Genomic DNA, 115,343 nt, shown 5'->3' with positions numbered 1-115,343 from the left:
CAGAGGTTTCTGGTCTTGCAGGGCCAACTGGTGCTGCGTGGCAATCTGCTCCAGCATGGTGCGCAAATCCCACTGCGTGAAGTCTGGGCTGGGCACGGCCAGCTGGCTGCGCTGCCTGAATTGGTACCGGTTTTGTTCATAGTATTTCTGGTACATTTCGGCCAAGACCGACTGCAGCACGGGTTTCACGGGGAAAGAAGCGGCGGCAATATCTTTCTGCATTTGCTGAATAATGGGGACCATGGCTTTCTCCTCCAGAAAAGATAGGAACGTGAGCCGGTAAAATGTAGCTTTCAACTGACCACCGGTGTTTTTGTTCTTGCGGTACAGTTGGTCTAGCTTGTTCACTTCGGGTAAGGCAGATTTGGGCAGGCCTTCGGCGGCCAGGGAGTCAATTTTGTATTCCAGGGCTTTGATGGCGCTGGTCTGCCCCTTTGCGGTCAGGCAACAGAAAGCCAATAGAAATGCCAGCAAAAGGGAACGCATTTTAAGCAGGGGAGACAACGTTAGGGAAAGGCTAGGGGCTTGCATCAACTGGAAGTAAGGGCTCACAAAGACGGTAGAATCTTCTCAAGATAGCAATTCCATTTATTTCGCCCGCATGTGTAGCGTTGAACCGCTATCTGTTTATAAGTTATTGGTTCCGTTTTTGGCTTCGTTTCCAGAAATGAGCCCGGAAACGGGAAATCACTTTTAGGATGGATAAAGTGTGGATTATCCTGACCTTTAGATTCTGCAATCCTGAAAGAAAGTTGATGCTTCAATCACCTTTTTAAAATTATTTATTTACCACAAGGTTTAGCTGGTTATCCTGTGGCAGGGTAGTTATATTTGCTCTGCTTTTAAATAGTGCGTTATGTCTGTAATAGCCCCAAGTGTTTCTGTGTTTTCCCAGTTGCAATCTGCCCTGGCCGGAGAATTGTATTTTGACGATGCCTCTTCGTTGCACCAAGCCCAGAAACTGGTGTATTCCACAGACGCCTCGGTGTACCAGGAAAAACCGGTGGCAGTGGCTATTCCCAGGAACATTGATGACCTCAAGGTGCTGGTGAAATTCGCGAAGGAGCACCAACTCACGCTTATTCCCCGGGCGGCGGGCACGTCGTTGGCGGGGCAGGTGGTGGGTCACGGGCTGGTGGTGGACATCTCTAAGTACTTTACCCAGATTCTGGAAATCAACGAGCAGGAGCGGTGGGTGCGCGTGCAGCCGGGCGTGATCAGAGATGATTTGAACGCCGTCTTGAAACTGAGTGGCCTGATGTTCGGGCCTGAAACGTCTACCGCCAACAGAGCGATGGTAGGCGGCATGATCGGTAACAACTCCAGCGGCCTGCACTCCATCGTCTGGGGAGATACCCGTGACCATTTATTGTCGGCGAAGGTGTTGTTAAGTGATGGTTCTGAGGCTGAATTCAAACCACTTAGCCCACAGGAATTCCAGTACAAAATGGCGCAAGACACAGAAGAAGGCGACATCTACCGCCAAATGCACGAGTTGGTTACGCACCCTGGGCATAGAAAGACCATCAAAACCAATTACCCCAAAGCCAGCCTCACCCGGCGCAACACCGGTTACGCGCTTGATTTTTTGGTAGATGACAAACACCTCGTGAACGGGGAGCAAACCATTAACCTATGCCAACTGTTGGCCGGGTCTGAAGGTACGCTGGCGTTTATCACCGAGGCGAAACTGAATCTCTTGCCCTTGCCGCCCAAAGAAGAAGGCCTGTTGTGCGTGCATTTCAACTCCCTGTTGGAAGCGCTGCATGCCAACGTCATTATTCTCAAGCACAAGCCTTTGGCCTCTGAACTGGTGGATAAATATATCATGGACTTCACCAAAGGCCACCCCACGTACCAGAACAACCGCTTTTTCATTGAAGGCGACCCCGCCGCTCTCTTGATGGTGGAGTTCATGGAAGCCTCACAAGACATTATTTCGGCCAAGGCCGAAGCTTTGGTGGCGGACTTAAAGGCTGCCGGTTTGGGCTACGCCTACCCATTGGTGCGCGGCAAGGAAACCAAGCCGGTCTGGGAAGTGCGCAAAGCGGGCTTGGGCCTGATCAGAAACCTGCCCGGTGACTTGCAACCAGTGAACCTGATTGAAGACTGCGCCGTCTCACCAGAGGATTTACCTTTTTACATTGAAGAATTACAGGGCTTGCTGGCCAAGCACCATCTGCACGCGTCATACTACGCCCACGCCGGGGCCGGTGAGCTGCACGTGGAACCCATGATCAACCTCAAAACCGAGGCGGGCAAACAACTCTTCCGGACGGTTCTGGCTGAGACTACCGAGCTGGTCAAAAAATACAACGGTTCTCTGAGCGGAGAACACGGCGACGGCCGCCTGCGCGGTGAGTTCATTCCGGCGGCCTTGGGTCAGGAAGTCTATGCGCTTTTAAAAGAAGTGAAACGCATCTTTGACCCGCACGGCGTGTTCAATGCGGGTAAGATTGTGGATACGCCGCCCATGAATGAATTTCTGCGGTACGAGGAAAAACAACAGCAACAGATTATTCCGGTAGAAACGCTTTTTGACTTCACCCGTCAGGAAGGAATTCTGCGCCTGGCCGAGAAATGCTCCGGCTCCGGCGACTGCCGCAAGACCCACGTGAGCGGCGGCACCATGTGCCCGAGTTACATGGCCACCCGTCAGGAAAAAGACACCACCCGCGCCCGCGCCAACATCCTTCGGCAGTTCTTGACCAGCTCTGAGAAAGCCAACAAGTTTGACCACAAAGAGATCAAGGAAGTCATGGATTTGTGCCTCAGCTGCAAAGCCTGCAAATCTGAGTGCCCCAGCAGCGTGGACGTGGCCAAGATGAAAGCCGAATTCCTGCAGCATTACTATGACGCCAACGGCGTGCCGCTCAGAGCCCGCATGATTGGGAATTTCACCAAACTGCAGCGTCTGGCGTCCATCGCACCTGGTATTTATAATTTCGTCATCAACAACTCAATTACCAGCAAACTGGTGAAACAAGTGGTAGGCTTCGCGCCGAAGCGGTCTTTGCCTGGGTTAAGCAGTACCACCTTTCGGACTTGGTTCAAGAAATGGAAAAAGCAGCAACCAGCCGCTAAAGCCACAGCCAAAAAAGTCTACCTTTTCTGCGACGAGTTCACCGATTTCAACGATGTGGAGATTGGCCAAACCACCGTTAAATTATTGACGGCCCTGGGCTATGACGTGCACATGCCAAACCACCTGGAAAGCGGCCGCACCTATCTCTCCAAAGGCCTGGTGCGTGACGCCAAAAAAATCGCCATTAAAAACGTTGAGCTGCTGGCAGAAGTCATTCAAGACGGCGTGCCGTTGGTTGGTATTGAACCCTCAGCCTTACTCACGCTCCGTGATGAATATCTGGATTTAGTACCATCTTCCTTAGAGCCGAAGGCCAGACAAGTGGCCCGAAATTCTTATTTGCTGGAGGAATTCTTGTTGAAAGAAGCGGAGGAAGGATCGTTGTCGGTGCAGGCCTTCACTACAGAAAAACGCAGCATTCAACTGCACGGACATTGCTACCAGAAAGCCCTGCACGCGCTCACGCCCACTCAAAAGATTTTGGCGCTGCCCCAGAATTATGAAGTAGAGCTGATTCCCTCGGGCTGTTGCGGCATGGCGGGGTCGTTTGGCTACGAGAAAGAGCACTATGACGTCTCCATGCAGATTGGCGAATTGGTCTTGTTCCCCACGGTTAGAAAGCAACCCGCCGAGGTCATTATTGCCGCTGCAGGTACCAGTTGCCGCCACCAAATCAAAGATGGCACCGCCCGCAAAGCCCTTCACCCTGCTGAGATTCTGTACAACGCCCTGGCGGTGAAGTAGCCGTTTCCGTTTTGGGGCTCATTTCCTAAAATGAGCCCCAAAACGGAAATTGGCAGAGACACTCGTAGGAGCTGCGCACGCTACGAGTGTCTTTTGAGCAGGCGAATGTCGGGTCCTCCACCGAAGAGACAAGGCAGTGCCTGGTCTCTACATTTTCTTCTGCCACAAGTTACGCTGTTGCTAAACTTGCGGCAGGGATGTTTCCTAGGAAAGGTTATTTATCAGTTTCGCCTCCATTTCCATTCCAGAGCCTAGAAACGCAAATGGCGCAGACCTCACAGGTTTCGAAAACCTGTGAGGTCTTTTGAGCAGGCGGAACTGCTGATGCCCAAAACGCAGACTGCCTTTCAACCCGGTCCTTTTCCAGCCTTTCCATCGAGCGCCTAAGCAGGTTCCGTCGCCGCTAGGCGGGTGCCGAAGGCACCCGGAAGCTGGTACAGCGCGAGAGGGGAAGGCGGGGCCTCGCGGCCGTGAGCGCTCGGAGCCATAATAAGGAAAAGGCTGTCTTGTAAAACTCAGGAGTAAGCGGTCATTTGAAAGGAAAGCAAACTGCATGCACAAAAGCTTCTACAAACGCAGTATAGGTTGTTGGTTAGAACACCAACAACGGCGAAGGGAATTGCTTGAACAGTCCAATAAAGAGTATTTGTTAGATCCTTCGGCAGACTCAGGATGACTAGGAAGTAAAACTCCCGTTTTAGAGCTCATTTCTGAAAATGAGCCCCAAAACGGAATTGTAGTCAAAGCAAAAGTAAATTACAGATTTACATTTCCTGCAATTTCTCTTAGTCCAATTTCGCCTAGCTTGGCTTGGTAAAGGGCATTGCTGTACCGCACAGTGGCATTCACGAAGTTGAGTTGGGCATCACGCACTTCCATGGTGGTGATGCTGCCCAGGCGATATTTCTCCATGGTAATATCAAGGTTTTGGCGGGCAATGCGGGTATTGTTTTCCTCCAATCGCACCAAAGACAGGTTGGTCTGGTAGGTTTGAAACGCGGCCGCCAATTGCGCCTGAATGTTTTGGTTCACCTGGGCCAGTTGCAGTTCAGCGCTATTTATGATAATGTTAGCGTTCTGCTCATTTCGACGCTGGTTGAAGCCAGTAAAAATAGGCACAGAAGCCGTGACGCCGTAGGTAAGGCCATTGCCGGTAGACAAAGTGGAGAAACCCAACGCCGATTGATTCCTGGAAAAGGTGTACCCCGTGTTCACGCCAATGGTAGGGTAGCGGCTGGCACGCACCTGGCGAGCTTCCAATTCTGCAATACGCTTGTTTAAGATGGCGGCTTTTAAGGCCGGGTTCTGCTCAGTGGCTTGGGTGGTCAATTGGCTCAAAGTCAGGCGGTCATCAATGGTGATGCCGTTTACTACCTTGAATCTGATATTGACATCGCGGGCCATGATCTCGTTCAGCCTGATTTGGGTATTCCGGTAGAGGTCCTGCTGGCGTAACAGGTTGGTGGTATCTGTGTTGTAGTCCACCTGCGCATTCAACACCTCCAAACGGGCCGATTTCCCAATCTGGAAGCGGTTCTGAGCCGTTTCCACCCTAAACCTAGACAAGGCAATGGCGGTATCATAGGCCTGGATCTGGAGTTGCTGCTGCACCATTTCATAGTACAGAGCTACTACATCGCTCACCCGTGTCACAATGGTTTGCTGCAAGTTGGCTTCGCCGAGTTTCTGTAGTTCCTGCAACTGCTCGTAGCGCGCAAACATCCGGAAGCCGTCAAAAATAGTCCAGTTCAAGCCAACGCCGTAGTTAAGGTTGGAGCCGCGGCCCCAGTTTACCTCGTTCACTTGACCGTCGGCGCGGGTTTGGGAGTTGTTCTGAATAGAATTGCTGTTGGTAAGCGTGGCGTTCACGTTAGGCAACATGCCGGCGTTGCCGCGGCTTACATTGTTCTCGGCAATCTGCCGGTCATTGGTGAACAGTTTGATGTCATAATTACGCTCCAGCGCAATCTTTACGGCGTCTTCTAAGGTTAAAAGCTCCTGCGCCCGGGCTGGGCCTGTGGCCAACACGGCCAACAGGGCAACCAACCAGAGTAAGCTTTTTTTACTTTGTATCATAAGGAAAGGTGAGTCTAATCTTAATGGGAAACCGCTTTTTCGTATTCTTCAATGTGGTCAAATTCTGGATGATGCTTGCGCTCCTTAGACCACATGGCATAGATGGCCGGAATCACGAAGAGCGTCAGAATCAAGGAGAAAATAGTACCGCCTACAATCACTATCCCCATGCCCATGCGGCTTTGCGCCGCCGCACCCAAGGCCAGAGCAATAGGCAAGGCACCCAAGGCAATGGCCAAACTGGTCATCAAGATTGGTCTCAAACGGGCTTCAGAAGCTTCCAGAATGGCTTCTAATTTTGGTTTGCCTTCCTCGCGCAGCTGATTCGCGAATTCCACAATCAGAATCCCGTTCTTAGTTACCAGGCCAATGAGCATAATAGTCCCAATCTGGCTGAAAATGTTCCAGGTTTGCCCGAGCAACCACAAACTAAGCATGGCACCGGCCACGGCCATAGGCACGGTCAAGATAATGATGAACGGGTCCACGAAGCTCTCAAACTGGGCGGCCAGAATCAGGTAAATCAACAGCAAGGCCAGCCCAAAGGCGAACATGGTGTTGGAACCGCTTTCCACAAAGTCACGGGATTCGCCGCCCAAGTCAGTAGAGAAAGACTCGTCCAATACTTTGTCTCTGATAGCGTCCATGGCGTCAATGCCGTCGCCAATGCTTTTGCCCGGGGCCAAACCGGCAGAAACCGTAGCCGACAAATAGCGGTTGTTGTGGTACAATTGCGGCGGACTGCTTTTCTCTTCCATGGTGACCAGGTTGTCAAGCTGTACCAACTGTCCGGTAGAACTGCGCACAAACAGAGAGGTCAGGTCCATGGGGTCATCACGGTCTGGGCGGTCAAACTGGCCCATTACCTGGTACTGCCGGCCGTTCATCAGGAAATACCCAAAGCGTTGCCCGCTTAAAGAGAGCTGCAGCGTTTGGGCCACGTCAATCACAGATATGCCCAGGCTTTGCGCTTTCTCCCGGTCAATGGTGATGTTGATTTCCGGCTTGTTGAATTTCAGGTTTACATCTGGCTGCACAAAAATTGGGTTGGCGGCCACGGCTTCCATAAACTGCGGTATTTTCTCCTGCAGCTTCTCAAAGTTTGGCGCCTGAATAATGTATTGAATGGGCTGCCCGCCTCTTCTGTTCACGGAAATAGTAGGTTGCTGGCTCACGTTGGTGCGTGCCTCCGGAAAACGACGTGTTAGTTTAGAAAGTTGATCGGCTATTTCCTTTTGGGAGCGTTCCCGTTCTTCAGGTTGTTTCAACGCCAAGCGCATCATGCCGCTGTTGACGGAGCTGGACCCGAAGCCGGGCGAGGTGATGACCAGGTTTACATTCTTCTCAGGGACAGAGTCATCTACCAACTTGGTGAGTTCCAGCATGAAGCGGTCCATGTATTCATAAGAGGCACCTTCTGGGGCTGTGGCAGATACCCGCAGCATGCTTCGGTCATCATATGGCGCGGTTTCTTTCTGCAAGGTCATGTAGAAAAGAACCGTTAAGCCTAAACAAGCCAGAATGATAGGGAAACTGAGCCATTTGCGTTTCATGAAACTGGTCAACGCCTCGGCGTAGCCGCTGTTCATGCGTTGGAACATAGGCTCAGTCCAGTTGTAGAACCTAGATTTCTTCTGCTCGCCACCTTTCATCAGGTACGCGTTCAGCATAGGCGTCAAGGTCAAAGAAACAAACGCTGAGATCAACACCGCCGCGCCAATCACCACGCCAAATTCCCGAAAGAGCCTACCCACAAATCCTTCCAGGAAGATTACCGGTAAGAAAACCGCCGCCAGCGTGATGGAGATGGAAATGACCGCCATGAAAATCTCATTGGAGCCTTTGATGGCCGCCTCAATGGGAGACATGCCTTCCTCTACTTTCTTGTAGATGTTCTCTGTTACCACAATACCGTCATCCACCACCAGACCGGTGGCCAACACAATAGCTAGCAACGTCAAGACATTGATGGAGAAACCCGCCAAATACATAATGAAGAACGTGGCGATCAAAGACACCGGAATGTCAATCAAGGGCCGGAACGCAATGCCCCAGTCCCGGAAGAACAGATAGATGATTAGAATCACCAGCACCAAGGCAATCAAGATTGTCTCGGCCACCTCCGTCACTGATTTCTGGATGAACACGGTGTTGTCCATCACAATGTCTAGCTGAATATCAGCGGGCACTTCGGTTTTGAGTTTGTCAAACTGGTCATAGAAGTTACCGGCAATTTCCAGGTAGTTGGTGCCCGGTTGGGGAATAATGGCCATGCCCACCATGGGTGTGCCTGACTCCGTCATCTTGGTTTCCAGGTTCTCAGGCCCCAATTCGGCGCGGCCGATGTCACTGAAGCGGGTGATGGTCTCGCCTTGTGAGGCAATGATAAGGTTGTTGAACTGCTCTGGGTTTGAGAGGTTACCCAGCGTTTTAACCGTTAATTCTGTGTTGCTGCCGCTTACTTTACCAGTGGGTAATTCTACGTTTTGGCGGTTGAGGGCCGTGCGCACATCTGCCACTGTCAAGCCATAAGAAGCCAGTTTCATGGGATCAATCCAGAGGCGCATGGCGTAACGTTTCTGCCCCCAGATCTGAATGCTACTCACCCCAGGAATGGTCTGCAAACGCTGAGAAATCACATTCTCCGCATAATCTGACAACTGTAAGGCGTCACGGGAGGCACTACGCACGGTCATTGTGATGATGGGTTCAGAATCTGCGTCTGCTTTTGAAACCACCGGTGGCGAATCAATGTCCTCAGGCAAGCTTCTTACGGCCTGAGATACTTTGTCACGCACGTCATTGGCGGCTTCCTCCAGGTTTTTCTCCAGATTAAACTCAATGTTGATGTTGCTGGAGCCTTGGTTAGAAGTTGAAGAAATATTTCTAATCCCGTCAATGGAGTTAATGGCCTTTTCCAGCGGCTCTGTAATCTGTGACTCAATAATGTCTGAGTTGGCGCCGGAGTAACTGGTACGCACAGACACAATAGCCGGGTCAATAGAAGGATATTCCCGAACGCCCAGAAATGTGTACCCAATCACCCCAAACAGCATGAGGAGCAAATTGAGCACAATGGTAAAAACCGGGCGTTTTATACTTGTGGTAGATAAACTCATAGGTTTTTAATTTTTTATTGCTGCTTAACAATCGCCACTTTCACGGGGCTGCCAGCTTTCAAGGTCATCACGCCGGTGGTCAACAATGTATCTCCGGCACTCAGGCCAGACGTCACCAACAGGTCTTTCTCTGTGCGGGTGCCGGTTTCAATCATGACTTCCTTGGCTTTCCCGTTCTCCGTGATGAACACTTTTTTTCCGTTTTGCACGGGCACCACCGCTTGGGTAGGGATGAGGAGAGCATCTGGAATAACTGTCAACGGCATTTGAATATTGGCGAAAGAACCGGGCATTAAATCACCGTTGGCATTGTCTGCCCGGGCCCGTAGCTGCAGCGTACGCGTGGCCGCTTGAATGCCAGGCTCAATGGCGTACACTTTGGCTTTGAATTTGTTGGTGGTGCCCGCTACGGTAAAGGTAATTTCTGTGCCTTCTTTTACCTGCGCAGCATATTTCTCTGGTACGGCAAACGTGATTTTAGCGGGGTTGGTGCTCATTAAATTGGTCACCACCGTCTCTGGTGATAAAAAGCTGCCTGTGGAGACCGCCCGTAAACCCACTTTACCAGAAAAAGGTGCTGTGATGGAAGTTTTGGCCAATTGCGCCTGCACTAACTGAATCTGCGCCTGCGCGGTTTTCAGTTCGGCGCGGGCTACGTCATATTCTTCACGGCTGATGGCCTCTTTGGCCAAAAGCAGACCCGCGCGGCGCTCGTTTTCAGAGGCGAGGCTACGGCGGGTTTGGGCCTGGGCCAGTTGGGCTCTCAGTTCAGAATCGTCAATTTTTACCAACACCTGGCCTTTGCGTACGTTGCCGCCTTCCTGAAAGTAAATGCCCCGCACCAAACCAGCCACCTGGCCTCTCACTTCAATCTGTTCGTTGGCTTCAATGGAACCGGTCACAGACAGCGCATTGGCGAATTCCTGGGGTTGCACCACCATGCCGCTCACGCGCATGGGCATGCCGCCTCCGCCACCAGGGCCACCTTTTCCTCCGGCACCCGGACCGCCTTTTCCCCCGCCGGGGCCTCCACCGGCCGCACCGGCTTGTTCCTGGTTGGTGGTGTAGCGGTAATAAACTAAGGCGCCAAAACCTAGGATAAGAAGGGCAATCACAATATGTTTGATTTTCATAGAAACAGAACGCTGTATTAGGTTGAGGAAAAGGTACGGCGCTAAAACCGACGGTTATGAATATATGGGCCAACCCCAAGCTTCTTAAAGGAGCGACAAAGGAAGTAAGTTCCCTGCAGTTACCGGAAAATGAAGAGGTTGGGTCAGTGGTGAAAAAGGTTACTTAGGGGTGAGTGGTTGCCCGGTTACTGGCTGCCAAAAAAATCCGTTTCTGGTTAAATTGGGGGAGAAGCAAGAATAACCAGTTTCTGTAAGCAAGGAAGTTTTTTTGACGAAAGGTGTCAGCTGAGGGGCCAGGGTCACTTTTTTCATTCCTTTGAGGAGGCTTAGGGGGGTTATGAGCAAGCACCATTGAGTACAAGGTACTTCTTCTTGTAACCCCATGGCAGACAAAAATATTGCGTTTTTTCTTACTTTTATAAGTAAGACCTAAAAATGCCGGTAAAGTTTAATCTGGTGTATAAATTAAACGCTTTGGTCTATCCGCTACGTACCATCTCAAAATTGCGCCACCTATGCCAGCCAGCAACGCCTCAGATAAAAAGACCAATTTTTTTAAAGACGTGTATGAAGTAGTGAAGCTGATTCCGCCGGGGCGGGTAACTTCTTACGGCGCCATTGCCGCTTATCTGGGCGCGAAGGGATCGGCCCGCATGGTGGGCTGGGCTTTGATCGCCTCGCACGCGCAACATGGCATACCGGCTTACCGCGTAGTCAACAGAAATGGCCTGCTCACCGGCAAGCAGCATTTTGGATCTTCTGACGCCATGCAGGCACATCTTGAAAGCGAAGGCATAAAGATTGAAAACGACCAGGTACAAGATTTTGAAAAACGTTTCTGGGACCCTGCCAAAGAGCTTTTGTAAACTACTAAGTGCAATTGGGTTTAGAATTTACAACATTCCTTCCTGTTTTTGGCTTCATTTCCAGAAACCAGCCCAAAAACGGCTTTTTACGTATTCGGCCTGATGATTACCATGACTTCACCCAGAATCCTGTCAAGAGTGCAGCCAACGTTCCTTTTGTTTAAAGAGGCGTTTGTGCTTTTTAAGAAGAATGACCCGTTGCGGTTGGCTTCTTCCACGGCGTTTTTCACACTGTTCGCGTTGCCGCCCATACTTATTCTTTTAATTACGGTGTTAGGAAGTTTGTTCAGCAACGCCTTGATCACCGGCGAGTTGTTTGAGAAAATGGCCGCCCTTGTGGGGCAAGACGTGGCCGGGCAAGTAGAATTGATTTTGACGAATTTCCTGGATTTGCAGGGGCAGGGCTGGGCCGCCGTGGTCAGTTTTCTGTTCCTCACGTTTGTGTCCACCACCTTGTTTACGGTCATTCAGAACTCGTTGAACCAGCTTTGGAGCGTGCGCCTGCGCGGTCCGCAGCATTTAAAAGGAGCGTTGCGAAACCGTTTCAGGGCGCTTATGATTATTCTCTCCAGCGGCTTGTTATTTGTGGCGTTTCTGGTCATGGACGCGTCTTTTGCCTTCATCAATGACCATTATACCCTTTGGGACGAGCATTTTCAGCTAAACCTTATAAAGAGCTTGAACAGAATCATTGGGTTTGCCGTGGAGACTACTTGGTTCGCTTTGATTTTCAGGTTCCTGCCGTTTGCGCACATGCCTAAACGGGCGGTGTGGGTAGGGGCGGCGGTGACGGCTTTCCTCTTTCTGCTAGGTAAAGTGGTGCTGGCGCGTTTGCTGGTGAACAGTGATTTGGGGTCTGTGTATGCCGCCTCTGGGTCTGTGGTGGTACTGCTGTTGTTCATCTTCTACTCCGCCATGATCTTTTTCTTTGGCGCCTGCTTCACCAGAATCTATGCCCGATCCATTGAGCAGCCGCTGTTGCCCAAGTCCTTCGCCACGTTTTATGAAGCTAGAGACACCCAGGAAGCGCCGTTTTAGGGCTCATTTCCAGAAATGAGCCCCAAAACGGAAAACCTGGAGAACTCTCCTGCAGTGATTGCGATGCGCATAAACCACAGTGCCGAGGGCAACAATAAACGCTGCAGGCCTTCCGCGTAAAAAAATATTCAAGCACGAATCTTTACCACTTGTGATTAGGCATTCGGGCAGGTAGAATAATAAGCCTGGTGCCAAACAAGCGTTAGGAACAACTTGACCTGGGCCCGGGAGTTTCGTAAATTAGCCCAATGGATTCCCCCGCTTTGGGATGTTTGTTTTACTAAACCAACGTTTTCCTTATGATGATGAAACACAAAAGTATCTGGCTGGCCACCGCCCTCACCGGCACGCTGGCCCTGGGTTGCAGCAAACCTGCCGTTCAACAAACCGCTTCCACGGCTTCGGCAACCGCCGTGGCCAGCACCACAGAGGCCATTGTGCCGGGCATAGGTTTGAACATGGCCAACTTGGACCGTAGCGTGTCGCCGTGCGAGGATTTCAACCAGTTTGCCAACGGCGGCTGGCTCAAAAACAATCCCGTGCCCGCCGCCGAGAGCCGCTGGGGCAGTTTCAATGAACTGAGAGACAATAACAATGCGGCTCTTTTAGCAGTGGTCAATGCCGCCGTGGCCCAGCGCAACGCCGCCAAAGGCTCCAGCACCCAATTGGTAGGGGACTTCTACGCCGCCGGCATGGACTCCATGGCCATTGAGCGCGCCGGCATTGCGCCCTTGAAACCAGAACTGGACCGCATCAACGCCATCAAAGACAGAAACACCTTGTTGCAGACCATCGCGCAGCAGAAAATGCTGGGCAGCGGCGCCCTGTTCGGCTTTGGTGTGGGGCAGGACCGAAAAAACAGCACGCAACACATCGCTAGTATTCGGCAGGGCGGTTTGGGCTTGCCTGACCGTGATTATTACCTGAATTCTGATGCCAGGTCACAAGCCGTGAAAGAGGAATACCAGCGCCACGTGGGCCGCATGTTCATGCTTTTGGGCGACAACCAACTCGCCGCGCAGCGCAACGCCGCCAAAGTGGTGGAGATGGAAACGCGCCTGGCCAAAGCCTCTATGACCCGCGTGCAGCAACGCGACCCATATGCCACCTACAATAAAATGACCCTGGCCGAGGTGCAGAAACTGGCGCCCAACTTCAACTGGAACACACTTTTAGGCCAACTGAACGCCAAGGCTGCCACTGAGATTATTGTGGCGCAGCCCGAGTTCTTGAAGGAAGCCAACACAATGCTGGCCAGCATTCCCGTATCTGACTGGAAAACCTACCTGCGCTGGCACCTAGTGCGGGGCACGGCCAACTACCTGCCCATGGCTTTTGTGCAGGAAAGCTTCAACTTCAACAGCAAGTTCCTGAATGGCACCCGCCAGATGCAACCGCGTTGGAAACGCATTTTGGGTTCTACAGATGCCACCATCGGCGAAGCCTTAGGACAAGCGTATGTAGAGAAAACCTTTTCGCCGGCCGCCAAGGCCAAAGCCCTGGAGATGGTGAACAACCTGCGTGCCGCGTTTCAGGAACATGTGAAAAACCTGGACTGGATGAGCGAGGCCACCAAGCAGCAGGCCATGACCAAACTGAACGCCTTCGCGGTGAAGATTGGCTACCCAGACAAATGGCGCGATTATTCTGGCTTGACCATCAGCCGTGATTCCTATGTGCAGAACATGCTCAGCGCCGCCCGCTGGAACTACAACCGCAACGTGGCCAAACTGGGCCAACCCGTAGACCGCACCGAGTGGGGCATGACGCCGCCCACCGTGAACGCCTACTATAGTCCCAGCATGAACGAGATTGTATTCCCGGCCGGAATTCTGCAGCCGCCCTTCTTTGACCCCAACGCCGATGATGCCGTGAACTACGGTGGCATGGGTGCCGTGATTGGACATGAACTCACCCACGGCTTTGACGACCAGGGCAGCCAGTTTGACCACCAAGGCAACCTCCGCGATTGGTGGACCGCCGAAGACAAGGCCAAATTCAAGCAGCGCACTGATTTGGTGGACCGCCAATACAGCGCCTACCAGCCGCTTGACAGCGTGTTTGTGAACGGAAAACTGACCATGGGCGAAAACATTGCCGATATTGGCGGTCTGAACATTGCCTTCAGTGCGCTGCAGAAAGCCATTGCAAACAAAAACGTGGGCAAGATTGACGGTTTCACGCCGGAGCAGCGCTTCTTTCTGGCTTGGGCCCAAATCTGGCGGAACAATTCCACCCCAGCCGCTTTGCGCCAGCAAGTGTTAACAGATTCACACTCCCCAGCCCAGTTCCGGATTAATGGGCCGTTGTCTAATTTGCCGCAGTTCTACAAAGCCTTCGGGTGCGGACCGGACAACAAGATGTACCGCCCAGACGCGGAGCGCGTGCATATCTGGTAATTCCTGTTTTCGGGCCCGTTTCCGGAAATGGAGCCAAAAACGCACCTCAGACATGGGGTGCGTTTTTTTGGGTATGTCAGAAGGGTTTTTTAGCGGAGACACTCGTAGGAGCTGCGCGCGCTACGAGGTCTTTTGAGTAACAGCAGGAACCTCAAGCGTAGAGATAAGGCAGTGCCTTGTCTCTACCACCTGCAACCGAATCCCAGTTTCGGCTCCATTTCCAATTTAGAGCCCGAAACGCAATTAATTCGGTTCCAAAAGCGCAGACGGCCTATCGAATCGCACCGTTTCCAGCCTTTCCATCGAGCGCCTCGCGGGTTGGCCTTGTATGGCTGATGCGATGAAACAAATATCAGAAATGGCCAAGACGGGCAGTGCGAGAGGGGAAGGCGGGGCCTCGCGGCCGTGAGCGCTCGGAGCCGGGCTATGGAAAAGGCTGTCTTGTAAAACTCAGGAGTAAGCGGTCATTTGAAAGGAAAGCAAACTGCGTGCACAAAAGCAGCTAGAAACGCAGTTCAGGTTGTTGGTGATAACACCAACAACGGCGAAAAAGGAGAAAAAAGGCAATCCACTAAAAGTAACTACTACCTCAGCACCTTCACCTTCATAGTAACCTCCTTCACCGGCCATTTCTGCTGATCCACGGGCGTGGCGGCAATGCTGTCCACCACAGCCATGCCTTCCACCACTTCCCCGAAGATGGTGTACTGCTGGTCCAGGTTGGGTGCGCCGCCCTGGGTGCGGTACACGCGCTTTTGGGCAGGGGTGAGTTTTAAATTGAATTCCCTGATGCTGGCCTGCAACTCCAACTCACTCATGGGGTGGCCCTGCACAATGTAGAAATCACGGTTAGACGATTTGCGCTCGGGGTTTTCCTTGTCGCCGTAGCGGGCCATGCCCACCATGCCGCGTTTATGGTAATAATGGGGCCGTATTTCCGGCGGAATTTTATAAACGCCAATCTTCATGGTCTGGAAATCTGACCGGCCACCCTGAATCATGAAATCTTTCTCTACCCTGAAAAAAACAGTGTTGTCAAAGAACCCATAGTTGGCCAGCCGCACAAAATTGGCGCGGTGCAGCGGCGTGTCCTGGAACAACCGTATTTTAATATCGCCTTTGGGTGTGGAAAGGAGCACCAGCGTGTCATGCGGGTGGGCCAGGGCGTAAGCGGCCAGAGAATCTTGCGCGGTGGTGTCTGTGAGCAGGGTAGGGACTGGCGGAGCAGGTGGTGCAGGGGCGGCCGGTGCCTCGGCGGGCTTCTGCTGGCAGCTGGTGAGTATTAAAAAAGCCAGGGCCAGGCATTTGCCGAAACCGAAAACTACAGGTAGAAAACGCATAGATTCAAAGAGATTTGCTTCAGGTAAAACTAGCAGTTGCGGCGGCATAAAACCAAACCGGGAACAACCGAATTTTGAGCGCGCACAAAAACGCGGGCAAACAACTTAACAAATTAGATGGTACATGAACACCACAAAAAACGGGCAAGGCCGCCCAGAAGCCGCCTTGCCCGTTTTTGGCTTCGTTTCCAGAAATGAGCCCGAAAACGCAAGTTTCAGGATTTATTCCGCCTTGGGGTCTTCGCAGTTAATGTCGTTGAAGACCTGGTTGATGGCATCTTCGGCGTTCCTGAGTTTCTGCTTGCAGAGTTTAATGAGCTCTGAGGACCGCTGCACTTTTTGGGTAAGTTCGTCCACGTCCACGTCATCGTTTTCAATGGCTTTGAGAATGGTCTCTAGTTCCTGGGTGGCTTGTTTATAGGTTATGTTACTCACGGCGTTTCATTTAAAATTAGGAATTGGGAATTAAGAATTGAAGTGGGAATTTTGAATTGGAAGGAGCGTATTGCACAAAAAGGATGGACACATTCCTGATTCGTACTTCCCAATTCTCAAGTAAAAAGGTCTGGTGGTTTTACCTGGGTGACGGTGCTGTCCACGGAGCCGGCCAACAGTTTGGTTTGCAGTTTATCGCCTTTCTTGAGCTGGTCAATGGATTTGAGGAGCTTGCCGTTCACGTAAGTGAGGGTGTAGCCGCGCATGAGCATGATTTCGGGGTCATGGCTGCGCATGTCCATCTCCAGCAGTTGCAGTTGGTGGCCTTTGATCTGCAGGTGGTCTTTGGCGCCATACAATAACCGCTGCTGGTTTTTCTGGAACGTGAGCGTGGCTTTCTGCAGCTGGTTTTTGGCATACAACTCCAGGCAATGCTCCACGTGCGCCAGGCTGCGCTTGCCGGCATCTACTTTTTTCTGGCTGTTGCTTTCCAGCTGTTGGTGGTACTGCAATTGTTTGGCTTCCTTGGCTCTGAGTACTTGCTGCACACTGTGCGTGAGCCTGAGTTCCTCACACATGACATGGCGCTGTTCTTCGGTGAGGAATTTCTGTGGTTTGTCTGACAAAGTGCGGGTCTGGCACTCCAGATGGTGCTGGCGCTGGTGCAGAAACGTGTTGGTGCGCTGCTGTAACTGGGTGGCAATCTGCGTGATGCGCCTTTCTTGCTGCACAGCCAAAGCCGCGGCCGTGTCGCGTACCTGCAAAAATAACTGTTCTACATTGGCTTCAAACTCGTTCAGCCTGTCTACCAGAAAAGCCGCGACGGCGGTTGGGGTTTTCAACGGCGTGTGCGCCACCAAGTCCGTCACAGATTCATCGCGCTCGTGGCCAATGCCGGTGAGAACAGGCAAGGGCATCTGGGCCACGGTGGCCGCCAGATCATAATGGTCAAAGCACAGCAAATCTGTCTGCGAACCCCCACCTCTAATGATGATGACCGCGTCAAAAGCCTGCTGCTGCAAGGTCACGCGGTGTAAGGCAGCCTTGATGGAAGAAACCGCCTCGGTGCCCTGCACGCTGGCCTCAAACAAGGTCAGCCTGAAATCATAGCCAAACGGGTTATTCGCCAATTGTGCCACAAAATCTTGATAACCAGCGGCGGTAGGCGAGGAGATAACGGCCAGGCGTTGCGGCACCAAAGCCAAGTTAATTTTCTGGTTTAGGTCCAGCAGGCCTTCGGTTTGCAGACGCGTGATAGTTTCCTGGCGCTGGCGGGCCAAATCACCTAGCGTATAGGTGGGGTCAATATCATGAATGTCCAGGCTGAAGCCGTAGAGCTCATGAAACCGGGGGCTGGCCTGGAACAGGATTTTCAGTCCGGCCCGAAGGCTGTGGCCCGTCTGGGCTTCAAAATAAGAAGCAATTTCCTGGTGCTGGCGTTTCCAGATGGTGCCGCGGGCCTGGGCGGTGAGGGTGCTTTTGGCACCGGGGTCTTTGTCGGTGAGGGTGAGGTAGCAGTGGCCGGAGCCGTGGTGCACGCGCGCCTCAGAAATCTCGGCAATGATCCAGTAGCGGTGGGGCAGGGCGTTCTCAATCTCCTCGCGCAGGCGGCGGTTGAACTCAAATAGCGTGAGTGGCCGGTGGGTGCTCACCGTGAGCGAAATCTCTTCGCGGTAACTCTGAAAATGTATCCCCATGCCTAGCGCTCCTCTTTATTTTCAATCTCCTAAAATTACGGTTTTTACCAAACACACCAACCATTTAGCTATTATTTTTAGCCAAGCCGATTTTTGTCCTTAATTCGCTAGTAATTGTGTTAAAAGTGCAAATCCTTCTGGGGCAGCTTCGCGTTTTAAGAACAAGTTTACATTTTTGATTCCGAAGGCTAAGAATGATAGGGTAAGGTGCTGCCAATCTGTTTTTCCGCTTACAAGCGGTGCTGAAAAGGCAGGAAAAGCACGAAGGCAGTTTGCTGAGATGGCTTTTTGCCACCGGAACCACAAATTTTAAACTTGATCACAGAATCATTATTACATTTGGCTGCCCAAGCGGGCCAGAACACGCGCACAGTTCCACGTTATATGTCAACATTAGTCCTTAGCCAGCTATTTATTTACCCCATCAAGAGTTTGGGCGGCATTTCCCTGACCACCAGCCAGGTAGATGAACGCGGGCTGCAGTATGACCGGCGCTGGATGCTCATTGACGAAAGTGGCGTGTTCCTGACCCAGCGCAAATTGGCCGAAATGGCCTTGCTCCAAGTAAATTTGGCCGAAAACGGTTTGGTGGTCACGCATAAAACCAAAGACCTGCCGCCGCTGCACGTACCGTTTGAGACCACCAGCACGCGCTCTCTTTTGGTGACCGTCTGGGACGATATCTGCTTCGCCTACATTGTGAGCGCCGAGGCCAACGCCTGGTTTACCCAAGCCCTGGGCGTGGACTGCCGCCTGGTCTACATGCCCGACAATTCCATCCGGCTCATTGACCCCAACTACGCCAAGCACAATGAGAAAGTGAGTTTTTCTGATGGCTATCCGTTTTTGATCATCGGCCAGGAGTCTCTGAATGATTTGAACAGCCGCCTGGAAGAGCCTTTGCCCATGAACCGGTTCAGGCCCAACTTTGTGTTCACCGGCGGCGCGCCTTATGACGAGGAGCATTGGAAGACCTTCAAGATTGGCAACGTGCTCTTTTACGGCACCAAGCCCTGCGGCCGCTGCAACGTGACCACCATTGACCAAGACACCGCCCAGGCCAGCCAGGAACCGCTCACCACGCTCAGCACCTACCGCAAGCAAGAAGGCAAAGTCATGTTCGGGATGAATCTGATTGGCCTCTCTACCGGCGAAATCTCCCTAGGCGACAAAATTGTGGTCATGGAAGCCGCCACCGGATCAGAGGATTAGCATTCCGTTTTCAGCCTCATTTCTGGAAACGGAGCCAAAAACGGAAATTTCCAGCGAAGGCAAATGGCAAGTATTTCGTCGTCCTTTGAAGGGGGTTGGGGGATGATTTCATTTCATGATGAATTCTCGTTTTCTTCTATGGCATGGAAGTAACTTCCGCGCCATAAAGTCGCCGTCCCTAAACATGGTAATGTAGGCACAGGGCTTGACCTGTCCTGAACGGTGGCTGAAGTAAAATTCTTTTCTACAAAGCAAAAATGGAGGAATTTCACTGGAAATGTGTGGCTCAGAAATGCGTTGGAGAAGTCAAGCTGTGCGAAATCATCTAGAATACAGCTTCGCACAGTCCGTTTTCGGGCTCATTTCTGAAAACGAAGCCAAAAACGGAAATGCCAATTTAAAGGGAAGATGATTTCAAGGGTAACTTTCGCTGATTTCTAGGCTTCGTTTTCTACTTTTACTTTCTCACTTTCCTCCTGAAGACCTTACTTTATGACATCTCATAGCCTCTACTTAGTAACTGCCACCGGCGGCGAAGAACTGGACCTGACCTACGCCAAAGAACTCCGGAGCAACAACCTTTTCCCGTTTGGGCAGCACAACTACGCCATTTACCGTACCCCAGAGGGCGTGTACGTGAAAGGCACCAACTCCGGTAACCTCAACCTCATGCTGGACCAATATGAGGTAATGCAGGAGGAAGAAGCCAAAACGTACAAACACCCTTTCCAGCGGCTAGAAGAAGAATAGTTTAACCCAGGTTTTGTTGTGAATCCCGTTTTCGGGCTCATTTCCAGAAATGAGCCCGAAAACGGGATTTTTGCTTTGGTGGAATTCAAGTTGGTAACAGAAATAAATTAAAAGTCGCGGCACAGAACTTCAAACCAGCCTTGCTGCGTACGTATAACCTGTTGTTTTATACCCGTAACACATGATGTTCAAGAAAAGTACAAGCCAGGCCTTTCCGGTTTATATAGTAGTGAGTATGTTGCTCATGTTGGGCAGTTGCAGTCCGCAGAACACGTTGCGGGGCGTTTTCAAAAGCCAGTCGGGGCATGAGAAGTACGCCGCCGCGCTCAAAGACGCCAAGTTGGACCAGACCGGCCTGGGCCAGCAATGGGTGGCCGCCAGCGCCAAGGCCCTGCAGGCCCCGGTGCCCGTGACCTTGCCTTTTAAGGAAACCGGCTATTTCCCCGCAGACAAACCCAGCGCCGCCGGCTACCGGTTCACCGTGAAACGCGGGCAGAAAGTGGCGGTGCGCGTAGAGACCAAAGGCCAGAACGTGCCCCAGGTGTTTCTGGATTTGTTTGAGACAGATGCCGCCAACCCCGGAAACCCCAAACGCGTGGCGTCGGCAGACACCACCAGCCTGCAACTGGAATATGAAATAGACGAGGAACTGCCCCACATTCTTCGGCTGCAGCCCGAGTTGCTGCGCAGCGGCCAGTACACCGTCACCATAGAAACCGGCCCGGTGCTGGCGTTCCCGGTGCAGGGCAAAGACAGCCGCGCGGTGCAGAGCTTCTGGGGCCAAGACCGTGACGCCGGCGCCCGACGACATGAAGGCATTGACATTTTCGCGCCGCGGCGCACGCCCGTGGTTGCGTCTGTGGAAGGCGTGGTGAGCCGGGTGAACACCACGCCCATTGGCGGAAAAGTGGTCTGGCTCACCGATGTGAAACGACAGCAAAGCCTGTATTATGCGCACCTGGACAGCCAAACCGTGGAACCGGGCCAGCGTGTAGCAGTGGGCGATACGCTGGGGCTCATGGGCAACACCGGCAACGCCATCACCACCGCACCGCACCTGCACTTCGGGATTTACCAGTTTGGGCAAGGCGCCGTGGACCCGTTCCCGTACGTGCACCAAGACAGAACCCCACCCGCAGCCTTGCAAATTGACACCAAAAACCTGAATGCCTGGACCCGCGTGACAAAAGAAAAAACCACGGTGCGGGAAGCGCCGGCCACTTCTTCGGCTAGCCTGGCCACGCTGGGCCGCCACGCGCCGGTGCAGGTGCTGGGAGGTTCCGGAAGTTGGTACCGCGTGCAATTGGCAGATGGCCGCCAGGGTTACATCTCCGGAAGTTTGCTGGAAGGCGTGGAGAAACCCCTGCAGTCCTTGAAACTCAAACGCGAAGCTCCTTTGCTGGAAACCTCAAACCCAGAAGCCGCCGCCAAACAGACCCTGACCCCTGACTCCACCGTGCGCGTGCTGGCCAAACTAGACGACTTCTGGCTGGTGAAAGACCAGAAAGGCGAGACCGGCTGGATTCCCGCTTCGGCTACCCGTTAACTATTTCTGGCAGTTTGAGTTGTGTTGTTTTTGGGCGAATCTTTGAAAGAATATTCGCTCTTTTTATGATGTAAATAAGTGTTTGGGAAAGAGATAATCACCCGGAAAGTTGCTCAACAACATTCATAAGTAGTAATACGTATTTGCCAGAACCGCTGGTGTCTCAAGGTATAGCGCCAAATGAGATGGAAATCAGTGGGTTAACCAAGCAAGGGCATGACGAACTGGCAAAACGTAGGAGCACATTCCAACAGCACCATTTCCTATGACCCGGAAAAGGACTGGATTTACGTGAAGTGGAGCGGCCATATTGATTCTGAGGACGTGATCACCACGGCCGGAAAATACCTTGAATTTCTGAAGGGACATAAGACGCCCAGGCTGCTCAATGACAAAAGCGAAGTTACCGGTGACTGGGAAGATGCCAATGACTGGCTGGAGTATGAGTGGTTGCCGCAGGCGCTGGAAGGCGGTCTTCGGTTTTTATCTATGGTGATTTCCAGGGATTTGCATGATCTGGCGCCGTCACAGGATTTGCAGCGCCGCCTGGCTCCCGCCTGTGAGATGCAACTCTTCCGTGATCTGCCCTCGGCCCGCCAGTGGCTGGCGAGTGTCTAACCCCAAGTTTACCTGATTTCTTTGTAGAGCTGCTTGGTGGCTTTGGCTTTCTCCAGGGCCAGAAACTCGGCCTGCAGGGCTTTTATCTTGAGTTTGTCCTGGGTGAGCAAGGAGATATTGGCTTCGGTGTCATCTTTTTTGGCGTTCAGTTGCCGGTACAGGGCGCTGGCGTATTCCCAGTCAGAGGCAGTCCAGGAACCGTGGCGGGCCCGCACATTCTGCAGAAACGTGGTGTACACATTTCGCACGTGGGTGGCGGCCCAGGGTTGGTTTAAGGCGTCTGCGGAACCCAGCAGTTCAGTCTTGAAACGGTCCATGGTCTCCGGGTGCAGGGGCAGGGCTTCGCGTTGGGCGTTGCGGGCTTCCCAGTTGTTGAACTTGCGCCTGAGCTCCTTGTATTCTTCCTTAGATTTAACCGAGAGGCTGTCTACCCGGCTGTCCAGTTGGCTGCTTTTCTCCTTGAATTCTTCCTTGATCTGCGGCCATTTTCGGTCGGCGGCGCTGTCTACTTTCTCTGTTTTGTCTTTCATCCAGTCCCGCAGTTCGGCCAGTTCGAGCTCCGCCTTGTTCTCGGTTTGATTTACTTCCTGTTTGGCTTCCTGAGAGGTGGTGTCGCAGGCCGTGAACGTTAAAATTCCCACAGAAAGAAGGCTGGCAAGTAATAATGGAAATTTCTGCATACGATTCCTTTTTGGTATTTATACGGAAACCTGCCCGTTGAGATAAACCGCCAACAAGAAGCAGCCTTTGGTTTCCGTTTTCGGGCTCATTTCTGAAAACGGGCCCCAAAACGGAAAAGGCTGAATCCATAATTTCGATATAAAAAAAGGTCCTCTCTACTTGCGCCAAAGAAAGCCGGAAGGACGCGGAAAAGGTAAGGCCAACAGCCTAAAAAAGCCCGAACAGTTCTATATTGATTCGTTCAATGATAGAGCCCAGGTCTTCAGGGTTCTGCACAAAATCTATGTTGTTCACGTCTATCACCAGCAACTTGCCGTGTTTGTAGCCGCTGATCCACTGCTCATAATGCTCGTTCAGGTTTTTGAGGTAGGCCAGCGAAATGTTCTCCTCATAGTCGCGGCCCCGTTTCTGGATCTGGCCAATCAGTTTGGGTAAATCGGCTTTCAGGTACACCAGCAAATCTGGTGCCTTCACCATCTTGGTCATGGACAGGAACAAATTGAAGTAGTTCTGGTAGTCGCGGTCGCTCATCATGCCAGACTGGTGCAGGTTCTTGGCGAAAATGTAGGCGTCTTCATAAATGGTTCTGTCCTGCACCACGTCATGCTTAGCGTCATTGATTTGCAACACCTGGTTGAACCGGCTGTTCAGGAAAAACACCTGCAGGTGAAACGCCCAGCGGGGCATGTCGTCATAGAAATCTTTGAGGTAGGGGTTGTCATCAACGGCCTCCAAAAAAACCTCCCATTTAAAATGCTGGGCCAGTTTGGTGGCCAGGGTGGTCTTACCGGCTCCAATGTTCCCTACTATGGCAATGTGCATATGCTCTGGTTATGAAATAAAAAAGGGGGACGGCAAAAGTACAGCTTTCCTCCTGATTTACCTGCACCGCCCTCGGCCCGACAGCTAAAAAGAACGCAGGCCGAAATGGAAATTTATTTCTGGCGCAAAGTCTTTTTGTTAACCTTGGATTCAATTTGCCTGGTTTGGCCTCCATTTAAGATTTTGAGCCCGAAAACAGAAACCTGCCCCAGCGTTACAAGGGCCTGCGCAAGATGTAATCGTTCAAAACGAAATCGCCCAACGGAATATCTGCCACCAGATGCACCGTAAATCCATGGCGTTTGTAAAAGTAAAACGCGGGGTTTAAGCGGTGTACGTTCAGCTCCAGTTCCTTGCCTCCCATGGTTTTGGCCCGAGAAACTACTTCCTCCAGCAGCAACCGCCCAACGCCCAGGCCCTGGTATTCTGGGTGAATGTAAAGCTTGTTGAGTTTGTAGAGGTTTTCCTGGGGCTGGGAGCAGGAGAAAGCAGCAAAAGCCACAGGCACCCCGGCCTGAGAGGCGAGCAAAAAAGTCTGGCCGGTGCCCATTTGCTGTTGCAAGGCCTCTTGCGTGTAAAAAGTCTGCAGCATGTACTCTATTTGTGCCTGGGCCAGAATGTGCTGGTAGGTGGTTTGCCAGGTGGCCAGGGCCAGCTCTTGAATAACGGCTGGGTCTGTAGTGACAGAAACCTGTACGGGCGCCGCAGAAGGGGTGAAGTTCATGGAAAAAGAATTACGCTTCGGCAAAAATAGCGTTTCTCTTAGAATCAATTGGTAAAAAATAAGCCCAAACACTTGCTAATGCCTGTTAGGTTTTATACCTTCAATCTATTGTTATGTTTGTAACATTTTGACTGATAGGCTTATGGAAAAACCTGACGCACTCCTTGAATCTGCGCTTACCCTTTGCCTGTTTCTGTCCTTGCTCTGGTTTGGCAAGAAACAGAACGAAGAAGCCGCATTTCCCTCGTTCTCGCACCACATCATCACCAGCGCCGGCGGCTGGAAGGGGAGTGAAGTGCCCGCTCCCTATGATTGGGCTATTCTGGGGCAAGCCATTGGGGCCGGCGCCGTGGCTGGTACCTGTTCCTTCCATTTCAAGCCATTCCCCAACAAAATCTTCACTTATATTCAAGCAACTCCCGCCTTTCGGCAAATTCCTTCCGGGGTTTACCCAAACGCACAGGCTAGCCTTAAATAAAGGTTGGGTAAAAGCCGCTCGTTCAGCAATTGTCAGTCTTCGGAATTGGAATGTTTAGGACCAGCGGCCTTACCTGAGTCTATAGCCTAAAGAGAACTGGAAAACGTTATTGGGAAAGGTTTCGCCTTTGATGGCGGCGTTGCGGGTGTCAGACAAACCCAAAGAATAGCGCGCCGAGACTTGTACGGCGCCTACGTCATAGCCAAGCCCCAGGGCAATGCCGCCGTCATAGCGGTTAATGTCTTCCGTGATATCTGTGGAAGTTTTGTCCTTGGTGCGGGTGGCTTTCAATAACATGCCAAATTGCGGGCCTACCTGCGCATGCAAACCACCGGAGATAGTGCCTTTGAAAATCAGGGGAATGAGCAGGTAGTTAAACGCGTAGGTGTCGTCTTTGTGCAGGTAGCCTTGCTGGGAATAGAGCACCTCGGGCTGCAGGGCCACGCGGTTGGAGATGGGCGTAGAAGCGAACGCGCCAATGTGGACGCCCACCCGCGGCTTGGCGTTTTTGGCGTTTCCTCCAATAATAGCAGAATTAATTCCTCCCTTCACTCCCAGGGTGGTTTGGGCAAAACCCACCACTGTGCTCAAAAGCACCAAAACTCCTAGCAACCCAACTTTTTTCATAATCGCTTCCCCTCAAAATCTTTGGTACGGCCTTCTGCCACCAGAAGATGTCTTTTGTACAAAGAACGATTCTGAACCGAAGCTATTGTTTGTACACCAGGCCGTCTTTCATCACAAACCGTACCTGCTGCAGGGTCTTGATGTCTTGCAAGGGGTTGCCGTCCACGGCAATGAGGTCGGCCAGTTTGCCTTGTTCCAGGCTGCCCAGGCGGTCGGTGGCGCCCACCAATTCGGCGGCGTTTTTGGTGGCGGCTTTAATGGCTTCCATAGCGGGCATGCCGGCTTCTACCATGTACTCAAACTCCTTGGCATTCTTGCCGTGCATGAACACCCCGGCATCTGTCCCGAACGCAATTTTCACCCCGGCTTTGTAGGCTCTGGAAAACGTACCCTGCAACTGTGGCCCAATGGACAAGGCTTTTGGGGTGACCAGCGGTGGAAAATAGCCTTTGATTTTGGCCGAGTCGGCTACTGATTTGCCGGCGGTGAGCGTGGGTACGTACCAGGTGCCGTTTTTCTTCATGAGGGCCATGGTTTCATCATCCATAAGCGTGCCGTGCTCCACCGACGTGACACCCGCCCGAACGGCGCGTTTCATGCCTTCAGCGCCGTGGGCGTGCACCGCTACTTTCAGGCCCAGGTCACGGGCGGTCTCTACAATGGCCCTGATTTCCTCCTCGGTGAACTGGGGGGCAGACCCGTCTTTGGCCACGCTCAGCACGCCGCCGGTAGAGGCAATCTTGATCAGATCCGCGCCGTTTTTGTATTGGAACCTCACCGCTTTTCTGGCTTCATCGGGCCCGTTGGCCACTCCGTCGGCGGGGCCTGGGTCACCCTGTAAGTCCTGGCGGTAACCGTTGGTGGGGTCCATGTGACCGCCCGTGGCCGAGATGGCTTTGTTCACCACAAACATGCGCGGCCCTTTGATTAGGCCTTGGTTAATGGCGTTGCGCAGTTGCGTGTTCACCCCGCTTCCGCCCAAATCCCGCACCGTGGTAAAACCGGCCAGCAACGTGCGCTCCGCATAATTAACCGACCTGAACGCTACCGTGCCCGCGTTCAGGCTGATTTCCTCAGCGTAGGCGTTGGGGCTGGTCTCAGATTCCAGGTGCACGTGCATGTCCATGAGGCCCGGCAGTACAGTTTTATTTTTAAGGTCAATGAGTTTGGCGCCCGCCGGAGCAGCCATATAGCCTTTCTCCACGGCTAGAATCTTATTGCCTTCCACAATCACCGTCATCTCAGACTGGGCTTTGTCTTTCACGCCGTCAATCAAAAGACCGCAGTGCAAATACGTTTTCTGGGCCAGGACCGGCAAGCTGGCGCAGGCCAGCAATGAAAGTGAGAAGAAGAACTTTTTCATGGAAGTAGCATCAGTGGAGTTTCTAAAGTAATCTATTTTAGCCTTTTGCCACCAAAGGATTTCCGTTTTCGGGCTCATTTACAGAAATGAGCCCGAAAACGGAAATTGGCGAATCTGGGCAGAAAAGAAAAGCCCCGCCAATTGGCAGGGCTTTCATAATTAGGTAAGTGGTGCGTCTCCGTCATCCAGTTTCTGGAATTTGTTTCCGAAGAAATAATACACCGGAATTCCCACAATCACGAGGGCCAATCCCCAACCGGCGTTTTCTGTTTTGTACATGAGCAGCAAGAGACAGATAAAGGTGGCCATGAGAATGTAGATGGCCGGCAACACCGGGTAACCAATGGCTTTGTACGGACGCGGTGCATCTGGCATGGTGCGGCGCAAGATGAAAATGCCCGCAATGGTCAAGATGTAAAACAGCAACACCGAGAAAATCACGTAGTCCAGCAAATCTGAGTAACTGCCCGACAAGCAGAGCAAACTGGCCCACACGCATTGAATAGTGAGCGCCGCACCTGGCACCGAGTTTTTGTTCAGTTTGGCCATGCTGGAGAAAAACAGCCCGTCTTTGGCCATGGCGTAATACACCCGCGGCGCCGACAGAATCACGCCATTGTTGCAGCCAAACGTGGAAATCATGATCAATACGGCAATGCCGATGGTAGCGGTAGAACCGCCAAACACTTCGGCCACGGCGGTAGCCACGCGGTCATTGCTGGCGAATTGAATGCCGCGCGCCATCACGTCTGTACCGGCGGGGTCGCCGTTTAGGGGCAGAATGGTGAGGTAGACTACGTTGATGAGAATGTAGAGCAAAGTCACCAACGTGGTGCCAATGGCCATGCTCAAGACAATAGTACGTTTAGGGTTTACTATTTCGTCACCGGAGAAGCCAATGTTGTTCCAGGCATCAGAAGAGAACAATGAACCAATCATGGCCGTGCCAATGCCCACCGTCAAAGCCCAGCCCGAAAGTCTGGTGCGGGTGGCCTCCCCCGTGGTAGGGTCCAACACCACCGACTGTGCATCCCAGAGGTTAGAGAAGTTCAGGGCCATGACGTCTGCATCGGTGCCCAGCCACAAGCCAAAACCCAACAAGGCAAACAACGCGATGATTTTGGTGCTGCCGAAGATGTTCTGAATAAACGTGCCATTCTTCACGCCTTGCTGGTTAATGATGGTGAGCAAAACAATAGAGCCAATGGCCAGCAACTGCACCGATGTTAATTTGAGGAATCCTAAATCAACCAGCACATTGTCTACAGAAAACCAAGGCACCAGCACCCCGGTGAACTTGGCGAAAGCCACGGCCACGGCCGCAATGGTCCCGCTCTGAATCACCAGGAACAACGTCCAGCCGTAGAGAAACGCCACCAGTTTGCCGTAAGACTCGCGCAGGTACACGTATTGGCCGCCGGCGCGGGGCATGAGGCTGGTGAGTTCGCCGTAAGAGAGCGCACCGGCCAGGGTCATGAGGCCCGTGAGCGCCCATACCAACAACAGGTACCCGGTGCTGCCCACGGAGCGGCCAATGTCAGCGGACACAATAAAAATACCGGACCCAATCATGGAGCCGGCCACCAGCATCACGGCATCAAATAATTTGATTTCGCGCTTAAAACCCGTAGAAGTCTGCGACATAGAATCTGACAAAGAGAAAAGGAAGGGTGAGAGAAAAAAGCGGTTAAAAAGAAAAGGCGAAGGCCGGGCCTTCGCGCTAATCAATGGAAATGAAGAAGATTACACTTTGCGGGGCGGCAACTCAAAGGCTACGGCGTTGTGCTCAAAGTGCCCTTTGTGCGAGCCGTCACAGAAAGGTTTGTTCTGCGAGAGGCCACAGCGGCAGATAGACACCAGCTCACGGCCTTGCAGGTTGTATTCGTTCCCCTGGGGGTCTACAATAATAAACTCCCCTTCAACTTTCAGGGAGCCGTTGTTGTTCACGGTCAATTTTGTTTTCATGCGATTTTAAAAAAGTACTTGATGGTGCGGGAAGGGCCACTTGGCGCCAACCCAACAGAAGGGTGTAAGATACCTCGTTCAAAGATAGTGTTTTTGCGCAAAGTGGCTGCATGCGGCCCATGAATTGCACTGAGCTCTTATTTGGCTTGGATGCTAAGATGAAAATTCGGATTCCGGTAAAATACTGGTCAATCACTTCTACTAATAAAGGGTAGCTACGTATTTATACGGAAAATTAAAGTAGGTTGCACCGTGTTAGCCTAATCAGGAGCGTTAGTTTAACTCCTTGTGGTGCCTGCCAAAATTGGTCTGCTTTTTGCAAAGGCGCAGACAATAAAACTTTAAGATAAGCCTATGAAGACGTATGCGTTACAGATAGAAGGGCTGAAAGAAGTCTTCACCCAAATACAGCAAAGCCAGCAAGACGGCGACTTGGACCCGCAGTTGTTTCACACGGCATTGGTCAATGCCAAGTTGTTTCTCCATGAGATTTCCATGCAGTGCAAAGCCAAACACCTGAAACCGGTGGAAACCACGGCCACTAAGTTAGACGTGCTCCGGAAAGAAATACAAAGCCCCCTGGCCCCAGAGACGGTTCCCGCATTTCTAGACATTCTTGCCACATTTCTGGAGAACACCCAGATAGACACCAAAGCCCCGCAGGAAGATGATGCGGCCTATACCGTTTAAATTTAAGCGCTCTCAACTAGAAAATACCTCAATTGAATTTTTTGGACCAGCGCCGTTTAGAGCTTGTTTAAATTTTGATTTTGTAGGCGAAAAAAGGTAGCGAAAGGTTCTGGCGAAGCGTTTTTTGAGCAGCATAGCAGCGCTATGGTGCGAGAAAAAGGCAAAGTCAGGTTCTTTTGATGGCTTTTTGCAGCGCAAAAGACAAATTTAAACATGCTCTTAGGTAGGGCGTAGGCTAATTACAGTACACGTCGGCGCGGCATTTAATGCACTTGTGCAATTTCATGGGGTTTTGGAACCCGCAGAGGCGGCATTTCCAGAAGCTGGATTCTATGAGGCATTCAGTGAGTTCCTTTAAGACCTCGTCATGGGTGCTGTCATAAACCACCTCGCTGTTGACCTCAGAGTGCTTTTTAATGAGCTGCAGGAGCAGGTCAATGAAATCCTCGGGGGAATAGTTGTGCCGTTCTTCGCTTAAAATAAACTGAATGAGCTTGTGCAGATGGTCAAATTCCTGACATTCCTTGATCTGTGACTCAAATTCTTGTTTAGAATAAATGGGCTTCATGGAAGGAACGTTCTTGGCAATTGAATTTTCACCAACCACTGCGGCAGGAACTGATGTTTATACGGTATAGAATTGGTTTAGCTGTGCCTAGCCTTAAAATTTTGACTACTTTTTAAGCCTTTTCCGGTGCCCGGTATGATTGCTTTCCTGTAATTGCTGGGCCTGAACCGGTTAGGTTTTCGCCCATGAGGCGCACCAAATACCAATTATTTTTAAGTTTGCGGGTGTGCTAGAAATTTAGCTGTTTTAACCCCAGGGCCCCAGACTGCGTACCTAAGGCCAACCCGCACGTTGCGTGAACTACTGACCATTAATACCTATATCCTATGAAAAAGAAATTATTTACACCTATCATGCTGGCGTTTCTGTCAGTGGGGGCCCTGAGTTCATGTGTATCTACCAAGAAATATGAAGCCGCCCTGGCCGAAAACAAATCTCTGGTAGTGCTGCAAGATGAACTGAGCCGCCAGAAAGCAGAGCTGGAAGCCGAGCGTGGCCGTTTGCAAGCCGACCGCGACCGCCTGACCCAGGAAAAATCTGATTTGGCCAAAGAGAAAGCCTCCACAGAAGCCTCGCTTCGCACCAACCTCAACACCAAAAACCAGCAGGTTGACAAACTGAGCTCTGACTTGCAGGCCCGTGAAGCCCGCCTGGCCGAGATGCAGCGCATTCTGGAGGAGAAAGACCGCGCCGTGAACAACCTGCGCCAAGTGGTGAGCAACGCGCTATTGGGTTTCAAAGCCTCTGACCTCACCATTGACGTGCGCAACGGAAAAGTGTACGTATCGCTCTCCAACCAATTGCTGTTCAAGTCTGGCTCCACCAAGGTAGATGCCCAGGGCCAGGAAGCCCTGAAGAAATTGGCGGCTGTGTTGCAGAACCAGCAGGAAGTGAACGTGTTGGTGGAAGGCCACACAGATGATGTGCCCGTGGCCCGCGGCACCGCCGGCATGACCGACAACTGGGATTTGAGCGTGCTCCGCGCCACCGAGATCACCCGTATTCTCACCGATGCCGGTGTGGCCCCGCAACGCGTAACGCCCTCCGGACGTTCTAAGTACGTGCCGGTAGATGGAAGCACCACCGCTGAGGCCCGCCAGAAAAACCGCCGCACCGAGATTATCTTAACGCCTAAACTTGACGAACTCTTCCAGATTTTGGAGCAGAACTAAGTTGTTGAGATTTCTTTTAGAACCAGCCCCGCCAGCGTTTTGTCTGGCGGGGCTGGTTTTGTTATGGGGTTTCCGTTTTTGGCCCCGTTTCCAGAAATGAGCCCGAAAACGGAAAGTGTATTGTAGAAAATTTCAAGGGTTGGGAAATAGCGGCCCAAGAGTTGGCGTTGTTTTTGCGAAGGCTTTTACCAGCAGAAGGTCTGCCTTGTTTCCATGAAAATTGGCTACTTTTGAGTAGCAGACGCCCAGCACCCTACCCTATGAGAAAGATAAAAACCCTTGTTTACGCATGTTTGGCCACTATTTTAGCAGTCCCGACGGTAAGTTTCGGCCAGGAGACCCAAGCCAACACCAGAACGGCCCAGCAGGAGTCAGGCACAGAACAGGAACTCAAAAACCTGCGCGAATGGATCAAAACCCACTCAGATAAAATAGCCACCACCACGCGGGCAGAGTGGCCTACCATTAAAAGTGATTTCGCGCGGCACGCCAACAAGATTGAAAACGGTTTCCAGAATCTGTCTGAAGAATCTAAGCGCGAATTTCTGGAGCTCAAAACCAGGTTTCAGGAACTAGAGTCTAAGCCCATGGCCGATGAGGTGCCCTTACAAGCCGAGGAAGTCAAACTCCGGGAAAAGGATTTACTGGGCAAATTCACTAACATTCAGACCATAAAGCCCACGCAACTGCGCGAAGCCTACCTGGTGTTCATCCAGAACGTGCGCGATAAACGGAAATCCTGGACTGCCCGTGACTGGGACTACGCCGATTATATTCTGCAGAAACTCACCCGCCGCCGCGACACCGTGGAAAGCAAACTCACCACCCTGGATAACATTAAGATCAGAACCCTTATTGGCGAATTCCACACCCTGCGGTCTGGCCAGGAATTCAAGGAGCGCCAGAAAACCAAAAACGCCCAGGGCTCCGGCACAAAAGGAAAGTAACACCAGAAAAAAACCGGGGTGCGTTTTGGGGCTCATTTCTGAAAATGAGCCCCAAAACGCACCCCGGTTTCGTGTCTAGCAAATAAATTACTGGTTGGTGCTGTCTTTGACCACTTGGTTTTGGGTGGTTCTGGAGGTGGAATTGTTCCGTTCGCCGCGCGTGTCCGAGTTGCCCACGTTGGTTTGAGTTTTCTCGGTGGCTGCGGTGCCGGTGGTGTCATTGGGTACGGCTTCTGGGCTGGTAGAACCACCTAGTTGTTCTGCGTTGGGGTCGCCCTGCGCGCCGCCCACGTTTCCGCCGGTTTTTGCGTCGCAGGCTGCCAGGCTGGTCATGCCGGCCACGGCTAAAAGTATCAATGCCTTTTTCATAGTCTTGATTTTTTTTTTTGGTTTTGTACTGAAAAGCCAACGGTTGGTTGAGGCGTATGCTCAGGTTTATTTCATGAGATCAGGAATAGACCTGTAAACCTTACCCGCTTAAACTGGTTCTTTTTCCGGAAGGTTTTAGATTACCGCCGTGATTTCAGTTTGCCGCCGCGGGTGGTGGGTCCTGAAGTAAAATTCCATAGCTTTACCGGTAGAATGCGGCTGGTTTTTTTAGCCGATACAAGCACATCTTTTCAGAAAAATGGTCTCTCTCAGATTAAGGGCTGTCTTGGTTTTGTTGGCCGTATTGGCTTCCTACACCATCACCAGCGCGCAGGCCCCTAAAAAACCAAACGCCGCCGACATACGGCTGGCCCTTGAAAAACTGAACGTACTGGGCAGCGTGCTCTATTTTGCCGCCCACCCAGACGATGAAAACACCCGCCTGATTGCCTACCTGGCCAATGAACGAAAACTTCGCACCGGCTATTTGTCGCTCACCCGCGGCGACGGTGGGCAAAATTTGATTGGCCCCGAGATACGAGAGGAATTAGGCATCATCAGAACCCAAGAATTGTTACAAGCCCGAAGGCTGGACGGCGGTGAGCAGTTTTTCACGCGCGCCAATGACTTCGGCTTTTCCAAGAACCCGCAGGAAACATTCACCATCTGGAACCGCGAGCAGGTTCTGGCCGATGCGGTGTGGGTCATCAGAAAGTTCAGGCCAGACGTGATCATTACCCGGTTTTCGCCGGAACCCAGCAACACGCACGGGCACCACACGGCCTCGGCCATGATTGCCGTGGAGGCCTTTGCCGCCGCCGCCGACCCCAAACGGTTCCCCGAGCAACTTAAAACCGTGGAACCCTGGCAAGTGAAGCGCGTGGTCTGGAACACGTCCTCTTTTTTCTACGGCCCCGGCCAGAAATTTGAGACCAGTGACAAACTTACCTTAGATGCCGGCGTGTACAACCCCTTGTTGGGCAAATCTTACAATGAAATAGCCGCCGAAAGCCGCAGCATGCACAAAAGCCAGGGTTTTGGCTCCAGCGGCAGCCGCGGCGAGGCCGTGGAATATTTCCAGCACCTGGTTGGCGACCAAACCAAAACTGATTTATTGGAAGGCGTGCCCACCACCTGGAACCGCGTGAAAGGCGGCGAAGCCGTGGGAAAACTGGTGCAGGAAGCGCTCAAAAACTACCAGGCCACCAACCCCGCGGCCGTGGTGCCCACGCTGCTCAAAATCAACACTGCGTTAGACAAACTCCCTAATTCCACCTGGAAAAAAGTAAAACAGGAAGAACTGGCGCAACTGCTCAAAGCCTGCCTGGGTTTGTACCTGGAAGTTTCGGCGCGTGACTATACCGCCGCGCCTGGCGAAAAGGTGAGCCTGACCCTGGAGGCTGTAAACCGAAGCGCGGTGCCTGTCACGCTTACCGGCATCTCGTATCTCTTCAGCCAGAAAGACACCACTTTGCAACAGGCCTTGGCCGCCAGCAAACCTTTCATCACTAAAACCACCGTGACTTTGCCTGCTTCTAGCGTGTATTCACAGCCATATTGGTTACGCGTGCCGGGCTCCACGGGCATGTTCAGGGTAAATGACCAGGCCTTGATTGGCTTGCCAGAGAACCCGGCCGCCGCCCAGGTGCGGGTGCAGCTTAGTATTCAAGGGCAGCCGTTCAGTTATGTGTTGCCGGTGGTTTTCAAACGCACTGACCCCGTAGAAGGCGAACAGTACCGTCCGTTTGAGATAACGCCGCCGGTGTTTGTGAACATTGAGGAAAAAGTGTACGTCTTCGCCGATGCCCAACCCAAGCCCGTGACCGTTAGGGTGCGCGCCGGTCAGGACAAGTTGGACGGCCAGGTGGCGCTGCGTTTGCCAGACGGCTGGCGGGCGGAACCATCGGCGCAATCGTTTAAAATGAATTTGAAAGGGGAGGAGCAGCGCTTCACATTCCAGGTGTACCCGTCGGCGGCCCAGACAGAGAGCAGCCTTAGCGCCGCTGTCACTAACCAAGGCCGGACCTTTACGCAGGGACTTAAAACCATTGCCTACAGCCATTTGCCCACCCAAACCATCTTTCCCGAAGCCACCGCGCGCGCCGTGAAACTGGACCTGAAGCGCAAAGGCCAGCGCATTGGCTATTTGATGGGCGCCGGTGACGAGGTGGCGGCCAGCCTGTCGCAGATTGGTTATACCGTGGACCTACTCACCGTGGAGAATCTGACCGAGGGCAACCTGCAGCAATATGATGCCTTGGTAGTGGGCGTTCGGGCGTACAACACGCTGGAACGCTTGAAATTCCAGCAGCCGCAATTGCTGGAGTATGTGCGCAACGGTGGCACGGTGGTGGTGCAATACAACGTGAGCAACGGTCTGGTCACGCCGGAATTGGGGCCGTATCCCATTAAATTGTCCAGTGACCGCGTAACGGTGGAAGACGCGCCCGTCCGGTTCCTGAAGCCCAACCACCCAGTGTTAAATTCGCCGAACAAAATCACCGGGGAAGATTTCAAAGGCTGGGTGCAGGAGCGCGGCCTGTATTTCCCCAACCAATGGGCCCCAGAGTACGAATCCATTTTATCGGCCAATGACCCCGGCGAAACGCCCAAAGACGGCGGTTTGTTGGTGGCCAAATACGGCAAAGGACATTATGTGTACACGGGTTACTCGTTCTTCAGGGAACTGCCCGCCGGAGTGGCCGGCGCGTACCGTTTGTTCGTGAATTTGTTGTCATTGGGCAAATAGCGTTTTGGGGCTCATTTCTGAAAATGAAGCCGAAAACGGGAAGTATTAATAGAAAGTGCTAATCATTTTTTGAGTTTGGTATCAAACTGTTTGCTCCACTAAAAAGTCAATGGATCTTAGAAAGTTAAGGTTGGGTCACTATGAGGCAATCATTTTATCAGAATTTTTTGGTGAAGATTCCTATGGAGATTTCCATAAAATAGGTGAACAGAATTTTGCAAAGAGTGTGGCGGTTGATTTTAGCAAAAGGCAGTTTCTTGATGTGGATTTGTTAAAAGGGGAAATACCAGAAGTCATTAACTTCCTACACTCAAAAAACCAAGTGTATAAGGAAATGGACTATAATAGCAGACCCATCTGGTTTAGGGTAAACTTTATAGATCAAGCTGTAAAGGACTATGTTGGGATTGGCCTTCTGCCGATTAAAAGCGATTGGCTTACTTTTCTGGTTAATTCCTTATTTCTTGACCCTGCTGAACAAGGTGGTGACTCTTTATTCACAGTATTTGATCCAGAGTTTACATGGGCTATAAATTTTGAGCTATCGCAGCAAACAAGCGCTCTTACTGTTCGAATATTCGCGAAGCATTTCATTAAGAAGAATTGAATACTATTTCTTAGCAATACCTAATTTATCATCCATCAACAACCAACCATGCAAAAAGGAGACATAGACCCGCCGCCGTTTTTCAAGAAGTGGAGTAGCATGTATTGGTTGGTGCTGGGCGTGCTGGCGGTCTTGATTCTGCTGTTTTACGTGCTAACCGTTTCCTACGCATGAGCCAGTTAGATTGGGGCGTATTGGTGGGCACCATTGCCTTTATTGTGCTTTACGGCGTCTGGAAAACCCGGAAAACCAGCAACATGTCTAGCTTTCTGAAGGCGGGCAACACAGAGCGCTGGTGGATGATGGGCCTCTCTGTCATGGCCACGCAGGCCAGTGCCATCACCTTCCTTTCCACACCCGGCCAGGCGTTCGCTGATGGCATGCGGTTTATACAGTTCTACTTCGGGTTGCCGTTGGCTATGGTGGTGCTGTCTATCACGGCAATTCCTATCTATTACCGGCTCAAGGTGTACACGGCCTATGAGTACCTGGAGAACAGGTTTGATTTGAAGACCCGGTCACTGGCGGCCTTGCTGTTTTTGTTGCAGCGTGGGCTTTCAACGGGCATAACCATTTATGCGCCGGCCATTATTTTGTCGGCTATTCTGGGTTGGAACCTGACGGGCACCATTCTGTTCATAGGCATTGTTGTCACGTTTTACACCGTGGTGGGCGGGAGCAAGGCCGTGAGCCAGACGCAGCGCCTGCAGATGGCCGTGATGTTGGGCGGCATGGTGGCCGCGGCGGTAGTGGTGGTGCAGATGCTACCGGCCCAGGTAGGTTTCTCTGAGGCTATGGTGGTGGCGGGCAAGCTGGGCAAATTGAATCTGGTAGATTTGAGCTTCAACCCCAATGATCGGTACAATCTGTGGTCGGGTTTGATTGGTGGTTTCTTTCTGGCGCTGTCGTATTTCGGCACAGACCAAAGCCAGGTGGGCCGCTACCTGGGCGGCGAAACCATTGCGCAGAGCAGGCTAGGTTTGCTCATGAACGGTCTGGTGAAAGTGCCTATGCAGTTCCTGATTCTGCTGGTGGGCGTGCTGGTATTCGTGTTCTACCAATTCTACCAACCTCCTCTTTATTTTAACCAGCAACAAGCCACCAAAGTGATGGCCACCCAAGATGCCCCCGCCTGGCAAACCCTGGAAACGCAAAGCCAGGCCGCCTTCCTGCAGAAACGTGACGCCACTTTGGCCTTGGTGGCCGCACACCAAAACCAGGACCAAGCCGGAATTGCCCAAGCCACCCAACAAGCCCAGGCCGCCGAAGTGCAGCAGAAACAACTCAGAGCCAGTGCCCAGGAATTAGTGAAAACCCACAACAGCGGCGTGGACCTGAAAGACACCGACTATGTGTTCCTGACGTTTGTGACGCAGCAACTGCCCCGTGGGCTGGTAGGCTTGCTGTTGGCGGTGGTCTTGTGCGCAGCCATGGGCAGCACGGCCTCGGCGTTCAGTTCATTGGCTTCTACCACCGTGGTAGATGTGTACAAACGCTCTGTCAATAAAAACGGCTCTGAGACGCATTATGTAAAAGCCTCCCGGTGGTTTACCATTGGCTGGGGCGCGGTTTCTATTTTCTTCGCGCTGTTTGCCTCGCAGCTGGAGAACCTCATTCAGGCGGTGAACATTTTAGGTTCCTTGTTCTACGGCACCATTCTGGGTGTTTTTGTGGCGGCTTTCTATTTCAAGCGCCTGCACGGCAACGCTGTTTTCTGGGCCGCGGTGCTCACCCAGTTCCTCATTTTCCTGCTGTACTATACTACTGAGATCGCCTACCTCTGGTATAACCTCATCGGCTGCTTTTTGGTGGTAATTATTGGCTATCTGCTAGAGCCGCTCTTGCCTAAAAGTAAACCCAGCATAGGGGAGAAGGAGGCGGTTGGATAAGTGGTTTTCGTTTTCGGGCTCATTTCGGAAAATGAGGGCAAAAACGGGAATAGGGCAATTGACTTGTGTAAACGGAGGCGCCGGCCGTCGGCCGAAATGTGGTGTTTATACCTTCTTGGCGGTAGGCCTTTTATTTAAAATTTATTGAGCTTATAATTTTTTCAATTTCTACCTGAGATTCTTTATTACCATTTGTAGCTACTATTCCAAAGTATATATCCTCCAAATCGGTTGCTGAATAGGATTGGCTAAGTTGTATAGAATCTTTTGTAAGTTTAAAATTGCTCAAGAAAGTTGCTTTATTATCAATTTTTATTGAGTCCAATCCATTTATAAGTTGATATTCAGGTTTACTTTCAAAATACTCTGTAAGGTCCATCATGTATTCTTCGGCCGATTGAAAGCCATAGACTTCCTTTATTTCTTTTTTATTCAATGCGACTAATATAATACTAGGTTTTGGGTCATTGTGGTCCTTGCCGATTACAAGAAAGTTAGAGCTTTCGCTACTTGGCATTTCAGACCACCCTGTGGGTATATCAATAGTTAAATAATCATTGACATAAGTACCATTGATAATTATACCTTCTGTACTCTTAGTTATTTCAGAAAACGGCTTACTAGAACAGGAGGAGAAGGTAATTATGATAGATAATAGGATAAAGTTTTTCAATTTAATTAATTTTTAAGATTACCGCTAACGTTACTGGTGTAGCACAATGGCGCAGCGTCAGCAAGCCATACTGCTACACTTTGTTGTGCCACGGTTTATTTTACTTTTCTTCCAGCTGCGGATATACAACATCCTTTATGTAATCCATTATCCATTCTTCCGCCAAAACGAGCTTCTCTTTCCTTTTAACTAGTTCTGAAATAACTCTGCTTTTTAGCTGGTCATCTTTTTTATCATTCCCTTCAATCGTGTTATCGTAAACAATTACACAAAGGGCGTCCATAAGTACATTTCTCTTGTGATCTGGCAATTGAACACTATCGAGCATCTCTAATATCATGTCCAAATACTTTTCGTCTGCCAAGAGAAGTTCTTCATCCTGAGGCATGAAGTATAAATCTAAATTAGTGGACCACTCCTGTAGTAATTCAAGGTCTATTTCAGGAATTTCATGAGAGGTTGAGAAAGTGATTGAATGACAAATCCCGCATTGCGGCCCGAGTACTTCGTTAATATCTACAAGCTCAAAAGCAACTTCTCGCTTAGAGACAGCAATTCGCTGGGTGTGTCCATTCGAACAAATTCTTGCTATAGTGTATTCTTCTTTCATTCAACTGTGGCACAACTAGTGGATAAACGCAACTATTCCATTTATCTGCATTAAAAGCGAAGCCTCAATTTGCGTCTGTGAACGAAATAATATCTTTTCTGAGGCCAGGTAATATAGAGACCTTAGTCTAAGATACCAACAATCTCCTAAAGCCCAAAAACAGAAAACCCCGCCAACTGCATGACGGGGTTTTCTGTTTTTGGCTTCAATTCCGGAAATGAGCCGGAAAACGGGTTATTTCTTGTTCTTGATCTCGGCCAACAGTTTCTCGTTCAGGGCTACGTAGTCGGCGTTGTTTTCTTTCTTGGCCAGCTCTATTGATTTCTGAGCGGTGGCGGCAGCACCTTTGTAGTCTTTCAGTTTGGCTTGCATTTTGGCCTGGTAGTGCAGGTTCCAGAACTTAGGGTCGGTTTCGTTGGCTTTCTGGATCCAGGTAAGGGCCTGCTTCACATCTTTGTTGTTGTCAAAGTAGTAGTTGGCCGCGGCGGCGTACAGGGCAGGCGTTACGTTGGTGCCGTTCGCCACTTTCTCCTGAATCTGGGCCATGACCTTGCTGTCTACGTCTGAGGTAATCTTCACCGGTACCACAATGTTTTCCCACATGATTTGCATAGTGCCGCCGTTGTTGGTCAGATCCGCGAAACCGATGGTGAAGGTCTCCACTTTTTCAGCAGATTTCTTAGGCGTTACCTTAAAGCGCACCAGGTCTTCGTCTTGCTTGTAAGCAGGACCGCCGTCTCCCCAGTGCTTCAGGTTTTTGTGGATGATAACGGTCCACTCTTTTTCACCGGGTATGGTGTAGAGTGCATATTGGCCGGCGGGTACTTTGTTGCCTTCCAGCATCATCTCCTCAGAGAACGTGATTTTGGTGGAGGCATTGGCGCCGGTTCTCCACACTTTTCCATTGAAAGGTACCAGGTCGCCTATCACTTTGCGGCCTTTGGCGCTGGGGCGGGAATATTCCACGGTCACATCGCCCAGGCCCAGGGTTTGTTTAATGGTAGTAGATGGGCTGGCGGCCGGCATTTTAATCTGCGCCATGGCGCTTGACCCAGCAAGAGCAAAAAATAAGGCCAGCACCAAGCCTACCTTAGAAGTCAATATGTTTTTCATAGAAGTAAGGAAATATGTATATGGTAAATACAGGTGTAATATTAAGAAAAAAGGCGCTGCTAATATAATTTTTGCCTTCGGGAAGCTTAGACGAATAAAAGCCGCAGATGCAACCCTCTCTGCCTGTTCTGGGTCTTTGAATTAATAGGCCTACACTAAAACAGAATTATGAATGAAATGTTGTTATGATTGTGTTAAAAACGTTAAAAAAGTGTTAAATAATTAGGTTAAATAATGAAACACTTTTAAGTTGCTGACCCTTAAAGCACTACATGCATACTACTTCTTTGCCTCCCGTTTATTTATCTCCCTGGTAAAAGCCTCCAAAAAAAATGTTTTTTCACAATTCTTTTAAATGCCTACATTAGTCAATTATTGTTTCTTTTTATTAACCAAACCAAACCAATGAAGAAAGTATTACTCTTGTTCTCCATGCTGCTTAGCGTGCTGAGTTTCAGCGCCATGGCACAAAGCAGGACTGTATCAGGAAGGGTGATTTCATCTACTGACAGTTCCCCCCTGCCAGGTGTTAGCGTAGTGGTGAAGGGCACCACTGTTGGTGCCAGCACAGACGTGAACGGCCGCTATGAAGTGAGCGTGAACGGCAACCAAACGCTGGTTTTTAGCTACCTGGGTTTCAACAACCAAGAGGTGGCCGTGGGTACCCGCACCACCGTTGACGTGACCTTGCAGGAAGCCGCCAGAACCATAGGCGAAGTAGTGGTGGTAGGGTACGGTACCCAGGACCGCCGCGAACTCACCGGTGCCACAGCCCAGGTGACCGCCGCTTCTATCCAGGACTTGCCGGTGGTGGGTGTTGACCAGGCCATGCAAGGCCGCGCCGCTGGTGTACAGATTTCCCAGAACTCCGGTACGCCGGGTGGCGGGGTGTCGGTAAGAATCAGGGGCGCCAGCTCTATTTCTGCCAGCAACCAGCCTCTGTATGTGGTAGACGGTGTGCCGTTGACTACCGGTGACTACTCGCAGGTAGATTACGGCGGGCAGGGCGTGAATGCCCTCTCTGACTTGAACCCTTCAGACATTGAATCTATTGACATCTTGAAAGATGCGTCTGCGGCCGCTATCTACGGGTCACGTGCCGCTAATGGTGTGGTGTTGATCACCACCAAGCGCGGTAAAGCCAACAGAACCAGCATTAACCTCAATGTGTACGGCGGTGTACAGAACGTGTGGAAGCAACCATCTTTCCTGAATGCCAATGAGTACAAAGAAGTGATCTTGGAAGCCTATGTCAATGACCAGTACCTGGCTCCAGACGCCACCTTTGATGATTGGTTGGACTGGTACTACGGTGGGGTTGATTTTGAGCCCACAGACACCGACTGGATCAAGCAGGTAACCCGCAGAGATGCTCCTATCAGCAGCTATGAACTGTCTGTGAGCGGCGGCGATGCCAAAACCAGATACTACATCTCCGGTAACTATTTTGACCAGGAGGGTATTGTGATTGGTAGCCGCTACCAGCGTTATTCAGGTCGTTTGAACCTGGACCACAACTTCAATGATAAACTGTCTTTCAGTGCTGGTTTACAGTTGAGCCGCGCCGACAATGACCGTATTGTAAGTGATAACACCGTGGTAGGTCCGTTTGCCAACTCCTTGGCTTCTTCGCCTATCTGGCCAGTATATTACTCAGATGGGTCATACACGCAGCCTAACTATTACTACACCAACGCCGTGGCCGAAGGCCGCGAGAATGACGGTGTGAGCTCTAACTTGCGTGCCTTGGGTAACATTACCGCTACTTACAAGATCATGCCTAAAATGAACCTGAACGTACGCGCAGGGGTAGACGTGCTGAACCTGGCCGAGCGTACCTACACGGCTACCAACTACCCAGGCAGCGCCGCTGAGTCTGATGAAGGATCTGCTTCTAAGTCTTCTACCACCGTGACCAAGCGTCTGTTGGAGGCTACCTTAGATTACCGTTTTGACTTGGGTACCAAAAGCAACCTGAATGTGTTGGTAGGTACGTCTAATGAGAAAAACGACCGTGACATCACCTCTATCAGCGGGGCAGGTTTCCCGGGTGAGAAATTCCGTTACCTGACCAGCTCTTCCCGCGTGAACGGCGGTACCAACTTGCCGGTTCCTACTTCGTTGCTTTCTGTTTTTGGTAGAGCCAACTTGAACGTAGCTGACAAATACCTGTTGGGTGTGAACTTCAGAACAGACGGTTCCAGCCGCTTTGGGTCTGAGTACAGATTTGGTTTCTTCCCCTCTGTTTCGGCCGGATGGCGCGTGATGGAAGAAGAATTCATGCCGGAGATTGGTGCCTTGAGTGAATTGAAACTGCGCGCCAGCTACGGTATTACGGGTAACCAGGAGATTGGGGATTTTGCCTACCTGAATTTGGTGACGGCCTCTCCTTATGCTGACAGATCTGGTTTGGCGTTCACGCAGCTAGGCTTTGAAGACCTTAAGTGGGAAGAAACCACGCAGTTCAACGCTGGGGTAGATGTAGGGTTCCTGAACAACCGCATCAACCTGTCTGCTGACTATTATATCAAGAACACCAATGACCTGTTGTTCGCGCGCCCGCTGCCTACGCAGAGTGGATTCAGATCATACTTCTCTAACATTGGAAGCGTAGAGAACAAAGGCTTTGAATTTGCTTTGAACACCTTGAACTTCACTTCAGAGACCAGAGGCTTCACCTGGACCACTGACCTCAACATCTCCTTCAACCGCAACAAGGTAACCGAACTATACAATAACCAGGATATTTTCTACGGTTTTGGCGGTAACTCTCTGGTATTGCGTGAAGGACAGCCTATTGGTACGTTCTACGGTTTCAAAACAGACGGTATCTATGCCAGCAACGCAGATGTGCCAGCCGCTAAGGCCATGGACAGAAACGGTGACGGCTTGCCAGACACCCAAGCTGGTGATGTGAACTTCAGAGACATTAACGGTGACGGCATCATCACAGACGCTGATTTGACCATTATTGGGAACGCGCAGCCTGACTTTGTGGGTGGTTTCACCAACACGTTCTCTTACAAAGGCTTTGACCTGACCGCTTTCCTGCAGTTCTCTGTAGGCAATGACATTGCCAGCCCGGCTATGCAGTACCAGCAACACTTAGGTGCTGACTTCTTGGATGACAACATGACCAAAAACGTGTTGAACCGTTGGAGAAAAGAAGGCGATGTAACAGATGTGCCAAGAGCTACGGTAGATGACATCAACAACAACAACCGCAGCAACCAAGACAGATTTGTGTATGACGGTTCTTACGCCCGTCTTAAAAACCTGATGCTGGGGTACAGCTTGCCATCTACGTTGGTGTCTAAAGCCAAGCTGCGCACGGCGCGTATTTACGTGCAGGCGCAAAACCTGGTGACGTTCACAGACTACCCTGGTTTTGACCCTGAAGTAAACTTCGCAGGAACCTCTAACACCACGCTGGGTGTTGATTTCTACACGTTCCCGCAAGCAAGAACCATCACATTTGGTATTAACATTGGTTTATAATTAGCAGTATGAAAAAGAAGATATATATACTTTGCATGGCAGCCGGTCTGGGTCTTTTCTCAGCCAGCTGTGATGATATCCTAGATGTTGATCCGGCCAATGGCGTAGCCATGGAAGAGGCCATCACAGACGCCGCCTCTGCGCAGAGAGGTATCCTGGGTATTTACAGTGCCTTCCAGTCAAGTGATTACTATGGCTTGTCTTACCTGTTTTACCAGGACCTGTACGCCGACAACATGGTGTTCAACGGCACGTTCACCACGCACCGTGAGATTGCCAACAGAGTAATCAACCCAAGTAACCTGCAGATTGCCAACACCTGGTCCAGCATTTACAACGCCATTGGGCGGGCCAACTGGGTAATTCAGTCAGTGGAGGCTTTGAACATTCCCGCAGACCAGAAAGCCAGCCTTATTGGTGAGGCCAAGTTCCTGCGCGGGTTGGCATATTTTGACCTGGTGAAAGTGTTTGGCGGTGTACCGTTAGTGACTAAAATCCCTACTAACCCCGGTGAAGTTCAAAACCAAGCCAGAAGTACCCAGGAGCAAGTGTACGCTTTTATAGAGCAAGACCTGAAAGACGCCGAACTTGGTTTGGAAGGTACCAGCAACAGCTCAAGCCCGTACTATGCCTCAGACATGGCAGCCTCGGCCTTGTTAGCCCGCGTGTACTTGCAGCAAGGGAAATGGGCCCTGGCCCAGGACCGCGCCAACCATGTCATCACCAATGGGCCTTATGGCCTGGCCAATAATTTCAGAGATATCTTCTCCAGCACCGGCAACACCCAGAATGCCAGCACGCCTGAAGTTATTTTTGAACTGGCTTACTCCCGTGATGACCAAAACGCCCTGGCTTCGTCTTCTGCCGCACCGGGTACGTTGGGTCAGCGGTTCAACGTGAGCGCCGGCCTTTTCAATGCCCTTACAGCATCTGAGGCCCTGGGCGATACCCGCCTGGAGTCCACCGCTTTCTTTGACGCTGGTGCTAACCGCAGAAAAGTGAGAAAGTACAATGACGTGATCAACAACGGCGACAACGTGCCCGTGATTAGATTGGCAGAGATGTATTTGATCAGAGCAGAGGCGGTTGCCCGCCAGGGAGCGGCCTCCGCAGCCCCAGCCGCCAGCGTGGAGGAAGATATCAATATCATCAGAGAGCGTGCCAATTTAGACCCGGTTACGTTGGCTACCAACGCCGCTGCATTGACAGAAATTTTGGCTCAGCGCCGTCTGGAGTTCGCGTTTGAAGGCCACCGTTTCATGGACTTGAAGCGTTATGGACTCACCTGCACCGTCTTGAACTTCTGCCCAGCCAACGGCACAACACCAGACAACAGTTTCCGGAACCTGTGGCCAATACCGCTGCAGCAGATTGAGACCAACCCTAACCTGGTGAAAAACCCCGGGTACTAGTCTCAGAACAGCATTGTAACAGAAAGGGAGCGGGCCAATGCCTTCTCCCTTTTTTTATGCCCATACTTTTCGGTCAGCATAAAAAGAAACTCCCGTTTTCGGGCTCATTTACGGAAATGAGCCCGAAAACGGGAGTTGGTTTGCGCTGCGGCCTGTAAGCTATTGATGAGTGTTGACGTCTGAATTTTGGTGCTGAAGTTGGCCCCAGACTTTTTGCAAGCCTGGGTTTTTCCTGAAGGGGTACGGATGCTTGCGCCGCAATTCCTGTAAATGCTGAAGTCTCTCTGCTGTGAGCGGGTGGGTTTGCAGCAGGGGCGGTGTGAGGTCAGTGCCGGTGGGTTGGGCCTTTTGCAGGCGTTCAAACAGGCGTTGCAAGCCTTGGGGGTTCAGCGCTTTTTCTTTCAGCAGAATATAGGCCTGCGTGTCTGCCTCTTCTTCCAGGGCGCGGCTGTAAGAAAGCGACTCCAGTTTGTCAGCATTTTCCAGCAAGACCGCCGCCAACCCAGTCACATCACTGAACACTAAGGAAACCAGCAGGTAGGTAGAGAAATTTCGGGCCAGGCTCTTCAAGGAATGCCGGTTTTGCGCATGCGCGAATTCATGGCCCAGCAAGGCGGCAAATTCTTCGGGGGTTTGCAAAGAATCAAGCAGGCCGGTGTAAATCACCATGTGGCCCCCGGGCAGCGCAAACGCGTTTACTTTTTCATCCTTGACCACCGTTACCTGCAACGGATAATCTGCTTCTATAGCCAGGGCGCGCAGAAACTGATTGGCCGGCAGGCTGCGCGCGGAGTCAATTTTGGAGGCTGGCACCATTTGCTCGTACAGCTTCTGGCCAAGGGCCACCTCCGCCGAGGGCGGCAACAACTGCACGAGCACACCAGACAAGGCCGGGAGTACCAGAAAATACGCCGCCAACAAGCCACCCACAACTAGTAACACCAACAGATACAGCGCAGAGCGTTTGGGTTGGGCCGCTGACAAGGCGTTCTGGTGGAAAACCGCCGAAGGGTATTTTTTCCGGGCAGCATCGGCAAAAGTGGGGGAGATGACTTCCAGGCGCTGCAGGGGCTCTGGCCCGTAAGTGAAGATGGTCAGGTCACCTTTGCGGTAAGCATGTGGGTGAATGTCAGAGGCAAGCCAGAAGATGGGGTGTTGGGCGCTGCCCGGAAAAGTCAGGGCCAGGCCGTTGGGTTGTAAGGTTACCTGCACGTCCTGCGCCGGCGCGTCTGGCGTTGCGAAATACTGGCCTGTAAAGTGACTTTCTGGGGTCATGCAAGTAAGGTTAATCCGAAGGAAAATTCCGTTTTCGGGCTCATTTCTGAAAATGAGCCCGAAAACGGAACCTTAAGGCAGCAGCAAGGAACTGTCGCCGTAACTCAGGAAACGGTAGTTGTTGGCCAGCGCGTGCCGGTACACTTTCTGCCAACTGGGGCCAATCAAGGCGGCCACTAATAATAGCAAGGTGCTCTGCGGCTGATGGAAATTGGTGACCAGACCAGTGCACAGCTTGAACGTGTAGCCAGGCGCAATGAGAATACGGGTGGTGGCCTGCAAATGGCTCAGGTTTCTATGGTCTAAATACGTTAGAATGGCTTCCAGGGCCTCTTGCACCGACAGGTTGGATTTGGTTTCATAGGGGGCCCACTGCGGCAAAACCAGTTCTTCGTCTTCTAAGGGCAAAAGGCCCATAGAAAGCGCGGCTCCCAACCAATACAGGCTCTCCAGCGTGCGCATGGACGTGGTGCCCACCGCAATCACGGGTTTGCCCAAATGCCGCAAAAGCTGCGTGACACGGTCGCGGCTCACTGACAGTTGCTCGCCGTGCATGTAGTGGTATTCCATGAGTTCGGCCTTCACGGGCTTAAACGTGCCCGCGCCCACGTGCAGGGTTACAAATCCCAGTTGGTGGCCTTTGGCTTGCAGGTTCTCCAGAATCTGCGGGGTGAAATGCAGGCCCGCGGTAGGGGCGGCTACGGCGCCACGCTCAGCGGCGTACACGGTTTGGTAGCGTTCCTGGTCGCTGGTTTCGGCATCACGGTTCATGTAGGGCGGTAGGGGCAACAGACCGGCTTTCTCCAGAATTTCGGCAAAGGTCAAGTGGCCCGGGCTCCAGGTGAAATGAATGGCATAGCCTTCCTCGGCGGGGGCCAGGCGTTCAGCCCACAAGGTACCATCCTGCGGAAATGGCCCGAGTGGCATCTCCAGACGACCCTCGCGCCAGCGCTTGTTGTTGCCCACCAAACACTTCCAGACCACAGAAAACGTCTGCTGCATGGCTTGCTGCACTTCGCGCGCGGGTTCCAGGGGTTCCAGGCAGAAAAGCTCAATCAGGCCACCCGTAGATTTCTGGAACCTAAGCCGCGCCTGCACCACCCGCGTGTCATTGAACACCAGCATTGACTGGGGCGGCAACACGTCTGGCAAGTCACGGAACTGGTTGTCTGCCAGGCGGTTGTTTTTGTAGAGCAGCAGTTTAGACTGGTCACGGTTTTCCAAAGGAAACTGCGCAATGCGGTCGGTGGGGAGAGTGTACGTGAAATCTGAGATGGCAAGCTGCCGCGGGTGTTGTGGAACCATGTATGTGTAAGCGGTAATACAGGAGGGAAGGCCGGGCCTGCCGCTGCCTTATGAAAACTAGAATGGGGGAATTCTACGGTCTGTTACGCTCCGTTTTGGGGCTCATTTCTGAAAATGAGCCCCAAAACAGGAAACGGAAAGCGCTGCAAAGATACGCTATGCGAAGATGGAGATTACCTCTAGGCTAATATTTATTCTTTCAATAGTAATACAACTGCACCTCGAAATTGTTTTACTGGGGGTTCTCTTCGCCTTGCGCCAGATCACTTAACTCCAGCTCCAGAGCCTTCACCGATATCTGAATTTCCCACAAGGAGAGCACCATGGAAATCATGAGTAAAACCAGGCCCAGCCCAAAGGTAGCCTTGCCCGCCATCTGCCAGCCCTGGTACAGCATGAACATGCACAGCACGCAAGAAAACATGCTGGCAATGCCAAAAGCCTGCATGTTTCTGATGAGGTTAAGCCTGGTGCGCAGGTTCTGGATTTGCTCAATAATGAGGTGATTGCGTGTGGACTGGTACACGTTCTTAAGGCTTCTGATGAGTTTGGCCAAAGCCAGAAACCGATTGGTAAAGGCTAGCAGCAACAAGGAGAGCGCCGGAAATAGCAGGGCAGGGGTAGTGAGCGTGATTTCCATGGGCAGTAAGGCAGGGTTAGGCCTCTGGGCTGTCTTCCTCGTCGCTGGCGTCAGCGTGGAACTCCAGGTCCTGGGCCAGTTGTAGGGTTTGGGTGATGACCTGGTCGGTTTCCTGCTGGGTGGTGGCGTGCAGGGTAGTCTCAAACAGGGCAAGCACCTGCTCGGCATCGGCGTTTACATAAAGCTCAGTGTAAAGTTCCTCAAAGAGGTGGCTTTTCTTCTGGATCACTTTGTCAATCTGCTCCACCGACGTAGCCGCCAAGGCTTCCTCCAGCAAATCACGCACTAAGGCACTGTCTTCATCTCCGCCCAAATCTGTGAGCAACTGCATAAGCGTGATGCCCAGGCCCAGCCGAAGGCGCTCAAACCGGAAACTGACATTCTCCTGGCTTTGGCGGCCCGGGCGCGCCTCTTTCAGGGCGGTTTCCAGGTCTTGGTACAGCGGGAAAAGCTGGTCCTGCAGCGCGGCGTCTGCGGGGGTGAACACGTGGGTTAAAAGCTGCTGGTAAGATGATGCACTCATAGAAAAGGTGAAATGGCGGGTAACGAGATGGTGGCAAGATAAGAAAATAATAGCATCGTTTTGGGGCTCATTTCCAGAAATGAGCCCCAAAACGATGCTATCAGCGTATATCTCCTCCTTATCTGGCCGAATTGGGGTTGATGATGCCCCCGAAGAAAATACTGTTCAGGAACAGTTTGTTGGTGCCGTACCAGAATGCCCTAAAGTTAGGGTTGTCCACAATGCCAATCACGCGCCCGCTGCCCAACGCTGATACGCCAATGGCCGCCGAACTCTTGATTTTCTCATAATTCTGCTTGCTGATATAGCCTGCCTGTAAGGGATTGGCCGTGTACATGACCGGGTTAGCATATGGGTTAGCCGAACGTTCCAGAAACAGATTGGTGTTCCTGAAAATGCTCAACTGCGGCTTGCTGTAGCCAAAACCCAGCGGGTGGGTAATGTCCAGGCGCGTCTCAAAGATGGCCCCGCCAATTTCCTGCGCCCCGCGGTTGTTCTCCAGGTCGGCGTAAGGTAGTTGGCGGGTGGGGTTTTTCTCGGCGGCCTCCGCCTTGAAATTGAAATCCCCGAGTTTGTTGTCTGCCAGCCATTTCACGGCCATGCCGGTGGCTACAATGGTGCCGCCGCCCTGCACCCAGGCCCGCAGTTTCTCGCGCGCCGCCGGGGTGAGTTCATTAAAGGTGCCGTCTGGCATGATCAAGGTGTTGTATTTCTGGATAGACGTTCGGTTAAAGCGGTCCTGGGTCAATAAGGTCACTTTCATGTCAAACCGATTGTCCAGCAAATGCCAGATTTCACCGGCATCCAGGTAATTCACGCCGCCTTCCACCAACATGGCAATTTTAGGTGTCTGCAGGGCCAGTAAGGTTGGGCTGCCCAGTTTTACGCCTTGCGCGCTCAAACCGGTGGCCATGTTGTAGATAGAAACGCCGTCTTCCTGGGCAATGGTCTGCAATCTGGCAAACAACAATTCAGGCGAAAGCGTTTGGCCTGTCACCGGAATTAAGATGGTGCCCGGTGCAAAACGCTTGCCTTCCGGCCCAGAGAACGTGTTGGTGGCCACGCGGGTCTGTACGCCCAGTTGTTGCAGTTTGTGCAAGGCGCGGGGCGCGTAATACCCGGTCCATTCCAAGGCGTAGGCATAAGTACTTTGGCCTCCGGAGACGGTTCCGGTTGGTCTGGTGACTTGCTCAACCTTGCTGCCTAAAAGCTGGGTGTTCTTGAGTTGGGCGTAGTCCAGGTCAAAGGCCAGCGGGAAGGTCCACGCCGAGATGTCATAGAAAAGGCTGTCCTGGAACTTGGTGCGCTTCTCAAACATTGCCTGAATCAATTTGTACTGTGCTTGTTCCAGGGGCACAACATAGGCGTTCTCTGGCGTGTAGGTCATGTTGCCCACTTTAAGGTTCTGTTTAGGGCGATATAATTGAATCTGGTGCTGGTGCATGATTTCGGCCAGGTGAAACGTGCGCATGGCATCTTCTGGTGACCCGAACACAATGGCTTTTACGCCATCTTTCCCAGCTTCCTTGACGGCTTCTTTGTAGAAAGTGCGTTGGTGTTCCAGCAATTCCTGGCGCATGCTCACGGCGGCCTCCAAGGTTGACAAGGTGGTGGTGAACTGGTTTCTGATGGTGAACGGGAACGTGAGCAGGCCGTTGGCGCTTTCCTGGGCGTGCCCTCTGGAACTGGCCTGCTCAAAGAGAATGCCCACCGCGCCGTTTACGTCTGGGTACGTAGAACCCTTGCCGTAATAGAAATCATCATAGCTCTCTTCTGTGTAGTAAAATGAGCCAATTTTGTCCAGTGCCTTGGCATGGAACGTGCCTACTTTCTGCGTCAGTTTAAAGGTATTGGCGGGCGTGAGCGGGTGGTTACGGCTGGGAATGCCCGGTTGGAAGAAGAAGGTGGCGTTGGTGCCCATCTCGTGGTGGTCGGTGAGCAGGTTGGGTTTCCACTCATGGAACTTGGCCAGTCTTCCCCGTGACTCTGGGTGTTGCAGCGGGAGCCAGTCGCGGTTGAGGTCAAACCAGTAATGGTTGGTGCGGCCACCGGGCCAGGTCTCAGAAAACTCACGGCTGTTGGGGTCAGACACCAGGTTTTCGCCGCGGTTGGCGTTCACCCAGGTAGAGAAGCGCTGCATGCCGTCTGGGTTAATGCTGGGGTCCATCAAAACAATGGTCTCTTTCAATAGTTTCTCTATCTCAGGACCCTGGGCCGCCGCCAAGTGGTAGATGGCCAGCAAAGAGGCGTTGGTGCCGCTGGGCTCGTTGCCGTGCACGCTGTAGCCCATCCAGACCACGGCCGGCATGGTACTGATGTCTAGTTTGCCGGAGTTGGCGGGGTCTGTGAGTTGGCGGTGCTGTTCTTTGAGCTGGGTGATCTGGCTGTGGCTCTGCCCCGAAGTGATGGTGAGCAGCAGCAAAGGCCGGTTCTCATGGGTGCGGCCGTATTCCTGCAGCGTAATGCGGTCTGAGGCGGCGTCAACGGTGCGCATGTAGTGCACCAGCTGGTCATGGGTCACGTGCCATTCACCTACCTCATAGCCCAGCACCTGTTTGGGCGTAGGGATTTTGGCATCATAGGTCACGCCGCCGGGCAGGTAATAAGACAGGTTGGTTTGGGCACTCGCAGGCAAGGCCAGGCACCAAAAAACAAAAGCGCAGACAAAGGAAAGTTTCCGCATGGAAGTATAGAGAATTGTAGGCGTAGAAAGGTTTGGAATACGGGTGCAAGATGGTTTCAATTTCAGTGTTTCGCAAATGCGCGGCGGGGCGCAGGCGTCTCATAATTTTGTTTTATATTTTCGCCCTAATTGTCTATCTTACTGAGTAATAAAAAGGACCGGGTACTTGCGTGCCGCTGCTTTTTGTTACCGTTGGGCCCGCCAACCCCCAGGCAGGCCCGCCTTGTCAGCAGTACTCATAAAAGGCAAGCCGATAGGTGCTTGTTTACCCTTTAAAAGAAGACCAGAACCACCTCTCCCCCGAGGCATGACCACCCGGAAGTTGTTGAACCCATGAGATACAAGTTGTTTTTCTTCTTTCTTATCTGTGTGGTAAGCCTCTGCCATGGCCCAACGGCGCAGGCGCAGGCGCTAACGGACGGCGAGTTCAAATTCCCCCGCAACCGCAACGTAGTCCGGATTCCGTTCAAGCTCATTCATAACCTGGTCATCATTCCGCTGAGAATCAACAAATCAAAGACGCTGAATTTTATTGTGGACACCGGCGTGGAGACCGCTATTCTCACCGAACTGGGCGAACATGACTCCGTGATGATCAACAGTGCCACGCCTTTGAAACTCTACGGGTTGGGCCGGGGCAAATCTATTGAGGCGCTCACTTCCATGGGCAACCGGTTTCAGTTAGGTGATCTGGAGGCCAACGGGCAGCCGCTGCTGGTGCTGTCTGAGAATATTTTCAACCTGTCTTTGCGCATTGGCATGGAGGTGCACGGCATGATCGGGCACTCGTTGTTCAAAAATTCTGTGGTGGAGATTGATTACCAGAACAAACTGCTGTCTATTTACAAACAAGGGTTTTACCCCGAGAAGAAAAAACTGAGGGCTACCCGCCTGCCTTTGCAGGTGGAGAATAACAAGCCGTATGTGGAAGTGCAGGTGCTCTTGCCCAACGGCGAAAAACAACCGCTCCGGTTGGTGATTGACAGCGGCCTGAGCGCGTCTATGCTGTTGTACCTGCCCACCATGCCCAACATGAAAAAGCCTGAAACCCACATCAACGCCTATCTGGGACGTGGACTTAACGGCGATATTCATGGCGTGATTGGCCGTATCAAAGGGTTCCAGCTGGGCAGCTACAACTTCCAGAACTTGCCGGCGTCTTTCCCAGATTCACTGTCTATCATGCACGCGCTCACGCTCAACAACCGCAACGGCAACCTGGGCGCCGACGTGCTGCAACGGTTCACGGTGGTGTTTGACTATGCCAATTCTGAACTTCTGCTTAAACCCAACTCTAAATACGGCAGCCCATTCTTTTTCAATTTGAGCGGCATGGAGATTATGTGTCCTATTCCGGGTCTCAAGATTTTCTCGGTGGCGGCCGTTATGCCAGATTCACCGGCAGAGAAAGCCGGCCTCAAACCCGGCGACACCATCTTGAGCGTGAACGGCATCAGGAGCGGCGAATGTACCCTGGAGGAAATGCTGCATCTGTTCCAAAGCAGGCCCGGGAAAAAGCTAAAGATTCAGGTGCGCCGCCAACTTCAGACCTTGAAAACTACGCTGGTGCTGCAAGACATGATCTAAGAAGATTTTGCTGAAGGAAGATTTCCTGTTTTCGGGCTCATTTCCAGAAATGAGCCCGAAAACAGGATTTCTTATTTGGGGTTGATGAAGTCATAGACCGCCGAGAAATCTTCTTCGCCCAAGCCCGCCTGCTTGGCAAACCCGAACATTTCTTTGGCGCTTTGCAGCAACGGTAAGGCCACGCCTTGCTCATACGCGGTCACGCTGGCCAAATGCAAATCCTTGTGCATCCACTCCAGCGGGAATTCCGGCGAAAAATCACGGGTGAGCAGTTTCTGTTCCTTCAGTTTTAAGAAAGGCGCGCCGCCGGGGCCGTTCATTAAGGTCTGGCACAAGACTTCCTCAGAAATTCCCAGCGAAGTACCCAATCTTAACCCTTCAGAAAACGCCACCATGATCTGCCCAAACAGCATGTTGTTCACCATTTTCATGCTGGCGCCCTGGCCGTGGTCGCCCACATGAATCACTGCCTTGCCCATCACGTCCAGCAAGGGTTTGACTTCGTCTAGATCAGTAGCGCTGCCGCCAATCAGAAACACCAACTGTCCGTTTTGGGCGGGGGCCAGCGAGCCGGAGACAGGCGCATCTAAAAACCGATGTCCCATTTTGAGCGCCGTCTGCGCCATGCTTTTGGAGAACGAGGGGTTCACAGTGCTGCAGTCCACCCACAATGAATTTCCGGGCAGTTCTTTCAGGAACCCGTGCTGGCCCAGGGCCACGTCTTCCACGGCCTGCGGCGTAGAAAGCATGGTGAACACCACCCGGCAGGCGCGTCCTACTTCTTCCGGTGATGCGGCCAGGGTAGCGCCGTTTTTCACCAGTTCATCGGCTTTTTCTGCGGTGCGGTTGTAGACCACCAGGTCATGCCCGGCTTTCTGCAGGTTGGCGGCCATGCGGCTACCCATGATACCCAATCCTATAAATCCTATCTTCATTTTTCTTGCGGCTGATTTGTGTTCCACGAAGTAACCGTTTACGCAAAGTTCCTGCAAGTAATGACGGGTTTTTCCGTTTTGGGGCTCAATTCTGGAAATGAGCCCCAAAACAACTTAGTTTTTCCTGGGGAACGTAAACCGGAACGTAGTACCTTGGCTAACCACTGAATCTACCTTCAGCGCAACGCCGTGGAACTGGGCGATGGTCTGCACAATGGGCAAACCCAGGCCGTGGCTTTCGCCGTCGGTGGCATGGAAGCGCTTGAACCTGCTGAAAATGTGCGGCAATTGCTCTGCGGAAATGCCTGCGCCTGTGTCTATCACGCTGAGTTCATAGGTTTTGCCCACCACTTTGCCCAAGACCGTGACGGAACCGGCGAGTTGGTTGTATTTGATGGCGTTGTTGACCACGTTGAACAGCATGGTGAACAGCAAAGATTGGTTGGCCTGGGGCAGGTCGAAGTCCTCAGTCAGGTCTGTCTGTAGGGTGATGTCTTTCGCCTCGGCACGTTCTTTGATTTCTTCCACCACTTCCTCTGCCAAGTGCTTCAGGTTCACGGTTTCATTTTTGAGGTATTGCTCGTTTTCAATGCGCGAAATGAGCAGCAGCGCCTTGATGATGTTTTTCAACCGGTGCAGGGTCCGCAGGTTGTCCACCAGTTTTTCAAGCAACGGTTCAGGGGTTTCTGGGTCTGCCAGCATATTCTCCAGGCGGTTCTGCAGAATAGACACGGGCGTGAGCAGTTCATGCGACACATTACCGATAAACTCTTTCTCTTTCTGGAACGCCTCCTGAATCTGGCGCATCATGCCGTTGATGGTTTGGTTCAGGTAGAGAAAATCTGTGGTGGAGGTTTTAAGGCTTTTAGGTGTGAACGCGGTGGGGTGTTCAATGCGCTGCAAGCGCCGCACAATGATGGTTAATGGCTGCAGCAGCACTTTGCTGAAAGCCAAATCCACAAACACGGTAAGCAGCACCACCGCCAGCAAAAAGAACAGCGCGTATTGCTGCAGCGTCTGGCTGTTGTCGCCAATGGTAGCCAGCGAGCGGCCAATTTCCAGCAGGTAGCGTTGGTCGCCCAAGTCAAAGGTAGAGGAGAGGACGCGGTACTCCACAATATCATTATCCACCTTTCGGCGGCTGTTCTCAATACCGTTGTGCACCCTGCCGGAGGAAATCTGCTCCAAGGAGATGAATTCCTCTTTTAAGAGGTTGTAACTCCCGTAGGCATCACCGGTTTCTTCCGTAATGAACGATTCAATGCCCTGTTCTTCAATGATGGCGTACAGCCTGGCTTCTTTTTCCTGGAGGCGCGCGTCGGCGTTGTGCAGGGCCACCCGGTTCACCAGCCAGGGCAGCACCAGAATCAGGACCAGCAAGATGATGACTTTAGAAACCGCACTGAAAAGCGTTAACTTAGACTGAAGCCGCATGGGGTAAGGTGCAGTTTGATTTGAAAATTTGGAAATGTGAAGATGGTCATTTGTTTACTCTTGGCCTTTGCGTTTTCGGGCTCGTTTCCAGAAATGAGCCCGAAAACAGGTGGTCTGTGCTTTTAAGCTGCCGTGGGATTAATGTCGAAAAAACAGAAGCCATTTTCAAATCTCCACATCTCCACATCTCCACATCTCCACATCTCTACATTTCCAAATCTTCACATCTCCACCTTTAAGAAGTCAGCCGGTAGCCAACGCCGCGCACGGTTTCAAGCCACTCGGTGGGTTCATAGGTCGCCAGTTTTTTGCGGATGTTCTTGATGTGCACGTCTATGTAGTTGGAGTCATAGTCGTCTTCCAGCACGTTGCCCCAGATGTGTTCAGACAGCTGCAGGCGAGTGAGGATTCTGTTTTTGTGCAGGAGCAGGTAATGCAGAATATCGAACTCCTTTTTAGTGAGCAGGATTTCACTTCCCTGGTAGTGCACGCGGCGGGTGCTGTTGTCCAACTCAAACCCATGAAACAAAACCGAGGACGTTTTAAGCTTGAACTTTCTGCGGAGCACCGCCTCCATACGGGCCTGCAACTCCAGCAGGGAGAAGGGTTTGGGTAAATAATCATCGGCCCCCAGGCCCAGGCCTCTGATGCGGTCTTCCAGGGCGCCGCGGGCCGTGAGCACGATTACCGCCGGGTCATGGTCCAGGTTTTTGGTTTCGGCCAGCAGGTCAAGGCCGTCATAGTCAGGCAGGCCCAGGTCCAGCAAGATGAAGTCATAGAGGTTGACCGCAATTTTCTCTGAGGCCTCGCGCCCGTTAGGGGCCCAATCACATTTATAATGTTCCTTTGACAGAAAATGGACCAGTTCTGTGGCTAGGCCGGTTTCATCTTCCACAATCAATACATGCATGGCAAGCGGGTTAGGTAAGGTTAAAAAGTGTAACTGACGGCCATGGTGTAAAACGACTGCGGCTTAGATTCATCGCCTTCCAGTTTGTTCACCGGCACGGCGTACCGGTACGACGGCTCAAATTCAAAACTTCCCAAACTGAACACCACCGGCACCGTGATGGAGTAACTCAAGAGGTTGAACCGTTTTTTAGTGCTGGTAGTGCTGGTAGTGGCGGCGCCGGAGTTGCCATTTCCGTTTCCGTTTCCGTTTCCATTCCCATTTCCGTTGTTCCCGAGCACCGGGTCCAGCACGCCGCCCAGGCCTTTGCCTTTGTTCTTTTGTTGGGTAGTCACGGTATAGGTTTCTGAGAATTCCTGGGTGCCCGCAATCAAACTGATTTTAGGGTCAAGCCCCACTGGGTTTTCGCCTTTCCAGAGGTTGTTCAAGGGCAGGTACCTGGAGTTGTCCAGCACGGTGAAGAAATCACTGCTGCTGCCAAACGTCTGGCTCAGGGTGAGGCCCGTGTAAAGAATCTTCCAGTCATACAAACCCGTGGCCGACACCGCATTTTCAGTAACCGCCTGCACCAAGGGCGTGTTCGGCCCGAAGATGAACCGGGTATAGCTTACCGTGCCGTCAAACCGTTCGCCCAGTTTAAAACTATAGCCTAAGGATAAGTCTGTTTCATCAATAACATCTTGGGTGTTGAACAACTGGTAGGCCGTGGCAGAAACCCACAGCCCAGACTGGTGGGTGTAGGTAAGCGAGCCGGCTACGTAAGGATATTGGGTTGCCGTGTTGCGCCCGTAAAAAGAGGCGTTGTTAGCGGCTTCCAACCCAATAGTCAACCAGTTTTTTTTGGTTTCTTCTGCCGGGGGAGCATCTGTTTTTTGCGCCTGGGCCGAAGGGGAAATCACTGCCGCGCATAAAAGGAAACAGAATCCAAGAAGCTTTTTCATCTGTAAAGTGTTTGCTGATGAACAATTCTCTGCCAGTAATTTAAAACATAAAGAGAGAACCGGGTGTTGCCTGAACTTAATTTTTTCCCACTTTTACTTTGGCGCCTGCGCCCACGCCGCCGCCTACTTTCACGGGTTTCACGGCTTTGGCGGGTTTTCCGGTGGTTTTGGTCACGGTGTTGGCCGCGCCTTTCACCACCCCGCGGGCAGCACCCCGGCCCGGCCGGGCAGCCGATTTTGGCGCTTTCGCGGCGCCATCTGCCGTGGCGTCTACTTTTTCTGGTTTGGTCTGGCGTTTGGCCGTAGCCACTTCTTTGACATCCTGGCCTTTCTCAGCGCCTGCTTCAGCGGTTTCTTTGGCCTTTTTCGCCTTTTCTTCTTTGGCTTTACGGCCTGGTTTTTCTTTTTGCTCCTGGTCTGCCTTGTCTTTTTTGGTCTTGGCTGGTTTTTCCTGGTCCTGCGGCAAGTGGGCGTCAGGGGTTTCTACCAGCACTTGCATCGTTCCAGAATAAGCGGGTGATGTGCTTTCAACAGCGCTGGTCGCTTCTGCCTGCATAGAGGCTTTGGCCACAGTGCTTACTTTTTTACCGTGCTGGTTAGCGGCACCGGTTCCCAGGGAGGAAGCGGAAGGTTGGGCAAAAGAGGAGGCAGCCATGAAAAACGCGCCGAACAGAAAGTGTAACTTTTTCATATAGGTAAGTCCTTTTACGTACAAAAAGGCAATTGGAAAATTTTAAATACACGCAGAATCAACTAAGAGCTTGTTTAAATTTTGATTTTGCAGGCGAAAGATGGGAGCGAAAGGTTCTGGCGAAGCCATTTTTGAGCAGCATAGCAGCGCTATGGTGAGAGAAAATGGTGAAGTCAGGTTCTTTTGATATCATTTTGCAGCGCAAAAGACAAATTTAAACATGCTCTAATACCAGAGGCAACTTTTAAGCCCTTAGCGGAAGTGGGTCAACGCGGTCGGTGGGTTCCTGTAACAGTAACCTGATGGTTAGAATAGGCAGGCCATGCGCCGGAACTGAAGTCAAAAACAAGCCATTCAGCAATAAGAGAAAACCAAGGCAATATTTCATAGCAAAGTACTGGTTAAGGTGAAAAAATTAGGTCACTGACTTGCCAGAGCCAGTGACCTTGCTTCCATTTTATTGCTTGCCTACTTTAAGGGCCGCACCGGTAGTTACTTTCACGGGTTTTACACCGCCTTTCACTTTAGCTCCGCCAGAAACGGCAGACTTGCGGGCGGCGCCCTTGGTTCTCACCGAGGTGGTAGCGTCTGCCTCCATGCGGCGGGCGCTGGCTCTGCGTTTGACAGTAGTGGCTTCTTTGGTGGCGGCCGCTTTCACGGCGGCACCTTTCTCCGCGCCCGTCTCAGTGGTGGTTTTAGCCACGTTGCTTACGACCTGGCCATGGTTTTCAGGCTTCGGGCGGTTGGTTTCCACTTCGGCACCGGCGGCTACTTCTACTTCTGCTTTGGTTTTTTGAGCAGCTTTCCGCTGGGCTCTGGCTTCGGCTTTTTGGGCTCTGATCACGTCCAGTTCGGCCTGGGTTTTGGTTTCTGCGCGGTTTTTGGTTTGGCTGGTGGTTTTCTTCACCCGCTTGGCTTCTTGTTGGGTGGAGGTGCGTACTTTCTTGGCGGTGGCGTCTTTGGTTCTGGCTACGGCACTAATAGTCTGGCCTTTGTTGGCCTCCCCCGCAACCGAGGCTTTGGCGGCGGTGCTCACGGTTTGGCCGTGGGTGGTCTTGACGGTGGTTTCCTGGGAAGTGCCAGTGGAAACGGTCTGGGCGAAGGTGGTAGCAGCGGTAAAAAGTACGGCGGCTAACAAGGCTACTTTTTTCATGTTCGTTTTGCGTTAGTAGTAGAATACTGAGCCAAAACTAGAAGCGCAACATGAAGAGAAGATGAAGAACTGCCTTTCCTGAAATTTTTTTTCAAATTTTTTTTAATGCGATTTAAAATTCCGTTTTCGGGCTCATTTCTGGAAACGGGGCCGAAAACGGAAAAAGCCGCTCCTGTTGGGGAACGGCTTTTCGGTTTAAGGTAAATAGGTTGGCTTACAGCACCTTCACTTTCAGGTAACTGGACTGCTGCGGACTGTGGTACACGCGGTGTGTGGCTTTCTGGAAATCAGTTGCTTTGGCCTGGTAAATGTTGGGCACGTATTTCTGCGGGTTGCGGTCTACCAGCGGGAACCATGAACTTTGCACCTGCACCATAATGCGGTGGCCTTTCTTAAACGTGTGCAGTACATCTTGCAGCGGCACATTCACGGGCGTGATTTGGTTGGGCGTGAACGGCTCCGGGGTTGAGTAGCTGTTCCGGAAGCGGCCGCGCAAGACCTCGCTGCGCACCATCTGTTGGAACCCGCCCATTTTCACATTGCTAGGGTTATGGGCGTTCTGGCGGGCGGTGTCTGGGTACACGTCAATCAGTTTCACCACCCAGTCGGCGTCTGAACCGGTAGTAGAAATCTGCAACGCCGACAAAATCTCTCCGGCCAGGGTGATGTCTTCGGTCAGGACCTCGGTTTGGTACACCAGCACATCGGGGCGGCGGCTGGCGAAGCGCTGGTCATCGGTCATGTATTCGCGGGTCATGCCAACGGTAGTTTCCTCAGAGAAGGGCACGGGGTTGTTGGGGTCTGAGATGAATTCGTCAAAACCAGCCCCAGATACGGCGCCAGGTTTCTCAAAGCTCAGTTTCCCGTTCGCGCCAAAATAAAGCATTCGTTCCTGCGTGTTCTGTGGGGGCCAGGTGGAAAATTCGCGCCATTGGTTGGCGCCGGTGTTGAACATGTAGGCCTCAGGCAGGGCGGGTTTTCCTTTGCCGTCTTCTTTTAAATAATGTCTAAAAAATCTGGCTTCAATCTCTGGGCGGTAAAATTCTGAGGTTTTCTGGGAGAACGACACTTTGCCCAGCGTCTGCCCGTTTGACCGCGACCAACCACCATGGAACCACGGCCCCATGACCAGGGTGTTGTAGGTGTTGGGGTTGTTTTTCTCAATGGTTTTGTAGGTTTCCAGGGCCCCGAACAGGTTTTCAGCGTCAAACCAGCCGCCCACGGTCATGACTGCAGGTTTAATGTTTTTGAGGTGCGGCCTGATGTTCATGGCCTGCCAGAACTCGTCATAATTAGGATGCTCGGTAATCTGATTCCAGAAGGTCACGTTGTTTTTGAGGTACAACTCATTGGCGTTGGACAGCGGGCCCAGGCGCAGGAAAAAGTCATACCCGTCTGGCGAGCCGTGGTTGAACCTGGGCGCCCCAGTGGGCGCGGGCTGCGGCCGCGGCTGCCCGAAGCTGGCCAGAAAGTTAAACGCATGCGGCAGGAAAAAAGCGCCGTGGTGGTGGAAATCATCCCAGAACCAATCGGTGACCGGGGCTTGCGGCGAGGCCGCTTTCAGGGCGGGGTGGTTGCTGAGCAAGCCCACGGTGGTGTAATAGCCGGGGTAAGAGACGCCCCACTGGCCCACGCGGCCGTTGTTGTTGGGCACGTTTTTCACCAACCAAGCAATGGCGTCATAGGTATCGGTACTTTCGTCCACATCTTTCTTGCCTTTTTTGGCAATGATGGGTTTCATGTTAATGAACTCGCCTTCACTCATGAACTTGCCGCGCACGTCTTGGTAGGCAAAAATATAGCCTTCGCGCAGCATGTCAGAAGACGGCCCAATGCTGGTTTTGTACTTGTCTGCCCCGTACGGCCCCACAGAGTAGGGCGTGCGGCTCATCATGATGGGGTATTTCTGGCCTTTGTCTTTGGGCGAATATACAATGGTGAACAGTTTAGTGCCGTCGCGCATGGGCACCTGGTGCTCGGTTTTTACATAATTCTGCCGGATGTACGCCGAATCTGTGAGCGTCTGGGCCGTAACCGAAAGGGGAAACCACAGGAGCACCCACAGCAGCCGCCAGGAACGTATTTTCATAAGTGAGTTTGTTAGGTTGGGACAGGGCTGAAATTTAGAGAAAAGGAAGGCACAGGACAAACCTGTTTTCGGGCTCATTTTCAGAAATGAGCCCGAAAACAGGTTTGTTGACACCAATCAGTCCGTGCCAACTACTCCTGACATTGGTACGTGACCGTGGAAGTGGCCACCGGCCCGGTTTGGTACGTGGTAATAGCCTGCGTGTAAAAGTTCTGGGTGTTGTAGGTATAAGCCACGCTGTAAGACCCATCAGGAATCACTTCGTTAAAAGCTCCCCGGAAAGTGGCCGTCTTGATGTTGTTGGTGGAGGAAGTGCCATTCAGGAGGGTTTCTAGTTTGAACAGCGGGTTGGGTGCCGTGTCATGCGTGTACTCCAGGTAGAAGTCAAGGGTGGCGGTAGCCTCAGACGTGCCCACGTATTTTTCTTCTTTGATGATGTTGCCGGCGGCGTCATAGGTGTAGGCGTAATAATTGCTGAAAGCCAGCGCCCCGGTTCCGCCCACGTTTTTGTACCGGTATTCCACCACGCGGCTCACCTTGCCCGCCGAGTTGTAGGCATACGTTTTCCGCACCACGGGCCCCACCGACAAAATACTGCTGGTCACCTCAGATTGTACCATGCGCCCATTAGTGTAGGTGTACTTGATTTGGCCGGGGCCTTCAGGGCTTTTGGTGACCAGGAAGCGGTCGGGGGTGTTATCAGCGTTGTAATGCAGTGTGCCCGCTATGCCTCTTTGTTCAAGGTTCACGGTGGCCATGCGGCCGCGGCTGTCAAAGGTGATGGTAGTAGTAGACGTGGCGCCCTCTTCCACGGTAACCACTTTGGTGGCCTGGCACACAGCGGCATCTACCAACGGGCCAGTTTCCTCTTCTTCCTCTTCGGGCTTCATGCAACCGGTGACCAGCAGCAGCGCGGCCAGGGCAAAAAAGTACGGTTTCAGGATTATTTTAGCGGAATTGTACGGTGCGCGTTTCATAGGCTGGCAATTGGTAGTTCAGAAAATAAGGTAGGCTCAGGAAAGGCCCATGGGCCTAAAAATAAGGATTTTATGGCAAGCGCCTTGCACCCGCTGCGTTTAAATTACCTATGAAGGGATCATAATCGTCTTAAAAAGAGGAACAAGGGCGTTTTTGGGCTCTGTTTTGGAAATGAGGACTAAACCAACAAATGCCGCCAGTTGGGTTTTCGGCATTTTTTTCGGACTTTTCCTTTTTAAACGGAACCAACCAACGCAACCCAAGTTGCCACCCACTTTCTTTATGAAAAACCTAACAGCCAGCCGCTGGCTACTGCTTGTCTTTCTTTCACTTGGTATCTTTGCCGCGCAGGCGCAGTCTGCCCTGCAAACCCCTGAACAGTTCCTGGGCTACAAACTGGGCGAACAATTCACCTATCACGGCCGCATTGTGGACTACGTGCGCTACCTGGCGACGCAGAGCCCCGGCAAAATGCAGGTGCAGACCTACGGCAAAACCTATGAAAACAGACCATTGGTGCTGGCCACGCTTTCTTCGGCGGCCAACATGCAGCGTCTGGAGGAAATAAGAACGAACAATCTCAAGAACACGGGCTTGCTTTCTGGTCAACCTTCCGGTGGCAAGCAACCGGCCATTGTCTGGCTCAGTTACAACATCCACGGCAATGAGTCGGTGAGTTCTGAGGCGGTGATGCAGGTGCTCTATGACCTGGTGAACCCCAACAACGCGCAGACCCAGAAATGGCTGGAGAACACGGTGGTGCTCATTGACCCCTGCGTGAACCCCGACGGCCGCGACCGCTACACCATGTGGTACAACCGCGTGCGTAACCAGCAGCCCAACGCCAGCCCTTACGCCTGGGAACACCAGGAGCCTTGGCCGGGCGGACGCCCTAACCACTATTATTTTGACCTGAACCGCGACTGGGCCTGGCAATCACAGATTGAATCTAAGCAACGCGCCGTAGTCTACAACCAATGGATGCCCCAACTGCACGCAGACTTTCACGAGCAAGGCGTGGACAACCCGTATTATTTCGCGCCTTCGGCCAAGCCGTACCATGACGCCATCACGCCTTGGCAGCGTGACGCCCAGAACTTCATAGGCGAATACAACCGTAAATATTTTGACAAAAATAACTGGCTGTACTTCACCCGCGAGAGCTTTGACCTGTTCTACCCCAGCTACGGTGACACCTGGCCCACCTACCAGGGCGCTATTGCCATGACCTATGAACAGGGCGGTAGTGGCCGTGCAGGCGTGGTCATCCAGAAATCTGACGGAGACAGCTTGACGTTGAGCCAACGCATTGCCCACCACCACGCCGCAAGTTTGGCCACCATTGAAGCCATGTCTGACAAGCACGAGCAAGTGGTGCGCGAGTTCAAGAAATTCTACAGTGATGCTTTGTCTAAACCATTTGGGCAGTACCGCAGCTACGTGTTCAAGGTGAAAGGGGAGGAAGGCCGTATCAAGGAATTAACGGAGTACCTGGACCGTCAGCAGATCTCTTACGGCTACGCAAATGGTGGAGGCTCAGGCAAAGGCTTCAATTACCAGACCGGCAAAACCGAAAGCGTGCGCTATGAAGCCGGAGACTTGGTCATTAGCTCATACCAGCCAAAATCTACCTTGCTAAACGTGTTGTTTGAGCCCAATGCGCGGCTGGAAGACTCGGTGACCTATGACATCACCGCCTGGTCATTGCCCTACGCGTATGGCCTAAAAGGCGCTGCTTTTACATCTAAGATTGATATGGGCCAGCAGAAGGCCGCGCCGGCCGTGGCCAACACTGCCAACCCACAAGCCTACGCGTATTTGGCCAAATGGACGGGCGTGCAGGACTTACGCTTTCTGGCCGCCTTGTTGAAAGCCAAAGTGCGCGTGCGGGCCACCGAAGTAGCGTTTGAGCAGAACAACCAGAAATACGCTCCCGGCTCTTTAATCATTACCCGTACCGGGAATGAAAACTTGGGTTCCAAGTTAGACCAGATTGTGACGCGTACGGCAGATTCGTTGGGCATACAACTGGCGTCTACCACCACCGGGTTTGTGGCCACGGGCTCAGACTTCGGGAGTAGAAACATCAGGTACATCAAGGCTCCGCGCGTGGCCTTGCTTACCGGCGAAGGCGTATCACCGTACGGGTTTGGCGAAATCTGGCATTTCTTTGAGCAGCAGATTGGCTACCCCGTGACCGTGTTGGGCGGCGATTATTTCAGCAACGTGCCCTTGCATGAGTTCGATGTCTTGATTCTGCCCACCGGTTCTTACAGCCGCATCCTTTCTGACAACACGCTCAACAAAGTAAAAGAGTGGGTACGTGCCGGCGGGCGATTAATTGCCATGGAAAGCGCCGTGAATTTCCTGGCAGACAAACCAGATTTCGCGGTGAAGAAAAAACCTTCAACAGACAGTACCGCCTCCAAGAAAGCTGGTGCCAGTGATTTGAAAAGCTACGGCGACCGCGAGCGTGCCTCCATTGCTGAGGATGTGCAGGGCTCCGTGTTCAGAGTGAGTCTGGACAACACGCACCCACTGGCGTTCGGTTACGGAAATACCTATACCGCTTTGATCAGAACTACTACGCTACCCCAATTCCTGAAAGACGGCTGGAACGTGGGCGTGGTGAAGTCTGAAGGCCCAGCTACCGGGTTTGTGGGCTCCAAAGTCGGAACCAAACTGCAAAACGGCCTGGTGCTGGGCGTGCAAGAAATGGGCCGCGGCCAGGTAGTATATTTGGTGGACAATCCGCTGTTCAGAGGTTTCTGGCAGGGCGGTAAACTCATGTTCGGGAATGCCGTGTTTCTGGTAGGCCAATAACCTAAAGGATAATTTATACAGGAACGCCCACCAATTTGGTGGGCGTTCCTGTTTTGGGGCTCATCTCCAGAAATGAGCCCTAAAACAGAAAATTTCCAGAAGGCCTTTTAATGAATAGTGAATTTAGTCTGGCAGTTCTATATATAATCCGTCTTCCCGTATTTCCAAGGCAAACCGTTTCAATGGTCTGGTGCGGTGCTGGCATTCCTGGCCGGTGGCCAGGTTGAACCGGTAGCTGTGCCAGGGGCACACAATCTCATTAAGGTAGTTGGTGGTGCCGCGACTCAGGGCATCGCCCAGGTGCGGACAGCTGTTCTCCACGGCAAAGAAACCGGCGGCGGTATGGGCAACGCAGATTTCCTGGCCCTGCACTACCACGGCTGTGGCTTTCCGGACCGGGATTTTAGCCTGGGCCTGGGCGAGTGAGTCAAAGAGTTTTATCCAGGGCATAGGCGTTTGTACGAGTCTGGAGAAAGGGAAGTCGTTTTTGGGCTCATTTCTGGAAACGAGGCCAAAAACGGAAACGTCTGGACATGAAAAAGCCCGGAATCTTCCGGGCCCCTTACACCAAACTAACAAACAAAACTTTAATAAACCTAAACTTTATGAAGAAGCTGATTTTAAATCAACTACAATTTTAGTACCTGTGAAATCAACCAACCTGAGAGGGATTCAGGGGCTGTGGTCTGTAATTGTGATACAAAGATGGGGGGTAATATGCGCCTTGCCAACCGAAAGGAGAGGAACCGGGCGTTTTTCTGACTGAACCCCGAAAAAGGGGGAGTGAACCGGACTATCCTCAGATGAAGCAGACTATTTTCACGCTGAACCGGACCTTGTGCTTGCTGAATCTGACTTCGCTAAACCTTTATTACCTGGAAAGAAGCGGGCAAAAAAATAGCTTAAAAGTAGTCTATCACCAGAGCGCAAGCGGATAGTGTTCGACTACTTTTAAGCGTATTTGATTGTGAATGTAGAAGGTTTTACGCGGGTAAAACCTTAAGGTTTAGCGGATAACCAAATAATTGTTCAATATTTTCTGGCTCTCCTCAGTAGGTTGCTCCAGGAGCATAATTTTAAGGGTTTTGTCACCGGTGTTCCAGTTTTTGAAGTTGGTCAAGTCCATCCACAGACGGTCGCCAGCTTTCACATGCAGTTCGGTCACGGTTCCGTCAGCGGCTACCATTTTAAGCGTGCCTTCAGACGCAGCGTAAGCGGCCTGGTCTGGCGTAGCGTGGTAATCCAGGAATTCGCCGGGGGCCATCTCCAAAGAAAGGATGCGCAGGTTATCAGTCTTCAGCACTTGCTCGAAAACTTTGGTGTTGCGGGTAGTGGGTCCGTTGGTGGTTCCGCCGGCAAAAGCTGGGGTCATGCCAAGGGTTAAACAAACGGCAACAATAGCGGAGGTAAAACGATTTTTCATAATATTGTTTTTTATAGTTTTCAAATCTTTCCAGTAGAGCACCGCGCCTGGTTAGTGGGGTAGTGCTTTTGATTATATAGATGCAAATTACGGGAATAGGTTGCTTGCCAGCTAGTTAATAAAATGTTAAAAGACCACTTTATGGACGAAGGCGCAAAATCAAGTGACGAGACCGCCTTTTTGCGGGACGAAACGGGACATTATTTTTGGCCTCATTTTGGGAAATGAGGCCAAAAACAGAAAAACCGAAGGAATGGCGCTGAAAAGGCTTTGGGCAACGGCCTAAGAAACTGAAAATGAAGGTGCTTTCTGGCGAAGAACCAGATGAAATGGAACCAGTTAGTTAGGGTCCACATCTACCACCACCCGCAGATTTTTGAAGTCTTTGTGGTGCGTAAAGGCATAGACCGCTTCCTGAATCTGCTGCTTGGAGGCGCGCAAGTGGCCGCTGTCACGGTCTAGTTTCACATGGATTTCCTGCAGGAACTGGTTTCTGATTTTAAAGATGTGCGGCGGCTCTGGACCCAACACGCCGGTTCTGCCCAGGCGGTCCACCAGGTCATGGGCCAACAAGATAGCCGCCTGCTCACAGGGCCGGGCCTCTGGGTGTTTCACCGTAATCCTGATGATGCGTACAAACGGCGGGTACCGGAACTTCTGGCGCTCAGCAATCTCCTGTTCATACAGACCTTGGTAATCATGGTTAATGACTCTTTGGAAAATGGGCTGGTTGGGGTTGGCCGTCTGAATCAAGACTTTACCTTTGTTGCCTTTTCGTCCGGCCCGGCCACTTACCTGCACAAACAACTGGTACGCCCGCTCATGCGCCCTGAAATCAGGGTAATGAATGATGCTGTCGGCGCTCAGGATGCCCACCAGGCTCACGTGTTCAAAGTCCAGGCCCTTGGTCACCATTTGCGTGCCCACCAGAATGTCGGTGCGCATCTGCTCAAAATCCTCAATGATCTGCTGGTGACTGTTTTTGCGCTTGGTGGTGTCCAGGTCCATGCGCTGGATGCGCGCCTGCGGAATGATTAATTTGAGTTCGTCTTCAATCTTCTCCGTGCCAAAGCCCACCGTTTTGAGCATGGTAGACCCGCAGGCCGGGCAATCATTTGGTTTCTTTTCGGCGTAGCCGCAGTAATGGCACTTTAGCTCATTGGAATACTTGTGGTACGAGAGACTGACCGCGCAATTTTTACACTTCGGAATCCAGGCGCACTCATTACAGTCGATAAAGGGCGCGTAACCCCTTCGGTTTTGGAACAGGATGGCCTGCTGTTTGAGGTGCAGCGTGTCTTCCAGAGCATTGATCAGTTTCTGGGAGAAATGGCTGAGCATGTTCTTGCGCAGGCCTTCCTGGCGAACGTCCACCAACTCCACCTCGGGCAACGTGGCTTCGCCGTAACGCTCCAACAGATTCACCAGGCCCCAGCGGCCGCTCTGGCAATGGTAATAGGTTTCCACCGATGGCGTGGCGGAGCCCAGCAAGGTCTTGGCGTTATGGAACTGTGCCATGATCAAGGCCACCTCACGGGCGTTATAGCGCGGCGCAGGCTCATGTTGTTTGTAAGACGGCTCGTGCTCTTCGTCTACTATAATAAGAGACAGCGAATGGAACGGCAGAAAAATGGAAGACCTAACGCCCACCACCACCTGAAACCGGCCCGACAAGATGCCGTTCCAGACTTCCACGCGCTCATTGTCTGAGAATTTGGAATGGTACACACCCAATCTGTCGCCGAAGACGCGTTTGAGGCGCACCACAATCTGCGCGGTGAGGGCAATTTCTGGCAATAAGTATAAGACCTGTCCGCCGGCCTCTACGGCGTGCTGAATCAAGTCAATGTAGACTTCGGTTTTGCCGCTGCCGGTTATGCCATGCAAGAGCACCGTGTCTTTCTCACCAAAGCTTTCCAGGATCTCTTCTTTGGCCTTGGCTTGGGCAGGAGAGAGTTCGGCCATTAAGAAGGGGCCACGGCCCTCGGCCAGCGGGAAACGGCTCACCACCACCTCAAACTGCTCCAGCACGCCATTCTTCAGCAAGGTGTTAATAGCCGAAAGCGACAGGTGCGGGTTGGAAGTAAGCAGGTTTTTGTCAATGCCCTGGTCGTTGGCGCTTAAATCCTGCATAAGCGGACACAATTGCACGTACTTCAACAGCACATCCAGCTGTTTGGCTTTGGGCGCGAGTTGGTTGAAGAGTTCCTCCAGCGTCTGCTCGTCGGTGGCGAACATCGGAGCCAGCCTTATTTTCTTTACTACTTTGGGCGCGTACTTTTCAGCAATCTCCTCATAGATAATGATGATGTCTTTGAGCAGCAGCGACTTGATGATTTTATGGAAGCTGGTGAGTTGCAGCAGTTGGCCCACCTCCGTAAAGGTGAGGTGCGGTTTCTGCCGGAGCGCGAAGATGATGTTCTGCTCATGCTGGGTAAGCGGCCACTCATTGGTTTCCTCAGAGAACTGCGGGTGCAACTGAATCTTAGATTCGCTGCTGAGTTTGAGCGCTGAAGGAAGGGCGGCGTTGATGATTTCACCCAGGGTGCAGAGGTAGTACTCAGCCATCCAGAGGAAGAGGCGCAGCTGCTGGCCCGTGACCACCGGTTTCTCGTCAATGACTTCCAGAATGTATTTGGCCTGGTACTCTTTAGGCGGCGTCTCATGAATGCGCGCCACCACGCAGCTCAGCACCCGCTTGGCCCCAAACTGCACCAGCACGCGCACACCCACAGACACTTCATCGGCCATCTCATAAGGCACGCGGTAGGTGAAAAGTTTGGGCAGGGGCAACGGCAAAATGACGTCCGCGAACAGGGTTACCCGTTCAGAGACGTCATCTTGCGGAATATGGAATTCTAATTCAGGAGTCAAAGCGGGTAGTTTACGCCAAAGTTCGTGAAAACGGACCGTAAACGGAAGGCTTTGTTTTTCCTTATTAGTTGGCCCGGAACTCTTCTACTAACAAAGTCTTTTGCGCAGTTGCTTCCTGGGTTAGGTTTTGCAGGAGCGTGGTGTACAGCAACACGGGCTCGTTTTGGTCTAACTCCAGCTTTAACTGCTCAATAAGCTCAGATTGCACCGGCAGCCACAGTTCCTGGTCTTTGTGCTTGAACAGGAGTTCGTATTTGTAGTCTTTCAGTTCGCTTTTCTTGAGGCCATGGCTCAGCATAAGTTCATGGTTGGCCTGGGTCAGCTTCCGGAACTGCCCATCATACATCAGGTTCAGGCGGTACCCGGCTTCCGGGGTTTCAATGTTAGAGTTAAGAATGGTTTCCACCGCTACTTCGGGGTGGTTTTTGTCTAAACGGGCCCAGTACCCAGATCCGTCTTGCGCGAAGGTGGCGGTGGCGCAGGCCAACAGCAATCCTACCAGTACTATTAACTTCTTCACTTCAGGGGTTTTATAATGGGTTGAAATTTACAGGCGCGTGGGCACGAAAGCCATTCGCAGCTGTCTTACAAATTTCGGCAGGATATTTATTTAGTGCAAGGACGAAAAGCGTTACAAAGCCTAACTCCTTTGTTTTGAATCATTTTGCATTAAAAAACTTTCTTGGTTTATAGAGTATACCGTAAAAAGTGCTAAACTATTTTTCACCATTCTAGTACCTGCCGCCGAATAAAAAGGAAGTAGTATTTGGCTTAAAAAAAGGCGTGAACTTATAGTAGACGTTTTCTGTTTTAGGGCTCATTTCTGAAAATGAAGCCGAAAACAGAATCTGTTACTGAAGGATTTGGGTTTGCACCGCGGCTATTTCTTCGGTCACATCAACTTCGGAGGCCAAGGCTTGCAGACGCTGCAGCAGTTTTTGGAGAAATGCCTGGTGGGCCGGGCTCTCTGGGTTGAACGGTTTGTGCGCCAAGTCTCTGGACAACTGTTGCCAACGGTCTAAAAAATGGATGAAGGTGGGGTCGGCGTACGCACGCAAGAACTTGTTCCAGATGTACTCCTCGGCCAGGGAAGAGGGATGGAGCAGGTCATCACTGAAAAACCGGTAGTCGCGCAGGTCATCTAACAGCAGTTCATACGCGGGGAAATATGAAACCTGGGCATGTTGTTCCTGGGCCAGGTGCGCGGCCACCCGCAGCAGACTTTTGCTTACGCTGTTCAAGGGCAAGGTGTCTTTCAAGTGCCGCACCGGCGACACTGTGAGGATGACCTGCAGGTGAGGGCAATGCGTTTGAAGCAAATTCAGGGTCCGCTTCGTGCTTTCCTGAATTTCCTCTAGGGGCAACAGCCGTTTGTTGAATTGTTTCTGCGGCACCTTGTGGCAGTTGGCCACCACAGCGCCGGTGTCTAGCCGTTCATACACAAAAGCCGTGCCCCACGTGAGCAACAAAGCCTGCGCCGTTTTCAGGAACTCACCCACTTGTATCAGCTTCTCCCTCAGGTTCTGCAGCAAAACCTCTGGCTGTTCCTGCGCAAACGACGAATGGAAATCATAATGAACCCAACGCCCTTGCTGCTGCACCATTCCTTGCTCCAGAAACTCAAAATCCTGCGTCAATGCCGCGGCTACCAGCTTGTGCACCGACAGCGGGTTAAACACCGTCCCGAACGGGTTGACCAGCGCCTTCGCCTTGGTTTGCTCCAATTTCCGACCTATCACCTCGGCAAAGCAGGAGCCCAGCGTTACAATGCCCTGCGCGCGGTCTAAAGGCTTGGCCGCAGCGGGAATCTCTATCTCAGTTCTGAATTGCATGGTTGGTGATATTGGATTGAGAGCATGTTTAAAATTGTCTTTCGCGCTGCAAACTGATATCAAAAGAACCTGACTTTGCCTTTTTTTCTCACCATAGCGCTGCTATGCTGCTCAAAAAACGCTTCGCCAGAACCTTTCGCTCCCAATTTTCGCTTGCAAAATCAAATTTTAAACAAGCTCTGAGGCTAAGTTAAGTAAAAACTGCTTTTCGCGTGAAAAGGTAGATGGTTGACTTTTTCCGTTTTCGGGCTCATTTCTGAAAATGAAGCCAAAAACGAAAAAAAACTGTAGAGACCAGGCACCGCCTTGTCTCTTACGCATTGCCTCGGCATAACCAAAAACTCTCCATTAAATTGAGCCGTGGCTTTTCCTGTCTTAGGTGGGACAGGTAGGTCAAATCTTTACACCAACGCCAACAACTGACCCAATTCGTCAATGGTAAATTTAGGACAGGCCAAGTGGCAGGCTTCCACATCACCATAGCCAAAGGCAGCCCAGCAAGCGTCAATGCCAGCGTTTTGGGCGAAGGCCAAGTCTGCCTGGGTGTCGCCAACCATCAGAAAACCTGAGGGCGGCACGTGCGGGTAACGGGGCTGGATCACCTGCAGAAAGGCGGCCGGATCAGGTTTCTTTGGCAGGGGCAAGGCCGGGTTGTCACCGATGACAAGGTCAAAGTTAGAGGCCAATCCAAAATGCGCCAGCGCTTCCTCAATGGCCTGCTGGCCTTTGTTGCTGAGCACCACGCAGACAAGGCCTTGTTGCCGTAACTGCTGTAACAGCGCCTTAGCGCCGGGGAACAGGGTTGTGTAGGCCGCGCCTTCCTGGCTGTACAAGTTGCGGTAGTGCTGTACCCAATCCTGTAACTCAGTGGGCGGCACGTGCAGAAGCGGCGGGTACAGAAATGGCAGAAATTCAACCAACGTCACGCCTGATGTAATTCCATGTATAATAGCCTCCTCCGTAGGAATAGGCGCGCCGCGCTGGGCAAAGGTTTTCTGGAAAGTATAGATAATGGAGGCTTGGGTAGCGCAGAGCGTTCCGTCAAAATCAAACAAAATGACCTGGTAGTGCGGCATGGGGATAGGAGGGATGGGGTGAAAACAAAACATCCTGCCGCACCGGGTGCAGCAGGATGTGTACATGCTTGTGAATGGGAACCTTAGGCAGCCACCACGTTGAAACGAACCTGGTGTTTCACTTCTTTGTGCAGGTTCAAGGTAGCGGTGTACTCGCCCAGAGATTTAACCTCCTGGTCAAAGTCAACACGCTTGCGGTCTACGTCATACCCAAGGGCTTTCAAGGCCTCGGCTACCTGACCGGTAGTAACGGCACCAAAGATTTTGCCGGTCTCACCTGCTTTGGCAGGGATTTCCAACAAGGTGTCACCAATGCGGTTAGCCAGGTCTTGGGCGTCTTTCTGTATTTTGTCTGCTTTGTGGGCAGCTTGGCGAACGTTCTCAGCCACAACTTTACGAGCCGACGGGGTAGCCATTTCAGCCAGGCCCTGTGGGATCAAATAGTTACGGCCATAACCTGGCTTCACGTCAACAATATCGTTTTTGTAGCCAACGCCTTTCACGTCATCTTTCAGAATAATTTCCATCTGGGTTACCTCCTTATTTTAAAGAATCTGTTACATAAGGCAAAATTGCCAAGTGGCGGGCTCTGGCAACGGCCTGAGACACGCGGCGCTGGAATTTTAAGCTGGTTCCAGTTAAACGTCGCGGCAACAGTTTGCCTTGCTCGTTCACAAACTTCAATAAGAAGTTACCGTCTTTGTAATCAATGTACTGGATTCCGTTTTTCTTGAAACGGCAGTATTTTTTACGCGTGTCCTGCTTGTGGATTTTTTCGTTTACTAAACTCATGATGCAACGGCCTCCTTCTCTTTTTTAGACGATTTGAATTCACCTTTTCTGCGGCGCTCATTGTAAGCAATAGCGTGCTTGTCAAGGGCGGTGGTCAAAAAGCGGATGATTTTCTCATCTCTGCGGAACGCAAGCTCCAGGATGTCTACTACATTGGTAGGAGCCTGAAACTCTACAAGGTGATAGAAGCCGGTGTTCTTCTTCTGTATTGGGTACGCTAATTTTTTTAAGCCCCAATTCTCCTCGTGAATAATGTCGGCGCTATTTTCCTTAAGCACCTGTCTGAACTTCTCGACCGTCTCCTGCATCTGCACCTCGTTGAGTAACGGGGTCATGATGAAGAGAACTTCGTAATTTTTTAAATTCATTTGTGTGAAAATGATTTTGGTTCGAAGGGGCAAAGGTAAGCCATATCTGAGAATTAACCAAAAAATGTTTAGGAATGGCCAACTGGCACGCCATCGCCCCAACGCTCTGTCATGTAAGCGTTTCCCACCGGTTAGGTGCCATCGCAACATAACGTTACGCTTGCTTCAGCCATTCCTGTATATAAATGGTGTGCAAAGCCCAAGGCACGTTGGTAAATGGGTAAACGAACGTAGAGGAAGCTATAATAAGAAGGGCTTCCGTTTTCGGGCTCCTTTCCAGAAATGAGCCCGAAAACAGGGCGGTTATTCCTGGGCATACTATATATAATAGTATGGGTGGAAGTGATGCCTTTGTTAGACAGCGATGCGTGGCTGAGTTTCCATATGAAAGCCCCTACCCAAAAACCCGTTCTTAACAGTCATTCGCAATTCAGTTTCAAGAGGCGAGGCACCGATGGTCATACTGCCTGTGGCCTAAGTGCCATCTACAGTAAAACAACTTCAGAAAGTTGGCTATACAGGTCTTTCCGTTTTCGGGCTCATTTCCGGAAATGAAGCCAAAAACGGAAACAAGCTTCTTCAACAACTAGAAATAAGCCTTGTTCAAGCATGATTTCGGAGAAAAGAGAAATATAAATCAAACCCATGCAAAACAGGAACAAACGTGACAGGAGAGAGCTGCCCAGATTCACCGGTTTTTAGAAATGCCCCAATGGCACAAATCTGCAAACTATCTGCTGCTCTATTCTTTAGCGAATAGCCAACCGGCAGTATTTGCCTGAGCCGCTGCCAAATTAAGATGGAAATGAGCTGAAGGGCAGCCTCAAAATGCCCCAATCAAGAGTAATTTATAAACCGTCTAAATAGCGGTTAAAAGGCCTGTGGTGAATAGTTTAAGCGGTTTTTGACAGGGCTTTGTCAGTACTAATACCCATCTAAAAATAAGAAATATTGTGTTTGATTAATGGACTTAGGGTAGTAGATTTGTGCCCATAATGTACTTTCACCATCCTTAACACTACATTTAAGCTATGATTAGCTGTAAAAAGAGAGCAAAATACATTTTCCTACTCCCTTTTCTCTTCTTGTTCTTTGTGGTTTCCAGTGCATTCGCACAAGAGGCCGCTCAGGTAGGGACTGCGGGTGTAACACCGGGTTCTGAGACTCCCGCCGCTGGCGGTGGGGCAGATGCCGGTGTCATTGACGCGGGAAGCACCCTTTTCAAAAACAACTGTACGCAGTGTCACTCTGTGGGCACCGATGTAGTTGTAGGGCCCGGTCTGAAAGATGTACATAAAAGAAGAACCGATGATTGGTTGAAGAAATGGATCAAGAACTCCAGTGCTTTGATCCAGAGCGGCGACAAGCAAGCGGTAGAGGTCTTCAACCAGTACGCCAAGCAGCAAATGCCATCTTTTGCTCTTTCTGATGATGAATTAGGCGCTATCATCGCCTACATGAAAAAGGAAAGCGAGACGCCAACTGCCGTAACTGGACCAGGCGGAATTGAAGGCAATACGGCAGGCACCAACACTGGTGAAAACTCAATTGGTGCTGTTAACAGTAGTTCAATTGATTTGCTGTTAGTGGTATTGGTTATTGTGCTGATTGTGTTGGTGATTACATTGGTGATCATTGCCTCTGTTCTTAAGAACTACCTGGCCAACAAATCTGATTTGACCGGTGCTGAGCAGGAAATGCTGGCACAGCGCACCAATTGGGCGAATATCTACAAATCAAGAGCAGTCCGTATTCTGGTAGGCCTTATAGTAGTAGTAGTGCTGGTAGACCTTACCATGGACAAAGTGATGGGTATTGGTATTCAGCAGGGCTACGCGCCACGCCAGCCTATTGCGTTCTCTCATAAGTTGCACGCCGGTGACCACCAGATTAACTGTAACTATTGCCATACGTCGGTTTACAAAAGCGCCAGCGCCAACATTCCTTCGGCCAACATCTGTATGAACTGCCATAGCCAGATCAAGAAGGAGTCTCCAGAGATTCAGAAGATCTACCGGGCTATTGAAAACAACAAGCCTATTGAGTGGGTGCGCGTGCACAACTTGCCAGACCTGGCGTACTTCAACCACTCTCAGCACACCAAAGTGGGTGGCGTAGAGTGCCAGACCTGCCACGGCCCAATTGAAACCATGGAAGTGGTGGCCCAGTACTCGCCTCTGACCATGGGCTGGTGTATTGACTGTCACCGCAACACGCCTATGAACACAGAGGGCAACGCCTATTATGACAACCTGGTGAAGTTGCATGAGCAGCAGTCTAAAGGTGCCTTTGTGGTGGCGTCTAACGGCGGAACCGAGTGTTCAAAATGCCACTATTAATCAATTCCATATCCTGAATTTGAGTTTTTGAGATATATGCAAGAAACAATTAAATACTGGAGAGGGGTAGAGGAGTTAAACAACACTCCGGAATTCCAGAAGCATGCTCATAACGAGTTTCCTGAATTCCTGCCAGTAAGCGAGACAAGCGGAGGAGATGCTTCTACTCCCGTTGCGCCCAGACGTGATTTCTTAAAGTTATTGGGTTTTGGGGTAGCGGCGGCAACGCTGGCTTCCTGTGAGGCTCCGGTACGGAAGGCAATCCCATATCTGAACAAACCAGAAGAAGTAGAGCCGGGTGTGCCTAACTGGTACGCGTCTACTTATTTCATGGGAGATATCTACAACCCTATCTTGGTAAAGACCCGGGAAGGTAGACCTATCAAAATTGAAGGCAACACGCTTTCACCCATCACTGCCGGCGGTACGCACGCCCGTACCCAAGCTTCTCTGTTGAGCCTTTATGACAACAACCGTCTAAAAGCGCCATCCATCAGAAAAGGAGAGGATCAGTGGCAAGACACAACCTGGGAGAAAATTGACCAGGAAATCAGAACAAAATTAACAGGAGTGCAAGGCCGCGTGGTGCTGGTTTCTAATACCATCATCAGCCCTAGCACTAAAACCGTGATCAGAGAGTTTGGGGCACAGTTCCCAGCCTTTGAGCACGTAACCTATGATGCCCATTCTGCCTCTGCTTTGTTAAGAGCGAACGGCGGATTGGTACCAGGCTATGATTTCAGCAAAGCCAGAGTTATTGTTTCTATTGGCGCTGACTTCCTGGGTTCCTGGATTTCACCGGTAGAATACTCCAAGCAATATATCACCAACCGCAAGGTAACGGCAGACAATCCTAACATGTCGCGCCACATTCAGTTTGAGAGCTTCCTGTCTTTGACAGGTGCTAACGCTGATGTACGCGTGCCGGTGAAACCATCTGAGTATGGATCTGTGGTGGCTGCTCTTTACAACAGAGTAGCCGGCGGAACCGGGGCAGAAGCCATTCAGGCTCCCAATGCGGCCGCTGCCAAGCAAATTGATGCCGCTGCCAAAGAATTGCTCGCCAACCGCGGTGCTGCCTTGGTAGTCTCTGATTCAAATGACCCAGCGGTACAAACCTTGGTAACCGCTATCAACAGAGCTTTAGGCGCTGACGGCACTACCATCAATACAGCGGTTCCTTCTTACGTACGCCAGGGCGATGATGCCCGCATGGTGCGTTTGGTGAATGACATGAACAACGGAAGCGTTGGCGCCGTCATTTTCTACGGAGCCAACCCTGTGTATGACCACCCGTTGAGCCAACAAGTAGTGAGCGGCTTGAAGAAAGTAGGCGTAAAAATCTCTTTCGCAGACCGTGCTGATGAAACGGCCCATTTAGCGGACTACATCTGCCCAGACAGCCACTTCCTGGAGTCCTGGAATGACTATGAAGCCAAAAGAGGTTTCTTAAGCTTGGCTCAGCCTACCATAACTACCATCTTCAATACCAGACAAGCTCAGGATTCGCTTCTGAAATGGGCTGGTTCTACTTCTGATTTCTATACTACCATTCAACGTACCTGGTCTGGCATTGCCGGAAACGGCGCCGCCTGGGACAAGGTAGTGCATGATGGCGTGGCCACTGGTACCACCGGTGCCAACGAGCCAACTGCTCCTGCTGCCCCTATGACTTTAGCCGCGGCAGCGGTAAGCATTAACAAAACCAGCAAGGCCTCTGGTAACAGTTTTGAACTGGCTATCTACGAGAAAGTAGGTATTGGCGCCGGACAGCACTCTAACAACCCATGGTTGCAGGAAATGTCTGACCCAACCACCAAAGCTACCTGGGATAACTATGTGACCATGTCACAAGCTGATGCCGTAGCCAAGGAAATTGAGCAGAATGATGTGGTACGTGTGACCGCCAAAGGCAAGACTATTGAATTGCCGGTTCTGATTCAACCAGGCCAAGCGCCAGGATCTATTGGTATCGCTATTGGGTATGGTCGTACGCATGCAGGCCAGGCGGCCAACAACGTAGGTGCCAATGTGTACCCGCTGGCAACCGTTTCCGGAGACCAGATCTTGTTCTCTAATGTAGTAACGGTAGAGAAAGCAGGCGTTGACAAGCCAATTGCCCAAACCCAGACGCACCACACCGTAATGGGCCGTATTGTAGTACAGGAAAATACCCTGGCCAACTACAAGAAAGATCCTAAGAGCGTTACCGAATATATTAAGATTGCCACGCCAGATGGACCGCAGTCTCCGCAGAAAATATCGCTTTGGCAAGATTACGAGTATAAGAACCACCATTGGGGTATGGTCATTGACCTGAACTCTTGTATTGGCTGCGGGTCTTGTACTATTGGTTGCCAGGTAGAAAACAACGTTCCTGTAGTAGGCAAGCAAGAAGTGTTGAACCGTCGTGAAATGCACTGGTTGCGTATTGACCGCTATTACAGCAGCAACGCCACCCGTGAAGACGGTGGGTTTGAGAAAATGGAGAATCCGTCAGAGAATCCTTCGGTGATTTTCCAGCCTATGCTTTGCCAGCACTGTAACCACGCACCATGTGAGACAGTTTGTCCGGTTGCCGCTACTATGCACAGCACTGAAGGTTTGAACCAAATGGTGTATAACCGTTGCGTGGGTACCCGTTATTGCGCCAACAACTGTCCGTACAAAGTGCGCCGGTTTAACTGGTTCAACTACGCCAACAACGAGAAGTTTGACTACCAGATGAACAATGATTTGGGCAAAATGGTCTTGAACCCAGACGTAACCGTACGGTCACGCGGGGTAATGGAGAAATGCTCTTTCTGCGTGCAGCGTATTCAGTACGGTAAATTGGAGGCGAAGAAAGAAAGCCGCCGTCCGGTAGATGGAGAGATTGTGACCGCTTGTGCGCAGGCTTGCCCAACCAACGCCATCATCTTTGGGGACATGCTGGATCAAAACAGCCAGATCTCTAAGATCCTGAACCGCGAAAAAGGAGAACGTGCCTTCCACGTACTGGAAGAGCTGAACACTCAGCCAAACGTGACCTACTTAACCAAAATCAGAAACCAAGCTTAATTTAACACAGAAAGATATATGCAGCACGTATCTCCGATAAGAGAGCCCCTAGTAACCGGGGGTAAAACTTATGCAGACATCACGGAAGACGTATGCCGGCAGGTGGAAGCCAAGCCGAACATCCGTTGGATGATGGCCCTGGGGGTTTCTCTGGTTTTTCTCGGTATATTCCTTTATTCCGTTTACCGCACCCTCTGGTATGGTATTGGCGAGTGGGGTTTGAATAAAACCGTAGGTTGGGCATGGGATATCACCAACTTCGTATGGTGGGTAGGTATTGGCCACGCCGGTACGCTTATCTCCGCCATCTTGTTGTTGTTCCGTCAGAAGTGGAGAACCTCCATTAACCGGGCAGCCGAGGCGATGACCATCTTTGCGGTAATCTGTGCGGCCATGTTTCCGGTATTGCACATGGGCCGGCCATGGTTAGCGTATTGGGTACTTCCTTTGCCAAACACGTTTGGTTCTCTCTGGGTGAACTTTAACTCACCGCTTCTTTGGGACGTGTTCGCGATCAGTACTTATTTCTCAGTATCACTGGTATTCTGGTACATTGGCCTTATTCCTGACTTCGCTACCATTAGAGACAGAGCCACTGGTCCTATTGCCCGCAGAGCGTATGCCCTGTTAAGCATGAACTGGACCGGTTCTGCCAAGCATTGGTCACGGTATGAGACGGTGTCTTTGATTCTGGCTGGTTTAGCAACGCCACTGGTACTTTCGGTTCACACCATTGTATCTATGGACTTTGCCACGTCTGTGATACCAGGTTGGCACACCACCATTTTCCCTCCTTACTTTGTGGCAGGGGCTATCTTCTCTGGTTTTGCCATGGTATTGACCTTGATGATCATTACCCGCAAAGTATTTAAGCTGGAGGATTACATTACGCTGGAGCACGTAGAATCCATGAACAAGGTAATCACCTTAACAGGCTCTATTGTAGGGGTAGCGTATATCACAGAGTTCTTTATTGCCTGGTACTCCGGTGTGGAATATGAGCAGTATGCCTTCATTAACCGGGCAACGGGCCCTTACTGGTGGGCGTATTGGTCCATGATGACCTGTAACGTGATCACACCTCAGTTATTCTGGTTCCGTTCTATCCGGAGAAGCTTAACCGCCACGTTCATCATCTCTATCTTTGTGAACATTGGTATGTGGTTTGAGCGCTTCGTGATCATTGTGACTTCCTTGCACCGTGACTTCTTGCCATCTAGCTGGGTAATGTTCTCGCCTACCGCCATTGACGTAGGTATCTATGTGGGCACCATGGGCTTGTTCTTTACTTTATTCCTTCTCTTTGCCAAATTCTTTCCAGTTGTGAACATGGCAGAGGTGAAATCAATCTTGAAGTCGTCTAGCGGCGTAAGCCACACGCACAACCCAGACGCATCTATGCATGGCACAGCACCTAACCACCCAACCAAACATGACTAGTAAGAAATATATACTCGGGGTCTTCAACGACGAGGATGTGCTGCTGAACGCCATTGAGAAGATTCGCGCGGCAGGCACCAAAATTCATGATGTGTTTTCGCCTTACCCTATCCACGGGATTGATGATGTGTTAGGAATTCAGCGTTCGCGCCTGCCAATTGTGGCCTTTTTCTGTGGGCTTTGCGGTACCTCGTTCGCGCTCTGGATGCAGATTTACATGCTGGGGTTTGACTGGCCGATGATCATTGGTGGTAAGCCACACATCTCCATCCCAGCCTTTATACCGGTCACGTTTGAATTAACAGTTCTATTCGCGGCTTTTGGTATGGTGATCACGTTCTTTATAATCAGTGGCCTGCGCCCAACCATGAAGGTACCAGTAATGGATGTGCGTTCCACAGATGATAAATATGTAATGGCCATTGAACTGAAAGAAGGCATAGACATTACGCAATTGAATGATTTGCTCAGATCAAATGGGGCAATTGAAGTTAACGAGAAGGAGGTAGTTAAATAATGGACAACATCTTCAGAACAGGGGCCAAGGCTTCTTTCATTCTCCTCTCCGCCGCCTTTATGGCTGCTTGCGGTCAGAACTCACAGGATCCAGGTTTGGAGTACGCGCCAGATATGTATTATCCGGTATCCTATGAACCGTTGAAGCAACTTGACGGTAACAAAAATGCGTTAAACCCTGGTGGTTTGAACATGCGGGTACCTGCGGCTAATACCATTGCCCGTGGAAAAATGGCTTTTAATGTACATATCTCCAAAGACAGTGCAGAAGTAGCTGGTAATGAACTGACCAATCCTTTAAGAGGCAACATGGCCACATTGGAGGAAGGCAAAGTGCTTTACCTTCGTTTCTGTTCCCCTTGCCACGGCGAGACTGGCGCGGGAGATGGCTTGGTAGGCGCTAAATTTAAAGGCGTGCCAAATTTCACCCAGGGCCGTTACGCCACGTTGCCGGGTGGTCATATTTTCCATGTGATTACCAATGGACGTGGCCGCATGATGCCTCACGGTACGCAGGTAAACCCAGAAGAGCGTTGGAAAATTGCCATGTATGTTCAGCGTCTGCAAAAAGGCGAGACTGAAATAGCAGGAGATTCACAGGATACCGCTTCACAGTCAACTGATGCCCCTAACGGTGCCAGCACCAACCAGAACACAAATCCAGTAACAGGTACCACTACCGATCCTACCAAGGATACGCGTAATTAACCTTAAAAGGTAAATTAGAAATGATAACTGAAGAAAGACTAAGTATCCCTAAAAGAACCACCACGCGGTTCTTCTACATGATAGCCCTGGGATTAATCCTCCTGGTTGCCGGTCTTATCATTGCTGCGAACTTTAGCGGTGGTCATGGAGAAGGACACGAGGCGACAGCTGGCCATCATGTTGCCGGATGGGGACAAAGATTGTTGGCTAACCTATGGTTGAACAATGTGTACTTCACAGGCATTGCGGTAGTGGGCGTTTTGTTTGTGTCTATTCAATATGTAGCCTATGCCGGTTGGTCTGTCGTGATTAAAAAAGTGCCTGAGGCATTAGGAAGCTACCTATTGTTTGGAGGCGTGGTGATGTTGGGTATCTTCTTGATTCCAATTTTATTCACGGGTCATAACACCCTTTTCCACTGGACGGATCACTCCCTGACAGAAGTGGGCAATCCAAATTATGATGCCATTATAGCAGGTAAAAGCGGTTACTTGAATGTGACGTTTTATGTAATCAGAATGGTGGCTTATTTCGCCCTCTGGTACATGTTCTTTAAATGGCTTAGAAGAGAGTCCATGGCTGAAGACTTAAACGGAGGATTGGTTCACTATAACAAGAGCATTAAACTGGGTGCTACTTTCCTGGTAATCTTCGGTGTGACGTCTTCTATGTCTGCCTGGGACTGGGTTCTGTCTATTGACCCGCACTGGTTCAGTACTATGTTTGGTTGGTATGTTTTTGCCAGCTGGTGGGTATCAGGTTTGGCGGCTATCACCTTGACCTTAGTTTTCTTAAAGCAAGCTGGTTACCTGAAAATGGTAAATTCTAACCATTTACATGACTTAGGTAAGTTCTTGTTCGGTTTCAGTATTTTCTGGACCTACATCTGGTTCTCTCAGTTCATGTTGTATTGGTATGCCAACATTCCGGAAGAGGTAATCTATTTCCAGGAGCGTTTAGGAGGTAATAACAACCACTACACTTGGATTTTCTTCTTCAACCTTCTGATAAACTTTGCATTCCCATTCCTTGTTCTTATGACCAGAGATGCGAAGCGGCAGATGTTATTCCTAAAAATAGTCTGTATAGCCATCTTAATAGGGCATTGGTTTGATTTTTACCTCATGATTATGCCAGGCACCATGCGCGCAGCAAGTGGCTTTGGGTTAATTGAGTTAGGTACAGCCTTGACTTTCTTGGGTTTCTTCCTGGTACTGTTTACCAAAGAACTTTCTAAAGGATCATTGGTTCCTGTGAACCACCCATTCTTGGATGAAAGTGTTCACCATCACGTTTAAGACTTACATTTAAAGAAATAGATAATGATTAAGATTGCTGTAGCACTATCAATCATCCTTCTACTGGTAATTCTTTACCTTTTATTTAGAATCCAGGTACTGGCTTCTATTTTTAAGGGAAGCTACCGCCAAGATATAGGACGTAGCAACAAGGTGAATGCTATCCTGATGGTTGTTTTCTTTTTTGTGATGGGAGCCCTCTTTATTTGGTCTTTCCTAGATGCACAAGAAGACATGATTCTTCCCGTGGCTTCAGAACACGGCGTTGCCATAGACAGTATGTTCTGGGTAACCATGGCGGTAATTGGGTTTGTATTTGTGGTCACACACATTCTACTATTCCTGTACTCTTATAAATACCAACACCAGGATGGCAAACGAGCCTATTACTATCCACACAACAACAAGATTGAAATAATCTGGACGGTGATTCCGGCTGTGGTTATGGCTTTGTTGGTATTCTCCGGCTGGAAAACATGGGCAAGTATTACAAGTCCTGCTCCAGAACAATCTGTAGTGGTGGAGATAATGGGCAAGCAGTTTAACTGGTTAGTAAGATATCCTGGTGATGATAACAAGCTGGGTTTGGTGAAACACACCTTGATTGATGCCACTAATGAATTCGGTATTGATTTTACAGACAAGAATGCAGCAGATGACTTCACCCCAGGCACCAGCTCTTTCCACGTTCCTAAAGGAACACCAGTCTTGTTGAAGATCAGAGCCCGAGATGTAATTCACAGTGTCTTCCTTCCCCATTTCAGAGTGAAAATGGATGCGGTGCCTGGTATGCCTACGTCTTTCTGGTTTATCCCAACCAAAACAACTGCTGAAATGCAAACCGAAACTGGTAATCCAGAATTTCAATATGAGTTAGCTTGTACAGAAGTTTGCGGACGTGGTCACTTTGCCATGAAAATGGTGATGGTGGTGGACGAGCCTGAGGAATATGCCAAATGGGTAGCTGAACAGAAGAAGCAGACGTTTGCTTCACAGTTACAGGCTCCTACCGCCGACAGCGCAGCTGCTCCGCTAGCAATGGGAACAACAAATGCAGGTGCTACTTCTAGCCCTGTTGCAAAACAATAGTTATAATCTTTTAATAGTATTGTATGTCTAGTACGGATATTTCATTACATAAAGATGTGCATCTGGAGCATGATGATCATCATGATGACCATCATGACCAAAGCTTTATAGAGAAGTACATCTTTAGCCAAGACCATAAAGTCATTGCCAAGCAGTTTCTGTTTGCCGGTATTTTCTGGGCTATCATTGGTGGAACTATGTCTAGCTTGTTCCGGATGCAGTTGGGTTTCCCTGAGGCTACCTTTACGTTTCTGGAGCCTCTGTTAGGCAAGTGGGTAGAAGGTGGTAAACTCAATCCTGAGTTTTACCTTGCTTTGGTGACTATGCATGGTACCATTATGGTATTCTTTGTATTGACAGCCGGGTTGAGCGGTACCTTTAGTAACTTCTTGATTCCGCTTCAGATTGGTGCCCGTGATATGGCTTCTGGCTTTATGAACATGCTTTCTTTCTGGTTCTTTTTCCTGGCCAGTATTATCATGTTCTATTCCATTTTCCTGGAAACAGGACCTGCCTCTGGTGGGTGGACGGTGTATCCGCCGTTGAGCGCCTTGCCACAGGCAATGTCTGGTTCTGGAGCAGGTATGACCATGTGGTTGGTAAGTATGGCCTTGTTCATTATCTCCCAGTTGTTAGGGGGGGTGAACTACATTACAACAGTTATTAACTTGCGTACCCGTGGTTTGTCTATGGCTAAGTTGCCATTGACCATCTGGTCCTTTTTCCTGACGGCTATTTTGGGTCTGCTGGCATTTCCAGTTTTATTCTCTGCTGCCTTACTGTTAATTTTTGACCGCAGCTTTGGTACCAGCTTCTTCTTATCTGACATTTATGTAGCAGGGGAGGCGTTGACTAATACAGGTGGTAGCCCGGTTTTGTTCCAGCACTTATTCTGGTTCTTGGGTCACCCTGAGGTGTACATTGTAATTCTACCCACCTTTGGTATTGTCTCTGAAGTAATTGCCACTTGTGCCCGTAAACCTATCTTCGGTTACCGTGCCATGATTGGTTCTATGTTGGGAATTGCCTTGCTGTCTTTCATTGTATGGGCACACCATATGTTCGTGTCGGGTATGAATCCGTTCCTGGGATCGGTGTTTATGTTCCTGACCTTGATCATTGCGGTTCCTTCTGCGGTGAAAGTGTTTAACTGGATTGCCACTATCTGGAGAGGTAACATCAACTTCACGCCGGCTATGTTGTTCTCCATTGCCTTTGTATCCTTGTTTATCTCAGGTGGTGTGACGGGTATTATCTTAGGAAACTCTGCCTTGGACATTCAGTTGCATGATACCTATTTTGTGGTGGCTCACTTTCACTTGGTAATGGGTAGTGCCGCCTTCTTCGGGATGTTTGCCGGTGTGTATCACTGGTTCCCTAAGATGTTCGGCCGCATGATGGATGAGAAACTAGGCTATATCCACTTCTGGATTACGTTTGCCGGTGTGTATTTGATCTTCATGCCGATGCACTACATTGGTATTGCTGGTTTCCCTAGAAGATACTACACCTGGACGGGCTTTGATACGTTCAGCACGTTCATGAACTTGAATACCTTTATCACGGTGGCTGCAATTGTGGCATTTGCCGCTCAGTTCTTCTTCTTGTTCAACTTTGTATATAGCATTTTTAGAGGTAGAAGAGCTACAGAGAATCCTTGGAAGTCAAACACGCTGGAATGGACTACACCGGTGAATCCTGGTCACGGTAACTGGCCTGGTCCTCTGCCTGTGGTATATAGATGGCCTTATGACTATAGTAAGCCAGGTGCCCCTGAAGACTTTATTCCTCAGAACGTACCGTTTTCGCAGACACAGTCATCTAACCTGCCCTACGAGAGGGATTTTGAATAACGCATGAGCGATAAATCTTTTAGTGCTAAAAGGTTTACCAGGATAGGAGTCTATACCATAGCTGCTGTCTATTTTTTAATCTTAGTAGGGGGGATCGTCCGAAGCACTGGGTCAGGCATGGGTTGCCCTGATTGGCCTAAATGCTTCGGGTCGTGGGTCCCCCCCACTAATTTAAGCCAATTGCCTCCTGATTATTTGGAGGTGTACAAGGCAAAGCGTATTCAGAAGAACGAGCGCATTGCCCAGACTCTTGAAGGATTAGGTTTTACTAAGGTAGCCCAGGAGATATTTGCACATCCGTCTCAGTACATAGAGACGGAGTTCAATGTAACTAAAACCTGGATTGAGTATGTGAACCGATTGGTGGGCGTGGTGATCGGGATCATGATTTTTCTAACGGTGCTCTATTCATGGCCTTTCCTGAAGCGGGACCCAGTTATTTTCTGGGGAGCAGTAGCCTCCTTTTTATTGGTGGTGTTTCAAGGGTGGCTCGGTTCATTGGTTGTCTCCACCAATCTTTTGCCAGAAATGGTAACAGTACACATGGCCTTGGCTTTGGTACTGGTAGCTCTTTTGATTTACATAGTTGTAAGAGCAGAGAAAGTAAAATTCAGTCAAATGACGGTTCCTTCATCTGGAGCTGTATATTTCTTGATTGCCTTTGCGCTGGTGTTAACCTTTGTTCAGGTAATTATCGGGACACAAGTAAGAGAACAGGTTGATATAGTTTCCTTTAACTTAAATAACCAGGGAAGAGAAACCTGGATTGAACAGTTAGGAACCTCCTTTTACGTGCACCGGTCACTGTCCATTTTGATTTTTGTAGTCAATGTGGTGTTGTGGAGAAAAATGAAAGAGTTGGCGCACCGGAACATGAGGCAGGTGGCAAACGCAATAATGGTGGTGTTGGGATTAGAGATACTCTTGGGTATAATTTTAGCTTACTTCTCCCTGCCTGCTTTTGCACAGCCGCTGCATTTATTGTTGGGGACGGCCCTATTTGGGTTTCAGTTCCAGTTGTTGGCATATTACCGCTACGCTCAATTAAACAAAAGGCTTACACCCGAAATGGTGGCATAAACAAGATTATGTTCGTACAAGACGTAACCAACAATGCCCGTTCATCATCGGCTATGAGTAAAGTAACCGCGTATTTTCAGCTTTTAAAGTTCAGGCTGTCGGCTACGGTCGCTTTCTCGAGTGCCATCGGTTTTCTGTTGGGTCGCCCTGATTCACACTGGACAGATACCGCCATGGTCATGTTGGGAGGACTTCTGGTGACAGGATCTGCCAACATCATCAATCAGGTCTTAGAAAAGGACTTGGATAAACTGATGAAGCGCACCGCTAAACGCCCCTTGCCACAAGGTGTGCTTTCTGTACAGGAAGCCATTATTTTCTGTGTGCTGTTGGGCGTGGCAGGCTTGGTTTTGCTTGGTCTGCAGTTCAATTGGCTGGCATCGGCGCTATCCTTTTTGTCTTTGCTACTTTATGGGTTCTTTTATACGCCTTTAAAGCGAATTTCCCCAATTTGCGTGTTTGTGGGTGCCATACCAGGTGCTTTGCCGCCGTTGATTGGTTGGGTAGCCGGAACGGGTTACATTGGCGTGGAGGCCTGGGTCTTGTTCGGGATCCAATTCATGTGGCAGTTCCCTCATTTCTGGGCGATTGCCTGGGTTCTGGATGATGATTACAAGAAAGCTGGATTCAAAATGTTGCCGATGGCAGGCGGCAAGAATTTGAAGACTGCCATACAAATCATGATTTACACGTTGCTGCTGATTCCGTTGAGTTTGCTGCCTTTGCAATTTGGCATGGCGGGGAAAACATCGGCCTTCATTGCGGTTGCTTGTGGTGTTCTTTTTTTGATGCAGACGTTTTATTTAATGCACACCTGTTCTAAACGGGCAGCTATGAATATTATGTTTGGGTCCTTTTTATATTTGCCCATTGTGCAGATAGCGTTTGTGGTTGATAGACTTTAATATTCCATGGTAGCAAATACAGAATTACAACCAGAGCAGCGGAGAGGGGTACACCCACTCAAGTTCATGCTCGTGCTTTTGCTGGTGAGCATCATCATGATGTTTGCGGCCTTTACCAGTGCCTATATTGTCAGAAGAGAAGAGGGGAATTGGCTGGAGTTTGACCTTCCCAATATCCTGATCATCAATACGGTAATTCTAGTGTTGAGCAGCGTGTTCATGCAGTGGTCATATGTGGCCGCCAAGCGTGATAATCTGAAGACACTTAAATTAGCCCTGGCCTTAACCATTGTGGCGGGCACCGCGTTTTTAATAGGCCAGTGGGAAGCTTGGGGAGAATTGGTGCACAACAACGTGTACTTTGGTGGTAGCACCGCCAACCCGTCTGGGTCTTTCATGTATGTGCTGACCGGCGTACACGCTTTTCACCTGGTCACGGGGCTTATTTTTCTGATTATTGTAGTAATTTCGGCCTTCAGGTACCGGGTGCACTCCAAAAACTTGATCAGAATTGAGCTGTGCACCATTTACTGGCACTTTTTAGGCGCCCTTTGGGTCTACCTGTTCTTTTTCTTAACCTTGAACCATTAATAATCCTTTAACACATATGTCGCAGACTACAACCTTTGAGCAGCCAAACACAGGCACTTGGGATGGCGGTAACGAGCCATTTAAGGCAAGTTATGGCAAACTGATGATGTGGTTCTTCCTGTTATCAGATGCTTTCACGTTTGGTGCTTTCTTAACCACCTACGGGTTGGCCCGTCACCGTCACAAGGCCTATGAAGGTGCGCCAGAGGCGTTCACGTTCTCAACCGAGTGGTGGCCTATCCCGGAAAAAGTGTTTAACGCATTCCCTGGGTTCCATGGTGTGGATTGGCCGTTGGCGTTTGTAGCCTTAATGACCATGATTTTGATCTTGAGCTCTGTGACCATGGTATTGGCCGTAGAAGCGGGGCATAGAATGGACAAGAAGGATGTGGAGAAATGGTTGCTGTGGACTATTCTCTTTGGAGCTATGTTCTTGGGCTGTCAGGCTTGGGAGTGGACCCACTTTATTGCCGGTACTGAAGATGGTATGAAATTAGCCGATGGTTCTGTGATACATGGGGCGAATTTGATTGTGAACCAATACGGACCACCCTTGTTCGCTGACCTGTTCTTCTTTATCACAGGTTTCCACGGTACGCACGTTTTCAGTGGGGTGGTGTTGCTCCTCTTGATTTTCATCAATACCGTAAACGGGGTGTACCAGAGAAGAGGCCACTATGAAATGGTGGAAAAAGTAGGTTTGTACTGGCACTTTGTAGACTTAGTGTGGGTATTTGTATTTACCTTCTTTTACCTGGTGTAATTGTTTGACACGAAAAACTGAAAGATATGGCTTCGCATTCACATCATACAGAAGAACTGGCGCAAGGCGAGATTCCTAAGGCCCAGACCAGAATCATCTGGAAAACATTTATCATTCTCTGCGTACTCACTGCAATTGAATTTGCCTTTGCCTTCATGATGGAGGCCGGCACCTTACGGAACGCTATTTTCATTGGCTTGACCATTGTAAAGGCCTTCTACATTGTGGGGGAATTCATGCACTTAAAGCATGAGACAAAAGGTCTTATTTGGGCAGTGTTGGTACCTACCGTGTTATTGGTTTGGTTACTGGTGGCCCTGCTGGTGGAAGGTACCTTCTACGGCGAATCTGTTTTCAATTACTTTGACTAAATGAGTCCAAAAAAAGCCCTGGTACTGGGAACCCTTTTGCTGGTGCCGGTACTGGTGTTTTTATTTTTAAGTATGTTCGGGGAGAATAAATTTTCTCTCCGAACATATTATCCGTTAAGGGTTGATTCAACCGCTGTGCAAGGTGTCTGGCAATATGATACCGCGTACCACAAGGTGCCAGCCTTTCAATTAACATCCCAGACTGGCAAAACTTTCTCCAGCCAAGACCTACAGGGTACTATATATGTTGCCCATTTTCTGAGTTCTACTTGTGTTGAGCCATGCAAACAGGTGCTGACGCAGTTATCTAGGGTGCATGATGCTTTCAGGTTCAAGCCAGAAGTAAAAATCCTTTCCTTCACCCACACACCAAGCCAAGACGCAGCCCTGCAGCAGCTTTCTGCTACTCTAAAGGCGGATGCTAACAGATGGTTGTTCCTGACGGGGTCACCGGACCAATTGCAGCATTTAGCCCAGCAAGGGTTTCGGCAGCCAACTTTGGCCTTGGTAGGTACGCAAACAGATGCCTTCTCCAGTGAAACGCTGTTGTTAATTGACCGGGAGGGTCATGTGCGCGGCATGTACCAGGGGACAGACGCCTCAGAGGTAGAGCGGCTCATAACAGAATTAAATATTCTGCTTTCCATGTATGAACAAGATCATGCCAACTAAGTCTACCAATCCCAATGACACCCGCTACCTGTTTTTAATCGCCATTTTATCTGTGGTGGTTCCCTTGGTGGTGGCGCTTTTGTTGTTCATGCCCCAAACAGGCAAGCTAGGCGATTTAGACGTTTCCTTTCTGCCAGGGTTGCACGCGGTGTTGAACTCCTTGACGGCTCTTTCCTTAATAACGGGCTACTACTTTATTAAGAAAGGGAACAGAAGAAATCACCGGTTTGCCATGTCTACCGCCTTTGTGCTGTCTTCGTTCTTCCTGATTTCTTATGTGACCTATCATTACCAGGCAGCGCCCACCTCATTTGGTGGTGAAGGCACCATTAAGGCAATCTATTACTTTATTCTGCTAACCCACATTGTGCTGGCCGCAGTAATTGTACCGTTAGTGCTTCTTTCTGTGTATTTTGCTGTGTCAAACCAGTTTGAGCGGCACAAGAAAATCTCCAGGTGGACGTTCCCTTTATGGTTGTATGTGGCCATTACGGGTGTGGTAGTCTACCTCATGATTTCCCCGTATTACGCATAGTAGTTTCTAGTTCATTGCAGGTATACATTTAGAAAGAGGCGAAGATGAAAAAGAGTCATATTTATTGGGGTACAGGTCTCCTGCTGGGGTTACTAATGGTTGTGTTGGCGTTCCCCGCCGAAGCGCAGTGTGCCATGTGCCGCGCTTCCGTAGAATCTTCCAACGGAGAGTCCCCAGATAATATCACCAACGGGTTGAACAAGGGAATTCTGTATCTCATGGCAGTGCCCTACATTCTGGCCGCGGGTGTGGGCTTTTTCTGGTACAAATACAGCAAAAAGAGATAGTGTCTGCCTGGGAACATGCCAAAGCCGGCTTATCATTGAAATGCCCCAGATGCCACCAAGGCAACATGTTTTCCCATTCAGCCTTGAATCTCAGGGAATTTGACAAAATGCCCGAGGCATGCCCGGTCTGTGGTTTCCGGTTTGAAATTGAGCTGGGTTTTTATTGGGGCGCCATGTACATGAGCTACGGCTTGTCGGTGATAATTGTGGTGCTGGTGGGGCTGGGCCTGTATCATCTGGCCAACGACCCACCCACTTGGGTGTACCTGACCACTGTGGCTTCCATAGTAGTGGTGTTCACGCCTTTCCTGTTCAGATATGCCCGGGTCATGATGCTCTATTTTTTTGGGAGTGTTTCTTTTGACCCCAAATACAAAGTATAATTCTTCGTTAGCTTAGCAAGGCAATAGAAGCAAGGCTGCACGGCCAGAGGCAACGGCCGTTTTTGGCCTCATTTTCAGAAATGAGCCCGAAAACGGGATTCGCTCTGACGGTGAGGTTTAAATTTTAGCCACTTCTACCCAAATTGCCCGTATTATGGCTAAATTCGGAAAAAAGCAGCATTGAGGTACCGCGGCAATCTCCCTTTCTTCTTTCTTGTGGTTGCCTTGCTCTTGGGCGGGGTAGGATTGTTTCTGCAAACCAGTGTGCAGCGTGACCTGCTCCATTCCAAAAAGCAGCAGTTAGCCCAGGAAATCCAGGCGCGGGTCCATTCCCAAATCGCCCAAAGCCAATCTCTTCTCAAACAACTGAGCGCAGGTCTTCCGCTGAAGGCAGGTCAGTTTTCGGCGCTATTGCCCCAAGCTACCAGCCCGGTGCTTATTTACCAGGCCAACCAACTGGTATTCTGGTCAGACCATATGCTGCGCAGTGACGTGGAGCCCCACATGGTCAGACAGCCAATTCAGATTCTGGAGAATAGGTTCGGACGATTTTTGGTGGTCAGCCAGAGGCAAGCCCCAGACTATTTACTTGTAACTGTCACGCCGCTGGAAACCAGGTACGGCATCAGCAATTCGTACTTGAAAAACGCACTAAACCCAGCCCTGTTTGAGGACCATGCAGTAGCGTTGCAAACCGATAAAAGTGAAAATGCCTTTGTAATCAAAGGCACTCAGGGGCAGTACCTTTTTTCATTGAAGATTCTGGAGCCAAACCAGTGGCTGCACGCCAGCAAATTCACTTTGCAGTTGTACGTGCTGGCCATTGTCAGTTGGTTAGGCTTTGTGTTAACCCGAAAAAAACAGCTTCAGGCACAGGGCAAACCGGGCATGGCTTTGAATTTTGCGGTGGCCGGGTTGCTTTTGCTCCGGATGGTCATGCTGCTGGGGCAGTTCCCGGGCACGGTGCAAGACGTTGGGTTGTTCAGCCCACGGGTATATGCCGCCGCTTGGTGGTCGCCGTCTTTAGGCGATTTGCTTTTGAACGAGGGGCTTCTTCTAGTTTTGTCCTGGTGGGTGTACCAGTACGCCAAAGGCAAGCGTTTTGGGGCTCATTTTCAGAATCAAGGCCAAAAACAGAATATGTTCAGCGTGCTGCTTGCCCTGGGAATTATAGTGCTCATGATTAGTTGGTATGAAAGTTACCGAAGCCTCATCACCAATTCCCAACCCATCCTGGACATCACGCAGAACATACAGTTCAACCCCGAGAAACTGCTGTTGTTCCTGGCCATGGTGCTGCACACGCTGGCTATAAGTTGGCTGCTCAGGCTCTTGCTTCGGTGGCTTCCGTTTAACTCAGACAGCCTTGCGCCGTTTGCCGCGGCCTGGGGCACGGTATTGCTGGTGGCACTTTTGTGGGCGTTCTGGCGCGAGGCACCCATTGGCAACTGGACCGTTTTGCTCTCCAGTTCTTTGCTGGTTCTTTGGGAAATGGCGCACAGACGGTTCCTGAACAAGGCCAGCATCTATTCCAGCGTATTTCTGGTGAACATCATCAGTGCCAGTCTGGGTGGCGCGGCGTTGTATGATCTGTACGATAAACAGCTCCGGCAAGAAAAACAGCGCGTGGCCGCTCAATTATTGAAAGACCGCGATGAAGTCACCGAATACCTGCTCGCTGAGGCCGCCACCGCCATTCAAAAAGATGCCTTGATTACGCGTACGCTGCGTGCGCCTTGGGTAAACCAGAAGTTCATTGATCAAAAAATAAGAAGGCATTACCTTCGGCCGCTCACAGAGAGTTACACGGTGGTCCTCCGAATGTTTGACGTCAACGGCGCGGCGCTTATGGTGCATGACTCTGCCTTGAATCTGGAGACCTATGCCGCCACCAGAGCCACGGGAGCCAAACCTACCACCCAGAAAGGCCAGTTGCTGGTGAGTTCAGCGGCAGAGCCTGGCCGGTTTACGTATCTGCAGGAAATTAAACTGCTTTTAACCGAAGGGCAATGGGCTACGGTGGTTTTGGAACTGAGCCCTAAAATAACCACCCCCAACAGTGTGTTGCCAGAATTGTTGGTGGAACGCAAAAGCACCCAGGGCAACGCCGTTCCAGCCAGCAGTTACGCCCTGTGGCGCGAAAACCGCTTACTAAAGACCGAAGGCTATTTTGAGTACAGCCAAACGTTTGGGTCGGCGTTGTTAGAGGTGCCGCTGCTGTACACCCAGGGCTTGACTATTGCCGGGTACCACCACGTGGCCACTAAATCCATGGACGGCACGGTGGCGGTGGTGAGTACGCCCATCTACGGGTTCAGGTCCTGGCTGTCCAATTTTTCGTTTCTCTTTCTGCTGCATACCGTCACTTTGTTTGGGTTGCTGGCGGTCTCTGTGCTGTATCGGGGCGAATTGGTGCAAGTCATCACTTCCACGTTCAGTACTAAAATTCAGCTGTTCCTTAATTTGGGCGTGTTGGTTCCGCTCGTATTAGTTAGCCTTACCATTGGCAGCCTGGTCACCGATTCTTACCAACAGGATTTAACCAGAGGCTACACTGAGCAAGGCGAATTCATCCGGCAGAACCTCATGACCAATGCGTTGGGCGGGAGAAGCACGCGGCCAGATTCGTTGGTTCGGCGCGTAAACCGGTTAGCCGCGTTGGCCCAGACCGAAGTAAACGTGTACAATGCCCAGGGACAACTGCAGATTGCCAGCCAACCCGCTTTGTTTGAGGCCGGCGTGCTCTCCACGCGCCTAAACCCCGAAGCCTACAGCGGCCTGAAAGAGCGCGGCCTTGCGCGCATGCTGCTGCAGGAAAAAGCCGGCGAACTGCCCTTCAGCACCATGTATTTGCCCTTACGGAAAGCAGGGGAGGTGAGCCCCAGCGGTTTTCTGGCCATTCCGTACTTTGATTCGCAGAAAGAACTGAATAACAAACTCATCCAGCTCATCACCACTATTCTCAACATTTTCACGGTCTTGTTTCTGGTGTTTGTGCTGCTTAGTTACCTGGCCACGCGGGCGCTCACGGTGCCTTTGCAGTTACTCACCGAACGCCTTAAAAAAACCACTTTGACCGGCAACAATGAAAAACTGGTCTATGAATCCCGCGACGAGATTGGCTTGTTGGTGCGCGAATACAACCAGATGCTCCAGAAGCTGGAGGAAAGCAAACAGGAACTAGCGCTTCGCGAAAAAGAAGCCGCCTGGAAAGAGATGGCCCGCCAGGTAGCCCACGAAATCAAGAATCCGCTCACGCCCATGAAGTTGTCACTGCAGTACCTGCGCAAAGCTATGCAGGAGGGCAGGAGCAATCTGGAGGAACTGGTGGAGAAGATTTCCAAAACCATGATCACTCAGATTGACGTGCTCAGTGACATTGCCACCTCTTTCTCCAATTTTACCTCCATGCCAGACCTCAAGCTGGAAACCCTGGAACTGAACGACCTCATTAAACGCGCCGCCGACCTCCACATAAATTCACAACAACACCAGGTGCAGTTGAATTTGCCCCAAACGCCCATTCATGTGCGCGCCGATGAAAACCAACTCATACGGGTGTTCAACAACTTGCTGCTGAATGCGCTGCAGGCCGTTCCGTCTTCGCGTACGCCGGAAATCACTATTGACGTGACCAACCTGGAACCTGATTGGGTAGTGGCGGCCATTTCAGATAACGGCTCAGGAATACCAGAAGACGTGCAGCCCAAAATCTTCATGCCGAATTTCAGTACCAAGTACACGGGTTCTGGTATTGGGTTGGCCGTGGTGAAAAAAGCGGTAGAAGCCATTGGCGGCACCATCTGGTTTGAGACCAAAGACCAGGAAGGCACCACCTTCTTCCTGAAATTGCCGGTGCAGCCGTCATGAACCAGCGCGCGTTCATAAACATTCTAATGCTGACGTTCCTATTTGCCGTGGGAAGTCAGGCGCAGTCATTGTCTAACCGGCGCTGTAAATGGATTGTGGTGCAAGTGGGTGCGTTCCAATTGGATTCCTTGACCATTCAGGAAGCTTCACTGGAATTCTATGACCGCCGGCAAGTCAGGATTTCGCCGCCATACCAGTACAACGCCGAGACCAACCAGCTTTTTTTCACGCAACTGCCGGCCCGCCCTTCGCCAATGCCGCGGCTGTTGCCAGACAAAATCACCCGAGATAGCACCGGGGCGTTTTCGGCCTCATTTCCGGAAACGAGGCCGAAAACGGATTCCATCTTGATTTGTTACCGCGTGTTACCGGTAAATCTGGGCGCGGGTGTATTCAAGCGCGATATTAGAAGATGGGATTCCACTTCATTTGAGCGGCAACCGGTGTTTGAGGTACCGTCAGGCCGTGAGGAATTGTTCAAGACGCCGGGCCTCAACAAAACGGGCAGTATCTCCAGGGGCGTGTCAGTGGGGAATGCGCAGAATGTGTTCGTGAATTCGGCCCTGAACCTGCAATTGGAGGGAAAACTGACCGAGGAAATAGATATTACCGCCTCAATCACTGACCAGAACATTCCGTTTCAGCCCGAAGGAAACACGCAGCAGCTGCAGGAATTTGACCGCGTGTTCATCACGTTGCAGCACCGGTTGTGGACCATTACGGGCGGCGACGTGGTTTTGCGCAATAGGCCAACTTCCCATTTTCTCAAGTTTTACAAAAACGTGCAGGGCGGTGCTTTGGAGGTGAACCGCGGTAAACCGGGCTGGGAAAGTGCCACCTCCGTGGCAGCTTCGGTGGCGAAGGGCAAATTTGCCTCAGAAATCATCACGCCCATTGAAAGCGTGCAGGGGCCGTACCGCCTGCGCGGCCCAAACGGCGAACGGTTTATTATTGTGCTGGCCAATTCTGAGCGGGTTTATTTAGACGGACAGCTGTTGCAACGTGGCTTCGACTTTGACTATGTCATTGACTACAACCAGGCCGAAATCACCTTCACACCCAAATGGGTGATTACCAGAAACTCGCGCATACGCGTGGACTTTGAGTACTCAGACCAGAATTACAGCCGCAGCGTGCTCCACGCCAGCCATTACCAGAACATGGGCAAATTCAAGGTCTACGGTAATTATTACAATGAAGCTGACAATCCTAATAGTCCACTACTGCTCAACCTGAATCAAACCCAGAAACAGCTCCTCTCCCAGATTGGGGACAACGTGAACCAAGCCTTTACCAGCGGGGCAGACTCGGTTAGGTTTGACCGGAACCAAGTGCTGTACCAGCGCAAGGAAGTTTCCACCGCCAACGGCACCTACACCATTTATGAATATTCCACAGATTCAACGGTAGCGTATTACGCCGTGAGTTTTACTGAGGTGCCGCAGGGCCAGGGCAATTATGTGCTGCAGAATTCCACGGTGAACGGGCGCGTGTACCAATGGGTGGAACCGGTGAACGGTGTGCCACAAGGCCGCTATGAACCCGTGCGAATTCTTCCCACGCCTATTCAGAAACAGATGATGACGCTGGGCGGAACCTGGGCGCTAGATGCCAAAGCCGAAGTTTTTCTGGAAGTGGCCGGTTCTAAAAATGACCTCAACCGGTTTTCAAAGCTGGATTCAGAAGACGATGAAGGCAAAGCCCTGCGCGTGGGCTACCAGTTCAGTGACAAACAAGTGAAATTCTTAGGCGACTACAAATTGCGCAGCGCGTTCACCTATGAATACACAGACCCCAACTTCGTGCCCATTGACCGCTACCGCGATGTGGAATTTGACCGTGACTGGAGCAGTCCCACCAATACTACGCTGGCAAGACAGCCGCGCGTGGAAGACCACATTCTCACGTTTGCCGTGGGCGGCGTGCGAGATGCGCAGCGGTTTGTGAATTACCGCCTGAGCCGCCGCAGCCGCCCCGGCGAAGTAGACGGCACGCAGCATCTGCTGGAATTGGGGCAAAAGCTGCTGGGGCTGGAACTTCGCACGAATCTCTTCTTGATGAACAACAACCAGCCGGAGACCAAATCTGAGTGGGTACGGGGCGAAGTGGGCGTGCAATATCCCACCAAATACATCACGCCCGGCTACGTGTACCGCTTCGACAAAAACCGTGTGACGTCTAACCTGAATGAACAACTGCTGGCTTCGGCTAATTATTTTGATGACCACTTGTTGTACATTCAGAACGCAGACACGGCCACGTTCAAGTACCGCGCAGAGTACAGCCGCCGCGTAGATTACCGGCCAGAGAATGGAGAGTTGGGCAACAGGCAAGTAGCCAATACTTACAACGTGAGCGCCAGCACGGTCATCAAAAATAACCACCAACTTACTGCCTTGCTCACGTTCCGGAACATTGAGGCCCGCGACAGTTTGCCGGAGACCACGGTGCTGTCAAAAATCAACTGGACCGGCGATTTCCTGAACCGGCATCTGCGCTCAGAGATGAGCTACGCCATTGGCACCGGCCGCGAGCTAAAGCGCCAATACCAGTTTGTAGAAACAATTCCCGGCCAGGGTACGCATTACTATGAAGACCTGAACGGCGACGGAACCCAGGATTTAGACGAATTCTTTGAATCGCAGCCCACTGACCCGCCGTACCGCCGCACGCACATCAGGCTGTTCATTCCCACAGATGAATACGTGATTGCGTACACCAACAATTTCACCTACCGGCTCAACAGCAGCTTGCCCAGAGAATGGCAAACCGCGGAAGCCTGGTGGAAACGCATGGCGGCCAAATTTTCGGCCATCTCGTTCATCACTATTGACAAACGCACCACAGATAACGGCCTGCGCAACCGGTTCAATCCGTTCAGTCTGAGTTTCGCAGATTCCAGCTTGCTTTCTTTGTCACAGGCGTTCAGGAACACCGTTTATTTCAATAGAAGCAACCCCAAATACGGCGTGGAATACACCTTGCAACAAAGCCAGCAGAAAATTCTATTGACCAACGGCACCGATGTTCGGAACAATGACAGCCACCAGGTTTTGTTCAGGGTAAACTTGACCGAGGTTTTCTCCAGCCGGCTAGACGTCACCAAGGCCACGCGGCAGAGTACTTCCAATTACCTGACGAACAAAAACTTCACCATACAATCTTACGAGGCCAAGCCAGAAATTTCTTTTCAGCCCAACAACACGCTCAGGTTCACGGGCACGTACCAGTTTCAGTTCAAGGAAAATGAGGAAGGGGAACGGGAAAACGCGCGGTTCCATGAGGTGGGCGCCGAAACACGCCTGAGCCAGGTCAGCAAGCGCACCGTAACCGGCGTGGTCAAATACATTAACATCAAGTACACCGGCAACACGTTTTCGCCCATCGCGTTTGAGATGCTCAACGGGTTTCAGCCGGGCAACAATCTCACCTGGAACCTGGCCGTGCAACAACGCCTCAGCAACGGCCTCAACATCACCCTGGACTATGACGGCCGCAAACCCCAAGGCATCAGAACCATCCACACCGGCCGCATGCAAGTATCAGTTCTTTTCTAATTAGGGATTTAATTTCTGTTTTGGGGCTCATTTCTGGAAATGAGGCCAAAAAAAGAAAAATATCTAATAAGTCGAATTCAAACCGCCTTTACAGTTTGCCATCAAAATCTTTTCAGGATGACAAATGGGGTGAAGGGCGTTCTGATAATTCCTAATTCTTAATTCCCAATTCCTAATTATTACGTGGTAGTGTAATGCCTTCTCAGCCAGGCGCTGATGCCGGTGGGGCCGGGGAAAAGCACGCGTTCAGTAATGTTGGCCTGGTCCAGTTTGTCTCGTATTTCCCACTTGAGTTTAGACGGAATGATGAGCCGGAAATAGAGGTCGGGATGGTCAGTGAGCCATTGGCAGAGCATGGCGTCTGGGGTAGACATCATGGAAAACAGCGCGTATTGGTGCACAATGCGTTCATCTAACGAAGGCGGCTCCAGGAACATGACGAAGGGTTTTTCCTGGAATTCACCCAGACTTTTAAGGGATCCCACCACGGGTTCCAATACCTCTGGGGTGAACACGTTGGAGCCTTCATCTCTAATGGCGCGTTGCAAAGAGGGCGGCAGATAATCGGTGGATTTGACGTAGTTCACGCACCAGATCACACCGTCTGCATGAAAATTGGTCAGGTCAGCGGTAGCGAAATGCAGTGCCACGTACGGTGAATACGTCCAATCCAGCAAGCGGGTGGGGAGACCGTGGTGCTGGGCGACGGCCAGCCAGTTCCAAATGGAGTCTGAGGCTTCAGTAGTGCCGCGTGCGTATTTCCTGAAGTTGCGGAGCAAGTGGGATTCCAGCTTCGGGAAGTCGCCGCCAATGCGCATGAGGCTGGTCTTGAGGCCGTAATTGCGGTTCCAGAGCCCCCTGAACACGTACGGCGACCGGTAGCGGTTGATGGTGTCATCCCAGGAATCCCGGAAGAGTTCGCGCTGCAGTTCTTCCCAAGACTCCACGCGCAAGTCATTGGGCATCTCCAAGTTGGCGGAATAAAGTACATCCTGGTCCATGGGCATCTGTACGGAAGAGTAGGGCGGCGTTGTTCCGGGGTTCATAGAGAATGCGCGTTTGTTCAGGTGAATTCAGTACTAATACGTAGCCGCAGTTTACATTATTCTGGGGTCAATCAAAATTCCGTTTTCGGCCCCGTTTCCAGAAATGAGCCCGAAAACAGAATTAAAACTCCTCTGCTTCAAGTTTTGAACTTGGAGCCCCAATGCCGCCAGTTTTCTATCTGCTTATAATTTATGGAGAGCAAAAAGTATTTGCGACAGAGAAGCGTTTTCGGCTTCATTTTCAGGATTGAGCCCGAAAACAGAAACGCCAGCGGGTTGGGCTGGCGTTCTGACTCTTTTAATAATAGGTGTTCGGGATTAAATAATTCTGCACGTAATCCTGTATGCCTTCTTCCAGGGTGTGGAACGGTTGGTCATAGCCAATGGCCTTCAGTTTCTGCATGTTGGCCTGCGTGTAGTATTGGTATTTGTCTCTGATGTCCTCAGGGGTGTCTTTGAAATCAATGTTGATGGGCGCGCCCATGGCCGTGAACGTGTTGAACGCCAAATCCAGGAACGTGCGGGCTTGCCCGGAACCCAAATTGTAAATGCCTGAGTTCTTGCGGTGGTGCATCAACCAGTACAGCACGTCCACCACGTCTTTCACATACACAAAATCACGCATCTGCTTGCCGTCTTCAAAGTCTGGGTTGTGTGACCGGAACAACGTGAGGCGGCCAGATTCTTTGATGGAATTGTAGGCGTGCATCACCACCGAGGCCATTCTACCTTTGTGGTATTCATTGGGCCCGTACACGTTGAAGAATTTGAGACCCACCCAGAAAAACGGTTTAGCCGTCTGCTCCAGCGCCCATTTATCGAAATCATTCTTAGAATCACCGTATGCATTTAGCGGTTTTAGCAGGGAAATCAGACTTTCGTCATCGTCATAGCCCAAGGTGCCGGAACCGTAGGTGGCCGCCGAAGACGCGTAGACCAGCGGAATCTGGTATTCACAGCAGGCGTTCCACATTTGTTTGGAGTAGTCCAGGTTGAGCAGGTTCAAGACTTCCAGGTTACTTTCGGTGGTGTCTGTACGCGCGCCCAGGTGAAAGATGAACTCCACGTCTTCGTAGTTTTTTTCCAGCCAGTCAAAGAACTCGGCGCGGTCCACGTATTCCTTGATTTTTTTGCCTTCCACGTTGGGTAATTTCTTGGCAATGGAGAAATTGTCCACCACCACTATGTCATTGAAATTAGCGGCGTTCAGGCGGGTGACAAGGCAACTGGCAATAAAGCCGGCGGCTCCGGTAACTACTATCATAGAAATCGAGGATTAAATACGGGCACAAAACTAACCAAAGGTACGAAACTTTAGCGCAGATGGCTTTCTTAAAGGCGGGGCCAAAGTTTCCGTTTTTGGCTCCGTTTCCAGAAATGAGCCCGAAAACGCCCATCTGCCACATGAACTTTTCCTGTATCTTTGGCCCCTTAGATGATGAAAAATTCCTTGTTCCCCGTTCTGTTGAGGCAATGTGTTGCTTGGTCAGTTGTGGCGGTTGTGTTGGCTTTTTTTACCGCCTGCGACACCCAGCCCAAGAAAGAGACCGCTGCCGTGGCCGCCACCTTCCGCACCGTGGAAGATGATTTAGGCCGAAAAGTGCACGTGCCGGTGCAGCCCAAACGTGTGCTGGGCCTCACGCCCTCCATGACCGAAATGCTTTTTGCCGTGGCCGACCCCGCCACCATCATCGGCCGGACCCAGAACTGTGATTACCCCAAAGCGGCTTTGGCCAAACCGGTGGTGAACAATTATCCCATGGACTATGAACAGCTGCTGGCTTTAAAACCAGACCTGATTTTCGCGTCTGAGGGCATTATTTCCTCTGAAGTGGCCGCGCAGATTCAGAAACTGGGTATTCCGGTGTACTACCAGGCGTATGACAGCGTGGCCGATATTTTCAACGGATTGCTGGATTTGGGTAAACTCCTGAAACGTGAACAATTTGCGCAGCGCCTAGTAGATTCTTTGCAACAGCAAGTACAGGCCCTCACTGGCAATAATTTAACCCAGGAAGCCCCAACCGTACTGGCCATTACCTGGCGCGACCCTATTTACGTGTACGGCCTGAACACGCTGTTCACAGACAAACTCCGGTACGCCGGTGGGAAAAACGCGGTGCAGGAGTTGTTCGCGCAGCCGTACCCGGCCCTGACCCGCGAGTACATTCTGCAGCTCAACCCAGACATTATCTTAGGCGGAACCTTTGAACACCTTGATAAAACCTTTTTCTCTCTGTACCCCGAACTCCGGCGCGTGAAGGCCTACCAGCAGAAACGTATTTTTGAGGTAGATGACAATTTAATGTCCAGGCCCGGGCCGCGCGTGGTGGAGGGTATTTTGGAACTGCAATCAAAACTGATGTGAGAAAGACCCTGGCTGTTTTTTTTGGTTTGTTTCTACTGCTGGCGGTAGGCTTTTTCCTGGGTTTGCGGGTAGGCAGCATCTCCACACCTTATAGCACCATTCTGGAAGCATTTACCAACTATAACAGCACAGATGCCGCGCATTACAGCATTGTGAATTTGCGCTTGCCCCGGTTGCTGCTGGCGTTTTTAACCGGGGCTTCTTTGGCGTTTTCGGGTTATTTAATGCAAGCATTGGTGAACAATGCGTTGGCTGATCCTTATTTATTAGGCACGGCCTCGGGCGCGTCTTTGGGTGCTTCGCTGAGTTATTTCCTGCTCACGGAGCTGACTATTTTTGGCTTGTACCTGCCGCCGTTTTTTGCCTTGGTGGGTTCTTTTGCCGTGACCTTGGTAGTGGTGTTGTTGGGTTCCAGACGCGGACAGTTGATTCCCAGCCAAATGCTGTTGGTGGGCATTGCCCTTAGCTCTTTGCTCACGGCGCTGGTAAGTCTAATCATGTTTCTCTCTGATTCTGAAAGTCAGCTCAAGTCTGTGGTATTCTGGAGCATGGGCGGTTTTGAGAAAGCCGATTGGGGCACCCTGGGCTATCCGGCCACGGCCGTGAGTCTGGGTTTGGTCTTGTTTTTCTTCCTTCAACGCCATTTGAACGCCTTGCTCCTGGGCACTGAACGCGCCGAGACCCTGGGCGTGAACGTGAGCGGCATTAGATGGGTGATGATGGTGACCGTGTCTGTGGTAACAGGTTTTGCCGTGGCGTTCTCTGGGCCGGTGGGGTTTGTGGGATTAATGGTGCCGCACATTACGCGCGCGCAGTTGGGTACTACTAATAGATTCAATTTATTGGCGGCCGCGTTGGCCGGTGGTTTGTTCCTGGTGTTGTGTGATATCCTGTCCAGATTGATTTATCCGCCGGCAGGTTTACCGGTTGGCATAGTTACGTCGTTCTTTGGTGTGCCTTTCTTTGTATATTTGCTGCGTAGAAAGAATTACCGATTCAATTAATGGTATACGTAAGCAGGTTAGAACATTTCAATGCGGCCCACAAGCTGCACAATCCCAATTGGTCCATGTCCAAAAACAAAGAAGTTTTTGGGCCATGCGCCAACGCCAACTGGCACGGGCATAATTATGAGTTGATTGTAACGGTAAAAGGCAAGCCAGACCCGGACACGGGCTTTGTGATTGACCTCAAGAAACTGAGCGTGCTCATCAGGGAGAACATCATTCAGAAAGTTGACCACAAAAACCTGAACATGGATGTGCCGTTCATGGAAGGAAAGCTGGCCAGCACAGAAAACCTGGTCATGGAGTTCTGGAACATCCTCTATCCGTTGATTTCTAATATTTCTGAGGCCAGGTTGCACAGCCTCAAGCTTTATGAGACACCCCGCAATTTTGTGGAGTATCTGGGCGAAGAGTAGACACTGACTATTGTACCGGTGCTTGGTGCCGGGGTAATTTGAAAGAACAAAGGGCGCGTGAAACTTTCAGGCATCAACTTTGTTTATAGGTACTTACAAACCAATATGCGCTTTTAATGGCCATAGCCCTCTAGATGAAGTATTATATCATAGCCGGTGAAAGATCCGGAGACCTGCACGCTTCCAACCTCATTAAGCAGCTGCATATACAGGACCCCAACGCGCAGGTGCGGGCCTGGGGTGGCGAGATGATGGAAGAGGCGGGGGCTGAGTTGGTGAAGCATTACCGCGAGATGGCCTTTATGGGTTTTCTGGAGGCGGCCACCAACCTTCTCAAAATCAAGCGGTTCTTGAAGGAATGCCAGCAAGATTTACTGCAGAACAAACCAGATGTGCTGATTCTGGTAGACTATGCCGGGTTCAACATGCGCATGGCCAAGTTCGCGAAGGAGCACGGCATTAAGGTTTTTTATTACATCTCCCCTAAAATCTGGGCCTGGAACCAAGGGCGAGTACACAAGATTAAACGTCTGGTAGACAAGATGTTTGTGATCATGCCTTTTGAGAAAGACTTCTACCAGAAATTTGATTATAACACAGATTACGTGGGAAACCCCGTTTCTGACGCGGTCAATGCCCACACGGTCAACCCCAATTTCAGGCAAGACAACGGCTTGGATGACCGGCCCATTATAGCGGTATTGCCCGGCAGCCGGCAGCAGGAAGTGGAGAACATTCTCTACATCATGCTCAGCATTCTGCCGCCGTTCCAGGATTACCAATTTGTGGTGGCCGCCGTGGGTAATTTCTCCCGGGAATATTACGAGAACTTTAACCGTGAGCCCTTCATCAAGATTGTCTATGACCAAACCTATGACATTCTGGCGCACGCAGACGCTGCCTTGGTAACATCTGGCACGGCTACCCTGGAGACGGCTTTGTTCAATGTGCCGCAAGTGGTCTGCTACCGCACCAGCAATATTTCCTACCTCATTGCCAAAGCGGTGATCAAGGTAGATTACATCTCTTTGGTGAATTTGATTGCCGGCCGGAAAGTGGTGCCAGAATTGATTCAAGGCGATATGAATGCCCAGAACCTGGTGCGCGAGCTCAAGAACATTCTGGAAAACCCCGCGGGGAGACAGGAACAACTCCTGGGTTACAAGCAGGTAAAGGAACTCATAGGGGATTTCAATACCTCAGAGACGGCGGCCAAACTGATGGTGGAATACCTGCAGGAAGGCCAGCCGCAACCGGTTCGTAAGAAAGACGCGGTTTAGCCCTCATTTCAAATGTAGAGCCCAAAAACGGAAAGGCTCCCTTCGCATTGCTAAGGGAGCCTTTCCGTTTTATGATTCCTTGTGATTAAGCTACTTTCAATTGCTTGATGGATGATTTCTCAAACTTGTCGCGGGCATAGTCCAGGGTGATGACTAGGTCCATGGTGCCTTCCTGCTCTTCTGAGGGGAGGTCAAACATGGCATCGGTCATAATTCCCTCGCAGATGGAGCGAAGGCCGCGCGCACCAAGTTTGTATTCGGCGGCTTTCTCCACAATGTACTCCAGCGTGTCTTCTGAGAAGGAAAGCGTGATGTTCTCCATCTCAAACAGGCGCTTATATTGTTTCACCAGGGAGTTTTTAGGCTCGGTTAAGATCAAACGTAAGGTTTCTTTGTCCAGCGGGTTCAGGTGCGTGACCACCGGCAGGCGGCCAATGAGCTCCGGAATCAACCCGAAGGATTTAAGATCTTGCGAGGTAATGTAGCGCAGGAAGTTGTTGGTGTCCATCTCCTCTTCCAGGGAAGTCTTGGAGAACCCGATGGGTTTGGTGTTCAGGCGGCTCTTGATTAAACGGTCAATGCCCACAAAGGCGCCGCCGCAGATGAACAGAATGTTCTCTGTGTTCACCGAAATCATTTTCTGCTCTGGGTGCTTACGCCCGCCCTGCGGCGGAACGTTCACCGCGGTGCCTTCCAACAGTTTCAACAAAGCCTGCTGCACGCCTTCGCCAGACACGTCACGGGTGATAGAGGGGTTGTCGCTTTTGCGGGCAATCTTATCAATCTCGTCAATGTAGACAATGCCACGTTCGGCGGCTTCTACGTTGTAGTCGGCGGCCTGAAGTAAGCGAGTCAAGATACTTTCCACGTCTTCGCCTACGTACCCGGCCTCGGTGAGCACGGTGGCATCGGCTATACAGAATGGCACTTGCAGCACACCGGCCAGCATACGGGCCAGGAATGTTTTCCCGGTTCCGGTTTCGCCCACCATGATGATGTTGGATTTCTCAATCACCACGTCATCTGTCTTGGGCTTCTGCATGAGGCGCTTGTAGTGGTTGTACACCGCCACTGACATCACTTTCTTGGCTTCGTCCTGGCCAACCACAAACTGGTCCAGGTACTCTTTCATGTCCCGGGGTTTGATGAGGTTGAACTTGGGGGCACGGTTGGTGGCGCGCAGCCTGTTTTCTTCGTTCAGGATTTGCTGTGCCTGGCCAATGCAGCGCTCACAAATATGAGCGTTTATGCCTGATATCATCACAGACACCTCTTTCTTATTCTTGCCGCAAAAGGAGCACGTAATTTCTGCCATAAACCGGGGAGTGGAGTGTACTTTGCCGACCGCTAAATTGGGGCAGCTACGGCAAAGTTACAAAATTGGTTAAGCACTGCGCCAATATATTTTCAGATAAAGTTTCTGAAACGCTGGAACAACTGTTTGGAAGTAAGTGGCTTATAAAATATAGTATATGTTGTATCTGATTGAAGGAGAACGCGCTGCCTGCTCTTTTTGCACTTTATGCCTGATTTCTAGTGCTCACTGGATTGGTGTTATTTTATTGTTACTGTACTTTCTGGCTTCCGTTTTTGGCTTCATTTCTGGAAATGAGCCCGAAAACGGACGATTTTGTTTGCCCAATTTTCTGTTGCTGGCCTTGCCTGTGGTGTAGTTGTAGAAAGTCAGGATATTAAAAAAGGCCTGCTGGTGGGCAGGCCTTTTTTAATAAAGTAGTAGGTGAGATTACACTTTATGACGGGTCAATACTTCGTCAATGAGGCCATAGTCCTTGGCTTCCTGGGCAATCATCCAGTAATCGCGGTCAGAGTCTTTGTCAACTTCTTCCACGGTTTTGCCGCTGTGGCTGGAGATGATTTCGTAGAGTTCTTTTTTCAGTTTCAGGATCTCGCGGGCGGTGATCTCAATATCTGAGGCCTGGCCTTGCGTACCACCCATAGGCTGGTGAATCATGACACGGGAGTGAGGCAGGGCAGAGCGCTTGTCTTTGGCGCCGCCGCACAACAACACCGCTCCCATTGAAGCGGCCAAACCGGTACAGATGGTGGCCACATCCGGCTGCACGTACTGCATGGTGTCATAAATACCCAAACCGGCATACACAGAACCACCGGGGCTGTTGATGTAAAGCAGAATGTCTTTCTTAGAGTCAACGCTTTCCAGGAACAGGAGCTGCGCGGTGATGATGTTGGCGATATAGTCATCTACCTGGGTGCCCAGGAAAATGATGCGGTCTACCATTAAGCGGGAGAATACGTCAATCTCTCTAAAGTTGGTGGGTCTTTCCTCAATCACGGAGCGGGTCATGCTGGTAGGGTGCATGTTGGTTTTGCTCTCTAGGTGGGTGAGGTATTGGTCAACGCCCAGGCCACTCATGCCCAGACCGTGTACGGCAAATTTTCTGAATTCGTCTTTGTTGTACATATGGGTTCTGTTTAGAAGCCTTAACTTAAAAAGAAAGGCGTGGGTTACAAAATCCAAAGCCCAAATGGCGGGCATTTGTTTTCAGGTTCATTTTCAGAAATCAGGCCAAAAACGGAAAGGTGGGTTTTGCTGCCATTATGGCGGAGGGTATCATCAGGAAGTATGTGTCAGATAATAAACCTTTTGTTACACCTAACTTGTCAATCTACAAACGTCTCTTTAATTATCTGTTTGCAGGCAGTGGCTTCAGAAGGGTGCAGTTGGCCCAGACTTTTTATAATTCTAATTTTATCTATGGTTCTTATTTGGTCTAGCACTACCCACCCCGTTTGGTTATTGTGCTTAATTTTAACTCGTGTTGGGTAGGTACGGCTTTTGGTAGTCATTGGCGCGACCACCACCGTTCTAAGATTATAGTTGATTTCGTTAGGGGAAATAATAACGCACGGCCTGGTTTTCTGAATCTCACTCCCCACGGTTGGGTCTAGGTTAACCAGCACAATGTCATATTGATTTACGTCCATTCCTCAAAGTTTTCGTCCTCAAACACATCGTTGAGAAGCAGTTGGTCTTCACCGCTCTCATGCATTTTCTTGAAGGCAAGGTCCCAGCCTTTTCTTGGTTGGTCAATGGGTTTCAATACGATTTGACCCTTTTCCAGAATCATTTCCACCTTATCCTTAATATTATATCTTTCAAGGATGGCCTTGGGTAAGCGAAAGCCTTTAGAGTTTCCTATTTGAATGATTGATACTTCCATAATTGTACAATAGATATGTAATTACAAAGTTACTACGTTTACGACTAAAAGCAAAATAGTGTTCTGCGTACTCCATTATGAATTCTAACTACTACTACTACTACTACTACTACTACTACTACTATTAAATGGGATTTGGGAAGAATTACTTATTGCAGCTGGTTAGAATTTTGTGGAAATGCTGAAAAATTAGTTTTTCCTAATTTCTGATTTCGGGCTCATTTCTGGAAATGAGCCCGAAATCAGAAACTTAATACAGCTTCTAAAACACACATTTCATTAAACTTCTAGACAACTTGTGTATGAAGAAGATTGAAATAAGGAATAAACAAAAAAGCCCCTGGCATTTACCAGAGGCTTTTCATTATAAGTTAGTTAAGCTACTTACGCGCCTACCTTGTTTCTGAATTCTTCAGCGGTGATGCTGTTTTCAGTGATGGTCACTTTGCTTTTCACAAACTCCAACACTTTCTCCGCTACCAAGGCTTCGTACTCGTTCACGAAGTTCTTGCCGTTGTTTTGCTTCAAGTGGTTGTCCAGGAAATTGTTGAAGGTGTCTTCCATCTCTGCCGGAACTTCTGGCATGTTGAACTGCGCCATCATTTTCTGACGGGCACTTTCCACCACGTCTTCGTTCTTCACCTGAATGTCATTCTCCTCCACTACTTTGTTCCGGATCATAGACCACTTCAATTCCTTCACATATTGGTCATAGAACTCGTCAATCTGCTCTGGGGTGATTTTGCCTTCGTTGGTCACGGTCAACCAGCGTTTGAAGAACTCGTTCGGGATTTCAATAGAAGATTTCTCTACTAATTGGTCAATCACGTCACGGTCCAAGATGTTAATGGCTTCGCGCTCGTAATTTTCACCAATCACCTCGCGTACCTTGGCGTCAAATTCTTCCTGCGTAGTCACGTTGTCTTTCCCGAAGATTTTGTCGAAGAACTCCTGGTCCATGGCAGCGTTCTCTGTGCGGTTGATTTTCTCCACCACAAACGTAAACTCGCCGTTCAGGTCTTTGGTCACGTCTTTGCTCAGGCCGGTAACATGGGCCAGGGCCGCGTCATCACCAAAGGCTTCTCTAATGTCAAACGTGATGGTGTCACCTGGTTTTACACCTACAAATTTATCGGCACCGGCCAACACTTTGTTTAATGGCAATAAAGTCTTGGTTTCAAACTCACCTTCGGTTTGCTTCAGGTCACCGTACAGGTAATCATTGGCTTCAGAAACGTCTGGGTTGGTGGTTTTGCCAAACTGCTTCTGCATCTGCTCGTAGGCTTCGTCAACAGTAACTTGGTCTACTTCAATGTTGTATTTCTGCACAGACACGTCAGACAAAGGCAATTCAAACTCAGGCAACAGGCCAATGGCGTAGCTGAACTCAAACTCCTTCTGGGTGTCCCAGTTGATGGTGCTGTCATCCAAGCGCTCCGGCAGGGGCTCGCCCAAGATGCGCAGCTTGTTTTCTTTGATGTAGTTGTTCACTGACTCATGCAACAACTGGTTGATGGAGTCCACCAGAATGCCTTTGCCGTACATCTTCTTGATCAAGCCGGCGGGCACCTTGCCCGGACGGAAACCCTTGATGTTGGCCTTCTTGCTGTAATCTTTGATTTGCTCGTCTACGCGCGCGGCGTAATCAGCCTCTTGCAGGCTTACGGTTAGGCTGGCGTTCTGGCCGTCGGTTTGATTGAGGGTAATATTCAAGGTGCTTGAGGTTTAAGTTGTGCGACTATAAAATTGAAAAAACCCCCAACCCCGGTTGGGATTGAGGGTTTCACTTGTGCGGATGGAGGGACTCGAACCCCCATGCCTCGCAGCGCTAGATCCTAAGTCTAGTGCGTCTACCAATTTCGCCACATCCGCATACAGTGTGTTTTGTAATGGTGCTGCAAATGTAGCAAACTCTTTTTTGTTTATGCAACTTGCTTTCGTTTTTTTTGGTAAAAATTTTATAAAACTGGTCAGCATGCCGGGCACTCTTGCTTTTGCGAGTAATCTGACGTACTTACCCCTATGATTGACCACGAAGCCGAGCGGAAGGAGATACTGCGCCATTACAGAAAGTTGCTGCGCCACGCAAAACCATTCTTAAAAGACAATGACGCCAAGATTATAAAGAAGGCTTTCAACACGTCGTTGGAGGCCCACAAAGAAATGCGCCGCAAGTCAGGTGAGCCCTACATTCTGCACCCTTTGGCCGTAGCCCAGATTGCCGTGGAAGAGATTGGCCTGGGCACCACCTCCATTGTGGCCGCGCTCCTGCATGACGTGGTAGAAGACACCGACCTGGAGATTGCCGACATTGAACGCGACTTCGGGCCTCGGGTGGCTAGAATCATTGAAGGCCTGACAAAGATTTCCGGTGTCTTTGAGTACGGCACCAGCCAACAGGCAGAGAATTTCCGGAAAATGCTGCTCACGCTTTCAGATGACGTGCGCGTGATTCTGATTAAACTGGCTGACCGCCTCCACAACATGCGCACGCTGGGCAGCATGGCCCGTGACAAGCAGCTCAAGATTGCCTCAGAAACCATGTATTTGTACGCGCCCTTGGCCCACCGCCTGGGTTTGTATGCCATTAAGTCTGAGCTGGAAGACCTGCATCTCAAGTACACAGATACTGAGACCTATAAATACATCTCCAATAAAATCAGGCAGACCAAGAGCGCGCGCGGCAAGTTCATTGGAGATTTTATTTCGCCTATAGAAGAAGAACTGCGCAAACAAGGGTTCACAGATTTTGAGGTGAAAGGCCGGCCCAAGTCCATTTACTCCATCTTGAAAAAGATGAAGAAGCAGAACGTCACCTTTGAGGAAATCTATGACCTGTTCGCCATCAGAATCATCTTGAACGTGCCGTATGAACAGGAGAAACCGGCCTGCTGGCGCGTGTATTCTATTGTCACCGATTTTTACCAGCCCAACCCAGACCGCCTGCGTGACTGGGTGAGCACGCCCAAAGCCAACGGCTATGAGGCCTTGCACACCACGGTCATGAGCAAAACCGGCCAATGGGTGGAAGTGCAGATCAGAACCAAACGCATGGATGACGTGGCCGAACGCGGCTATGCGGCCCACTGGAAATACAAAACCGGCAGTGTGGGCCCGGCAGAGTCTGGCCTGGACAACTGGATCAACAAAGTGCGCGACATGCTGGAAGTGAGCAACACCAACGCCATTGAGTTCCTGGATGAGTTCCGGACCAACCTGTTTGTGGAGGAAATTTTCGTGTTTACACCCAAAGGGGAATTGATTATTCTTCCGGATAGAGCCACCACGTTGGATTTCGCCTTTGAGATACACACGCAGATTGGCTACCAGTGCCTGGGCGCGAAGGTGAACCAGAAACTGGTGCCGTTGAGTTACCGCTTGCACAACGGCGACCAGGTAGAGATTTTGACGTCGCAGAAACAGAAGCCCACCGGCGAATGGCTGAAATTTGTCACCACATCCAAAGCGCGTTCTAAAATAAAAGATTTCCTGCGCGAAGAACGCAAAGAGAAAGCCGAGGAAGGCTGTGAACTTGTAGAAGCGCGCCTGAAACAGCTTTCCATTGAGGCCTCCACCGCCAACCTCAACCGCCTGGCCGCCTATTTCAACGCGCCGTCCTTACAGGACTTCTATTATAGAGTGGCGGCGGGCCTGCTGGACATCAAGGAAATCAAAGACTACATCTTCAACCCGCACAGTGACCAGTATAAGCCGGTGTCTATGCTAGACGGCTCCAGTTTTGACAAAGAGGTGGAGAAAATCAGGGGCATCAACTCGCAGTTGCTGGTTATTGGCGGCGACACCGACAAGATAGACTATGAACTGGCCAAATGCTGCAATCCTATTCCGGGAGATGATGTGTTCGGGTTCCAGACGGTGAAGCACGGTATTTCTATTCACCGCACTACCTGCCCCAAAGCCGTGGAACTGATGTCGAATTACGGGCACCGCATTGTGAAGGCCAAGTGGACCGGGCAGCAGGAACTGTCGTTTCTGGCGGGTATCACCATTAAAGGAACCGACCGCGTGGGCTTGGTGAATGATGTAACCAAGGTGATTTCCAACTCGCTCAAAGTGAATATGCGCTCCATCACCATTGACTCCAATGACGGCGTGTTTGAAGGCAGGCTGATGGTGTTTGTGAATGACACCGCCCAGCTGGAGAAACTGATTCAGCGGCTCATGAAAGTGAACGGCGTGCTGAGCGTGGACCGGTTTGATTCTTAGCAGCGTGAGTAAGAATTTCCGTTTTTGGCTTCGTTTCCAGAAATGAAGCCAAAAACGGAAAGCATTTTGCATAAGCTGTCAAGTTTCGCCACGCATGCTGTTTTTGGCTCCATTTCCAGAATTGAGCCCGAAAACGGAAATAGGGGAAGATCTAAATTTTAAATCACACCAACTGTAAAAGCAGAAGAGCCCGCTTTGTAGCGGGCTCTTCTTGTTATATGATTGGGTTCTATGAATTAGAACTTGATGCTCAAGCCAATGGCCAATTGAGACAAGTTCTTCGTCTGGAATTCAGCAAAGGCACCAATCTTCTCAGTGAAGTAATAAGAAGCACCAACTAAGAAGCCAATTTCGCCTTCTGAGTCACTTTCCATTTCCTCATTCAACTCATCTACTTGCTCTTCAATGTCCTCATCATCGCCAGAATAATCAAATGAAGCTGAAACAGTAGCATAGTTATAGGCAAGACCAGCATATAAATCTACTTGCTCATTCTGTAGAAGGTCTAAGTGATACGTTAGTCTTGGGGAGATAACTATTATTCTAGAGGTGAATTCTACATCATCAGCAAATGATTCATCATCACTAACAGAGGCGTAAGACAAGCTTGCACCTACACCAATAACGCCAGGGCCCACCTCGGCACCAAGTCCTCTATCAAATGAAGCAGTGAATGGTCCAAACATGCCGTCTGGTTTCTTGTTTTCAGTAACTACACCGTAACCAATCTTCAATTCATTTGTTCCACCTTCAAAAGAAGCCTTCGGCTTGCGTTTTACAGCGTATGGCTTGTAAGAAGAGGTAGCCTCACGGTAAGAGATGTTCAGGCTTTTCTCAGCCGGTGCGTTCACAGTTAGAATGGTCTCCACTTTGGCGGCGGGGGCTTCTTCAGATTTCTGGGCAAACCCTACGGTTGGCAATGCGCCTAGCAAGCAAACCAGAGAGGCCGCTTTCATGCCTTTCAAGAAAGTAATTGTTGTCATAAAAGAAAATAGTTAAAAGGTTTAGATTTTATCCTTTACAAATAAAAAGGATTAGTTGTGGGGCAAATATATTCAAATAAGTATTTCTTGTATTTCAAAGGCTACTTTTTCTCCCATAAATACTCATTAGTAGGTAGTGAGAATTGCAGATGCTGGGGCAGGAGGTTTAGCATTACCAGTTAAAACTATTAAGTTTGCAGCAGAGGAACGCGTATGGCACTAGATGAGCTCAAATTTATTGAGGTGAAAAAGATCTTCACCGCCTACCTAGAAAGCAAAGGCCTCCGGAAAACCCCGGAACGCTTCGCCATCTTGGAGGAGATTTACTCCCGCACCGGGCATTTTGACGTGGAGTCGCTTTACATCAGCATGAAGAACAAGAACTACCAGGTGAGCCGGGCCACGGTCTATAACACCTTGGACCTGCTGGTGGAGAATGACCTGGTGAGCAAGCACCAGTTTGGCCGCAACCTGGCCCAGTATGAAAAATCTTACGGCCGCCGGCAGCATGACCACGTGATCTGTACAGACTGCCACAAGGTGGTGGAGTTCTGTGATCCACGGGTGCACAACATCCAGACCATGGTGGGAGAGTTGCTCAATTTTAATATTCTGCACCACTCCTTAAATTTGTACGGCATCTGCGGCGACTGCCAGGCCAAGTTAAACGCACCCAACCAATGAAAATAGAACACACATCAGAAGAGAACATTCTCATCATTAGGTTAGAGGGCGATATGATTGGCGGGCCCGAAACCCAGCGCCTCATGGACCTGGCCAACACCACCATTGATGACTCCATGCTGCTCTCGGCCATAGACCTGTCCAACGTTCGGTTCATCAATAGCAGCGGCATAGGCGTGTTGGTGTCTTTGCTGACCAAATTCAGGAACCGGGGCGGCGAGCTTCTCTTGATCAATCCCTCTGAGCACATCCGTAAATTATTAATCATCACCAAACTGAACGCCATCTTCACCGTTGCCGAAGATGAGGCCACCGCCATTCAGCTTCTTAAAGAATCATTATAAATGCCAGTTGACATATTAGTAGGCCTCCAGTGGGGCGACGAAGGAAAAGGAAAGATTGTAGACGTGTTGGCCCCACAGTATGATGTGGTGGCCCGTTTCCAGGGAGGCCCCAACGCAGGCCATACCTTAGAGTTTGAGGGCACCAAGCACGTGCTGCACCAGATTCCGTCTGGCATTTTCCATCCGCACATTATTAATATAATTGGCAACGGCGTAGTGCTGGACCCTATAGTATTTAGAGTAGAAGTGGAGAAACTGCTGGCGCGCGGCATTGACGTTACCCAAAACCTGCACATATCTAAAAAAGCGCAGCTCATTCTGCCATCGCACAAAAGCCTTGACAGAATTTCTGAAGAAGCCTTAGGTACCTCAAAGATTGGGTCTACCCAAAAAGGAATTGGCCCGGCCTATCAAGACAAAATTGGCCGAAGCGGTTTACGCGTTGGGGACATTCTGCAGCCAGATTTTGAAGAACGGTACAAAGCCACGGTGGCCAAGCACCAGAAAATCGCTTCGTTCTACCAAAAATCATTAGATATTGAGGAACTGGAGCAGCAATTCTTCAGCGCCGTAGAATTCCTGCGTACGTTTTCGTTGGTGGAGTCTGAGTATATGATCAACCAGGCTATTAAAGACGGAAAGAAGATTCTAGCTGAGGGCGCGCAAGGTTCTCTTTTAGATATAGACTTCGGGACATACCCTTATGTGACGTCTTCCAATACGTTGGTAGCGGGCGCTTGTACCGGGTTAGGTATTGCCCCAAGACATATAGGCGAGGTGTACGGCATTTTCAAAGCTTACTGTACCCGCGTGGGAAGCGGTCCGTTCCCTACAGAATTGCATGACGAAGTAGGAGAGAAGATCCGCCAGGCCGGCCGTGAGTTCGGTTCCACCACCGGCCGGCCCCGTCGCTGCGGTTGGATAGACCTGCCCTCGCTAAAATATGCCATCATGCTGAACGGCGTGACCCAACTCAACATGATGAAAGCCGACGTGCTGGACGGATTTGAGGAAATCAGCATCTGCACCCATTATAAAATGGCAGATGGCACCGTAACAGACCTTTTGCCGCATGATATGGATAAAACAGAACTCACACCAGTCTATATTAACATGAAAGG

At 50.7% G+C, this 115,343-nt stretch carries 97 protein-coding genes and 1 tRNA gene (2 of these 98 only partly in view); 48 read left to right on the top strand and 50 right to left on the bottom strand.

Annotation, left to right across the window (positions count from 1 at the left end; translation table 11 throughout):
- Positions 1–486: the start of an alpha-2-macroglobulin gene (locus IMY23_RS07830; RefSeq protein WP_192821545.1), read on the bottom strand. The gene continues 5,928 nt to the left of window position 1, outside the view; only the first 486 of its 6,414 coding nucleotides appear in the window; the start codon lies at positions 484–486; its stop codon lies off the left edge, out of view.
- A 370-nt stretch (positions 487–856) separates the two neighbouring features.
- On the opposite strand from IMY23_RS07830, the gene IMY23_RS07825 reads away from it, so the two are divergent.
- Positions 857–3,829, top strand: coding sequence for an FAD-binding and (Fe-S)-binding domain-containing protein (locus tag IMY23_RS07825; protein ID WP_192821544.1), 2,973 nt, complete (start codon positions 857–859; stop codon positions 3,827–3,829).
- A 756-nt stretch (positions 3,830–4,585) separates the two neighbouring features.
- On the opposite strand, the gene IMY23_RS07820 is transcribed toward IMY23_RS07825, so the two are convergent.
- From IMY23_RS07820 to IMY23_RS07810, 3 genes are read right to left on the bottom strand one after another with little or no spacing between them, the layout of a single operon-like run.
- A complete protein-coding gene (locus tag IMY23_RS07820) occupies positions 4,586–5,905 on the bottom strand; it encodes a TolC family protein (protein WP_192821543.1) in 1,320 nt (439 codons plus the stop codon).
- Positions 5,906–5,925: 20 nt separating this feature from the next.
- Complete coding sequence (locus IMY23_RS07815) at positions 5,926–9,024, bottom strand: efflux RND transporter permease subunit (protein ID WP_192821542.1); 3,099 nt, start codon at positions 9,022–9,024, stop codon at positions 5,926–5,928.
- 14 nt (positions 9,025–9,038) lie between these two features.
- The gene (locus tag IMY23_RS07810) at positions 9,039–10,157 is read right to left on the bottom strand and encodes an efflux RND transporter periplasmic adaptor subunit (RefSeq protein ID WP_192821541.1); all 1,119 of its coding nucleotides are present in this window, start codon (positions 10,155–10,157) and stop codon (positions 9,039–9,041) included.
- A 515-nt stretch (positions 10,158–10,672) separates the two neighbouring features.
- Between IMY23_RS07810 and IMY23_RS07805 the strand changes: the two genes are divergently transcribed.
- The 3 genes from IMY23_RS07805 to IMY23_RS07795 all read left to right on the top strand — a co-directional run bounded on the left by IMY23_RS07805 (position 10,673) and on the right by IMY23_RS07795 (position 14,460).
- Positions 10,673–11,023: an MGMT family protein gene (locus IMY23_RS07805; protein WP_192821540.1), complete on the top strand. Its 351-nt coding sequence runs from the start codon at positions 10,673–10,675 to the stop codon at positions 11,021–11,023.
- Between the two features lie 111 nt (positions 11,024–11,134).
- Positions 11,135–12,061 carry a YihY/virulence factor BrkB family protein gene (locus IMY23_RS07800; RefSeq protein WP_192821539.1) on the top strand — a complete coding sequence of 309 codons (927 nt, stop codon included), beginning with the start codon at positions 11,135–11,137 and terminating at the stop codon, positions 12,059–12,061.
- 299 nt (positions 12,062–12,360) lie between these two features.
- Positions 12,361–14,460 (top strand): M13 family metallopeptidase, encoded by a 2,100-nt coding sequence (locus IMY23_RS07795; RefSeq protein WP_225986448.1) that lies wholly within the window; start codon positions 12,361–12,363, stop codon positions 14,458–14,460.
- Positions 14,461–15,044: 584 nt separating this feature from the next.
- Here IMY23_RS07795 and IMY23_RS07790 read toward each other — a convergent pair.
- The 3 genes from IMY23_RS07790 to xseA all read right to left on the bottom strand — a co-directional run bounded on the left by IMY23_RS07790 (position 15,045) and on the right by xseA (position 17,932).
- Positions 15,045–15,800 carry a peptidylprolyl isomerase gene (locus tag IMY23_RS07790; protein ID WP_192821538.1) on the bottom strand — a complete coding sequence of 252 codons (756 nt, stop codon included), beginning with the start codon at positions 15,798–15,800 and terminating at the stop codon, positions 15,045–15,047.
- 222 nt (positions 15,801–16,022) lie between these two features.
- Positions 16,023–16,235, bottom strand: coding sequence for an exodeoxyribonuclease VII small subunit (gene xseB, locus IMY23_RS07785; RefSeq protein ID WP_192821537.1), 213 nt, complete (start codon positions 16,233–16,235; stop codon positions 16,023–16,025).
- A gap of 116 nt (positions 16,236–16,351) precedes the next feature.
- Entirely contained in the window at positions 16,352–17,932 is a 1,581-nt protein-coding gene (xseA, locus tag IMY23_RS07780; RefSeq protein ID WP_192821536.1) for an exodeoxyribonuclease VII large subunit, read from the bottom strand.
- 384 nt (positions 17,933–18,316) lie between these two features.
- On the opposite strand from xseA, the gene IMY23_RS07775 reads away from it, so the two are divergent.
- From IMY23_RS07775 to IMY23_RS07760, 4 genes are all read left to right on the top strand, one after another.
- Complete coding sequence (locus IMY23_RS07775; protein ID WP_192821535.1) at positions 18,317–19,144, top strand: MOSC domain-containing protein; 828 nt, start codon at positions 18,317–18,319, stop codon at positions 19,142–19,144.
- Between the two features lie 492 nt (positions 19,145–19,636).
- Positions 19,637–19,894 (top strand): hypothetical protein, encoded by a 258-nt coding sequence (locus tag IMY23_RS07770; RefSeq protein WP_192821534.1) that lies wholly within the window; start codon positions 19,637–19,639, stop codon positions 19,892–19,894.
- A gap of 181 nt (positions 19,895–20,075) precedes the next feature.
- Positions 20,076–21,440, top strand: coding sequence for a peptidoglycan DD-metalloendopeptidase family protein (locus IMY23_RS07765; protein ID WP_192821533.1), 1,365 nt, complete (start codon positions 20,076–20,078; stop codon positions 21,438–21,440).
- 216 nt (positions 21,441–21,656) lie between these two features.
- Positions 21,657–22,058 carry an STAS/SEC14 domain-containing protein gene (locus IMY23_RS07760; RefSeq protein WP_192821532.1) on the top strand — a complete coding sequence of 134 codons (402 nt, stop codon included), beginning with the start codon at positions 21,657–21,659 and terminating at the stop codon, positions 22,056–22,058.
- 8 nt (positions 22,059–22,066) lie between these two features.
- Here the strand turns inward: IMY23_RS07760 and IMY23_RS07755 are convergent, their stop codons facing one another.
- The 3 genes from IMY23_RS07755 to IMY23_RS07745 all read right to left on the bottom strand — a co-directional run bounded on the left by IMY23_RS07755 (position 22,067) and on the right by IMY23_RS07745 (position 24,285).
- On the bottom strand, positions 22,067–22,738 hold the full coding sequence (locus IMY23_RS07755; RefSeq protein WP_192821531.1) for a hypothetical protein: 672 nt from the start codon (positions 22,736–22,738) through the stop codon (positions 22,067–22,069).
- Between the two features lie 208 nt (positions 22,739–22,946).
- Positions 22,947–23,561, bottom strand: a complete 615-nt coding sequence (locus IMY23_RS07750) for a deoxynucleoside kinase (protein ID WP_192821530.1) — start codon at positions 23,559–23,561, stop codon at positions 22,947–22,949.
- 214 nt (positions 23,562–23,775) lie between these two features.
- Complete coding sequence (locus IMY23_RS07745) at positions 23,776–24,285, bottom strand: GNAT family N-acetyltransferase (protein WP_192821529.1); 510 nt, start codon at positions 24,283–24,285, stop codon at positions 23,776–23,778.
- A gap of 142 nt (positions 24,286–24,427) precedes the next feature.
- Between IMY23_RS07745 and IMY23_RS07740 the strand changes: the two genes are divergently transcribed.
- Positions 24,428–24,763, top strand: a complete 336-nt coding sequence (locus IMY23_RS07740; protein WP_192821528.1) for a hypothetical protein — start codon at positions 24,428–24,430, stop codon at positions 24,761–24,763.
- Between the two features lie 69 nt (positions 24,764–24,832).
- On the opposite strand, the gene IMY23_RS07735 is transcribed toward IMY23_RS07740, so the two are convergent.
- The 4 genes from IMY23_RS07735 to IMY23_RS07720 all read right to left on the bottom strand — a co-directional run bounded on the left by IMY23_RS07735 (position 24,833) and on the right by IMY23_RS07720 (position 28,718).
- Positions 24,833–25,390 (bottom strand): porin family protein, encoded by a 558-nt coding sequence (locus IMY23_RS07735; RefSeq protein WP_192821527.1) that lies wholly within the window; start codon positions 25,388–25,390, stop codon positions 24,833–24,835.
- Positions 25,391–25,472: 82 nt separating this feature from the next.
- Positions 25,473–26,753, bottom strand: coding sequence for an amidohydrolase family protein (locus IMY23_RS07730; protein WP_192821526.1), 1,281 nt, complete (start codon positions 26,751–26,753; stop codon positions 25,473–25,475).
- 159 nt (positions 26,754–26,912) lie between these two features.
- The gene (locus tag IMY23_RS07725) at positions 26,913–28,397 is read right to left on the bottom strand and encodes an APC family permease (RefSeq protein ID WP_192821525.1); all 1,485 of its coding nucleotides are present in this window, start codon (positions 28,395–28,397) and stop codon (positions 26,913–26,915) included.
- 99 nt (positions 28,398–28,496) lie between these two features.
- Positions 28,497–28,718: a CDGSH iron-sulfur domain-containing protein gene (locus IMY23_RS07720; RefSeq protein WP_192821524.1), complete on the bottom strand. Its 222-nt coding sequence runs from the start codon at positions 28,716–28,718 to the stop codon at positions 28,497–28,499.
- A gap of 354 nt (positions 28,719–29,072) precedes the next feature.
- Between IMY23_RS07720 and IMY23_RS07715 the strand changes: the two genes are divergently transcribed.
- A complete protein-coding gene (locus IMY23_RS07715; protein ID WP_192821523.1) occupies positions 29,073–29,408 on the top strand; it encodes a hypothetical protein in 336 nt (111 codons plus the stop codon).
- 235 nt (positions 29,409–29,643) lie between these two features.
- Here IMY23_RS07715 and IMY23_RS07710 read toward each other — a convergent pair whose 3' ends face one another.
- The gene (locus IMY23_RS07710; protein WP_192821522.1) at positions 29,644–29,976 is read right to left on the bottom strand and encodes a hypothetical protein; all 333 of its coding nucleotides are present in this window, start codon (positions 29,974–29,976) and stop codon (positions 29,644–29,646) included.
- Positions 29,977–30,302: 326 nt separating this feature from the next.
- Here IMY23_RS07710 and IMY23_RS07705 point away from each other — a divergent pair, with 326 nt between their 5' ends.
- Together IMY23_RS07705 and IMY23_RS07700 are read left to right on the top strand one after the other, a co-directional pair.
- Positions 30,303–31,148, top strand: a complete 846-nt coding sequence (locus tag IMY23_RS07705) for an OmpA family protein (protein ID WP_192821521.1) — start codon at positions 30,303–30,305, stop codon at positions 31,146–31,148.
- 260 nt (positions 31,149–31,408) lie between these two features.
- On the top strand, positions 31,409–32,095 hold the full coding sequence (locus IMY23_RS07700) for a hypothetical protein (protein ID WP_192821520.1): 687 nt from the start codon (positions 31,409–31,411) through the stop codon (positions 32,093–32,095).
- Positions 32,096–32,182: 87 nt separating this feature from the next.
- Here the strand turns inward: IMY23_RS07700 and IMY23_RS07695 are convergent, their stop codons facing one another.
- Positions 32,183–32,464 carry a hypothetical protein gene (locus tag IMY23_RS07695; protein ID WP_192821519.1) on the bottom strand — a complete coding sequence of 94 codons (282 nt, stop codon included), beginning with the start codon at positions 32,462–32,464 and terminating at the stop codon, positions 32,183–32,185.
- Between the two features lie 259 nt (positions 32,465–32,723).
- On the opposite strand from IMY23_RS07695, the gene IMY23_RS07690 reads away from it, so the two are divergent.
- The 4 genes from IMY23_RS07690 (at position 32,724) to IMY23_RS07680 (ending at position 37,709) form a co-directional block, all read left to right on the top strand.
- On the top strand, positions 32,724–35,213 hold the full coding sequence (locus IMY23_RS07690) for a PIG-L family deacetylase (protein WP_192821518.1): 2,490 nt from the start codon (positions 32,724–32,726) through the stop codon (positions 35,211–35,213).
- A 109-nt stretch (positions 35,214–35,322) separates the two neighbouring features.
- Positions 35,323–35,820: a hypothetical protein gene (locus tag IMY23_RS07685; RefSeq protein WP_192821517.1), complete on the top strand. Its 498-nt coding sequence runs from the start codon at positions 35,323–35,325 to the stop codon at positions 35,818–35,820.
- Positions 35,821–35,868: 48 nt separating this feature from the next.
- Positions 35,869–35,994 carry a hypothetical protein gene (locus tag IMY23_RS20135; RefSeq protein ID WP_255430314.1) on the top strand — a complete coding sequence of 42 codons (126 nt, stop codon included), beginning with the start codon at positions 35,869–35,871 and terminating at the stop codon, positions 35,992–35,994.
- A complete protein-coding gene (locus tag IMY23_RS07680; RefSeq protein WP_192821516.1) occupies positions 35,991–37,709 on the top strand; it encodes a sodium:solute symporter in 1,719 nt (572 codons plus the stop codon). The genes IMY23_RS20135 and IMY23_RS07680 overlap by 4 nt, the downstream gene beginning before the upstream one ends.
- A gap of 130 nt (positions 37,710–37,839) precedes the next feature.
- Here IMY23_RS07680 and IMY23_RS07675 read toward each other — a convergent pair whose 3' ends face one another.
- From IMY23_RS07675 to IMY23_RS07665, 3 genes are all read right to left on the bottom strand, one after another.
- Entirely contained in the window at positions 37,840–38,382 is a 543-nt protein-coding gene (locus IMY23_RS07675) for a hypothetical protein (protein ID WP_192821515.1), read from the bottom strand.
- Between the two features lie 100 nt (positions 38,383–38,482).
- A complete protein-coding gene (locus tag IMY23_RS07670) occupies positions 38,483–38,992 on the bottom strand; it encodes a hypothetical protein (protein WP_192821514.1) in 510 nt (169 codons plus the stop codon).
- A 234-nt stretch (positions 38,993–39,226) separates the two neighbouring features.
- Complete coding sequence (locus tag IMY23_RS07665; RefSeq protein WP_192821513.1) at positions 39,227–40,105, bottom strand: DUF2911 domain-containing protein; 879 nt, start codon at positions 40,103–40,105, stop codon at positions 39,227–39,229.
- Positions 40,106–40,510: 405 nt separating this feature from the next.
- Between IMY23_RS07665 and IMY23_RS07660 the strand changes: the two genes are divergently transcribed.
- Positions 40,511–43,603, top strand: a complete 3,093-nt coding sequence (locus tag IMY23_RS07660) for a TonB-dependent receptor (RefSeq protein ID WP_192821512.1) — start codon at positions 40,511–40,513, stop codon at positions 43,601–43,603.
- Between the two features lie 8 nt (positions 43,604–43,611).
- On the top strand, positions 43,612–45,015 hold the full coding sequence (locus IMY23_RS07655) for a RagB/SusD family nutrient uptake outer membrane protein (RefSeq protein ID WP_192821511.1): 1,404 nt from the start codon (positions 43,612–43,614) through the stop codon (positions 45,013–45,015).
- A 159-nt stretch (positions 45,016–45,174) separates the two neighbouring features.
- Here the strand turns inward: IMY23_RS07655 and IMY23_RS07650 are convergent, their stop codons facing one another.
- From IMY23_RS07650 to IMY23_RS07630, 5 genes are all read right to left on the bottom strand, one after another.
- Positions 45,175–46,290 carry a M48 family metallopeptidase gene (locus tag IMY23_RS07650; protein WP_192821510.1) on the bottom strand — a complete coding sequence of 372 codons (1,116 nt, stop codon included), beginning with the start codon at positions 46,288–46,290 and terminating at the stop codon, positions 45,175–45,177.
- 72 nt (positions 46,291–46,362) lie between these two features.
- Positions 46,363–47,595 carry an S-adenosylmethionine:tRNA ribosyltransferase-isomerase gene (locus IMY23_RS07645; protein ID WP_192821509.1) on the bottom strand — a complete coding sequence of 411 codons (1,233 nt, stop codon included), beginning with the start codon at positions 47,593–47,595 and terminating at the stop codon, positions 46,363–46,365.
- A 232-nt stretch (positions 47,596–47,827) separates the two neighbouring features.
- The gene (locus IMY23_RS07640) at positions 47,828–48,235 is read right to left on the bottom strand and encodes a DUF2721 domain-containing protein (protein ID WP_192821508.1); all 408 of its coding nucleotides are present in this window, start codon (positions 48,233–48,235) and stop codon (positions 47,828–47,830) included.
- A 16-nt stretch (positions 48,236–48,251) separates the two neighbouring features.
- Positions 48,252–48,758 carry a hypothetical protein gene (locus IMY23_RS07635; RefSeq protein WP_192821507.1) on the bottom strand — a complete coding sequence of 169 codons (507 nt, stop codon included), beginning with the start codon at positions 48,756–48,758 and terminating at the stop codon, positions 48,252–48,254.
- A gap of 118 nt (positions 48,759–48,876) precedes the next feature.
- Positions 48,877–51,441, bottom strand: coding sequence for a M14 family metallopeptidase (locus tag IMY23_RS07630; RefSeq protein ID WP_192821506.1), 2,565 nt, complete (start codon positions 51,439–51,441; stop codon positions 48,877–48,879).
- A 333-nt stretch (positions 51,442–51,774) separates the two neighbouring features.
- Between IMY23_RS07630 and IMY23_RS07625 the strand changes: the two genes are divergently transcribed.
- Positions 51,775–53,028 carry a PDZ domain-containing protein gene (locus tag IMY23_RS07625; RefSeq protein ID WP_192821505.1) on the top strand — a complete coding sequence of 418 codons (1,254 nt, stop codon included), beginning with the start codon at positions 51,775–51,777 and terminating at the stop codon, positions 53,026–53,028.
- Between the two features lie 71 nt (positions 53,029–53,099).
- On the opposite strand, the gene IMY23_RS07620 is transcribed toward IMY23_RS07625, so the two are convergent.
- The 8 genes from IMY23_RS07620 to IMY23_RS07585 form a co-directional block, all read right to left on the bottom strand.
- Entirely contained in the window at positions 53,100–53,990 is an 891-nt protein-coding gene (locus IMY23_RS07620) for an NAD(P)-dependent oxidoreductase (RefSeq protein WP_370589905.1), read from the bottom strand.
- Positions 53,991–54,077: 87 nt separating this feature from the next.
- Positions 54,078–55,397 carry a HAMP domain-containing sensor histidine kinase gene (locus tag IMY23_RS07615; RefSeq protein WP_192821503.1) on the bottom strand — a complete coding sequence of 440 codons (1,320 nt, stop codon included), beginning with the start codon at positions 55,395–55,397 and terminating at the stop codon, positions 54,078–54,080.
- Positions 55,398–55,632: 235 nt separating this feature from the next.
- The gene (locus IMY23_RS07610; protein ID WP_192821502.1) at positions 55,633–56,307 is read right to left on the bottom strand and encodes a response regulator transcription factor; all 675 of its coding nucleotides are present in this window, start codon (positions 56,305–56,307) and stop codon (positions 55,633–55,635) included.
- A 20-nt stretch (positions 56,308–56,327) separates the two neighbouring features.
- Positions 56,328–57,248, bottom strand: coding sequence for a hypothetical protein (locus IMY23_RS07605; protein WP_192821501.1), 921 nt, complete (start codon positions 57,246–57,248; stop codon positions 56,328–56,330).
- Between the two features lie 76 nt (positions 57,249–57,324).
- Complete coding sequence (locus tag IMY23_RS07600) at positions 57,325–57,939, bottom strand: hypothetical protein (protein ID WP_192821500.1); 615 nt, start codon at positions 57,937–57,939, stop codon at positions 57,325–57,327.
- 457 nt (positions 57,940–58,396) lie between these two features.
- The gene (locus tag IMY23_RS07595) at positions 58,397–59,092 is read right to left on the bottom strand and encodes a hypothetical protein (protein ID WP_192821499.1); all 696 of its coding nucleotides are present in this window, start codon (positions 59,090–59,092) and stop codon (positions 58,397–58,399) included.
- A gap of 214 nt (positions 59,093–59,306) precedes the next feature.
- On the bottom strand, positions 59,307–61,181 hold the full coding sequence (locus tag IMY23_RS07590) for a CocE/NonD family hydrolase (RefSeq protein ID WP_192821498.1): 1,875 nt from the start codon (positions 61,179–61,181) through the stop codon (positions 59,307–59,309).
- A gap of 131 nt (positions 61,182–61,312) precedes the next feature.
- Positions 61,313–62,158, bottom strand: a complete 846-nt coding sequence (locus tag IMY23_RS07585; RefSeq protein WP_192821497.1) for a hypothetical protein — start codon at positions 62,156–62,158, stop codon at positions 61,313–61,315.
- 283 nt (positions 62,159–62,441) lie between these two features.
- Here IMY23_RS07585 and IMY23_RS07580 point away from each other — a divergent pair, with 283 nt between their 5' ends.
- Positions 62,442–64,982, top strand: a complete 2,541-nt coding sequence (locus IMY23_RS07580; RefSeq protein ID WP_192821496.1) for a M14 family metallopeptidase — start codon at positions 62,442–62,444, stop codon at positions 64,980–64,982.
- A 123-nt stretch (positions 64,983–65,105) separates the two neighbouring features.
- On the opposite strand, the gene IMY23_RS07575 is transcribed toward IMY23_RS07580, so the two are convergent.
- The 9 genes from IMY23_RS07575 to rpsF form a co-directional block, all read right to left on the bottom strand.
- Complete coding sequence (locus IMY23_RS07575) at positions 65,106–65,432, bottom strand: Rieske 2Fe-2S domain-containing protein (RefSeq protein WP_192821495.1); 327 nt, start codon at positions 65,430–65,432, stop codon at positions 65,106–65,108.
- Positions 65,433–65,988: 556 nt separating this feature from the next.
- A complete protein-coding gene (locus IMY23_RS07570; protein WP_192821494.1) occupies positions 65,989–66,405 on the bottom strand; it encodes a hypothetical protein in 417 nt (138 codons plus the stop codon).
- Positions 66,406–66,744: 339 nt separating this feature from the next.
- On the bottom strand, positions 66,745–69,279 hold the full coding sequence (gene priA, locus IMY23_RS07565) for a primosomal protein N' (RefSeq protein WP_192821493.1): 2,535 nt from the start codon (positions 69,277–69,279) through the stop codon (positions 66,745–66,747).
- A gap of 64 nt (positions 69,280–69,343) precedes the next feature.
- Positions 69,344–69,799 carry a hypothetical protein gene (locus tag IMY23_RS07560; RefSeq protein ID WP_192821492.1) on the bottom strand — a complete coding sequence of 152 codons (456 nt, stop codon included), beginning with the start codon at positions 69,797–69,799 and terminating at the stop codon, positions 69,344–69,346.
- A gap of 331 nt (positions 69,800–70,130) precedes the next feature.
- The gene (locus tag IMY23_RS07555) at positions 70,131–71,111 is read right to left on the bottom strand and encodes a GSCFA domain-containing protein (protein WP_192821491.1); all 981 of its coding nucleotides are present in this window, start codon (positions 71,109–71,111) and stop codon (positions 70,131–70,133) included.
- A gap of 401 nt (positions 71,112–71,512) precedes the next feature.
- Entirely contained in the window at positions 71,513–72,187 is a 675-nt protein-coding gene (locus tag IMY23_RS07550; protein WP_192821490.1) for an HAD family hydrolase, read from the bottom strand.
- An 83-nt stretch (positions 72,188–72,270) separates the two neighbouring features.
- Positions 72,271–72,714, bottom strand: coding sequence for a 50S ribosomal protein L9 (gene rplI / locus IMY23_RS07545; RefSeq protein WP_192821489.1), 444 nt, complete (start codon positions 72,712–72,714; stop codon positions 72,271–72,273).
- Positions 72,715–72,727: 13 nt separating this feature from the next.
- Positions 72,728–72,979, bottom strand: a complete 252-nt coding sequence (gene rpsR / locus IMY23_RS07540; RefSeq protein WP_048921044.1) for a 30S ribosomal protein S18 — start codon at positions 72,977–72,979, stop codon at positions 72,728–72,730.
- Positions 72,976–73,347 carry a 30S ribosomal protein S6 gene (gene rpsF / locus IMY23_RS07535; protein ID WP_192821488.1) on the bottom strand — a complete coding sequence of 124 codons (372 nt, stop codon included), beginning with the start codon at positions 73,345–73,347 and terminating at the stop codon, positions 72,976–72,978. The genes rpsR and rpsF overlap by 4 nt, the downstream gene beginning before the upstream one ends.
- Positions 73,348–74,378: 1,031 nt before the next feature.
- Here rpsF and IMY23_RS07530 point away from each other — a divergent pair.
- The 19 genes from IMY23_RS07530 to IMY23_RS07440 all read left to right on the top strand — a co-directional run bounded on the left by IMY23_RS07530 (position 74,379) and on the right by IMY23_RS07440 (position 98,664).
- Positions 74,379–75,686, top strand: coding sequence for a c-type cytochrome (locus tag IMY23_RS07530; protein WP_192821487.1), 1,308 nt, complete (start codon positions 74,379–74,381; stop codon positions 75,684–75,686).
- 36 nt (positions 75,687–75,722) lie between these two features.
- Complete coding sequence (locus IMY23_RS07525) at positions 75,723–78,746, top strand: TAT-variant-translocated molybdopterin oxidoreductase (protein WP_192821486.1); 3,024 nt, start codon at positions 75,723–75,725, stop codon at positions 78,744–78,746.
- Positions 78,747–78,764: 18 nt separating this feature from the next.
- A complete protein-coding gene (gene nrfD, locus IMY23_RS07520; protein ID WP_192821485.1) occupies positions 78,765–80,186 on the top strand; it encodes an NrfD/PsrC family molybdoenzyme membrane anchor subunit in 1,422 nt (473 codons plus the stop codon).
- Entirely contained in the window at positions 80,179–80,703 is a 525-nt protein-coding gene (locus IMY23_RS07515; RefSeq protein ID WP_192821484.1) for a DUF3341 domain-containing protein, read from the top strand. The genes nrfD and IMY23_RS07515 overlap by 8 nt, the downstream gene beginning before the upstream one ends.
- Complete coding sequence (locus IMY23_RS07510; RefSeq protein ID WP_192821483.1) at positions 80,703–81,410, top strand: cytochrome c; 708 nt, start codon at positions 80,703–80,705, stop codon at positions 81,408–81,410. Before IMY23_RS07515 ends, IMY23_RS07510 begins: the two co-directional genes overlap by 1 nt.
- Before the next feature lie 20 nt (positions 81,411–81,430).
- Positions 81,431–82,708 (top strand): quinol:cytochrome C oxidoreductase, encoded by a 1,278-nt coding sequence (locus tag IMY23_RS07505; protein WP_225986446.1) that lies wholly within the window; start codon positions 81,431–81,433, stop codon positions 82,706–82,708.
- Positions 82,709–82,732: 24 nt separating this feature from the next.
- Complete coding sequence (locus IMY23_RS07500; protein WP_192821482.1) at positions 82,733–83,797, top strand: cytochrome c oxidase subunit II; 1,065 nt, start codon at positions 82,733–82,735, stop codon at positions 83,795–83,797.
- Between the two features lie 23 nt (positions 83,798–83,820).
- A complete protein-coding gene (locus tag IMY23_RS07495) occupies positions 83,821–85,650 on the top strand; it encodes a cbb3-type cytochrome c oxidase subunit I (protein ID WP_192821481.1) in 1,830 nt (609 codons plus the stop codon).
- A gap of 3 nt (positions 85,651–85,653) precedes the next feature.
- Positions 85,654–86,730, top strand: coding sequence for a heme A synthase (locus IMY23_RS07490; protein ID WP_192821480.1), 1,077 nt, complete (start codon positions 85,654–85,656; stop codon positions 86,728–86,730).
- 8 nt (positions 86,731–86,738) lie between these two features.
- On the top strand, positions 86,739–87,635 hold the full coding sequence (cyoE, locus tag IMY23_RS07485; protein ID WP_225986445.1) for a heme o synthase: 897 nt from the start codon (positions 86,739–86,741) through the stop codon (positions 87,633–87,635).
- Between the two features lie 6 nt (positions 87,636–87,641).
- Positions 87,642–88,226, top strand: coding sequence for a cytochrome c oxidase subunit 3 (locus tag IMY23_RS07480; protein WP_192821479.1), 585 nt, complete (start codon positions 87,642–87,644; stop codon positions 88,224–88,226).
- A gap of 16 nt (positions 88,227–88,242) precedes the next feature.
- On the top strand, positions 88,243–88,989 hold the full coding sequence (locus tag IMY23_RS07475; protein ID WP_192821478.1) for a cytochrome c oxidase subunit 3: 747 nt from the start codon (positions 88,243–88,245) through the stop codon (positions 88,987–88,989).
- A 26-nt stretch (positions 88,990–89,015) separates the two neighbouring features.
- Positions 89,016–89,360, top strand: a complete 345-nt coding sequence (locus IMY23_RS07470; RefSeq protein WP_192821477.1) for a cytochrome C oxidase subunit IV family protein — start codon at positions 89,016–89,018, stop codon at positions 89,358–89,360.
- Positions 89,361–90,032, top strand: a complete 672-nt coding sequence (locus IMY23_RS07465; RefSeq protein ID WP_192825075.1) for an SCO family protein — start codon at positions 89,361–89,363, stop codon at positions 90,030–90,032.
- Positions 90,022–90,567 carry a DUF420 domain-containing protein gene (locus IMY23_RS07460; RefSeq protein WP_192821475.1) on the top strand — a complete coding sequence of 182 codons (546 nt, stop codon included), beginning with the start codon at positions 90,022–90,024 and terminating at the stop codon, positions 90,565–90,567. Before IMY23_RS07465 ends, IMY23_RS07460 begins: the two co-directional genes overlap by 11 nt.
- 44 nt (positions 90,568–90,611) lie before the next feature.
- The gene (locus IMY23_RS07455; RefSeq protein ID WP_192821474.1) at positions 90,612–90,854 is read left to right on the top strand and encodes a hypothetical protein; all 243 of its coding nucleotides are present in this window, start codon (positions 90,612–90,614) and stop codon (positions 90,852–90,854) included.
- 65 nt (positions 90,855–90,919) lie between these two features.
- Positions 90,920–91,237, top strand: a complete 318-nt coding sequence (locus IMY23_RS07450) for a DUF983 domain-containing protein (protein WP_225986444.1) — start codon at positions 90,920–90,922, stop codon at positions 91,235–91,237.
- A gap of 216 nt (positions 91,238–91,453) precedes the next feature.
- A complete protein-coding gene (locus IMY23_RS07445; protein ID WP_192821473.1) occupies positions 91,454–95,107 on the top strand; it encodes a HAMP domain-containing sensor histidine kinase in 3,654 nt (1,217 codons plus the stop codon).
- A 26-nt stretch (positions 95,108–95,133) separates the two neighbouring features.
- Positions 95,134–98,664: a hypothetical protein gene (locus IMY23_RS07440; RefSeq protein WP_192821472.1), complete on the top strand. Its 3,531-nt coding sequence runs from the start codon at positions 95,134–95,136 to the stop codon at positions 98,662–98,664.
- A gap of 179 nt (positions 98,665–98,843) precedes the next feature.
- Here IMY23_RS07440 and IMY23_RS07435 read toward each other — a convergent pair whose 3' ends face one another.
- Positions 98,844–99,710, bottom strand: coding sequence for an FRG domain-containing protein (locus IMY23_RS07435; protein WP_225986443.1), 867 nt, complete (start codon positions 99,708–99,710; stop codon positions 98,844–98,846).
- Between the two features lie 298 nt (positions 99,711–100,008).
- Positions 100,009–100,974 carry an ADP-glyceromanno-heptose 6-epimerase gene (gene rfaD, locus IMY23_RS07430; RefSeq protein ID WP_192821471.1) on the bottom strand — a complete coding sequence of 322 codons (966 nt, stop codon included), beginning with the start codon at positions 100,972–100,974 and terminating at the stop codon, positions 100,009–100,011.
- A gap of 237 nt (positions 100,975–101,211) precedes the next feature.
- Between rfaD and IMY23_RS07425 the strand changes: the two genes are divergently transcribed.
- The 4 genes from IMY23_RS07425 to lpxB all read left to right on the top strand — a co-directional run bounded on the left by IMY23_RS07425 (position 101,212) and on the right by lpxB (position 104,781).
- The gene (locus IMY23_RS07425) at positions 101,212–102,078 is read left to right on the top strand and encodes an ABC transporter substrate-binding protein (protein WP_370589836.1); all 867 of its coding nucleotides are present in this window, start codon (positions 101,212–101,214) and stop codon (positions 102,076–102,078) included.
- Complete coding sequence (locus IMY23_RS07420) at positions 102,075–103,082, top strand: iron ABC transporter permease (protein WP_192821470.1); 1,008 nt, start codon at positions 102,075–102,077, stop codon at positions 103,080–103,082. Before IMY23_RS07425 ends, IMY23_RS07420 begins: the two co-directional genes overlap by 4 nt.
- Positions 103,082–103,501: a 6-carboxytetrahydropterin synthase gene (locus IMY23_RS07415; RefSeq protein WP_192821469.1), complete on the top strand. Its 420-nt coding sequence runs from the start codon at positions 103,082–103,084 to the stop codon at positions 103,499–103,501. Before IMY23_RS07420 ends, IMY23_RS07415 begins: the two co-directional genes overlap by 1 nt.
- 134 nt (positions 103,502–103,635) lie before the next feature.
- Positions 103,636–104,781 carry a lipid-A-disaccharide synthase gene (lpxB, locus tag IMY23_RS07410; RefSeq protein WP_192821468.1) on the top strand — a complete coding sequence of 382 codons (1,146 nt, stop codon included), beginning with the start codon at positions 103,636–103,638 and terminating at the stop codon, positions 104,779–104,781.
- Between the two features lie 85 nt (positions 104,782–104,866).
- Here the strand turns inward: lpxB and clpX are convergent, their stop codons facing one another.
- Entirely contained in the window at positions 104,867–106,096 is a 1,230-nt protein-coding gene (gene clpX, locus IMY23_RS07405; protein WP_192821467.1) for an ATP-dependent Clp protease ATP-binding subunit ClpX, read from the bottom strand.
- 157 nt (positions 106,097–106,253) lie between these two features.
- Between clpX and IMY23_RS07400 the strand changes: the two genes are divergently transcribed.
- Positions 106,254–106,454, top strand: a complete 201-nt coding sequence (locus tag IMY23_RS07400; protein ID WP_192821466.1) for a hypothetical protein — start codon at positions 106,254–106,256, stop codon at positions 106,452–106,454.
- Between the two features lie 71 nt (positions 106,455–106,525).
- Here the strand turns inward: IMY23_RS07400 and IMY23_RS07395 are convergent, their stop codons facing one another.
- The 5 genes from IMY23_RS07395 to IMY23_RS07375 all read right to left on the bottom strand — a co-directional run bounded on the left by IMY23_RS07395 (position 106,526) and on the right by IMY23_RS07375 (position 109,856).
- The gene (locus IMY23_RS07395; protein WP_192821465.1) at positions 106,526–107,224 is read right to left on the bottom strand and encodes a ClpP family protease; all 699 of its coding nucleotides are present in this window, start codon (positions 107,222–107,224) and stop codon (positions 106,526–106,528) included.
- Positions 107,225–107,424: 200 nt separating this feature from the next.
- Positions 107,425–107,748 carry a type II toxin-antitoxin system PemK/MazF family toxin gene (locus IMY23_RS07390; RefSeq protein ID WP_192821464.1) on the bottom strand — a complete coding sequence of 108 codons (324 nt, stop codon included), beginning with the start codon at positions 107,746–107,748 and terminating at the stop codon, positions 107,425–107,427.
- Positions 107,739–107,984, bottom strand: a complete 246-nt coding sequence (locus IMY23_RS07385) for an AbrB/MazE/SpoVT family DNA-binding domain-containing protein (protein ID WP_192821463.1) — start codon at positions 107,982–107,984, stop codon at positions 107,739–107,741. Before IMY23_RS07385 ends, IMY23_RS07390 begins: the two co-directional genes overlap by 10 nt.
- Positions 107,985–108,368: 384 nt before the next feature.
- Positions 108,369–109,697 (bottom strand): trigger factor, encoded by a 1,329-nt coding sequence (tig, locus tag IMY23_RS07380; protein ID WP_192821462.1) that lies wholly within the window; start codon positions 109,695–109,697, stop codon positions 108,369–108,371.
- A 77-nt stretch (positions 109,698–109,774) separates the two neighbouring features.
- Positions 109,775–109,856 (bottom strand) — tRNA-Leu (locus IMY23_RS07375).
- Between the two features lie 150 nt (positions 109,857–110,006).
- Here IMY23_RS07375 and IMY23_RS07370 point away from each other — a divergent pair.
- Entirely contained in the window at positions 110,007–112,211 is a 2,205-nt protein-coding gene (locus IMY23_RS07370; protein WP_192821461.1) for a bifunctional (p)ppGpp synthetase/guanosine-3',5'-bis(diphosphate) 3'-pyrophosphohydrolase, read from the top strand.
- Positions 112,212–112,447: 236 nt separating this feature from the next.
- On the opposite strand, the gene IMY23_RS07365 is transcribed toward IMY23_RS07370, so the two are convergent.
- Positions 112,448–113,194, bottom strand: a complete 747-nt coding sequence (locus IMY23_RS07365) for an outer membrane beta-barrel protein (RefSeq protein WP_192821460.1) — start codon at positions 113,192–113,194, stop codon at positions 112,448–112,450.
- A 213-nt stretch (positions 113,195–113,407) separates the two neighbouring features.
- On the opposite strand from IMY23_RS07365, the gene IMY23_RS07360 reads away from it, so the two are divergent.
- The 3 genes in view from IMY23_RS07360 to IMY23_RS07350 are tightly spaced (each overlapping or abutting the next) and all read left to right on the top strand, a layout consistent with a single transcriptional unit that may run on beyond the window.
- On the top strand, positions 113,408–113,878 hold the full coding sequence (locus IMY23_RS07360; RefSeq protein WP_192821459.1) for a Fur family transcriptional regulator: 471 nt from the start codon (positions 113,408–113,410) through the stop codon (positions 113,876–113,878).
- Complete coding sequence (locus IMY23_RS07355; protein ID WP_192821458.1) at positions 113,875–114,222, top strand: STAS domain-containing protein; 348 nt, start codon at positions 113,875–113,877, stop codon at positions 114,220–114,222. The genes IMY23_RS07360 and IMY23_RS07355 overlap by 4 nt, the downstream gene beginning before the upstream one ends.
- Positions 114,223–115,343 carry the 5' portion of an adenylosuccinate synthase gene (locus IMY23_RS07350; protein ID WP_192821457.1) on the top strand. 148 nt of this gene lie beyond the right edge of the window, so the window shows 1,121 of its 1,269 coding nt (coding positions 1–1,121); the start codon lies at positions 114,223–114,225; its stop codon lies off the right edge, out of view.

This window comes from Rufibacter sp. LB8 (genome assembly GCF_014876185.1).
Taxonomy (GTDB): domain Bacteria; phylum Bacteroidota; class Bacteroidia; order Cytophagales; family Hymenobacteraceae; genus Nibribacter.
This window is presented reverse-complemented; position numbering and strand designations above follow the sequence as displayed.

Excerpts from the sequence above, each read along its gene's own strand:
- IMY23_RS07395 (WP_192821465.1), bottom strand. The coding sequence starts at position 107,224 with ATGTACAACAAAGACGAATTCAGAAAATTTGCCGTACACGGTCTGGGC.
- IMY23_RS07525 (WP_192821486.1), top strand. The coding sequence starts at position 75,723 with ATGCAAGAAACAATTAAATACTGGAGAGGGGTAGAGGAGTTAAACAAC.
- IMY23_RS07745 (WP_192821529.1), bottom strand. The coding sequence starts at position 24,285 with ATGAACTTCACCCCTTCTGCGGCGCCCGTACAGGTTTCTGTCACTACA.
- IMY23_RS07655 (WP_192821511.1), top strand. The coding sequence starts at position 43,612 with ATGAAAAAGAAGATATATATACTTTGCATGGCAGCCGGTCTGGGTCTT.
- IMY23_RS07555 (WP_192821491.1), bottom strand. The coding sequence starts at position 71,111 with ATGCAATTCAGAACTGAGATAGAGATTCCCGCTGCGGCCAAGCCTTTA.
- IMY23_RS07465 (WP_192825075.1), top strand. The coding sequence starts at position 89,361 with ATGAGTCCAAAAAAAGCCCTGGTACTGGGAACCCTTTTGCTGGTGCCG.
- rplI (WP_192821489.1), bottom strand. The coding sequence starts at position 72,714 with ATGGAAATTATTCTGAAAGATGACGTGAAAGGCGTTGGCTACAAAAAC.
- IMY23_RS07650 (WP_192821510.1), bottom strand. The coding sequence starts at position 46,290 with ATGACCCCAGAAAGTCACTTTACAGGCCAGTATTTCGCAACGCCAGAC.
- IMY23_RS07480 (WP_192821479.1), top strand. The coding sequence starts at position 87,642 with ATGGTAGCAAATACAGAATTACAACCAGAGCAGCGGAGAGGGGTACAC.
- IMY23_RS07355 (WP_192821458.1), top strand. The coding sequence starts at position 113,875 with ATGAAAATAGAACACACATCAGAAGAGAACATTCTCATCATTAGGTTA.
- IMY23_RS07435 (WP_225986443.1), bottom strand. The coding sequence starts at position 99,710 with ATGAACCCCGGAACAACGCCGCCCTACTCTTCCGTACAGATGCCCATG.
- nrfD (WP_192821485.1), top strand. The coding sequence starts at position 78,765 with ATGCAGCACGTATCTCCGATAAGAGAGCCCCTAGTAACCGGGGGTAAA.
- IMY23_RS07820 (WP_192821543.1), bottom strand. The coding sequence starts at position 5,905 with ATGATACAAAGTAAAAAAAGCTTACTCTGGTTGGTTGCCCTGTTGGCC.
- IMY23_RS07455 (WP_192821474.1), top strand. The coding sequence starts at position 90,612 with ATGAAAAAGAGTCATATTTATTGGGGTACAGGTCTCCTGCTGGGGTTA.
- IMY23_RS07530 (WP_192821487.1), top strand. The coding sequence starts at position 74,379 with ATGATTAGCTGTAAAAAGAGAGCAAAATACATTTTCCTACTCCCTTTT.
- IMY23_RS07630 (WP_192821506.1), bottom strand. The coding sequence starts at position 51,441 with ATGCGGAAACTTTCCTTTGTCTGCGCTTTTGTTTTTTGGTGCCTGGCC.
- IMY23_RS07755 (WP_192821531.1), bottom strand. The coding sequence starts at position 22,738 with ATGCAGAAATTTCCATTATTACTTGCCAGCCTTCTTTCTGTGGGAATT.
- IMY23_RS07680 (WP_192821516.1), top strand. The coding sequence starts at position 35,991 with ATGAGCCAGTTAGATTGGGGCGTATTGGTGGGCACCATTGCCTTTATT.
- IMY23_RS07690 (WP_192821518.1), top strand. The coding sequence starts at position 32,724 with ATGGTCTCTCTCAGATTAAGGGCTGTCTTGGTTTTGTTGGCCGTATTG.
- IMY23_RS07725 (WP_192821525.1), bottom strand. The coding sequence starts at position 28,397 with ATGTCGCAGACTTCTACGGGTTTTAAGCGCGAAATCAAATTATTTGAT.
- IMY23_RS07810 (WP_192821541.1), bottom strand. The coding sequence starts at position 10,157 with ATGAAAATCAAACATATTGTGATTGCCCTTCTTATCCTAGGTTTTGGC.
- IMY23_RS07700 (WP_192821520.1), top strand. The coding sequence starts at position 31,409 with ATGAGAAAGATAAAAACCCTTGTTTACGCATGTTTGGCCACTATTTTA.
- IMY23_RS07685 (WP_192821517.1), top strand. The coding sequence starts at position 35,323 with ATGGATCTTAGAAAGTTAAGGTTGGGTCACTATGAGGCAATCATTTTA.
- IMY23_RS07510 (WP_192821483.1), top strand. The coding sequence starts at position 80,703 with ATGGACAACATCTTCAGAACAGGGGCCAAGGCTTCTTTCATTCTCCTC.
- IMY23_RS07365 (WP_192821460.1), bottom strand. The coding sequence starts at position 113,194 with ATGACAACAATTACTTTCTTGAAAGGCATGAAAGCGGCCTCTCTGGTT.
- IMY23_RS07765 (WP_192821533.1), top strand. The coding sequence starts at position 20,076 with ATGATGTTCAAGAAAAGTACAAGCCAGGCCTTTCCGGTTTATATAGTA.
- IMY23_RS07575 (WP_192821495.1), bottom strand. The coding sequence starts at position 65,432 with ATGCCCTGGATAAAACTCTTTGACTCACTCGCCCAGGCCCAGGCTAAA.
- cyoE (WP_225986445.1), top strand. The coding sequence starts at position 86,739 with ATGTTCGTACAAGACGTAACCAACAATGCCCGTTCATCATCGGCTATG.
- IMY23_RS07635 (WP_192821507.1), bottom strand. The coding sequence starts at position 48,758 with ATGAGTGCATCATCTTACCAGCAGCTTTTAACCCACGTGTTCACCCCC.
- IMY23_RS07550 (WP_192821490.1), bottom strand. The coding sequence starts at position 72,187 with ATGCCGCACTACCAGGTCATTTTGTTTGATTTTGACGGAACGCTCTGC.
- IMY23_RS07760 (WP_192821532.1), top strand. The coding sequence starts at position 21,657 with ATGACGAACTGGCAAAACGTAGGAGCACATTCCAACAGCACCATTTCC.
- IMY23_RS07470 (WP_192821477.1), top strand. The coding sequence starts at position 89,016 with ATGGCTTCGCATTCACATCATACAGAAGAACTGGCGCAAGGCGAGATT.
- IMY23_RS07730 (WP_192821526.1), bottom strand. The coding sequence starts at position 26,753 with ATGAAAAAGTTCTTCTTCTCACTTTCATTGCTGGCCTGCGCCAGCTTG.
- IMY23_RS07665 (WP_192821513.1), bottom strand. The coding sequence starts at position 40,105 with ATGAAAAACATATTGACTTCTAAGGTAGGCTTGGTGCTGGCCTTATTT.
- IMY23_RS07595 (WP_192821499.1), bottom strand. The coding sequence starts at position 59,092 with ATGAAAAAAGTAGCCTTGTTAGCCGCCGTACTTTTTACCGCTGCTACC.
- IMY23_RS07825 (WP_192821544.1), top strand. The coding sequence starts at position 857 with ATGTCTGTAATAGCCCCAAGTGTTTCTGTGTTTTCCCAGTTGCAATCT.
- IMY23_RS07795 (WP_225986448.1), top strand. The coding sequence starts at position 12,361 with ATGATGATGAAACACAAAAGTATCTGGCTGGCCACCGCCCTCACCGGC.
- lpxB (WP_192821468.1), top strand. The coding sequence starts at position 103,636 with ATGAAGTATTATATCATAGCCGGTGAAAGATCCGGAGACCTGCACGCT.
- IMY23_RS07415 (WP_192821469.1), top strand. The coding sequence starts at position 103,082 with ATGGTATACGTAAGCAGGTTAGAACATTTCAATGCGGCCCACAAGCTG.
- IMY23_RS07505 (WP_225986446.1), top strand. The coding sequence starts at position 81,431 with ATGATAACTGAAGAAAGACTAAGTATCCCTAAAAGAACCACCACGCGG.
- IMY23_RS07720 (WP_192821524.1), bottom strand. The coding sequence starts at position 28,718 with ATGAAAACAAAATTGACCGTGAACAACAACGGCTCCCTGAAAGTTGAA.
- IMY23_RS07490 (WP_192821480.1), top strand. The coding sequence starts at position 85,654 with ATGAGCGATAAATCTTTTAGTGCTAAAAGGTTTACCAGGATAGGAGTC.
- IMY23_RS07600 (WP_192821500.1), bottom strand. The coding sequence starts at position 57,939 with ATGAAAAAGTTACACTTTCTGTTCGGCGCGTTTTTCATGGCTGCCTCC.
- IMY23_RS07475 (WP_192821478.1), top strand. The coding sequence starts at position 88,243 with ATGTCGCAGACTACAACCTTTGAGCAGCCAAACACAGGCACTTGGGAT.
- IMY23_RS07610 (WP_192821502.1), bottom strand. The coding sequence starts at position 56,307 with ATGCATGTATTGATTGTGGAAGATGAAACCGGCCTAGCCACAGAACTG.
- IMY23_RS07660 (WP_192821512.1), top strand. The coding sequence starts at position 40,511 with ATGAAGAAAGTATTACTCTTGTTCTCCATGCTGCTTAGCGTGCTGAGT.
- IMY23_RS07645 (WP_192821509.1), bottom strand. The coding sequence starts at position 47,595 with ATGGTTCCACAACACCCGCGGCAGCTTGCCATCTCAGATTTCACGTAC.
- IMY23_RS07390 (WP_192821464.1), bottom strand. The coding sequence starts at position 107,748 with ATGGACGTAAATCAATATGACATTGTGCTGGTTAACCTAGACCCAACC.
- IMY23_RS07715 (WP_192821523.1), top strand. The coding sequence starts at position 29,073 with ATGAAGACGTATGCGTTACAGATAGAAGGGCTGAAAGAAGTCTTCACC.
- IMY23_RS07385 (WP_192821463.1), bottom strand. The coding sequence starts at position 107,984 with ATGGAAGTATCAATCATTCAAATAGGAAACTCTAAAGGCTTTCGCTTA.
- IMY23_RS07615 (WP_192821503.1), bottom strand. The coding sequence starts at position 55,397 with ATGCGGCTTCAGTCTAAGTTAACGCTTTTCAGTGCGGTTTCTAAAGTC.
- IMY23_RS07800 (WP_192821539.1), top strand. The coding sequence starts at position 11,135 with ATGACTTCACCCAGAATCCTGTCAAGAGTGCAGCCAACGTTCCTTTTG.
- IMY23_RS07495 (WP_192821481.1), top strand. The coding sequence starts at position 83,821 with ATGTCTAGTACGGATATTTCATTACATAAAGATGTGCATCTGGAGCAT.
- IMY23_RS07400 (WP_192821466.1), top strand. The coding sequence starts at position 106,254 with ATGTTGTATCTGATTGAAGGAGAACGCGCTGCCTGCTCTTTTTGCACT.
- IMY23_RS07460 (WP_192821475.1), top strand. The coding sequence starts at position 90,022 with ATGCCAACTAAGTCTACCAATCCCAATGACACCCGCTACCTGTTTTTA.
- IMY23_RS07775 (WP_192821535.1), top strand. The coding sequence starts at position 18,317 with ATGTCAACATTAGTCCTTAGCCAGCTATTTATTTACCCCATCAAGAGT.
- clpX (WP_192821467.1), bottom strand. The coding sequence starts at position 106,096 with ATGGCAGAAATTACGTGCTCCTTTTGCGGCAAGAATAAGAAAGAGGTG.
- IMY23_RS07515 (WP_192821484.1), top strand. The coding sequence starts at position 80,179 with ATGACTAGTAAGAAATATATACTCGGGGTCTTCAACGACGAGGATGTG.
- rfaD (WP_192821471.1), bottom strand. The coding sequence starts at position 100,974 with ATGATAGTAGTTACCGGAGCCGCCGGCTTTATTGCCAGTTGCCTTGTC.
- IMY23_RS07585 (WP_192821497.1), bottom strand. The coding sequence starts at position 62,158 with ATGAAACGCGCACCGTACAATTCCGCTAAAATAATCCTGAAACCGTAC.
- IMY23_RS07440 (WP_192821472.1), top strand. The coding sequence starts at position 95,134 with ATGCTGACGTTCCTATTTGCCGTGGGAAGTCAGGCGCAGTCATTGTCT.
- IMY23_RS07740 (WP_192821528.1), top strand. The coding sequence starts at position 24,428 with ATGGAAAAACCTGACGCACTCCTTGAATCTGCGCTTACCCTTTGCCTG.
- IMY23_RS07815 (WP_192821542.1), bottom strand. The coding sequence starts at position 9,024 with ATGAGTTTATCTACCACAAGTATAAAACGCCCGGTTTTTACCATTGTG.
- rpsF (WP_192821488.1), bottom strand. The coding sequence starts at position 73,347 with ATGAATTTAAAAAATTACGAAGTTCTCTTCATCATGACCCCGTTACTC.
- IMY23_RS07710 (WP_192821522.1), bottom strand. The coding sequence starts at position 29,976 with ATGAAGCCCATTTATTCTAAACAAGAATTTGAGTCACAGATCAAGGAA.
- IMY23_RS07770 (WP_192821534.1), top strand. The coding sequence starts at position 19,637 with ATGACATCTCATAGCCTCTACTTAGTAACTGCCACCGGCGGCGAAGAA.
- IMY23_RS20135 (WP_255430314.1), top strand. The coding sequence starts at position 35,869 with ATGCAAAAAGGAGACATAGACCCGCCGCCGTTTTTCAAGAAGTGGAGT.
- IMY23_RS07750 (WP_192821530.1), bottom strand. The coding sequence starts at position 23,561 with ATGCACATTGCCATAGTAGGGAACATTGGAGCCGGTAAGACCACCCTG.
- IMY23_RS07640 (WP_192821508.1), bottom strand. The coding sequence starts at position 48,235 with ATGGAAATCACGCTCACTACCCCTGCCCTGCTATTTCCGGCGCTCTCC.
- IMY23_RS07360 (WP_192821459.1), top strand. The coding sequence starts at position 113,408 with ATGGCACTAGATGAGCTCAAATTTATTGAGGTGAAAAAGATCTTCACC.
- IMY23_RS07790 (WP_192821538.1), bottom strand. The coding sequence starts at position 15,800 with ATGCGTTTTCTACCTGTAGTTTTCGGTTTCGGCAAATGCCTGGCCCTG.
- IMY23_RS07705 (WP_192821521.1), top strand. The coding sequence starts at position 30,303 with ATGAAAAAGAAATTATTTACACCTATCATGCTGGCGTTTCTGTCAGTG.
- rpsR (WP_048921044.1), bottom strand. The coding sequence starts at position 72,979 with ATGAGTTTAGTAAACGAAAAAATCCACAAGCAGGACACGCGTAAAAAA.
- IMY23_RS07805 (WP_192821540.1), top strand. The coding sequence starts at position 10,673 with ATGCCAGCCAGCAACGCCTCAGATAAAAAGACCAATTTTTTTAAAGAC.
- IMY23_RS07500 (WP_192821482.1), top strand. The coding sequence starts at position 82,733 with ATGATTAAGATTGCTGTAGCACTATCAATCATCCTTCTACTGGTAATT.
- IMY23_RS07735 (WP_192821527.1), bottom strand. The coding sequence starts at position 25,390 with ATGAAAAAAGTTGGGTTGCTAGGAGTTTTGGTGCTTTTGAGCACAGTG.
- IMY23_RS07605 (WP_192821501.1), bottom strand. The coding sequence starts at position 57,248 with ATGAAAAAGCTTCTTGGATTCTGTTTCCTTTTATGCGCGGCAGTGATT.
- IMY23_RS07580 (WP_192821496.1), top strand. The coding sequence starts at position 62,442 with ATGAAAAACCTAACAGCCAGCCGCTGGCTACTGCTTGTCTTTCTTTCA.
- IMY23_RS07590 (WP_192821498.1), bottom strand. The coding sequence starts at position 61,181 with ATGAAAATACGTTCCTGGCGGCTGCTGTGGGTGCTCCTGTGGTTTCCC.
- IMY23_RS07450 (WP_225986444.1), top strand. The coding sequence starts at position 90,920 with ATGTTTTCCCATTCAGCCTTGAATCTCAGGGAATTTGACAAAATGCCC.
- IMY23_RS07695 (WP_192821519.1), bottom strand. The coding sequence starts at position 32,464 with ATGAAAAAGGCATTGATACTTTTAGCCGTGGCCGGCATGACCAGCCTG.
- IMY23_RS07670 (WP_192821514.1), bottom strand. The coding sequence starts at position 38,992 with ATGAAAGAAGAATACACTATAGCAAGAATTTGTTCGAATGGACACACC.
- IMY23_RS07570 (WP_192821494.1), bottom strand. The coding sequence starts at position 66,405 with ATGAAAAATCGTTTTACCTCCGCTATTGTTGCCGTTTGTTTAACCCTT.
- xseA (WP_192821536.1), bottom strand. The coding sequence starts at position 17,932 with ATGGGGATACATTTTCAGAGTTACCGCGAAGAGATTTCGCTCACGGTG.
- IMY23_RS07625 (WP_192821505.1), top strand. The coding sequence starts at position 51,775 with ATGAGATACAAGTTGTTTTTCTTCTTTCTTATCTGTGTGGTAAGCCTC.
- IMY23_RS07370 (WP_192821461.1), top strand. The coding sequence starts at position 110,007 with ATGATTGACCACGAAGCCGAGCGGAAGGAGATACTGCGCCATTACAGA.